General features: G+C 70.9%; 67 protein-coding genes. 33 read left to right on the top strand and 34 right to left on the bottom strand.

Going from position 1 to position 83,798, the window contains the following annotated elements:
* The 5 genes from D8Y23_RS02470 to D8Y23_RS02490 all read right to left on the bottom strand — a co-directional run.
* The coding region (locus tag D8Y23_RS02470; protein ID WP_128216592.1) for an alpha/beta hydrolase at positions 1 to 1,272 on the bottom strand (1,272 nt) is incomplete at its 3' end.
* Positions 1,269 to 3,791 carry a bifunctional lysylphosphatidylglycerol flippase/synthetase MprF gene (locus D8Y23_RS02475; RefSeq protein ID WP_128216593.1) on the bottom strand — a complete coding sequence of 841 codons (2,523 nt, stop codon included), beginning with the start codon at positions 3,789 to 3,791 and terminating at the stop codon, positions 1,269 to 1,271. The genes D8Y23_RS02470 and D8Y23_RS02475, both read right to left, overlap by 4 nt.
* 36 nt (positions 3,792 to 3,827) lie before the next feature.
* Complete coding sequence (locus tag D8Y23_RS02480; protein ID WP_128216594.1) at positions 3,828 to 5,126, bottom strand: GNAT family N-acetyltransferase; 1,299 nt, start codon at positions 5,124 to 5,126, stop codon at positions 3,828 to 3,830.
* A 42-nt stretch (positions 5,127 to 5,168) separates the two neighbouring features.
* Positions 5,169 to 5,411: a zf-HC2 domain-containing protein gene (locus D8Y23_RS02485; RefSeq protein ID WP_128216595.1), complete on the bottom strand. Its 243-nt coding sequence runs from the start codon at positions 5,409 to 5,411 to the stop codon at positions 5,169 to 5,171.
* Positions 5,408 to 6,001, bottom strand: a complete 594-nt coding sequence (locus D8Y23_RS02490) for a sigma-70 family RNA polymerase sigma factor (RefSeq protein ID WP_128216596.1) — start codon at positions 5,999 to 6,001, stop codon at positions 5,408 to 5,410. The genes D8Y23_RS02485 and D8Y23_RS02490 overlap by 4 nt, the downstream gene beginning before the upstream one ends.
* 101 nt (positions 6,002 to 6,102) lie before the next feature.
* Between D8Y23_RS02490 and aroA the strand changes: the two genes are divergently transcribed.
* From aroA to bcp, 3 genes are read left to right on the top strand one after another with little or no spacing between them, the layout of a single operon-like run.
* Positions 6,103 to 7,446 (top strand): 3-phosphoshikimate 1-carboxyvinyltransferase, encoded by a 1,344-nt coding sequence (aroA, locus tag D8Y23_RS02495; protein ID WP_128216597.1) that lies wholly within the window; start codon positions 6,103 to 6,105, stop codon positions 7,444 to 7,446.
* Between the two features lie 3 nt (positions 7,447 to 7,449).
* The gene (gene rsgA / locus D8Y23_RS02500; protein ID WP_128216598.1) at positions 7,450 to 8,511 is read left to right on the top strand and encodes a ribosome small subunit-dependent GTPase A; all 1,062 of its coding nucleotides are present in this window, start codon (positions 7,450 to 7,452) and stop codon (positions 8,509 to 8,511) included.
* The gene (bcp, locus tag D8Y23_RS02505) at positions 8,508 to 8,981 is read left to right on the top strand and encodes a thioredoxin-dependent thiol peroxidase (RefSeq protein ID WP_128216599.1); all 474 of its coding nucleotides are present in this window, start codon (positions 8,508 to 8,510) and stop codon (positions 8,979 to 8,981) included. The genes rsgA and bcp overlap by 4 nt, the downstream gene beginning before the upstream one ends.
* A gap of 17 nt (positions 8,982 to 8,998) precedes the next feature.
* Here bcp and D8Y23_RS02510 read toward each other — a convergent pair whose 3' ends face one another.
* The gene (locus D8Y23_RS02510; RefSeq protein WP_128216600.1) at positions 8,999 to 9,379 is read right to left on the bottom strand and encodes a histidine kinase; all 381 of its coding nucleotides are present in this window, start codon (positions 9,377 to 9,379) and stop codon (positions 8,999 to 9,001) included.
* A 216-nt stretch (positions 9,380 to 9,595) separates the two neighbouring features.
* Between D8Y23_RS02510 and D8Y23_RS02515 the strand changes: the two genes are divergently transcribed.
* The gene (locus D8Y23_RS02515; RefSeq protein ID WP_013583608.1) at positions 9,596 to 9,844 is read left to right on the top strand and encodes a WhiB family transcriptional regulator; all 249 of its coding nucleotides are present in this window, start codon (positions 9,596 to 9,598) and stop codon (positions 9,842 to 9,844) included.
* An 83-nt stretch (positions 9,845 to 9,927) separates the two neighbouring features.
* Here D8Y23_RS02515 and D8Y23_RS02520 read toward each other — a convergent pair whose 3' ends face one another.
* From D8Y23_RS02520 to D8Y23_RS02530, 3 genes are all read right to left on the bottom strand, one after another.
* Positions 9,928 to 11,424: a sensor histidine kinase gene (locus D8Y23_RS02520; protein WP_128216601.1), complete on the bottom strand. Its 1,497-nt coding sequence runs from the start codon at positions 11,422 to 11,424 to the stop codon at positions 9,928 to 9,930.
* 80 nt (positions 11,425 to 11,504) lie between these two features.
* The gene (locus D8Y23_RS02525; RefSeq protein ID WP_128216602.1) at positions 11,505 to 11,933 is read right to left on the bottom strand and encodes a hypothetical protein; all 429 of its coding nucleotides are present in this window, start codon (positions 11,931 to 11,933) and stop codon (positions 11,505 to 11,507) included.
* A gap of 44 nt (positions 11,934 to 11,977) precedes the next feature.
* Positions 11,978 to 17,245 carry an ExeM/NucH family extracellular endonuclease gene (locus tag D8Y23_RS02530; protein ID WP_128216603.1) on the bottom strand — a complete coding sequence of 1,756 codons (5,268 nt, stop codon included), beginning with the start codon at positions 17,243 to 17,245 and terminating at the stop codon, positions 11,978 to 11,980.
* A gap of 216 nt (positions 17,246 to 17,461) precedes the next feature.
* On the opposite strand from D8Y23_RS02530, the gene D8Y23_RS02535 reads away from it, so the two are divergent.
* Together D8Y23_RS02535 and D8Y23_RS02540 are read left to right on the top strand one after the other, a co-directional pair.
* Positions 17,462 to 17,743 (top strand): helix-turn-helix domain-containing protein, encoded by a 282-nt coding sequence (locus D8Y23_RS02535; protein ID WP_240663733.1) that lies wholly within the window; start codon positions 17,462 to 17,464, stop codon positions 17,741 to 17,743.
* Between the two features lie 129 nt (positions 17,744 to 17,872).
* Positions 17,873 to 18,304, top strand: a complete 432-nt coding sequence (locus D8Y23_RS02540) for an Rv3235 family protein (RefSeq protein ID WP_128216604.1) — start codon at positions 17,873 to 17,875, stop codon at positions 18,302 to 18,304.
* Between the two features lie 6 nt (positions 18,305 to 18,310).
* On the opposite strand, the gene D8Y23_RS02545 is transcribed toward D8Y23_RS02540, so the two are convergent.
* Both D8Y23_RS02545 and secA read right to left on the bottom strand, forming a co-directional pair.
* Positions 18,311 to 19,537: a pyridoxal phosphate-dependent aminotransferase gene (locus tag D8Y23_RS02545; RefSeq protein ID WP_128216605.1), complete on the bottom strand. Its 1,227-nt coding sequence runs from the start codon at positions 19,535 to 19,537 to the stop codon at positions 18,311 to 18,313.
* 114 nt (positions 19,538 to 19,651) lie between these two features.
* The gene (gene secA, locus D8Y23_RS02550; protein WP_128216606.1) at positions 19,652 to 22,453 is read right to left on the bottom strand and encodes a preprotein translocase subunit SecA; all 2,802 of its coding nucleotides are present in this window, start codon (positions 22,451 to 22,453) and stop codon (positions 19,652 to 19,654) included.
* A gap of 180 nt (positions 22,454 to 22,633) precedes the next feature.
* On the opposite strand from secA, the gene D8Y23_RS02555 reads away from it, so the two are divergent.
* Entirely contained in the window at positions 22,634 to 23,944 is a 1,311-nt protein-coding gene (locus tag D8Y23_RS02555; protein ID WP_128216607.1) for a hypothetical protein, read from the top strand.
* 58 nt (positions 23,945 to 24,002) lie between these two features.
* Here the strand turns inward: D8Y23_RS02555 and hpf are convergent, their stop codons facing one another.
* The 5 genes from hpf to mtrA all read right to left on the bottom strand — a co-directional run bounded on the left by hpf (position 24,003) and on the right by mtrA (position 29,567).
* Complete coding sequence (hpf, locus tag D8Y23_RS02560; protein ID WP_128216608.1) at positions 24,003 to 24,665, bottom strand: ribosome hibernation-promoting factor, HPF/YfiA family; 663 nt, start codon at positions 24,663 to 24,665, stop codon at positions 24,003 to 24,005.
* A 94-nt stretch (positions 24,666 to 24,759) separates the two neighbouring features.
* Positions 24,760 to 25,446, bottom strand: a complete 687-nt coding sequence (locus D8Y23_RS02565; RefSeq protein WP_128216609.1) for a ComF family protein — start codon at positions 25,444 to 25,446, stop codon at positions 24,760 to 24,762.
* 92 nt (positions 25,447 to 25,538) lie between these two features.
* Positions 25,539 to 27,197: an LpqB family beta-propeller domain-containing protein gene (locus D8Y23_RS02570; RefSeq protein ID WP_128216610.1), complete on the bottom strand. Its 1,659-nt coding sequence runs from the start codon at positions 27,195 to 27,197 to the stop codon at positions 25,539 to 25,541.
* The gene (gene mtrB / locus D8Y23_RS02575; protein WP_240663734.1) at positions 27,194 to 28,843 is read right to left on the bottom strand and encodes an MtrAB system histidine kinase MtrB; all 1,650 of its coding nucleotides are present in this window, start codon (positions 28,841 to 28,843) and stop codon (positions 27,194 to 27,196) included. Before mtrB ends, D8Y23_RS02570 begins: the two co-directional genes overlap by 4 nt.
* 43 nt (positions 28,844 to 28,886) lie before the next feature.
* Complete coding sequence (gene mtrA / locus D8Y23_RS02580) at positions 28,887 to 29,567, bottom strand: MtrAB system response regulator MtrA (protein ID WP_128216612.1); 681 nt, start codon at positions 29,565 to 29,567, stop codon at positions 28,887 to 28,889.
* Positions 29,568 to 29,728: 161 nt separating this feature from the next.
* On the opposite strand from mtrA, the gene D8Y23_RS02585 reads away from it, so the two are divergent.
* From D8Y23_RS02585 to D8Y23_RS02620, 8 genes are all read left to right on the top strand, one after another.
* Positions 29,729 to 30,988, top strand: a complete 1,260-nt coding sequence (locus D8Y23_RS02585; RefSeq protein WP_128216613.1) for a glycerophosphoryl diester phosphodiesterase membrane domain-containing protein — start codon at positions 29,729 to 29,731, stop codon at positions 30,986 to 30,988.
* Entirely contained in the window at positions 30,988 to 31,656 is a 669-nt protein-coding gene (locus tag D8Y23_RS02590) for a DUF4129 domain-containing protein (protein WP_128216614.1), read from the top strand. The genes D8Y23_RS02585 and D8Y23_RS02590 overlap by 1 nt, the downstream gene beginning before the upstream one ends.
* Positions 31,653 to 32,816 carry a DUF4350 domain-containing protein gene (locus D8Y23_RS02595; protein WP_128216615.1) on the top strand — a complete coding sequence of 388 codons (1,164 nt, stop codon included), beginning with the start codon at positions 31,653 to 31,655 and terminating at the stop codon, positions 32,814 to 32,816. The genes D8Y23_RS02590 and D8Y23_RS02595 overlap by 4 nt, the downstream gene beginning before the upstream one ends.
* Positions 32,813 to 33,832, top strand: a complete 1,020-nt coding sequence (locus D8Y23_RS02600; protein WP_428844461.1) for an AAA family ATPase — start codon at positions 32,813 to 32,815, stop codon at positions 33,830 to 33,832. Before D8Y23_RS02595 ends, D8Y23_RS02600 begins: the two co-directional genes overlap by 4 nt.
* Positions 33,832 to 35,133 (top strand): DUF58 domain-containing protein, encoded by a 1,302-nt coding sequence (locus D8Y23_RS02605; RefSeq protein ID WP_128216616.1) that lies wholly within the window; start codon positions 33,832 to 33,834, stop codon positions 35,131 to 35,133. Before D8Y23_RS02600 ends, D8Y23_RS02605 begins: the two co-directional genes overlap by 1 nt.
* 140 nt (positions 35,134 to 35,273) lie before the next feature.
* Positions 35,274 to 36,296, top strand: coding sequence for a 3-oxoacyl-ACP synthase III (locus tag D8Y23_RS02610; RefSeq protein ID WP_128216617.1), 1,023 nt, complete (start codon positions 35,274 to 35,276; stop codon positions 36,294 to 36,296).
* A gap of 20 nt (positions 36,297 to 36,316) precedes the next feature.
* Positions 36,317 to 38,959, top strand: a complete 2,643-nt coding sequence (locus tag D8Y23_RS02615; protein ID WP_128216652.1) for an alpha/beta fold hydrolase — start codon at positions 36,317 to 36,319, stop codon at positions 38,957 to 38,959.
* On the top strand, positions 38,956 to 39,915 hold the full coding sequence (locus tag D8Y23_RS02620) for an NAD-dependent epimerase/dehydratase family protein (RefSeq protein ID WP_128216618.1): 960 nt from the start codon (positions 38,956 to 38,958) through the stop codon (positions 39,913 to 39,915). The genes D8Y23_RS02615 and D8Y23_RS02620 overlap by 4 nt, the downstream gene beginning before the upstream one ends.
* Positions 39,916 to 40,081: 166 nt before the next feature.
* Here the strand turns inward: D8Y23_RS02620 and katG are convergent, their stop codons facing one another.
* The 3 genes from katG to D8Y23_RS02635 all read right to left on the bottom strand — a co-directional run bounded on the left by katG (position 40,082) and on the right by D8Y23_RS02635 (position 43,864).
* Entirely contained in the window at positions 40,082 to 42,340 is a 2,259-nt protein-coding gene (gene katG / locus D8Y23_RS02625) for a catalase/peroxidase HPI (protein WP_128216619.1), read from the bottom strand.
* On the bottom strand, positions 42,337 to 42,798 hold the full coding sequence (locus D8Y23_RS02630) for a Fur family transcriptional regulator (protein WP_128216620.1): 462 nt from the start codon (positions 42,796 to 42,798) through the stop codon (positions 42,337 to 42,339). The genes katG and D8Y23_RS02630 overlap by 4 nt, the downstream gene beginning before the upstream one ends.
* 70 nt (positions 42,799 to 42,868) lie before the next feature.
* On the bottom strand, positions 42,869 to 43,864 hold the full coding sequence (locus tag D8Y23_RS02635; protein WP_128216621.1) for a stage II sporulation protein M: 996 nt from the start codon (positions 43,862 to 43,864) through the stop codon (positions 42,869 to 42,871).
* A gap of 16 nt (positions 43,865 to 43,880) precedes the next feature.
* Here D8Y23_RS02635 and D8Y23_RS02640 point away from each other — a divergent pair, with 16 nt between their 5' ends.
* The gene (locus tag D8Y23_RS02640) at positions 43,881 to 44,729 is read left to right on the top strand and encodes an RDD family protein (RefSeq protein WP_128216622.1); all 849 of its coding nucleotides are present in this window, start codon (positions 43,881 to 43,883) and stop codon (positions 44,727 to 44,729) included.
* A gap of 71 nt (positions 44,730 to 44,800) precedes the next feature.
* On the opposite strand, the gene D8Y23_RS02645 is transcribed toward D8Y23_RS02640, so the two are convergent.
* Both D8Y23_RS02645 and D8Y23_RS02650 read right to left on the bottom strand, forming a co-directional pair.
* Positions 44,801 to 45,007 (bottom strand): DUF3499 family protein, encoded by a 207-nt coding sequence (locus D8Y23_RS02645; protein ID WP_128216623.1) that lies wholly within the window; start codon positions 45,005 to 45,007, stop codon positions 44,801 to 44,803.
* Between the two features lie 11 nt (positions 45,008 to 45,018).
* Positions 45,019 to 45,531, bottom strand: coding sequence for a MarR family winged helix-turn-helix transcriptional regulator (locus D8Y23_RS02650; protein ID WP_128216624.1), 513 nt, complete (start codon positions 45,529 to 45,531; stop codon positions 45,019 to 45,021).
* A gap of 87 nt (positions 45,532 to 45,618) precedes the next feature.
* Between D8Y23_RS02650 and D8Y23_RS02655 the strand changes: the two genes are divergently transcribed.
* Both D8Y23_RS02655 and D8Y23_RS02660 read left to right on the top strand, forming a co-directional pair.
* On the top strand, positions 45,619 to 46,563 hold the full coding sequence (locus tag D8Y23_RS02655; protein ID WP_128216625.1) for an NADP-dependent oxidoreductase: 945 nt from the start codon (positions 45,619 to 45,621) through the stop codon (positions 46,561 to 46,563).
* A gap of 157 nt (positions 46,564 to 46,720) precedes the next feature.
* Positions 46,721 to 47,152 carry a hypothetical protein gene (locus D8Y23_RS02660; protein ID WP_205796755.1) on the top strand — a complete coding sequence of 144 codons (432 nt, stop codon included), beginning with the start codon at positions 46,721 to 46,723 and terminating at the stop codon, positions 47,150 to 47,152.
* Positions 47,153 to 47,162: 10 nt separating this feature from the next.
* On the opposite strand, the gene D8Y23_RS02665 is transcribed toward D8Y23_RS02660, so the two are convergent.
* From D8Y23_RS02665 to manA, 4 genes are all read right to left on the bottom strand, one after another.
* The gene (locus D8Y23_RS02665) at positions 47,163 to 48,560 is read right to left on the bottom strand and encodes a DUF5719 family protein (RefSeq protein ID WP_128216626.1); all 1,398 of its coding nucleotides are present in this window, start codon (positions 48,558 to 48,560) and stop codon (positions 47,163 to 47,165) included.
* Positions 48,557 to 51,394 carry a glycosyltransferase gene (locus tag D8Y23_RS02670; RefSeq protein ID WP_128216627.1) on the bottom strand — a complete coding sequence of 946 codons (2,838 nt, stop codon included), beginning with the start codon at positions 51,392 to 51,394 and terminating at the stop codon, positions 48,557 to 48,559. Before D8Y23_RS02670 ends, D8Y23_RS02665 begins: the two co-directional genes overlap by 4 nt.
* A 93-nt stretch (positions 51,395 to 51,487) precedes the next feature.
* Positions 51,488 to 51,811: a WhiB family transcriptional regulator gene (locus D8Y23_RS02675; RefSeq protein ID WP_128216628.1), complete on the bottom strand. Its 324-nt coding sequence runs from the start codon at positions 51,809 to 51,811 to the stop codon at positions 51,488 to 51,490.
* Positions 51,812 to 51,934: 123 nt separating this feature from the next.
* Positions 51,935 to 53,101: a mannose-6-phosphate isomerase, class I gene (gene manA / locus D8Y23_RS02680; RefSeq protein WP_128216629.1), complete on the bottom strand. Its 1,167-nt coding sequence runs from the start codon at positions 53,099 to 53,101 to the stop codon at positions 51,935 to 51,937.
* A gap of 64 nt (positions 53,102 to 53,165) precedes the next feature.
* On the opposite strand from manA, the gene D8Y23_RS02685 reads away from it, so the two are divergent.
* The 3 genes from D8Y23_RS02685 (at position 53,166) to D8Y23_RS02695 (ending at position 57,548) form a co-directional block, all read left to right on the top strand.
* Positions 53,166 to 54,566: an O-antigen ligase family protein gene (locus tag D8Y23_RS02685; protein WP_128216630.1), complete on the top strand. Its 1,401-nt coding sequence runs from the start codon at positions 53,166 to 53,168 to the stop codon at positions 54,564 to 54,566.
* Positions 54,567 to 54,669: 103 nt separating this feature from the next.
* Positions 54,670 to 56,580 carry a glycosyltransferase gene (locus D8Y23_RS02690; RefSeq protein WP_128216631.1) on the top strand — a complete coding sequence of 637 codons (1,911 nt, stop codon included), beginning with the start codon at positions 54,670 to 54,672 and terminating at the stop codon, positions 56,578 to 56,580.
* A gap of 2 nt (positions 56,581 to 56,582) precedes the next feature.
* Positions 56,583 to 57,548, top strand: coding sequence for a glycosyltransferase family 2 protein (locus tag D8Y23_RS02695; RefSeq protein WP_128216654.1), 966 nt, complete (start codon positions 56,583 to 56,585; stop codon positions 57,546 to 57,548).
* A 6-nt stretch (positions 57,549 to 57,554) separates the two neighbouring features.
* Here the strand turns inward: D8Y23_RS02695 and D8Y23_RS02700 are convergent, their stop codons facing one another.
* Positions 57,555 to 59,597: an acyltransferase family protein gene (locus D8Y23_RS02700; protein WP_164878115.1), complete on the bottom strand. Its 2,043-nt coding sequence runs from the start codon at positions 59,595 to 59,597 to the stop codon at positions 57,555 to 57,557.
* The gene (gene glf / locus D8Y23_RS02705) at positions 59,594 to 60,730 is read right to left on the bottom strand and encodes a UDP-galactopyranose mutase (protein ID WP_128216633.1); all 1,137 of its coding nucleotides are present in this window, start codon (positions 60,728 to 60,730) and stop codon (positions 59,594 to 59,596) included. The genes D8Y23_RS02700 and glf overlap by 4 nt, the downstream gene beginning before the upstream one ends.
* Positions 60,731 to 60,878: 148 nt before the next feature.
* On the opposite strand from glf, the gene D8Y23_RS16690 reads away from it, so the two are divergent.
* Genes D8Y23_RS16690 through D8Y23_RS02755 form a run of 11 tightly spaced genes read left to right on the top strand, consistent with a single transcriptional unit; the run spans position 60,879 to position 74,300 of the window.
* Positions 60,879 to 62,804, top strand: a complete 1,926-nt coding sequence (locus D8Y23_RS16690) for a DUF6541 family protein (protein ID WP_164878116.1) — start codon at positions 60,879 to 60,881, stop codon at positions 62,802 to 62,804.
* A gap of 2 nt (positions 62,805 to 62,806) precedes the next feature.
* Entirely contained in the window at positions 62,807 to 64,006 is a 1,200-nt protein-coding gene (locus D8Y23_RS02710) for a glycosyltransferase family 4 protein (RefSeq protein ID WP_164878117.1), read from the top strand.
* Complete coding sequence (locus D8Y23_RS02715; RefSeq protein ID WP_240663735.1) at positions 64,003 to 65,202, top strand: glycosyltransferase family 2 protein; 1,200 nt, start codon at positions 64,003 to 64,005, stop codon at positions 65,200 to 65,202. Before D8Y23_RS02710 ends, D8Y23_RS02715 begins: the two co-directional genes overlap by 4 nt.
* Positions 65,202 to 66,332: a glycosyltransferase family 4 protein gene (locus D8Y23_RS02720; protein ID WP_128216635.1), complete on the top strand. Its 1,131-nt coding sequence runs from the start codon at positions 65,202 to 65,204 to the stop codon at positions 66,330 to 66,332. Before D8Y23_RS02715 ends, D8Y23_RS02720 begins: the two co-directional genes overlap by 1 nt.
* The gene (locus D8Y23_RS02725; protein WP_128216636.1) at positions 66,329 to 67,576 is read left to right on the top strand and encodes a lipopolysaccharide biosynthesis protein; all 1,248 of its coding nucleotides are present in this window, start codon (positions 66,329 to 66,331) and stop codon (positions 67,574 to 67,576) included. The genes D8Y23_RS02720 and D8Y23_RS02725 overlap by 4 nt, the downstream gene beginning before the upstream one ends.
* A gap of 46 nt (positions 67,577 to 67,622) precedes the next feature.
* Positions 67,623 to 68,681, top strand: coding sequence for a glycosyltransferase family 4 protein (locus tag D8Y23_RS02730; protein ID WP_128216637.1), 1,059 nt, complete (start codon positions 67,623 to 67,625; stop codon positions 68,679 to 68,681).
* A gap of 36 nt (positions 68,682 to 68,717) precedes the next feature.
* Entirely contained in the window at positions 68,718 to 69,599 is an 882-nt protein-coding gene (locus tag D8Y23_RS02735; protein WP_128216638.1) for a glycosyltransferase family 2 protein, read from the top strand.
* A 55-nt stretch (positions 69,600 to 69,654) separates the two neighbouring features.
* Positions 69,655 to 70,599: a UDP-glucuronic acid decarboxylase family protein gene (locus tag D8Y23_RS02740; RefSeq protein ID WP_128216639.1), complete on the top strand. Its 945-nt coding sequence runs from the start codon at positions 69,655 to 69,657 to the stop codon at positions 70,597 to 70,599.
* Positions 70,600 to 70,637: 38 nt separating this feature from the next.
* Positions 70,638 to 72,899 (top strand): glycosyltransferase, encoded by a 2,262-nt coding sequence (locus D8Y23_RS02745; protein WP_342672099.1) that lies wholly within the window; start codon positions 70,638 to 70,640, stop codon positions 72,897 to 72,899.
* Between the two features lie 5 nt (positions 72,900 to 72,904).
* Positions 72,905 to 73,345 carry a GtrA family protein gene (locus tag D8Y23_RS02750; RefSeq protein WP_128216641.1) on the top strand — a complete coding sequence of 147 codons (441 nt, stop codon included), beginning with the start codon at positions 72,905 to 72,907 and terminating at the stop codon, positions 73,343 to 73,345.
* Positions 73,338 to 74,300 carry a glycosyltransferase family 2 protein gene (locus tag D8Y23_RS02755; protein WP_128216642.1) on the top strand — a complete coding sequence of 321 codons (963 nt, stop codon included), beginning with the start codon at positions 73,338 to 73,340 and terminating at the stop codon, positions 74,298 to 74,300. The genes D8Y23_RS02750 and D8Y23_RS02755 overlap by 8 nt, the downstream gene beginning before the upstream one ends.
* Positions 74,301 to 74,330: 30 nt before the next feature.
* Here D8Y23_RS02755 and D8Y23_RS02760 read toward each other — a convergent pair whose 3' ends face one another.
* The 3 genes from D8Y23_RS02760 to D8Y23_RS02770 are packed head-to-tail and all read right to left on the bottom strand — an operon-like array spanning position 74,331 to position 77,048.
* On the bottom strand, positions 74,331 to 75,335 hold the full coding sequence (locus D8Y23_RS02760) for a Gfo/Idh/MocA family protein (RefSeq protein ID WP_128216643.1): 1,005 nt from the start codon (positions 75,333 to 75,335) through the stop codon (positions 74,331 to 74,333).
* On the bottom strand, positions 75,332 to 76,429 hold the full coding sequence (locus D8Y23_RS02765) for a DegT/DnrJ/EryC1/StrS family aminotransferase (RefSeq protein ID WP_128216644.1): 1,098 nt from the start codon (positions 76,427 to 76,429) through the stop codon (positions 75,332 to 75,334). Before D8Y23_RS02765 ends, D8Y23_RS02760 begins: the two co-directional genes overlap by 4 nt.
* The gene (locus D8Y23_RS02770) at positions 76,422 to 77,048 is read right to left on the bottom strand and encodes an acyltransferase (protein ID WP_240663736.1); all 627 of its coding nucleotides are present in this window, start codon (positions 77,046 to 77,048) and stop codon (positions 76,422 to 76,424) included. Before D8Y23_RS02770 ends, D8Y23_RS02765 begins: the two co-directional genes overlap by 8 nt.
* A gap of 50 nt (positions 77,049 to 77,098) precedes the next feature.
* Between D8Y23_RS02770 and D8Y23_RS02775 the strand changes: the two genes are divergently transcribed.
* Entirely contained in the window at positions 77,099 to 78,610 is a 1,512-nt protein-coding gene (locus tag D8Y23_RS02775) for a DUF2142 domain-containing protein (RefSeq protein ID WP_128216645.1), read from the top strand.
* A gap of 33 nt (positions 78,611 to 78,643) precedes the next feature.
* Here D8Y23_RS02775 and D8Y23_RS02780 read toward each other — a convergent pair whose 3' ends face one another.
* From D8Y23_RS02780 to rfbA, 4 genes are all read right to left on the bottom strand, one after another.
* Complete coding sequence (locus tag D8Y23_RS02780; protein ID WP_128216646.1) at positions 78,644 to 79,855, bottom strand: ABC transporter ATP-binding protein; 1,212 nt, start codon at positions 79,853 to 79,855, stop codon at positions 78,644 to 78,646.
* Positions 79,855 to 80,772 (bottom strand): ABC transporter permease, encoded by a 918-nt coding sequence (locus tag D8Y23_RS02785; protein ID WP_128216647.1) that lies wholly within the window; start codon positions 80,770 to 80,772, stop codon positions 79,855 to 79,857. Before D8Y23_RS02785 ends, D8Y23_RS02780 begins: the two co-directional genes overlap by 1 nt.
* 22 nt (positions 80,773 to 80,794) lie before the next feature.
* Complete coding sequence (locus D8Y23_RS02790) at positions 80,795 to 82,690, bottom strand: rhamnan synthesis F family protein (RefSeq protein ID WP_240663738.1); 1,896 nt, start codon at positions 82,688 to 82,690, stop codon at positions 80,795 to 80,797.
* 88 nt (positions 82,691 to 82,778) lie between these two features.
* Complete coding sequence (gene rfbA, locus D8Y23_RS02795) at positions 82,779 to 83,663, bottom strand: glucose-1-phosphate thymidylyltransferase RfbA (protein ID WP_128216649.1); 885 nt, start codon at positions 83,661 to 83,663, stop codon at positions 82,779 to 82,781.
* Positions 83,664 to 83,798 lie beyond the last annotated feature (135 nt).

The following is an 83,798-nucleotide window of genomic DNA, read 5'->3' on the forward strand; positions in this document are numbered from 1 at the left end:
CGGGGCGAGGGCCGGGATCGCGTACGCGAGACTTCCGTCGAGCGCCTCGCCGGTGTGTCCCGCTCCCTCGACGATGTGAGTGAGCACCGTGAATCCGGCCGCCTGGGCCACCTGGGAGTTCGCGAGCTGACCCGGACCGTAGGTGGTGTCGAGACCGCCCCACGTGAAGATGGCGGTGTGCCCGGCGTACGTGCCGGCGGGCGCGGCGCCCATGATCACCGAGGGCTTGTTCGCCTGGAAGGCGGCGGCATCGCCCCCGTAGGCATCCGCCACCGTCTGTGCGACATGCTCGGACCCCGGGAATTCGTTGCCCATCACATCGAGGACCTGCCCCCACGTCTGGGGGTACTTCGTGCCGTACAGCAGAGCGCACGACCCCCCGTTCGAGAAGCCGCCGATCGTCCAGTACCGGTGATCCTTCACGATGTTGAGGTTCTGTTCGGACCACTGCGGGACCAGCTGATTGACGTAGGTTGCGACGGCGCCGAAGGTCGCGGAGTCGACGCACGCGGGGTCGCGGTCGGGGGCGGTGAGCTGATCGACGACGATCGCGATCGGCGCGAGCCCGTTGTTCTTCGCCGCGAACGCGTCCAGCGCCTTCGCGAGAGCCGTCGGATCCGGCGAGCCGGGCTGGCCCATCATGAACACCAGAAGGGGCAGTGCCGGGGGGTTCGCCACCTGAGCCGCGGGCGGGAGGTACAGCGACGCATCGCGGGCGGCGTACGGGCCCGTGGGGATCCTGGTGCTCCCGGTCAGGGCGCTCACCGTGCCCGTCGCCGGCATGTCGGCCGGGGGCTCCCACCGCTGGAACAGGGTCGCGGGATCTCCCTCGGCGGCGCTCTGCGGCGGGAGGGAGGCGGGATCGAGAGCTTGGACGCCGAGAATGGCGGCGAGGTTGTGCGTCACACCGTAGGCGGCGTTCACGCCCAGCGCCGCGGCCGACAGCGAGGCGAGCACGGTGAGGACGCCGACGAGTCGCCGTCCCCAGGGCCGTCGACAGATGCCGACGACCCCGACCGCAGCCACGGCGATGCCGCCGGCGGCCCAGAGAGCCGCGCCCGCAGGCAGGGGGCCCTGGAAGACGTCGAGCGATTCGAGCACGGCTGACACGACGTACATCGCGATCCCGGCGCCCAGGCCGATGAGGATCGTCCGGAGGACCCGGCGCGGCGGCCACACGAGGACCGCGCACGCGGAGAGGGCGGCGACGACGGCGCAGACCAGGAGCATCGGCGAGTCGATGAGTTCGAAGCCGAGCACGAAGCGGGTCATCGCCGGCCTCCCCAGGCCGTCCTCGCGAGCGCGACGATCTCCCGACTCGACGCGTCGGGCAGGTAGGCGCGTCCCACCGCCGCCCCGATGGCGGGCAGGTGCAGCGGATCGCGGTAGGCGAGGCTGAGCTCGCGGTAGCGCGGCCGGAACTTGCCCTTGAACCGGAAGAGCGACGCGAATCCGTACGCGGGCTCGAGCACCTCGGCGAGCCATCGCAGGAGCGCGCGCAGGGCGGACGGGTCGCCGTCGGTGGGAGCGTCGGGTGCCTCGGCGAGCGGCGCGCCCGAGAGGCTCAGGACCGCCGCGCCCTCCTCCTGCAGTTGCAGGGCCGCCTTGGCGATGAGGAACTCCATCATGCCGTTGGGCCCATCGGTGCGGCGACGCATGAAGTCGAGCGTCCATCCGGTCACCTCGCCGTCGGTCCAGGTCGGCATCCAGCTGGTGACCGCCTCGATCCGCCCGTCCGGGTCGACGGCCAGCAGCAGCCGGACATCGCGGTCGCGCAGTTCGTCGAGGGAACCGAGGGTGAACCCCATCTCGGGGAGGGCCCGATCGGCGACCCATTCTTCGTCGATCGCGACGACCTGCGACATCTGCGAGACGGTGAGCTCGTGCCAGCGCACCCAGACCGCGGTGTAGCCCTCGCGCTCGGCGCGGGCGAGGGGCTGGCGGACCTTCTGCCACGCCTTCCCCGCGAAGGTCAGTCCCGGCAGGTCCATCACGGTCTCCACCCCCACGGGGATGTTCCGCCACCCGAGGGTCTCGAGATCCGCGGCGGTGTCGCTGTGGACGCTGTAGAAGGCCGGCATCCATCCGTGCTCGACGCAGAAGTCCGAGAACGCCCGGAGGGCCTCGGGGCGGCGTCCCGCGGGTGCCACGGGGTCGGCAACGGCGAGCGCGACGTCACCGACCAGCCGGTACGCGACCGCGCACTCGCGGTCGTCCGAGTACCAGTGGCGGTTGCCCTCCCACGTCCCGAGGAATCCGAGGGTGTCGCTCCCCCGCCGCAGCAGGTCGCGGTACAGACGCGCGTCCCCCGGATCGGGTCGCTGCACCCGGCGGAACAGCCACAGGATGGCCGCGACCACGATCGCCCAGAAGAGCACACCGACCCACTGGTAGGCGAAGAGGGCGGGTCCGTGGTGCGGGAACATCGCCGCGCCCGCCGGATTCGTGTATGCCGGCGGGAGGAAGCGGCGCAGGGTGAGCAGGACAAGATCCACCACGGACGGGTCGCGGTCGAACGACCGACGCCCGAGGGCCTCGATGGCGAAGAAGGTCGTCGCGCACGCGACGAAGGCGACCCCGACGACCACGCCGACCGTCCGGGCCGCGCGCCGCGTGGCCCGGACGGGGAAGCGGCCGCGCGTGAAGACCAGGACCACCGCGAGCGCCGATGGGATGACCACGGTCGCCACCGCCCACAGCGCGTACTCGGCGCCGCTGCCGTCGACCCACGGGTCGATCCGCAGCCGGCCGTCCCACAGCGAGATGACGGGGATGACGGCGGATGCCAGCAGCGTGAGCACCGCCAGCACCCACGCCGCGCGCCGCCCGAGCCGCAGGCCCCACGCGGCCACGAGCATCAGCACGAGAGGCGTCACCGCCAACAGACCCGGACCGAGACCGCGTGTCATCAGGAGCGCGAGCTGCTCGTCGCACACCGCGGACGACACCCGCGCGCACCGTGAGAGCAGTTCGTCGTCGTACTGGGTGTACGCGTCGACGACGAGCGAGAGCGGACCGCGCCCCCCGCCGCTGATGAGTGCGACGAGAGGTCCGCTGCCCACGACCGCCACGAGGAGGGCCAGCAGCGTCCGGGTCTCGCGCGCGGAGCTGCGGTGCCAGGGACGCCGCTCGCGTCCGCGTGCGAGCACCTCGCCGGCGGCGAGACCGATGACGGCGGCGCTCACGCGGTACCAGGAGTCGGCGTCGCCGGCGTAGAGCGCGAAGAGCGCGAGGGTCGCGAAGCCGACGAGACGGATGCGGCGACGCCACAGGGTCGGGGCGACAGCCGAGGCCGCCAGGACGGCTCCCGCGATCGGGGTCGTCGGGTCGAGCACGGGCACCTCGGCCGCCACGACCGGGCGCAGGTCGGTCAGGGTCCATGCCACGGCGTGGAGCCCGATGCCGGTGATCAGCCCCGCGAGTCCCAGGGCGCCGAGAAGCACCGCCGTGCGACGCGAGCCCAGCAGCCGCTCCGCGTACGCCAGCACCGAGATCGCCAGCGCCACCGACACCGCGGCATCCACCGGGGAGTCCGGGATGACGAGGGCCGTCACAAGAGTCCACCACCGGCCCGCCGCGAACGTGGCGAGAGGCCCGGCTCCCCAGGTCGAGGCGTCCTCGCCCCACAGCGTGCCGGTGAGGGCCGCGCAGGTGAGGATGACGACGGCGAACGCGACCGACACGGGGTGCGTCGTCACGAATCGGCGCGCGGCGCGGCCGATCGTCCGCAGCCGTTCCCGGGTACGCCAGGGGCGCCGCGGAGCGGAAGGGGCGGCGGACGCGTCGGACATCGCCGGGATGCTACTCCCTGACGCTATGGGCGGAGGTCAGTACCAGATGTCGAGCAACGGCGCGGCGGCCGGCGCGAACGCCCCGTCGATGGCGCCCAGGTGTTCGGCCGCGCCCTGGACGAGCCCCGCCGCGGCGAGTTCCGTGGCCCGCACACCCCCGAGGAGGAGCGACGCGAGGGATCCCACCGGCATCCGCACATCCGGTTCGGTCTCTTCCCTCGCCACGGATGCGTCGCCCGCGGCGTCGATGCGGACCCGCCACGAACCGTGTGCGAAGCCGAGCGCATCGTCGATCCCGAACACGAGGTCGAGCTCTCCGGCGTAGGAGCGGGATGCCAGCGCCCCCGGCACGTCGAGAACGCGGAGCCAATGGTGGTCGGTGAGCGTCGCGGTGACCGCCCGCCGGTCGGAGACCATCCACTGCACGGGCGGGACCGCGGGCTGCAGCTCGGCCGTGACCTTGCCCACGAGGTCGTGCTCGAGCGCGAAACGCCAGAGCGCCGCGAGCGCTTCGTCGCCGTCCGCGAAGAGGGCGCGCACCTGCAGTTCGTGGGCGGTGTACTCCTCGCGCTCCGCGATCGTGTAGACCAGGATGCCGCGCTCCACCCCCGCGGGATCGCGGTAGGCCACGGCGCGGACCTTCTTCGCATCCGGAGCCTCGGGGATGAGGCCGGCGATGCCGCGCCACCGGCTGTCCCAGCCGGGGACCGCGCCGGGACGACGGACGCGCAGGCGCTCGTGGACGGCGGACAAGCGCTCGGGAAGGCTCTCGCGGGGGACGAAATCAAGGCGCCCGGGCGCGGTCGGACCGGTCCAGCGCGCACGGCGCGTGTCGACGGCGACGCTCGACGCCCACGCGGCGGGCGAGAAGCCCCAGCGACCGTAGATCGTGGCCTCGGTGACGGTGAGGCCCGCGAGGGCGTATCCCGCCGCCGCCGCCGTGCGCAGCTCGCCGGTGAGCATCGCGGTGGCGATGCCGCGGCGGCGGTGCGTGGGGGCGACGGTCACGGCACTGATCGACCAGAGCGGGGTGGTGCGCCCGGGCGACACCGTCAGCTCGCTGACCCACGAATCGATCGTGGCCACGGGGGCATCGGGCTGCTCGCCGGCGCGGTCGAACACGCCCGTGAGCCGCCGGGTCCGCAGCGCCGTCCGGGCGGTCTCGATCTGTTCGGGCGTGGGTTCCTCACCGAGGAACCCGCGCGTGACCGAGGTCAGAAACGACGGGAAGCCGTCGCCGTCGGCGTCGACGAGGGCGTACTCGAGGCCGGTCCGGGCCAGCGCCGCCGAGGATTCGGCATCCAGGGGAAGGGTCGAGGTGTGCGAGGGGGCCATGGACCCCAGCCTACGGACGCGCGTGCCCCGCGCGAGCGACCATCAGTGCGTCGCCTGGACCGACCGCAACCGTGCGAGCACCTGATCGCGCAGCTCATCCGGGGCCGTCTCCTTGCACGCGCGCGCCACGACCTCGGTCAGCGTGCGCGCGATGAGCGCCTCGTCCTGGCATCCGGGGCAGTTCTCGAGGTGCTCGCGGATGTCGTTGTGCTCCGTCTTGCACACCTCGTTGCGAAGGTACTCCTCCAGATCACGCCGAGCCTTGTCGCAGCCGCAGTCGCTCATTTCTTCACTCCCGTCGCGGCCTGAATGCCGCGCTCCTTCGCGTAGTCCGACAGCAGGTCACGCAGCAGCCGCCTGCCGCGGTGCAGGCGGCTCATGACCGTGCCGATCGGGGTCTTCATGATGTCGGCGATCTCCTGGTAGGCGAAGCCCTCGACGTCGGCGAGGTACACCGCCAGCCGGAAATCTTCGGGGATCGACTGCAGCGCGTCCTTCACGACGGACGCGGGCATGTGGTCGATCGCTTCGGCCTCGGCCGAACGGGCGCTCGTGGCCGTGGTGGACTCGGCCCCGCCGAGCTGCCAGTCCTCGAGGTCGTCGATGGCGCTCTGATACGGCTCGCGCTGCTTCTTGCGGTACGTGTTGATGTACGTGTTCGTCAGAATGCGGTAGAGCCACGCCTTGAGGTTGGTGCCCTGCGTGAACGTCGACCAGGAGCCGAAGGCCTTGACGAAGGTCTCCTGCACGAGATCGGCCGCGTCGGCCGGGTTGCGCGTCATGCGCATCGCCGCCGCATAGAGCTGGTCCATGAAGGGCAGCGCCTGCTCTTCGAACTGCGCGCGAGGCTCCGTCGCATCTGCCGTGTCGTCCATCAACGGCAAGTCTACGTCGGGCGCCTGTTCGACCCGGAGCGGCCGTGGACGCTGGAGAAGTGCGGTCACGTGTCATCCCCCTTTCAGTAGGGTAGAAACCGATGAGCGACCACGGGTATTCCCCTCTTTCCGCGACCGCCGCGCCGCGCGGCGACTGGGCCGCGCCCGTCGCCGGAACCCCGGTGGATGCCACCGTCACCGTGCCCGGATCCAAGTCCCTCACCAACCGCGAACTCGTGCTGGCCGCCCTCGCCGACGGTCCGGGGATGCTGCACGCGCCCCTGCACTCCGACGATTCCGCGCGCATGGTCGAGGCGCTGCGCACACTCGGCGTCGGCATCGAGGAGATCGACGAGGGCTCCCCGTTCGGGCCGGATCTGCTGGTGACCCCGCCGGCGTCGTTCCGGGGCGGAACGACCGTCGACTGCGGCCAGGCCGGCACCGTCATGCGCTTCGTCACCCCGGTCGCCGGCTTCGCACGCGGGGACATCCTCGTCACGGCTCACGAGAGCGCGCTGCACCGCCCGATGGGGGCCATGGTCTCGGCTCTGCGGGAGGTGGGCGTCGACATCGACGACGGCGGGCGCTGGACACTCCCCTTCACGGTGCGCGGTCACGGCCACGTGCGCGGCGGCGAGGTCGAGATCGACGCCAGCCAGTCGAGCCAGTTCGTCTCCGGACTGCTGCTCGCGGCCCCGCGCTTCGACGTCGGGCTGCACCTTCGCCACGTCGGGTCGCGCCTGCCGAGCATCCCGCACATCGACATGACGGTCGAGGCACTGGCCCACCGGGGCGTGCACGTCGAGCGCCCCGCTCCGGGCGAGTGGATCGTGCCGGCCGGCCCGATCCGCGCCAAGGACATCGCCATCGAGCCCGATCTGTCCAACGCGGCGCCGTTCCTGGCGGCCGCCATGGTCACCGGCGGAACCGTGTCGGTCACGGGGTGGCCGGCGCACAGCACCCAGCCGGGAGCGCTGCTGCCCGAGATCCTCGGCGAGATGGGCGCGCGCGTCCACCGCCGCGGCGGCACGCTCACCGTGTCCGCGGGCGACGGCATCTACGGCGCCGAACTCGACCTGTCGGCGGCGGGGGAACTGGCACCGACCATCTTCGGCCTCGCGGCATTCGCCGACGGTCCGACCACGCTGCACGGCATCGGACACATCCGCGGCCACGAGACCGACCGCATCGCCGCCCTCGTCGGCAACCTCCGCTCGATCGGCGGAGAGGCTCACGAGCTCGAGGACGGCATCCGCATCGCCCCCACCGCGCTGCGCGGCGGGGAATGGAAGGCGCACCACGATCACCGCATGGCGACGACGGGCGCTCTCATCGGGCTCCGCGTGCCGGGCATCGTCATCGACGACATCGGCACCACCGCGAAGACCCTGCCGCAGTTCGCGGCCCTGTGGCAGACGATGCTGGGCACGGATGCCTCGGACTGACGCGTGAGCTGGCTCGACGACGGGGCCGACGACGACGAGCTCGAGTTCGACGAGTCGTCGGTCCGAGTCCGCCCGAATCCGAAAGCCAATCGGCCCCGCACCAAGCGCCGCCCCGCGCACGCCGACGCGCAGATCGCGCACGTCCTGGGCGTCGATCGCGGCCGCTACACGGTGCTGGTGGACGAGGACGGCCCGGAGGAACGCCGCGTCCTCGCGACCCGGGCGCGCGAGCTGCGCAAGCAGCCGATCGTCAACGGCGACCGGGCGCGCGTCGTGGGCGACCTGTCCGGGGCGGAGGGCACGCTCGGCCGCATCGTCGGCATCGAGGAGCGCACCTCGCTGCTCCGGCGCAGCGCCGACGACACCGACCAGGTCGAGCGCGTCATCGTGGCCAACGCCGACCAGATGCTGATCGTCGTCGCCGCAGCCGACCCCGAACCCCGCGAGCGACTCGTCGACCGGTACCTCGTCGCGGCGCTGGATGCCGGCATCCGTCCGTTGCTGGTCGTCACGAAGACAGACCTCGCCGACCCGAGCGAGTTCCTGTCGCACTTCGAGGGCGTCGATCTGCGCGTGTTCCGGAGTGGACACGAGGACATGCCGCTCGAGCGGATCGGCGCCGCCCTCGCGGGGCACTCGACGGTGTTCGTCGGTCACTCGGGCGTGGGGAAGTCCACGCTGGTCAACGCCCTCACCGGCTCGGAACGCGCGATCGGGCACGTCAACGAGGTCACGGGGCGCGGACGGCACACCTCGTCATCGGCGGTGTCGCTGCGCTACCGCGGACCGGCCGGGTCGGGCTGGGTCATCGACACCCCCGGTGTCCGCTCGTTCGGGCTCGGGCACGTCGATCCCGCGAACGTCCTCGCCGCCTTCACCGACCTCGCCGAGATCGCGGAAGAGTGCCCGCGCGGGTGCACGCACCTCCCGGATGCCCCCGACTGCGCGATCATCGAGGCCGTGGCATCCGGTCGGCTCGGGCCGGGCGCCGCGGCCCGCCTGGATTCGCTGCAACGGCTGCTCACGACGTTCCGGGCGATCGAGCGTTCTAGGCTGGAGGGGTGACGACCCTCGACGCCGGCCAGGCCGCTCCCGATTTCACCCTGCTCGACCAGGACGAGCACCCCGTCTCGCTCGGCGACTTCCGCGGTCGCCGCGTGATCGTCTACTTCTACCCCGCGGCGCAGACGCCCGGGTGCACCACGCAGGCGTGCGACTTCCGCGACAGCCTCGCGTCGTTGCAGGGGGCGGGGTACACCGTGCTCGGCGTCTCGCGCGACACCCCCGAGAAGCTGCGCGCGTTCCGTGACAGCGACGGCCTGACGTTCCCGCTGCTGAGCGACCCCGATCACGTCGTGCATGAGGCGTACGGCGCCTGGGGTGAGAAGCAGAACTACGGCAAGACCGTCACCGGCGTACTGCGCTCGACCTTCGTGATCGACGAAGAGGGCCGCATCGTCGAGGCGCAATACAACGTCAAGGCCACAGGCCACGTCGCGCGCCTGCGCAAGGCGCTCGGTCTCGCCACCGCCTGACCCGATTCGCGCGACGCTCAGGCGTCGTCGCGGCGACGCGGTGCGGCCGCGCGCACGGCGAGGACCAGCAGGATCAGGCCCACGACCGCCGGCGCCGCGATGAGCAGTGCCGTCTGGGGCGCTGCCCACTCCCCCGTCACCGCGCCGAGTGCCACCGACAGGATCAGCAACTGCGTGACGATGCCGCCCGACCGCCCGGCGGACACATCGCGCGCCGTGGCGACGGCGAATGCTCCGATCGCCGCGGCTCCGATCACGGTCAGGACGATCAGCGCGATCGAGCTGACGAGGGAGTCGGTATCGCCGCCGATGAGCGCGACCACCTGCCATCCGGCGAGCGCCACCACGCCGAGCGCCTCGAGTCCGAGGACGAATGCGGCCAGAAGACGAACCGGCATGACCCAAGTCCTTCCCGACGAGTGTTTCCCCAGCGTTGCAACCTGGAAACCTGCCGGTTACCTCTTGATCGGCCGGAAGCGCTGTGGGAGCATGGAAAAAGCCGTGTGCTCCCACAGCGACGTGGGGCGAGCAATCGCTCGCGTATCCCACCAGGGTACCGGACCCGAACCCCGGTGCCCGCCAACGAATATTTCTTTGCACTGAGGAGCACCCCTATGGATTGGCGCGACAAAGCAGCCTGCCTGACCGTCGACCCCGAACTGTTCTTCCCCGTGGGCAACACCGGCCCCGCGGTCGACCAGATCGAGAAGGCGAAGTCGGTCTGCGCGCGCTGCACCGTCACCGAGGTCTGCCTGCAGTACGCTCTCGAGTCCGGCCAGGACTCGGGCGTGTGGGGTGGCCTGTCCGAGGACGAGCGCCGGGCCCTGAAGCGCCGCGCCGCGCGCGCCCGCCGCGCCTCCTGACGACGCACCGCCGGCGAGAAGCCCATCCCTCCGGGGATGGGCTTCTCCCGTTTCCGGGCCCGGGTCGCCGACCCGGCGCCGACTCAGGCGTTGACGCGGTCGATGTAGCGCAGCGGGATCTCGATCGTGACCTCGGTGCCGTTGCCCATCAGCGTGTGCCAGTCGATCGTCCCGCCCAGTTCGCCCTGGATCAGCGTCCGCACGATCTGCGTGCCGAGACCCCGGCCGACCTGCCCCTCGGGGAGCCCCACGCCGGTGTCGCGCACGCGCACCTCGAGCATCTCGTCGCCGCGCTCGGCCGAGATCTCGACGTCGCCCTCTTGACCGGCGAGGCCGTGCTCGACGGCGTTGGTCACCAGCTCGGTGAGCGCCAGCGCCAGCGGCGTGGCGTACTCGCTCGGGAGCGTGCCGAAGCGGCCGGTGCTCCGCGTGCGTGCTCGGGTGTTGGGGGCGGCGGCGACCTCGGCGACGAGCTTGAGCACGCGTGCGAAGACGTCGTCGAAGTCGACGTTCTGCGCGAGGCCCTCCGACAGGGTGTCGTGGACCACCGCGATCGCCGACACGCGCCGCATCGCCTGCGTCAAGGCGTCCCGGGCTTCGTCGGAGTGCGTGCGGCGCGCCTGGATCCGCAGGAGGGATGCCACGGTCTGGAGGTTGTTCTTGACGCGGTGGTGGATCTCGCGGATCGTCGCGTCCTTGGTGATGAGCTCCTGCTCCTGGTGACGGATCTCGGTCACATCGCGGCTCAGGACGATCGCGCCGATGCGCGTACCGCGGTCGCGCAGCGGGATCGTCCGCAGCGACACCTGGACGCCGCGGGCCTCGATGTCGGCGCGCCACGGGGCGCGCCCGGTCACCACGATGGGAAGCGACTCGTCCACGTCCTGCCGCTTGGCGGGGAGGATCCGTTCGGTGACCTCGGCGAGGGACTCCCCCTCGAGCTCGTCGTCGAATCCCATGCGGTTGAAGGCCGAGAGCGCGTTCGGGCTCGCGAACGTGGTGATGCCGTCGACGTCCAAGCGGATGAGACCGTCGGAGGCGCGAGGCGCGCCTCGGCGCGGTGACGTCGGGGCCTTCAGGTCGGGGAACTCGCCCGAGGAGATCATGCCGAACAGATCGTCCGCACAGTCGTTGAAGGTGATCTGCTGTCGCGACGGCGTGCGCGTCTCCCCCAGGTTCGTGTGGCGCGTCAGAACGCCCACGGTCACCTCGGCCTGCCCGTCGCGGGCGAGGGTGCGCACGATCGGAACCGCTCGCACACGCGTCGGCGTCTCTTCGAACCAATCCGGGGATGCCGAATCGACGATGCGTCCGCTCTGGAACGCCTCGCGTACCTGCGTCCGCCATTGCGGTCGCACGCGGTCGCCGACGATGTCGCGGTAGAACAGGGTCGCGGCTCCGCCGGGTCGGGTGTGTGCGACCGCGACGAACGAGTCATCCGGCGTCGGAACCCAGATCACGATGTCCGCGAAAGCGAGATCCGCCAGCAGCTGACCGTCGCCGGCCAGTCGGTGCAGCCACTCGACATCGGCCTCGCTGGAGCGGCCCTGGGCGTAGACGAGTTCGCTGAGTGTCGACACCCTCTCACCCTACGGGCACCGGGTCCGGCGGGAACGCCGCTGCCCCGGGTGCGGGCACCCGGGGCAGCGACGATCGATGCTCAGGCCTGCGTCACGCCCACCACGTAGGTGGCCTGCGACGAGCCGTACGCGACGGCACCCGTGGTGGTACCGAAGGCACGCACCAGCACGATCGCGTTGGCGACGCCACCGACGATCGGCACGCTGGCGATCGTCGAGGTGACGAAGCCGTCCGCGTCGGGGTCGAACTCCAGCACGGCGGTGTTCGTGAGGCTCACCGTCACGACCGTCCCGTCATCGAGCGGGGTGCCGCCCTCCGTGACGTCGATCGACAGCGGGAACGAGTCGCCCACCTCGACCTCGGAGATGTCGTAGGCGCTGGCCGCGAGAGCCCCGGAGGCGGATGCCGAGGGCGCCGCGACCGCGACCGCGACGACCGGCACGCTCCAGGCGAGGGCCGTGGTGAAGGAGCGTCGCGTGACGCCCTGCGTGGGAATGGTGTTGTCCATGATCAGGTGTTCCGTTCTGAGAGGGAGTCGGTACCGGGCGGCGCTCAACGCGTCGCCGTGTAGGGCAGCGCGACGGTGTTCGCACCCGCGGCGCCGGTGATCTCGAGCGTCGCCGAGCCCGAGGGGAGCGACGCCAGCGCCGTCTTGAAGACAGCCTCGGTCGACGCTCCGGGAGCGAGCGACGCGACGGTCTTCGAGCCGTAGGCGGTCTTGATCTTGACGGCGACCGTCTCGGTCGAGGTGTTGGTCACCGCGACCGTGAGGCGCGCCTTGCCGCTGACGACGGCGGCCGTGGCCGAACCGTCGACGGTCAGCACCGGAGCCTTCGCCACGACCGTGATCGTGGGGAGAGAGACCTCGGTCGCCAGCGCGGCGTCGGCCGTGACCTCCACGGCACCCGCCGCGGAGGTGGTCACCGACGGGGCGGTGGCGAGACCGAGAGCGTCGGAGGTGACGCGCACGCTCGTCTTGCCGCCCGCGAAGGTGCCCGGGCCCGAGACCTCGAAGGTCACGACGACCCCCGACATGGCGTGTCCGCCCGCGTCCGCGACGGTCACGGCACCGGGAGCAACGGTGTCGCCCACCGTGGCGGTGCGAGCCGTGCCACGCGCGGTCAGAACCGGCGGCTCGGCGACATCGACCGACGCCAGCGACGTCGAGGCGACGGCCGAGACGTTACCGGCCTTGTCCGTGGCGCGAGCCTCGACCGAGTGGCCCTTGTCGTCGAGCACGAGCGCCGCGTCGTAGGCCGTCCAGGCCCCGCCGTCGAGACGGTACTCGACCGAGGAGACGCCCGAACCGGTGTCGGTTGCGGACACGGTGACCGTGCGACCGCTCACCGACAGGCTCACCCGCGGGGCGTCGCGGTCGACCGCGACGCTCACGGGGATGCGCACGACCGTTCCGCTCGGCTGCGCCCGCACGACGATCTCGCTGGCGGCCACGGCATCCGTGGGCACCGTCAGGGAGAGGTTCGCCGAACCGCCCGACACCGTCACCGGCGCGAACGTCGCGGAGCTGCCGGTCCACTCGACCGTCGCCGTGGTGTTGACGGGGCTGCCCTTGGACGTCAGGTCGAGACCCGAGACCGCGAGCGAGAGCGACGAGGTGGCCGTGACGGGAGCCGTGGGGGCACCCGTGACCTGGACCGACCGTCGGGCGAAGTCGGGCGCGAGACCCGGGTTGGCCTTCAGGTAGTCGATCCAGGCGTCGCGGTCGATCAGACCCGAGTCCTTCGTGCCGGTGCCCTGCGTGAAGATGCGGAAGTTGTCGCCGCCCTGCACGAGGAAGCTGAAGGAGCCGATCCGGTAGGACGTGGACGGGTCGATCGGCGCTCCGTCGACCGTGATCGAGGTGATCCGGTCGCCGGCCGCGCGGGTGGCGTCGAACGTGTAGGCGACGTTCTTCGACAGGCCGAGCTTGAGGAACGGGCGCGAAGGCACCGTGCCGTCGGGGTTGGTCTGCCACTGCTGCTCGAGAAGCGTCTTGAACTGGGCGCCCGTGAGCGACGTCGTCCAGAGGTTGTTCACGAACGGCAGGACCGCGTTGGCCTCGGAGTAGGAGATCACGCCGTCGGGAGCGTAGAGCAGATCCGCGCGAAGACCGCCCGGGTTCACGACACCGATCTGCGCCCCACCGCGCTCCGCAGAGCTGAGGCTGGTCACCAGGGAGTCCGCGACGAGGTTGCCGAGGGTGGACTCCTTGGAGCGATCGTCGCGCGAGCCGCCGGTGTACACGCCGTTGGTGTACGACCCACCGGCGTACGCCGTGGTGATGTCGTTCGTCACCGACCCGACCGGCTGGTTGCCGATCTGGGCGGCGGCGGCCAGAGCCGCGTCCGTGATGGTCTTGACCTGCGCGACGCGCGGGTACGTGGCGACGAGCGTGCTCGTCGTCGTCGTGGTGCGCGCGACGTTCTTACCCGTGTACGACAGGACGTCACCCGTGGTGTCCGACACCGTCAGGACGACGTTGCCGATGTTCTCGCCGTAGTTGCCCGTCTGGATGACGGGGCGGGTGCGGCCGTCGGTGGCACCGGGGATCGGAGCGTCCCACGCGTACGTCTTGTGGGTGTGCCCGGTGAAGATCGCGTCGACCTGCGCCGAGGTCTCCGTCACGATCTCGGCGAACGGACCGCCAGCGGCGATCTCCTGCTCGAGGGTCGCACCGTCAGGAGTGCCGGCACCGGCGCCTTCGTGGTAGGCCGCGACGATGATGTCGGCCTCACCGTTGGCGGGGTTGCCGTCCGTGAGCTGCGCCGCGACGCGGTTGGTCGCCTCGACCGGGTCGCCGAAGTCCAGGCCGCTGATGCCGCCGGGAGAGACGAGCGCCGGGGTCTCCTGCGTGACCGTGCCGATGACACCGACCCGCAGACCCGCCACCGTGGTGATGGCGTACTCCGGCAGGGCCGGCGTGGTCGTCCCCTTCTGATAGACGTTGGCGCCGAGGTAGGCGAACTTCGCGTTCGGGCCGGACCCGACCACGCGGTTCACGAGGTCGTCGAAACCGCGGTCGAGCTCGTGGTTGCCGATGGCCGAGGCCTTCAGGTCGAGCGCGTTCAGCACATCGATCGTGGGCTGGTCGTCCTGCGACGCGGACGCGAACGGCGAGGCGCCGATGTTGTCACCGCTGGACAGGAACAGGGTGTTGGCCTCGCCGTACTGTGCACGGAGCTGCTCGACCGTGCCGGCGAACTGCGGGGTGTTGGCGTCGATACGACCGTGGAAGTCGTTGATGTCGACGAGGTTCACCGTCGCGGTCGGGGTGAGGTCGACGCCCACGAGCACCGGGTCGTGGTCGCTGGAGCGGAACGCCGAGGTGTCGTAGAAGTTCGTGGCGTTGTAGTTGTAACGGCTGTACTCCAGGGCGATGGACTCACCGGAGTTGATGTTCCAGACGTCGGCACCGCGCACGCGCTGGTTCGCGGCCTGCGAGGCGAAGACGTGGTCGAGGGAGCCGCTCTGGCCGCTGAAGGAGTAGGAGTACTTGCCCGACTTCGAGCCCTGGTCGATGTAACCGGCATCGGTGAGGACCTTGATCGGGTCCTCCTTCGAGTAGGCGTTGAAGTCACCCATGAGGAACACGCGGTCGGTTCCCCACTCGCTCTTCAGGCCGTTCGCGAACGAGACCAGGTCGCCCGCCTGCGCGACACGCGAGGCGTTGGACGCCCCCTGGCCGTCACCCTGGTCGGCGTCGACCCCCGAACCCGACCCCTTCGACTTGAAGTGGTTGGCGATGGCGATGAACTCCGAGTCGTCGCCCTTGCCGACGAGACCGAACTTCTGCGCGAGCGGACGACGCGCGTTGGCGAAGGCCGAACCTGTGGTCAGGATCCGCGAGTCGCCCTCGGTGCGAACCGTCGCCTTCTTGTAGATGAAGGCGGTGCGGATGACGTCCTCCGACGCGGGCAGTGCCGACGGGGATGCCACGAAGGCCCAGACGTCGCTGCCGGCGGCGGTGTTGAGCGCGGCCGTGAGCGTGCTGAGGGCGGAGTCGCGGTTCTTGCCGAAGGCCGCCGAGTTCTCGATCTCCTCGAGGCTCACGACGTCGGCGTCGAGGGTGGTGATCGCCGTGACGATCTTGTCCTGCTGACGCTTGAGGTTCGTGGCGTTGGCGGCGCCGCGCGCGTCGCAGCCGGTGTTCACCGTGATGGGGGCGCCGGCGCGGTCGGTGTAGTACGAGCAGCCGGAGAGGCTGTCACCGGTCGTGGTGAAGTAGTTCAGCACGTTGAACGTCGCGACCTTGATGTCGCCACCGACGGCGGCGGGGGCCGGCTGACGCACGTTCGAGAACGTCGCCGGGGACACCGAGGCGTCGTTGTCGACGGTCAGCTGCGTCGTCGGCTGGAGCTTCCAGACGTTGTTGCGGTAATCCATCACGACGGGGCGGGTGAACGTCACGGCAGCACCCACGGACACCGTCTTGGTGCTGAGGTACGGCAGCGGGATGGCCTTGTTGGTCGCGCTGCCGAGGAAGTTGATCGACGCACCGTCGTCCAGCACGATGCCGCGGGCGGTGTTGTCCGCCACCGCGGCGGTGTACTCCGCCGTTCCAGGACGCGCGATCTCGGTCGGGGTGATCAGCGGCTTGGTCCCGCTGGCCAGGCCGATCTCGGCGTACTGGTTGGTCGAGTAGGTGTTGCTGACGGTGTAGTCGCCCTGCGGAGCGACGAGCATGCCCTCGAGCGACTCGCGCTGCGCCGCATCGCGCGGAACGGCGACGGTGGCGGCGGCCGCGGTACCGGTGCCGACCTTGCTCAGGCCGGTCGAGCCGACGGTGAGCTGGGTGAGCCCGAAGTACTCGCTGACGGTTCCCGTGACCTGCACGAGGTCACCGACGGCGACCTGACCGACGGTGGTGGGCGAGTAGACGAACACCGCGTCGGAGGCCGTGTGGGTGGCGAAGTCGATTGCTCCACCGGTGTTCTCGGTCTGCACGTAGTAGCCGGCGAACCCACCCGACGGGTAGGCCGCGGTCACGACGCCGCGCGTCGTGACGGTCTGACCGCTCAGGGGCGAGGAATCACCGGTGCCCTGGATGGTGGCGATGGGCGTGACCGATCCTGCCGGCGTGGTCGGGGAGGGGCTCGGCGACGGCGACGTCGTGGGGGAGGTCGACGGCGACGTCGACGGGGAGGGCGAGGGCGACGGCGAGGATGCCGACGAGTTCTGCGGCGTGATCGACGCGGGGTGCGTGAAGTCGGAGCGGTTGTCGTCGGTGTCGACGAAGGTCGTGCGCGCGAGCGAGTTCGGCGTGTCGTTGCCGCCGGTCACGGGGACGACGCGGCCCTCGTACGTGTTCGAGGAACCGTAGCCGATCAGGTCGGCGATGTTCGACTGGCCGGTGACGCTTCCGGTCGGCGCGGTGATCGCGGTGGTGGTCTTGGCGAGGAAGAGGGTCCCGGTCGTGCCCGAGGGAGAGACCTTGCCCGCGAGGTCGAGGTCGGGGGTGGGCAGCGCCGCACCGGTGGATCCGTTGCCGTTGATCTGGATGAGGAAGTACGAGCGTGCCTTGATGGTGCCGCTGAGGGCGGCCGTCCCGCTGGAGGCGCCCGTGCCGCTGGCCGAGCGGTACTGCAGCGACCAGCTCGACAGGTCGACGTCGGTTCCGCCCGCGTTGTAGAGCTCGACGAACTTCTTCGAGTAGGCGGCGTTGGCGCTTCCGCCCTTGAGGTAGGCCTCGTTGATGACGACCCCGGTGCCCAGGGTGTCGGCTTGGGCTGGGGCGACGGCCGCCAGGGGGATGAGCGCGCCGACGATGACGGCGGCGAGGGCGCTGGACAGCGCCGACATGGACAGGGGGCGCGCGGACATACGAATCTCCTTGGTAGGCGTGGGGAATCAGCCGTGACGGTACGGATCCACCCCCACGGGGCGCGGATCGCGAGGTTGACGACGGGCAAACAGTGGCGCTCGCCTCGGTGTCGCCGGAAGCGCGCGCCGCGTCGCATCGGACCACGGGCGCGGGTCTACGGGTGAGAATTCCGGGTGAAGCGGTCGTCCCGGCAACTCGGGGGACATAATGATCGCGTGACCGCGCCGTCGTCACCCCCAGACCGGTTCGCTCCCCCGGCATCCGTCGCACGGATGCTGGGGATCGACGTCGCCTGCGTCCTCGCACTCGTGACGGAAGGCCGCATCCGTGGCATCCGCGTCGGGGATGCCGGGCTCTGGCGCATCGACCTCGCCGGCGTGGAGCACTACCTCGACGATCAGGCCGAAATCACGCGCCGCGCGGCGCTGTGGCAGCAGTCGCAGGCCGCCAGTTTCCCCGAGCTCTGGGGCCACGGCGACGTCCGTCACCCCGACTGAGATTCGCCCGCGCCTCACCCGCGCGTCGTCGACGCCGATCGATCGCACCGCGGTGGTTTCACCGGCGCGGCCCGTTCTACGGTCGTGCCACAGTCCCCCCGGCACTCACGAGATCCACGGAAGTCCCCCATGTCCGCTCCCCTCCCCCGCAGTTCGGAACGCGGCTCCGCCGTCGTGCGATCGGACGCGTTCTTCGCCCCGCAGCGCACCTCCTCCGAGGAGCTCCCGTCGGCGGAGACCTTCGTCCGCAATGTCGTACGGGGCGTCCTCGAGGTGTTCGCCGGCGTTCGCGAAGCGGAGCAACTGGCGCGATGGACGACCGAAGACGTCTATCGCGCCGTGGTCGTGCGCGCCGGGCTCGCCGCTCGCGCCCGCAGCGCCCGCCGCATGCCGGCACGCCGCGACGTGCACGAGATCGGCTCGGTGCACCTGTCCTCACCCGCGGATGGCGTCGTCGAGGCGACCGTGATCGCGGCGGCTCGCACGCGCACGCGGGCGATCGCCCTCCGGATCGAGGGTCTCGACGGCCGCTGGCGCGTCACCGCCCTCGCGCTGCTGTGACGCCCGTCAGGGCCGCCAGGACGCCAGGAAGTTGCCCAGCCGTTCGATGGCATCCGAGATCACCCGGGCCTCGGGGAGCGTCACGATGCGCACGTGGTCGGTCGTGGGCCAGTTGAAACCCGATCCCTGCACGATCAGCACGTGCTCGGCGACGAGGAAGTCGCGCACGAACTGCGCGTCATCCGGGATCTCGTACATCTCCGGGTCGAACCGGGGGAACGCGTACAGCGCACCCCGCGGCAGCACGCACGAGACGCCCGGGATGGCTTCGAGCCCCTGCCACGCGGCGTCCCGTTGCTCGTGCAGCCGCCCGGTCGGCGCGATCAGCGCGTCGATCGACTGCACACCCGACAGCGCCGCCTGCACCGCGAACTGCGCCGGCACGTTCGGGCACAACCGCGTGGATGCCAGCAGGTTGATGCCCTGCAGGAACCCCCCCGCGTGGTCCTTCGGGCCCGTGATGACGAGCCACCCCGACCGATACCCCGCGACCCGGTAGGTCTTGGACAGGCCGTTGAACGTCAGCACCAACAGGTCCGGCGCGACCGTCGCCATCGGAATGTGCACCGCGTCGTCGAACACGATGCGGTCGTAGATCTCATCCGCCAGCACCAGCAGGGAATGCTCGCGGGCGATCGCGGCGATGCCCTCGAGCACCTCCCGTGAATACACCGCACCGGTGGGATTGTTCGGGTTGATCACGACGATGGCCTTCGTCCGCGGCGTGATCTTCGACCGGATGTCCTCGAGATCGGGCTGCCACTCCCGCGACTCGTCGGACAGGTAGTGCACCGGAGTTCCACCGCCGAGGCTCGTCATCGCCGTCCACAGCGGATAGTCCGGCGCGGGGATCAACACCTCGTCGCCCTCGTCGAGGAGCGCCTGCATCGTCATAGTGATCAGCTCGGACACCCCGTTGCCGAGATAGACGTGATCGGGGTCGACGTGGGGGAAACCGGGCTCCTGCTCGTAGCGGGACACGACCGCGCGCCGCGCCGACAGGATGCCGCGGCTGTCGCTGTACCCGTGCGCGTGGGGCACCGAGGCGATCATGTCGCGCACGATCTGGTGCGGCGCCTCGAACCCGAAGATCGCCGGGTTGCCCGTGTTGAGCTTGAGGATCGAGTGCCCCTCGGCCTCGAGTCGATCGGCCTCGACGAGAGCCTCCCCCCGGATCTCGTAGAGGACGTCCTTCAACTTCGAGGACTGATCGAGGGGGCGCAGCGGGCTCATCGCCTCAGGATATCCCCGGCACGAACCGGCCAATCGACCACGCGTGGACTGCCCGGAACCACGGATGCCGTGCCCCCGCGCGGCAGCGAGGACACGGCATCCGAGTGTCGAGAACTACTTCTTCTTGCCCGCGGCGCGGCGGTCGGCACGGTTGTTGGCGGCCGGCTCGGCAGCGACGGTGCGCTGACCGAAGGAACCGCGCGGGCCCGCGGGGGCGGCCTCGGCTGCGGGGGCGGCAGCCTGACCCGCCTGGCGCAGACGGTTGGTCGCCGCCTGCTGCACCTGACCGCGTTCGTTGCGCACCTCGACCTCGCCCGCGTCGTTCGCGGCGGAGTACTCGAGGCGCTGCGCTTCGACGGCCGCGGGCGCGAGACCCTTCGCTTCGACCTGAGCACCCTCGTCGCCCTCGCCCTTTCGGACTTCGACTTCGAGGTTGTAGAGGAAGCCGGCCGACTCCTCCTTGATCTGCCCCATCATCGACTGGAACATCTGGTAGCCCTCGCGCTGGTACTCGATGAGCGGGTCGCGCTGCGCCATGGCGCGCAGGCCGATGCCGTCCTTGAGGTAGTCCATCTCGTAGAGGTGCTCGCGCCAGCGGCGGTCGAGGACCTGGAGCACCACGCGGCGCTCGAGCTCGCGCAGCGCCGGAGCGCCGAGCGTCTGCTCGCGGTTCTCGTAGGCGATACGGGCGTCCGAGATGATCTCGCGCTTGAGTCCCTCGGGCGTGATGCGGCCCTTGGTGCCGCCGGCCTCCGCGACGACCTCGTCGATCGTGACGCTCACCGGGTACAGGGTCTTCAGCTCGGTCCACAGGGCGTCAAAATCCCACGACTCGGTGTGACCGCTGCCGGTGTGGTCGTCGATGATGGCCGTGATGGCATCCTCGATGAAGTGCTGGACGCGATCGGCGATGTCATCGCCCTGGAGCATGTGCCGACGATCGGCGTAGATCGCCTCGCGCTGACGGTTGAGGACGTCGTCGTACTTGAGGACGTTCTTGCGCATCTCGGCGTTGCGGGCCTCGACCTGCGACTGCGCGCTCTTGATCGCCCGCGAGACCAGGCCGGACTCGATCGCGACGTCGTCGGGGAAGTTCGTCCGCGCGAGGATGGCTTCGGCCGCACCCGACTGGAAGAGGCGCATCAGATCGTCGGTCAGCGACAGGTAGAAGCGGCTCTCGCCGGGGTCGCCCTGACGTCCCGAGCGACCGCGCAGCTGATTGTCGATGCGTCGCGACTCGTGGCGCTCGGTCCCGAGGACGTACAGCCCCCCGGCTTCGGTGACCTTGGCGGCCTCCCCGGCGACCGTGTCGCGCATGGCCGTGTAGACCGAGTCCCACTCGGCCTCGTAGGCATCGGGGGTCTCGACCGGGTCGAGGCCCTTCGCCTTCATCTCCTGCACGGCGAGGAACTCGGCGTTACCACCCAGCATGATGTCGGTACCGCGACCGGCCATGTTGGTGGCGACCGTGACGGCACCGAGGCGACCCGCGCGGGCGACGATCTCGGCCTCGCGAGCGTGGTTCTTCGCGTTGAGGACCTCGTGACGGACGCCCTTCTTCGACAGCAGCCGCGACAGGTACTCGCTCTTCTCGACGCTGGTCGTGCCGACGAGGACGGGCTGGCCCTTCTCGTGGCGCTCGGCGATGTCCTCCACGACCTGCGCGAACTTCGCCGTCTCGTTCTTGTACACGAGATCGGGCTGGTCCTTGCGGATCATGGGCTTGTTCGTCGGGATGGGAACCACGCCGAGCTTGTAGGTCGACATGAACTCGGCCGCCTCGGTCTCGGCCGTACCCGTCATGCCCGAGAGCTTGTCGTAGAGACGGAAGTAGTTCTGCAGGGTGACGGTGGCGAGGGTCTGGTTCTCGGCCTTGACCGGCACACCCTCCTTCGCCTCGATCGCCTGGTGGATGCCCTCGTTGTAGCGGCGCCCGACGAGGATGCGTCCGGTGTGCTCGTCGACGATCATGACCTCGTCGTTCATGACGACGTAGTCGGTGTCGCGCTTGAACAGCGCGATCGCCTTGATCGAGTTGTTGAGGAACGAGATGAGGGGCGTGTTCGCCGACTCGTACAGGTTGTCGATGCCGAGGTAGTCCTCGACCTTCTCGATACCGGGCTCGAGCACGCCGATGGTGCGCTTCTTCTCGTCGACTTCGTAGTCGACGCCGGCCTCGAGGGTGCGGGCGAGCTTGGCGAACTCGGTGAACCAGCGGTTGGCTTCGCCCGATGCCGGACCCGAGATGATCAACGGCGTGCGGGCCTCGTCGATGAGGATCGAGTCGACCTCGTCGACGATCGCGAAGAAGTGACCCCGCTGCACGAGGTCCTCCTTGCGCCACGCCATGTTGTCGCGGAGGTAGTCGAAGCCGAACTCGTTGTTCGTGCCGTAGCTGATGTCGGCCTCGTACTGCTCGCGGCGCACGTCGGGCGTCTGACCCGACACCACCGTGCCCGTGGTCATGCCGAGGGCGCGGTACACGCGCCCCATGAGCTCGGACTGGTAGGTCGCGAGGAAGTCGTTGACCGTGATGACGTGAACGCCCTTGCCCGCGATCGCGTTCAGATACGCCGGGAGGGCGGCGGTCAGGGTCTTGCCCTCACCGGTCTTCATCTCGGCGATGTTGCCGAGGTGAAGCGCGGCACCACCCATGACCTGCACGTCGTACGGCCGCTGGCCGAGCGTGCGCTTGGCAGCCTCGCGCACCGCGGCGAACGCCTCGGGCATGAGCTGGTCGAGGGTCTCGCCGGCTTCGTACCGGGCGCGCAGCTCCACGGTCTCGTTGCGCAGCTCTTCGTCGGTGAGCTGCTCGTAGTCCTCTTCGAGGGCACCGGTCGCCTTCACGACGCCCTGCAGTCTGCGGAGGATGCGCCCCTCTCCGGCGCGCAGCAGTTTCTCGAGCGGATTGGCCACGAAGCATCTCCATCTGTCGGGTGCGGCGCCCCCGTGGACACCGGCCTGCGCACAGGCATACACGCTCATGTTATCCGTGTTACCGCTTCGTGACCTGCGAGCCCCCTGGCTTTCGCCCGCGCTCTCGCGCCTCAAGCGAACACCCGGCTCGCGCGCACGTGCCCGGCTTAGGATCGAGCCATGGCCGGTTTCTGGGGTAAGAGGAAGCGCGAAGAGCAGGATGCCGCGGATGCCGATCTGGCACGCCGCGCCGAACTCGCCATCGTCGCGGCCGACGAGCGCGTGCGCCTGACCTCGGACGAGCTCGACTTCGCCCGGGCCGAGCTGGGCGACAAGGCGACGGAGGACCTCGCCGCGGCGCTGCAGTCGGTCAAGGTCCATCTCGCCGAGGCGTTCCAACTCCACCAGTTGAACCACGACGAGATCCCCGACACGAAGGACGAGCTGCGCACCCGCAATGCCCGGATCATCCAGCTCTCCCAATGGGCGGAGGATCTGCTCGAGGAGCGCACGCTGGTGCTGCAGCCGAAGATCGACGCCGTACGCCGAGCGCCCGAGACGCTCGCTCGCGTCCGCGCCGATCGCGACCGCCTCGCCGAACGCGTCCCCCACGCGCGCGAGATCGTCGAGCGCCTCGCGCAGCGGTACAGCCCGTCGGCGCTCCAACAGGTGGCCGGCAACCCCGAGGAGATCCAGCAGCTGCTCGACTTCGCCGTGCACACCGCCGGTGTCTCGGAGCGTCGGCGCGAAGCGGGTCAGCGCGAGCAGGCATCGGTGGCTCTCGAAGCGGCGACCGAAGCGGTGCGTCGCGCCGAATCCCTCCTGGATGCCGTCGACACCTTCGAGATCGAAGCCCTCCGCGCCGAATCGACCCTCGCGGCGGTGATCGACGACTCGCGCAGCGACCTGGTCGACGCCCGCCGCAGCCCGGCGACGCCGACGGTGCTCCAGGCCATGGCCACTCTCGAACGCGAACTCGGGGCGCTGCCGGCGGCCGGATCGCGCACCGACCCGTTCGCCGCCCTCTCCTCGCTCCGTCAGGCGAACGCCGACCTCGACCTCGCCCGCGAGCGCGCCGCGCGACCGGTGCCGTCGCAGGAACAGGTGGAACACGCGATCGACGACGTCGACCGCCAGCTCGCGGTCGCGCGCGGCCTCATCACCGGTCACCGCGGGTGGATCGGGGCCGACGCCCGCACGCGCTTCGTCGAGGCCGAGCGGTTGCGCGCCGGACTTCCCCTCGGTCCGATCGCCGACGACCAGCGCGAGACGGCCCTGGCCACCGCGCGCCGCGCCGGGGCCCTGGCATCCGAGTCCCTGCAGCTGGCCCAGCGCGACATCGAGCAGTCCCGGCCCGACGATTGGGGCGGCAACGGGTACGGACGCGGCGGCTACGGACGCGGGGGCGGCATGGGCGGCGGCAACATGGTGGGCGGCATGCTCGGTGGCCTCGTGATCGGCTCGCTCCTCGGCGACATCTTCGACGGCTGACGCGCCCCGGACGTGAGCGGGGCCCCTCCCGGAGGAGGGGCCCCGCTCACGTCGTCCATCAGGATGCGGCCGCGACCTCGGGCGAGGCCTGCGTGCCCAGGGCGATGACGCCGTAGTCCCACCCCTTGCGGCGGTACACGACGCTCGGGTGATCGGAGCGCGCGTCGATGAAGAGGAAGAAGTCGTGGCCGACGAGTTCCATCCGGTCGACGGCCTCTTCGACGGTCATCCACTCGGCATCGAACTGCTTCTGGCGGATGACGACGGGGCAGTACTCCTCTTCCTCGGCGGCCTCGGCCTGCACGGGCACCGACCCGGTCGCGACCGCGCGCAGGACATCGACCGACGCGGGCTCGACGTCGATGCCGGCGATTTCGCCCGTGCCCTTCTCGAACTTGGCACCGCGGGGGTGGTTGCGGGCATCGACGCGCTTCTGCTTGGCGCGCCGGACCTGCTCGGAGATCTTGTCGACGGCCAGATCCAGCGCGGCGAATTTGTCGGTGTCGGTCGCCTCCGCGCGAACCACGGGGCCCTTGCCGTCGAGAGTGAGCTCGACGGTGTCGTCCTCCATCCGACCGTTGCGATAGGAGCGGTGCGTCACCTTGACCTCGAGCGCGTTCGCGCGGGGCGCGAGGTGCTCGATGCGGCTGACCTTCTCTTCGACCACCGAGCGGAATCGATCGGTGATACCGACTCCCACGCCGACGATGCTGGTGTCCATCCGTGACCTCCTTGTTCCGGGTTCCGCCCGGTCTAAGGGCGGAACAGCCGTCGCCTTCAGTCCCTCCCACGGTAGTCGGATGGACACCGACCTGTCACGTGGCAATCACCTCCGATTCACGTGAGGATCCGCCACGCCCCGGCGTGTACGCGAGCGTGACGGCGATCACCTCGTGGGCACCGGCGGCACGCAGCACCCCGACCGCCTCGACGAGCGTGGCTCCCGTGGTGAGCACGTCGTCGATGACGATGACACGACCGGCTGTCGGCGAGCGCGCCACGAAAGCTCCCGCGACGTTCGCGCGACGGGCGGCGCGGTCGAGCCCGCGCTGATCGGCGGCGGCGCGGCCGACCCGCAGCAGCGGCCGGGGACGGGCGCCCGCTCGACGCGCGAGGAGGTCGACGGGGCGGTAGCCGCGCCGACGGACGGCCGCGCGCGAGGAGGGAACGGTCGTGATGGTCGCCCCCTCGGGCGACGCGGCCGCGAGCGCGGCGGCCAGCGCGGGGGCGAGCGCGGTGGCCAGACCTGTGCGCCCCTCCGCCTTGAGAGCGCGGATGACGCGGGCGGCGACACCGTCGAATTCGAGGGCGCTGACGACCTCGACGCCGGGCAGCAGGACCCGTCGGCGTAGTCGAGGTGCCAGCGCCGCGCGGCATCCGTCGCACAGGTCGACGTCCAGCGCGCCGCACCCCGCACAGGCGACCGGGAACCAGAACGCCACCGCACCCGCCAGGGCCGCGCGTGCGTCGCGTGCCCACGACACCGGGTCGGATGAAGCCATACGGGAACATTGCCGCGCGGTGCCGTGCGCGCGCGGGCCCACCCCGGCGATCCGGGGACGAGTCCGCGGATCCGACACCCCGGGAGGAGGGGTCAGGAGGTCGTGCCCTGCTGCCCCGCGAGCACGCGGATGTCGGTGGCGACCAGGGTCCACGAGCTTCCGCGACGACTGAACAGACGCCCCGTATCGTCGAGGACGCGCACGCTGGCGCTGCCGCCGGCGATCGCCTTCGCGTTCTCGGGGACCGGCCCCACCGTGCCGCGACCGCCGACGTTCAGTTCATCGAGGCGCGCCACGCCGTCGACGGACGTCAGCACCCCCACGGTGGTGTCGTCGAGCCAGGACAGGTCGAACGCGCCGGGCTCCGAGAACGACAGCACGTGCGGCGGACCCAGGCTGATCGCGGCGCCCTCTCGCACGATCCCCGCGAGCCACACCTCGCGAACGCCCGCGACGGTGACCACCGCGGCGATGCGCGTACCGTCGCGCGAGATCTGGAACGCCGCCACCTCGGAGGCATCCGGCCACGCGTTGCCGATGTCGCGCGGAACACCCTCGGGCGTGTACGCGCGCACCTGCGACGGTGCGGTGCGCGGAACGCTCCAGATCGCGCCGTCGGAATCGATGGAGGGGGCGACCAGCCCGGGCCGGTCATCCAGGAGGAAGGTCCTCCCGTCCGCGAGCGCGCTCGCCACGGTGCCCTGCTGCGTGAGCACGGCCGCGAGACTGCGGTCGGCCTCCAGTTCGATGCTCGTGGGGTCGAGCGTCTCCACCGCGTCCGAGAGCGTCGGGATCGCGTCCACGTTCTCGCCGCTGAGAACCCCAAAGGTGCCGTCCATCGTCAGGACCGCGGGCGAGGGGTCGACGCGCGTGACCTTGACCGGGAGCTCGGTCGCGGTGATCGGCGTGCCGTCGACGGTCATCTGCACCTCGCTGATGCCCGCGGTGACGAGGCTCCGGGTCAGCTGCGTCTGCATGCGGTCCAGCGTCGTCCGGTCGAGGCTCAGCGCCGCCTGCGGCAGCTGCACCTGCGCGACTCCGGTCGACGACAGCGTCACGGAGCGCCCGACCAGGGACAGTTCGTCGGGGAAGGCGTTCCGGACGGCACCGGCGAGCCACGAGCTCGGCTGGCCGTCGACGAGTGCGGTCGTGACCCGGCTGGCCACCAACGGCCGGGGGAACCAGCGCACGTCGGGGACGATGAAGCTGAACGTCGGATCGAAGTAGGCCACGGATGCCGCCTGGTAGACGGTCGGGAAGACCTCTTCGTAGAGCACGACGCCGTCGGGCGCCGATGTGATGCGCCATTGATCGTCGACGCGGGACAGCGCGAACGACAGGCTCTCGATCGCCCCGGTGACCGCCGGAGAGTAGGCCCCGTCGGCATCCACTCCGGCGACCGTGGACAGCTGCACGCTCACCGACGATCCGTCGGGGACGGCGGTCGCGCGGCGGTCGACGAGACGATCGATCGTGACGCGGGCGCGCGGGTCCCACTGGGTGCCCGGGGCGAGGAAGAGCTTGGCGGTGGCCCAGTCGTCGGCCGGGCCCGATCCCGCGCGGAGGAAGCCCTCGACGATCTCGGCGGGCGAGGCGTCGTCCTGCGGGCCGTCCGGCACGAACGCGAACTGCTGCGTCTCATCGCCCTCCGGGCCGCGACCGGGATTGACGTACCCGGTGGTGGGCAGGCCGGTACAGGCGGACAGGACCAGCACCAGGAGGAGGCCGAGCCCCGCGAGAGCGCGCTTCACGAGGTGGCCCTTCCGGTCCGTCCGAGCGAGATGGGCTGGGTCAGCCCCAGGGCCTCGAGCACGCCGCCCTGCTCGTCGTCCGGGACGAGAGGCAGGGGCGATCCGCCGAGCGGGCGACCGTCGCGCGGGAGCGTCAGCACGAAGTTCGAGCCGTGTCCGAGCTCCGACCACACCGCGAGCGTTCCGCCGTGCAGCCGCGCATCCCCGAGCGCGATCGAGAGGCCGAGTCCCGTTCCCCCGATCGTGCGCACGCGCGACGGATCGGCCCGCCAGAACCGGTCGAAGACGCGCTCCATGTCGTCGGCCCGCATGCCCAGACCGAAATCGCGGACGCTGAGGGCGACGGCATCCCGGTCGCTGTCGACGGAGACGACGATCGGACGCCCCTCCCCGTGCTCGATGGCGTTGCCGAGGAGATTCCGCACGATGCGGCGGACGCGACGCCCGTCCATGTCGATCGGGGTGTATCCCCCGGGTGCGACGAGGCGCACGTCGCTGCCGTGCTGGTGGGCGAGCTGCTCCATCGACGCGATGACGTCCTCGGCGAGATGCGCGAGGCTCGTGGGCTCGAGCTCGAGCTGCACCGACCCGGCGTCGTAGCGACTGATCTCGAGCAGGTCGGCCAGGAGGAGCTCGAACCGCTGCACCTGCGCGTGCAGGAGCTCGGCCGCGCGCGCGGTGGCCGGCTCGAACTCGCCGCGCTGGTCGTTGATCATGTCGGCGGCCAGCCGGATAGTGGTGAGCGGGGTGCGCAGTTCGTGGGAGACGTCGGACACGAACCGCTGCTGCACGAGCGAGAGGTCGGCGAGTTCTTTGATCTGCGACTCGATGCTGTCGGCCATGGCGTTGAACGATCGGTTCAGCGTCGCCAGCTCGTCCTCGCCGCGCACGGGCAGCCGCACCCCGAGGTCGCCCGCAGCGAGCTTCGCGCTCGTTTCCGCGGCATCCGCGATGGGAGTCGTCACCGACCGCAGCACCACCCAGGCGATGGCTCCGATGAGCACGACGAGCACGAGGCCGACGACCCACAGCAGCACCTGCACGAACGCGAGCGTCTGCGAGGCGCTCGTGAGGTCGTAGCCCATGTACAACTCGTAGTAGTCGACCCCGTCGTCGGCGGGGAAGCGCAGCTGATGACCGACCAGGATGCCGGGAACCTCGCGGCCCGCCTCGGCCGGGAGCGCGACGGACTGCCACCACTGCAGGTCGGGGTTGGACTGCACCTGAGTGCGCAGGGCGTCCGTGACGATCGCGGACTCGAACGCGGGCGAGATGAACGGCTGCGGTGCCAACGGCGACGGCGGGCCGATGCGGTAGAGGGCGATGAGGTCGCTCGAGGACTGCTGCGACAGGCGCGTGGCGATCCCGTTCATCAGCGTCTGCGCCGCGGCGGGGTCGGTGGAGTCCACGGCCGCGTCGAGCGTCGCCTGTGCGGCGGCGGTCGCGCGCTGGGCTTCCAGGAGCACCTGGTCCTTCCGCGCAGTGAACAGCTCGTTTTGGATCACGAGGGCCATGGCCACGCACGTGACGAGGATCGTCGCGGCCGTCAGGGCGACCGTGATCACGATGGTGCGGAATCGCAACGACCGTCGCCACAGCGTGGCGAGACGGTCGCGGATGCCGCGCCAGTCCACCGGCTGCCTCATCCGTGGCATCGGGAGCGTGCGCACCGCGCCCGTCATGAGCGCCTCAAGCCACCGCGCCGGCGCGATACCCCACCCCGCGCACGGTGGTGACGATGCGCGGGTTGTCGGGATCGGCCTCGATCTTGGCCCGCAAGCGCTGCACGTGGACGTTCACGAGGCGGGTGTCGGCCTTGTAGTGGTAGCCCCACACCTGTTCGAGCAGCATCTCGCGCGAGAAGACCTGCTGCGGCTTCTCGGCCAGCGCGACGAGGAGCTCGAACTCCAACGGTGTGAGGGCGATCGGGGTGTCGCCGCGACGGACCTCGTGCGCGGCGACGTCGACGACGAGGTCGCCGATGCGCAGCGTCTCATCGACCGGGGCCTGCGCGGGCCGGAGGCGCGTGCGGATGCGGGCGACCAGTTCCTTGGGATTGAAAGGCTTGACGATGTAGTCGTCGGCTCCCGACTCGAGACCCTTCACGACGTCGGCGGTATCGGTTCGGGCCGTCAGCATGATGATCGGGATGCCGGATTCCGCGCGCACGCGCGTGCAGATCTCGATACCGTCCACGCCGGGCAGCATGAGGTCCAGAAGGATGAGATCGGGGCGCTCGGCGCGCCACGCGTCGACCGCTTGCGCACCGTCGGCGCAGAACACGGTGTCGAATCCTTCGGTGCGCAGCACGATGCCGATCATCTCGGCGAGCGCGGTGTCGTCGTCGACAACCAGGATCCGTGAAGTCATCGGGTGTACGTCTTCCGTCTCGGACCCGTTCGAGAACGGGCAACGCGCCGCGGGTGGGGCGCATCACCCCGAGCGTAGTCGACGCGTCGGGAAGGGAGCCGAGCGTGTCGGGCGTGTGTGACACGATGAAGGTCGAAGCCCACCGCCGAGGAGGCGCCACCGTGACCGCGTACCCCGCCTGGACGCCGGCCTCGCGCGCCGGCATCGTCCCCCTGCATCCGTACGGCTTCGGGACGATTCTCGGCCGCTCCTTCGTCGCCCTGCGCCACAACCCGCGGGTGCTCCTGGGTTTCGCGCTGGTCGTCCAGACCGTCGCCTACCTGATCGTCACCGCTGCGCTAGCCGCGGTGGCCGTCGCCAGCTTCGCCCGGCTCGACACGCTCGTGCCGGGCAGCGACGAGTTCGACGCGGTACTGACCGGGTCGGTCGCTCTCACCGGGGTCGCGGCGCTCGTTCTGGGTGCGCTCGCGGGAACCCTGAGCGTGCTGGTGCAAGCCGTGGTGGTCGCGGACGTCGCCGCCGCCGTGGTCGCGCAGAAGCCCACGTTGCGCGACGCGTGGCGTCACGTACGGCCCGTGTTCCTCCCGCTGCTCGGCTATGCGCTCCTCACCCTGCTGGCCGCGACGGTCGTGCTCGCGGTCCTGGGCGGGATCGCCGTCCTCGCGGGCCTGGCGCTCCTTCCCCTCGGGATCGTCCTCGGCGTGCTGTTCGCCCTCGGACTCATCCCGCTGTACCTGTGGCTGGCGACGAAGCTGTTCCTCGTCCCGTCGGCGATGATCCTCGAGGGCGTCGGCATCCGTCGCGCCATTGCTCGTTCCTGGGTGCTGACCCGGCGACGGTTCTGGTCGACGTTCGGCGTCATCGTCATCATCTCGCTCGCGTTCGGCTTCGTCGCGCAGGTCATCTCGTTCCCGCTCGGCCTGCTGTCGGGCGGGATCTCGACGATCGTCGCGCCGACCGGCGCCGACGACCCCAGTTCACTGGTCGCCTTCGTCGTCATCCAGCTCGCCGGGCAGATCGGCATCCTGCTCGTCCAGTGCATCGCCGTCGTCGTCCAGTCGACCTCGGCCGTCCTGGTCTACGTCGACGCGCGGATGCGGGTCGAGGGCCTCGACCACGACCTGGCGGCGTACGTTGAAGCCCGCGACGCCGGCGCCTCCGGGCTGCGCGATCCGTTCCGCGTGGGCGTCGGACGCACGTTCACCCCCGCGCCGGCGTGGCCCGCGCCCGGGTCGCCCGCGGCCACCGCCTCGGGGTGGCCCGCACCGCCCGCCCCCGGCGCGCCGCAGGCCGCCGCACCGCCGCAGGCCCCCGCGCCGCAGGCCCCCGGCGCGCCGCCGGCCGCCGCTCCGCCGGCATCCGCGTCACCGCCGACCGACCCGACCGCGTGGGCGGCGCCCGGCACGCCCCCGGGCTCGTGATGGGTGCTCTCCCGCTTCTGTCGAGCGCCGCGCCGCTGCTCCCCGACGCCGACGAGGCGCGGGAGTGGGCCGAGCGCGAACTCGCCGATCCGGTGTACCAGGCAGCCGAGCCGACCGCCTTCGACCGCGCGGCCCGTGCGGTACGCGAGTTCCTCGAGGGGTTGTTCTCCGCTCCCGTGTCGGGCGAGTGGGGCCCGTGGGCCTTCGTCGTGCTGGCGGTCCTCGCCATCGCGGCGGTCGTCGTGGGTCTGCTGATCTGGGGACGCCCCCGCCGGAGCGTGGCGGCCCGTCCCGCCGCCCGCGCCCTCTTCGACGACGACGACGGACGCTCCGCCGACGAACTCCGCGCCGGAGCCGTTGCGGCGGCCGACCGCGGCGACTGGGACGAAGCGATCGTGCTGCGGTTCCGTGCGTTCGCGCGCGGACTCACCGAACGCGGTATCGTCGACCCCCCGCCCGGTGCCACCGCCCGGGCCTTCGCGCGATCCGCAGGCGAGAGACTGCCCGCGCTCGGCGGTCCGGCGGCCGAGGGCGCCGCCGTCTTCGACGACGTCCGCTACCTCGGCCGTCCGGGCACCGGCGAGGCGTACGAGCGGGTCCGACGCCTCGACGACGACGCCGTGCGCTCCCGGCCCGCACCCACCGAGGCCGCGGTGGCAGGGTCGTGACGGCCGTCCTCGCCCCACCCACCCGCCGCCGCGTCGGCGCGGGGTGGATCGCCCTGATCGCCGCGCTGGGCATCGTCGGACTGCTCGGGACGCTGCTGGTGTTCGGGGGGTGGACGCCGCGCGATGCGCTCGACCCGGCCGCACCCGCTCCCGACGGAACCCGCGCCGTGACCCGCCTGCTCGAGCAGCAGGGAGTGCGCGTCGTCGTCGCGCGCGACCTCGCCGCGGCCGAGCGCGAGCTCGCCGCCGCCCCGGCGACACTGGTCATGCGCGATGCGCCCACGCTGTCGGACGCCACCCTCGAGCGCCTGGCGGAGAGCGCGAGCGACGTCGTCCTGATCGAGCCCCGCTCGCGCAGCCTCGATGTCCTCCTCGCGGGATCCTCGCTCGCCGATGTCGTCGACGACCGCACCGTCGAGCCGTCGTGCGAGACCCCCGCGGCCCGCACCGCGGGACCGGCCCGCACCGGCGAGCTGTATCTGCCCGGTGACGGCGTGACCGGCTGCTACCCGACCGACGGCGGATTCGGCGTCCTGGTCCGAGAGAACGGCGCGGGCACCGTGACGGCGGTCGACGGCTTCTCCGTGCTCACGAATCGCGTCCTGCCCCTCGACGGCAACGCCGCCCTGGCGCTCGGACTGCTCGGGGGCTCGCCCACCGTGGTCTGGTACGTCCCGTCCCCCGCCGACGCCGACACCGGAGCCGAGGTCCCCACGATCGGCGACCTCACTCCCCCGTGGGTGACCCCCGTGATGGTGCTGCTGCTCGTCGCCGGGGTTGCTGCCGCCCTCTGGCGCGGGCGTCGGTTCGGCCCCCTCGTCACCGAGCGCCTCCCGGTCACCGTCCGTGCGAACGAGACCACCGAGGGCCGCGCGCGTCTGTACGCCGCCTCGGGCGACGCCGCCCACGCGCTGGACGAACTCCGCCGAGCCACCCGCCGCCGCCTCGTGCGCCGACTGGGCATGTCGGCGCGCACGCCGGCGGGGCAGCTCGCCGACGCCGTCGCCGAACGGCTCGGGGCCGACCGGGCGGTCGTGCACGGCATCCTCATCGACGATCTCCCCCACACCGACCGCGACCTCGTCGCCGCCAGCGACCGCCTGCGCGATCTCGAGACGAGCGTCGACGCGACCCTCCGAACGGAAAGGACCCCCCGATGACCGACAGTCCTCTCGGCTCTCCCGACGACACCGCCGCCACGGCATCCGCCCCGGGAGACGCCCCGGACGCCGAGCTCCGGCAGGCGATGCACCGCGTGCGCACCGAGGTCGGCAAGGCCGTGGTCGGCCAGGACGGCACCATCACGGGTCTGCTCATCGCCCTTCTCGCCCGCGGACACGTGCTGCTGGAGGGCGTGCCGGGCGTGGCGAAGACGTTGCTCGTCCGCTCGTTCAGTCGCGCGCTCGGTCTCGACACGCGGCGCGTGCAGTTCACGCCCGACCTCATGCCCGGCGACGTCACGGGCTCGCTGGTCTACGACGCCCGCTCCGGCGAGTTCGAGTTCCGCGCGGGCCCGGTGTTCACGCACGTGCTGCTCGCCGACGAGATCAACCGCACGCCGCCGAAAACGCAGGCCGCGCTCCTGGAGGCGATGGAGGAACGTCAGGTCTCGTCCGACGGAGTCAGTCGCCGACTCCCCGACCCGTTCCTGGTCGCGGCGACGCAGAACCCGGTCGAGCACGAGGGCACCTATACGCTGCCCGAGGCCCAGCTCGACCGCTTCCTGCTCAAGCTCGTCGTCGACCTCCCGGGCCGCGACGCCGAGGTCGACGTGCTGCGGCGCCACGCGGGCGGTTTCGACCCGCGCCGCCTCGACGATGCGGGGATGGATGCCGTCGTGACCGCGCCCGAGATCCTGGCGGCGCAGCGCGCGGCGGCGTCCGTCGCCGTCGCCGACGACGTGCTCGGCTACGTGGTCGATCTCGCTCGCGCCACGCGGCAGAGTCCGTCCGTTCTGCTGGGCGTGAGCCCGCGGGCCTCGACCGGGCTGCTCGCCGCAGCGAAGGCGTGGGCGTGGCTCGGCGGCTACCCCGCCATCACCCCCGACCACGTGCAGACGATGCTCGTTCCCGTGTGGCGGCACCGTATCCGGCTGCGGCCCGAGGCCGAGATCGAGGGCGTCTCGGTGGATGCGGTGCTCACCTCGGTGCTGCAGCAGACGCGCGTCCCGCTCTGATGTACGTCACCGGTCGCCTGGCCCTGTTCATCGCGCTCGGGGCCGTTCCGGTGATCCTGCTGTCGACCGCGGGGGCCTCGCCGTGGGCCGTGGTCGGCGGATGGCTCCTGCTGTGCGTGGCGCTCGTGGCATCCGATGTCCTCCTGGCGGCGAACCCGCGCACGCTGGAGATCACCCGGACCCTCCCCGAGCGGGCGCTGCGCGATCAGCCCGTCGACGGCGAGGTGCGGGTACGCAATCTCGGTCGGCGCCTGCTGCGCGCCCGCGTCCGCGACGCGTGGCAGCCGACCGCCGGCGCGCCGCCCGAACGGCTGGAGTACCTCGTGCCGCCCGGCGAACGCCGGGGCGCGCGGTTGTCCCTCCTGCCGCGGCGACGGGGAGAACTGCGCAGCGACTTCGTCGTCGTGCGGTCGGAGGGCCCGCTGCGCCTGGCGGGGCGGCAGGCCACGGTCGCCGCGCCGACGCGAGTGCGCGTCCTGCCGCCGTTCACCTCACGACGGCATCTGCCCTCGCGGCTCGCTCGTCTGCGCGAACTCGACGGCAACACGACCCTGCAGGTGCGCGGGGCGGGCACCGAGTTCGACAGCCTGCGCGAGTACGTCCGCGGCGACGACGTGCGCTCGATCGATTGGCGAGCCACCGCGCGCGCGGGGACGACGATGCTGCGCACCTGGCGTCCCGAACGCGACCGGCACGTCGTGATCGTCATCGACACCGGGCGGACGGCGGCGGCCCGGGTGGGGGACGGCACACGCCTGGACGCGGCGATGGAGGCCGCGCTGCTCCTGTCGGCTCTCGCGGCGCGGGCGGGCGACCACGTGCACCTGCTGATGTTCGACCGCCTGACCCGGGCGCGCGTGACCCGTGTCGACGGCGCGCAGCTCCTGCCCGCCCTCGTCGACGCGATGGCGCCCGTCGAGCCGCAGCTCATCGACACCGATTGGGATGCCGCTTTCGCCCAGGTGCGCGGTTTCACGCAGCGCCCCGCGCTGGTCGTGCTGCTGACCGCCGCCGACGATGCCGAGGCCGCGCGAGCGTTCCTCGCCTCCCTCCCCGCGGTCGCACGACGCTCGCGTCTCCTGGTGGCCACGGCCACCGACGGCCCGGGTGAGACCCCCGAACGTCTCGACGTCCAGGCCGTCTATGCCGCGGCCGCCGTCGAGCGGGCGCGGTCCGACGCGGATCGTGTCCGCGCGGCGGTGGAGCGAGCCGGCGGCGACGCCGTCGCAGCGTCGGCAGAGGATCTCCCCCCGCTCGTGGCCGACCGCTACCTGGCCCTCAAGGCGGCGGGGCGCCTCTGACGATCACCGGCGCGTAGCACACCACCCCCCATGCACCCGGTCGCATACGTCGCGGCCTATCCTGGGGGGTACCCTTTCGGCCGCCGACGTGTCCCTCCGCGCGCGGCTCGGCCGTCGACGCACAGGATGCGGGAGCTCTCTTGCCAGGAAACGCCACCACCCGCTTCGACGACGTGGCCCTCGTCTCGGTCGCCAGTGTGCTGCCCAGCCGCGTGACCACGTCCGACGACATCGAGGAGAGGCTGGCGCCCGCGCTGTCGCGGCTGAAGCTCAAGCCGGGGCTCCTGCGCCGCGTCGCCGGGGTCGTCGAGCGGCGCAACTGGGCCGAGGGCGAGTCCTCCGACGAGGCGACGATCGCCGCGGGCAAGCAGGCCCTCGCCGAAGCGGGGGTCGACCCGAGCGAGGTCGGCCTCATCATCAACACCTCCGTGACGCGCAAACACCTCGAGCCCTCGGTCGCGGTGCGCCTGCACCACGGCCTCGGGCTGCCGAGTTCGGCGATCAACTTCGACGTCGCCAACGCCTGCCTGGGGTTCATCAACGGCATGAGCCTCGCGGCCGGCATGATCCAGTCCGGACAGGTCAAGTACGCCCTCATCGTCAACGGCGAGGATGCCGACGAGATCCAGGTCAACACGATCAATCGGCTGGTGCGCGAAGACCTCGACCGCGACGCCTTCATGCAGGAGTTCGCGTCGCTGACGCTCGGTTCGGGTGCCGCGGCCGCGGTGCTCGGGCGCGCCAGCGACCACCCCGAGGGGCACCGGATCGTCGGCGGCGTCACGCGCGCGGCGACGGAATTCTACGACCTGTGCGTCGGCAGCGTCGACGGCATGTTCACCGACGCCAAGGCGCTCCTCAAGGGCGGCCTCGACCTCGTCGTGTCGGCGTGGAAGGAGGCGAAGGGCGAGTTCTCGTGGACGGGGATGGACCGCTACGTCACCCACCAGGTGTCGTCGGTGCACACGTCCGCGATCGTCCGGGCGGCGAAGCTCGACCGCGGCCGGGTGCCCGTGACCTACCCGCACCTCGGCAACGTCGGCCCCGCCTCGATCCCGATCACCCTGGCCGCCGAGCAGAACACCCTGCGCCGCGGCGATCGCGTGCTGCTGATGGGAGTGGGCTCCGGGCTGAACACCGGGATGCTGGAGCTGGCCTGGTGATCATCACCGGCCCGTCCGCGATGCGTCCCCCGGCCGGCCTGCCCGGTCTCGACCCGGCGTCGTCCCGGCTCGTCGAGGTCGACGGAGCGGGCGCCGACGCCGGGAGCCGGCGCACGTGGCACGTCCTCGACACCGGCGCAGCGCTCGAGCGCCGCGGGATCACTCCGGTGGGCACGATCGTCGCCGTGCACGGCAACCCGACCTGGTCGTATCTGTGGCGGGCGCTGGTGACCGCGTCGCTCGCGCGCGCCGACGCGGGCGATCCCGCCTGGCGCGTCGTCGCCGTGGACCAGCTCGAGATGGGCTTCTCCGACCGCACCGACCTCCGGCGCACGCTCGATCAGCGCATCACCGATCTGGCCGGCCTCGTCGACGCCCTCGGCATCCACGATCCGATCGTGACCATCGGGCACGACTGGGGCGGGCCGGTGTCGCTGGGGTGGGCGGTCCGCCACCGAGAGCGGCTCGCCGCGGTGATCGCGCTGAACACGGCGGTGCACCACCCCGACGACGCTCCCCTGCCGTTCCCGCTGCGCGTCGCCACCGCACGCGGTGTGCTCGCCGCCGGGACGACGGGCACGACCGCGTTCCTGGACACGACCCTGGCCCTCGCCGACCTCGATCCTGCGGTGCGCGCGGCCTTCCGCGCTCCGTACGCCACCGCCGCCCGGCGTCGCGGGATCGGCGGGTTCGTCGCGGACATCCCGGCGACGGCCGCTGACGAGAGCACGCCGGCGTTGAGGGCCCTGTCCGCCGGGCTGCGCGACCTCGACGTCCCCGCCCTCCTGCTGCGCGGACCGAAGGACCCCGTGTTCCTCGAGTCCCACCTCGATGACCTCCTCGACCGGCTGCCCCACGCCGACGTGCACCGCTACGAGGGCGCCGGGCACCTGATGGCCGAAGAACGCCCGTACGCCGAGGCGGTGCTCGACTGGCTCGCCGAGAAGGGCTTTGTGGATGCCGGCTCCCCGGCACCGGCGCTCGCGACGGCAGACGGCGCGGACGCCGACGAGCCCGCCCCCGCGCCCCTGTGGGAGGCGCTCACGGCTCGGCGCGACGACGACGATGTCGCGGTCATCGACATGTCCACGGGCTTCGGTGGCGCGGGGCTCCGGGTCAGCTGGCGGCGGCTCGCTGCCCGCGTCGACGAGCTGGCCGCGGGTCTGGACGTGCTGGGCGTCCGCGCCGGCGACCGCGTCTCGCTCCTCGTCCCGCCCGGACCCACGCTCACCGCCGTGCTGTACGCGTGCCTGCGCATCGGGGCCGTCGTCGTCGTGGCCGACCGGGGGCTCGGCATCCGGGGCCTGTCCCGCGCGGTCCGCGGGGCGGTTCCCGACGTGGTGATCGGCGAGCTCGCGGGGCTGTCGGCCGCGCGGGCCCTCGGCTGGCCGGGACGCCGACTGTCGGCAGTGGCCCTCCCCGCCGCGACGATGCGGGCGCTGGGTGTCGAAGCGAGCCTGGCCGACGTCGCCCGCGCGGGGCGCGGTCAGCCCCTCCCGGCACCGCCGACCGCGGACGCTGATGCCGCCGTGCTCTTCACCTCAGGGTCGACGGGACCGGCGAAGGGCGTCGTCTACACGCATCGCCAACTGTCGTCGCTGCGCGACGCCCTGGCAGAGCATTTCGACGTCGGACCCGACACCGGGCTCGTGACCGGCTTCGCTCCCTTCGCCCTCCTCGGGCCGGCGCTCGGCACACGCTCGGCGACCCCCGACATGGACGTCTCCGCGCCGCGGACCCTGACGGCCGCCGCCGTAGCCGCGGCGGTCCGCGCCTCGGACGCGCGCATCGTGTTCCTCTCCCCCGCAGCGGTGCGCAACGTAGTCGCCACCGCTTCGGCGCTCGGCCCCGAGGAGCGCGCCGCCCTCGCGCGCGTGGAGACGTTCCTGTCGACCGGGGCGCCGGTGGGCACGCCCCTGCTGCGCCAGGCTCAGCAGCTCATGCCGAACGCGACGGCGCACACGCCGTACGGCATGACCGAGTGCCTGCTCGTGGCCGACGTCACGCTCCCCGAGATCGAGGATGCCGCGGCATCCGGCGATCGCGGCGTGTGCGTGGGGCGGCCGATCGGCCGCGGTCGCGTGCGCATCGCCGCTCTGGACGCCGACGGGCGCGCCACCGGCACCCCGACGACGGACGCCGGTGTCACCGGCGAGGTCGTCATCAGCGCCCCGCACCTGAAGCGCGGCTACTTCCGGCTGCATCTCACCGACCGGGAGGCGACCCGCGACCTCGGCGACCTCCGGGGTCGCTGGCACCGCACGGGCGACGTCGGTCACCTCCATGCCGACGGACGACTGTGGATCGAGGGGCGACTCCCCCACGTCATCACGACACCCCAGGGGCCGGTCACCCCCGTCGGCATCGAACAGGACGTCGAGGCGGTGTCCGGCGTGGTCCGCGCCGCCGCCGTCGGCGTCGGCCCGGTGGGCCGTCAGGTGGTCGTCGTCGTACTCGAACGCGAGCCCGGCGTGCGGCGCGCGGGCGTGGCATCCGCGGGGCTCGGCGAAGTCGTCCGGGCGGCGACGTCGCAGCCGGTGGCGGCGGTGCTGGTCGTGCCGTCGCTTCCCACCGACATCCGCCACAACTCCAAGATCGATCGCTCACGGCTCTCCGCGTGGGCCGAGCGGATCCTGGCCGGCGAACGGCCGACGACGCCGTGAAGGTCCTGGCCACCGGCGCGTCCGGGTTCCTCGGACGCGCGGTCGTGCGCGCACTCCAGGACGCCGGGCACGACGTGCGCACGCTCCAGCGCCGCCCCTCGGGTGTCGTCGGCGCCGACGATCGCCGGGGCTCGGTGACCGACCCGGATGCCACGTCCGCCGCGGTCGCCGGAGTCGACGCCGTCGTGCATCTGGCCGCGAAGGTGTCGCTCGCGGGCGACCCGGCCGAGTTCCGCGCGGTCAACGTCGAGGGAACGCGCACACTCCTGGACGCCGCTGCGGCGGCCGGTGTCTCGCGCATCGTGCACGTCTCGTCGCCGTCGGTCGCCCACGCCGGGCACGCTCTGGCGGGGGTGGGCGCCGAGCCCGCCGATCCCGTCGGGGCCCGCGGCGAGTACGCCCGCACGAAGGCCGAGGCCGAGCTCCTCGCCCTCTCGCGCGCGGGGGACACCGCATCCCTCGTCGCGATCCGACCGCACCTCGTGTGGGGCCCCGGCGACACGCAGCTCATCGCGCGCGTCGTCGACCGCGCCCGGCGCGGCCGCCTGCCGCTGCTCAACGGCGGGACGGCCCTCATCGACTCGACGTACGTCGACAACGCCGCGTCCGGCATCGTCGCGGCGCTCGCGCACGTCGACAAGGTCAGCGGGCGGGCCTACGTCCTCACCAACGGTGAGCCGCGACCCGTGGGCGACCTGCTCGCCGGGATCTGCCGGGCGGCGGGTGTCCGGCCGCCGCGGTTCAGCGTCCCCGCCGGGCTGGCGCGCGCCGCGGGCGGGCTCGTCGAGCGGATCTGGGCCGTGCGCCCGGGCAGCGACGAACCGCCCATGACCCGCTTCCTCGCCGAGCAGCTCTCCACCGCCCACTGGTTCGACCAGACCGAGATCCGCCGCGACCTGCGCTGGACGCCCGCCGTCTCGATCGACGAGGGACTGCGCCGCCTCGCCCGCGCCTAGCTCTCGGCATCCGTCCCCCGCCGCCCCCGGCCCCTGCCGATAAACGCGATTCCTCTCGAGACACGCGGTGTCGTCGCGTGTCTCGAGAGGTACGGCGTTTATCGGCAGTCCGGACGGCATCCCGAAGGCCCGCCCGCAGCGGGGACGGACCTTCCGGATGCGGGACTCAGACCAGGTCGAACCGGTCGAGCTCGGTCACCTTGCGCCATGCGGCGACGAAGTCGTGCACGAACTTCGCCTTCGCGTCGTCCGAGGCGTAGACCTCGGCGAGCGCGCGAAGCTCCGAGTTCGAGCCGAACACCAGGTCGACGCGCGTGCCGATGCCCACCGTCTCGCCCGAGCCGTCCTTCGTGCCCTGGAACGCGTGCTTGCCCGCATCCAGCGGCTTCCACGTCGTGCCGAGGTCGAGGAGGTTCACGAACACGTCGTTGGTCAGCGCGCCCGGAGTCGCGGTGAACACGCCCCAGTCGGAGCCGTCCCAGTTCGCACCGATCGCGCGCAGACCCCCGACGAGCACGGTCGTCTCGGGAGCCGTGAGCGTCAGCAGGTTGGCCTTGTCCAGCAGCAGGTACTCGGCGGGGAGCCGCGTCTCGCGCGACGCGTAGTTGCGGAAGCCGTCGGCGATGGGCTCGAGCCAGCGGAACGAGTCGACGTCGGTCTGCTCCTGCGTCGCGTCGGTGCGGCCCGGGGTGAAGGGCACCTCGACGTCGACGCCTCCGGCACGCGCGGCCTGCTCGACACCGGCGTTGCCGGCCAGCACGATCAGGTCGGCGATCGAGACCTTCTTGCCGCCCGCCGCCTGCGCGTCGAACTCGGCCTTGACGTTCTCGAGGACCGAGAGCACGGATGCCAGCTGCTCGGGGTTGTTGACGGTCCAGTTCTTCTGCGGCTCGAGACGGATGCGCGCGCCGTTGACGCCGCCGCGCTTGTCGCTGCCGCGGAAGGTCGAGGCGGCGGCCCACGTCGTGGTGACAAGCTGCTGCACGGACAGACCGCTGTCGAGGATCTGCTGCTTCAGCGCCGCCGCGTCGGCGGCGTCGATGAGCGCGTGGTCGACGGCGGGCACGGGGTCCTGCCAGTCGAGGACCTCGGCCGGGACCTCGGAGCCGAGGTAGCGGGCGCGCGGACCCATGTCGCGGTGGGTGAGCTTGAACCACGCGCGGGCGAACGCATCCTGGAAGGCGGCCGGGTCCTCCGCGAACCGGCGCGAGATCTTCTCGTACGCCGGGTCGACGCGGAGCGCCAGGTCGCTGGTGAGCATGCGGGGCTCTCGGCGGCCTTCGGAGTGGGCGAGAGGAACCATGTCGGCGCCGCCGCCGTTCTTCGGACGCCACTGGTGAGCACCCGCGGGGCTCTGGAAGAGCTCCCACTCGTACGCGAAGAGGATGTGGAAGAACTCGTTGTCCCAGCGGGTCGGGTGGTAGGTCCAGGTGACCTCGAGACCGCTCGTGATGGTGTCGTCGCCCTTGCCGGTGCCGTGGCTGTTCTTCCACCCGAAGCCCTGGTCTTCGATGTCGGATGCCTCGGGGTTGGGGCCGACGTTGCTGTCGCTGGCGGCACCGTGGGTCTTGCCGAACGTGTGACCACCGGCGATGAGCGCGACGGTCTCCTCGTCGTTCATGGCCATGCGGCCGAACGTCTCGCGGATGTCGTGTGCCGAAAGTTGCGGATCGGGGTTGCCGTTGGGTCCCTCGGGGTTGACGTAGATGAGCCCCATCTGGACGGCCGCGAGCGGCTTCTCGAGTTCGCGGTTGCCCGCGTACCGCTCGTCGCCGAGCCACGTGGTCTCGGGGCCCCAGTACACGTCGTCGTCGGGCTCCCAGACGTCGGCGCGCCCGCCGGCGAAGCCGAAGGTGGGGAAGCCCATGTCCTCCAGTGCGACGTTCCCGGCGAGGATCATCAGGTCGGCCCAGGAGATCGACTGGCCGTACTTCTTCTTGATGGGCCAGAGCAGGCGGCGGGCCTTGTCGAGGTTGACGTTGTCGGGCCAGCTGTTCAGCGGCGCGAACCGCTGCATGCCGGCGCCCGCGCCGCCACGACCGTCGGTCACGCGGTAGGTGCCGGCGCTGTGCCAGGCCATACGGATCAGGAGGGGACCGTAGTGCCCGAAGTCGGCGGGCCACCAGTCCTGCGAGGTCGTCATGACCTGCTGGATGTCCTTCTTCACGGCATCCAGGTCGAGCGCCTCGAAGGCGGCGCGGTAGTCGAAGTCGGCGTCGAGCGGGTCGCGCAGCGCGTTGTTCTTCGCGAGGATCTTCACGTTCAGGCTGTCGGGCCACCAGACGCGGTTTGCCGACCCGCGGGTCGGGTGGGGCAGCGCGCCGGCCGGCTCGCTGTCGGCGGGGGCTTCTCCCACCGGCAGTCGGTTGTCGTCGGGGGCGGCACCGTCGTGGAAGACGGGGCACCCGTTCAGAGCGTCGCTCATCGGGATCCTCTCGGTTCATCGGCTTCGTTCGATGCTCGACACTCGGGGCAGATCCCCCAGAACGTCACTTCGGCGGTCTCGATGAGGAAACCGCTTCCCACCGGCGCGTGCAGGCACGGGGCCGCACCCACGACGCAGTCCACGTCGTCGACTCGGCCGCAACCGGTGCACACGACGTGATGGTGGTTGTCGCCGACCCGCAGCTCGAACATGCCGGGGTGCCCGGCCGGCTCGATGCGGCGCGCCAACCCCGCGTCGGCGAAATCGCCGAGGGCGTTGTACACCGACTGCATGCTGGTGCCCGGGAGCGCGCCCCGGATGGCGTCGAAGACGTCGTCGGCGGTGGCGTGCGGGCGGGAGCGCAAGGCCCCCAGGACCGCCACACGGGTCGCGGTGACCCGCAGCCCCGCGCCACGCAGAAGCGCGTCGTCCGTGGCATCCGTCCGATCGTCGAGCATGGTTCCACCCTACGTATTTTTGACTAAATCAAAAATGACGCGCCGGGGAACGACCGGAACCGGGGACGCCTCAGCCCGCCGTCAGCGTGGGAGTGCCGGCCTCGTACTCGGTGACGTCGCCCGTCTCGCCCGCGCGCACGGCCCGGCGGCCCACCCAGAGCATGTAGGCCAGGAAGATCCCCAGCGCCGCCGCGCCGATCGCGATCTTGAGCTGCCAGGGCAGCATCGACGGCGTGACGAATCCCTCCACGAGGCCCGACAGGCCCAGGGCGAACACCAGCCCCACCGCGACCGTCGCGAGCGCGCGCCCCTCGGCGGCGAGCGCGGCGGCGCGGGTGCGGCGCCCCGGAGCGACCCACGCCCAGAAGATGTGCAGTCCGGCCGCCCCCGCGACGAAGATCGCCGTGAGCTCCAGCAGGCCGTGCGGGAGGATGAACTGGAAGAACACGTCGGTGCGGTCGAACGCGATCATGATCGCGGCCGACGACCCCACGCCGACGGCGTTCTGCATGAGGACCATGAGGGGCCAGAAACCCGTCACCCCGAAGATCACGCACTGCGCTGCGATCCACGCGTTGTTCGTCCACACGGTGCCGGCGAAGATCGCGTTCGGGTTCTCGCGGTAATACTGCACGAACTGCTCGTCGGCGTAGTTCTGCAGCTGGCTGCGCGCGCCCATCGCCGCGACGGCGGCCGGGTCGGACGAGATCCACAGCGCCATGAACGTCGCCACGACGACGAACGCGACCGTGACCGCGAGCGTCGTCCAGCGCACGCGGTACAGCGCGGCCGGGAGCTGCCACAGGAAGAACCTCGGCACCTGACGCAGCACGTTCTCGCGGACACCGGTGAGCCGCAGGCGGGTGCGCGCCAGGAGGATCGAGACATAGTCCCCCTGCGGCGTCCGGCCGGCCGACGTCTTGATGTCGGCGAGGTCGGCCGACGCCGCCCGGTAGCGGGTGACCAGTTCGTCCACCTCGGGACCGGTGAGCCGGCGCCGGCGCCCCAGTTCGTCGAGGCGTGCCCACTCCTGCCGGCGGGCGGCGGTGAGGGCGTCGAGGTCCATGTGGTCAACTGTACGCATGGCATCCCCCGCGGCATCCTCCCCGGTCCCGGTGTCGGCGACGGCGCGACTGGACGCGGCGTCCGACGAGACCCTCACCGGCGAGGCCGTGGCCCTGGACGTCCAGCCGCTCGGGTTCTTCCTGCGGGCGGCCGGATGCCTCATCGACATGGTCGCGGGGATCCTGCTGCTCATCGCGGGATCACTCCTGCTCTCCGTGCTCGTTGCCAGCGGGACGATCCCGGACAGCGCCTTCCGCATCGGCGTGATCGTGCTGCTCGTCGCCGTGACTGTCGCGATTCCCACGGCCGTCGAGACGCTGTCGCGGGGGCGGAGCCTCGGCCGCTGGGCCGTCGGCGGCCGCATCGTGCGCGTCGACGGCGGCGCGCCCGGATTCCGACAGGCCCTGATCCGCGCGCTCGCGGGCGTTCTGGAGCTGTGGTTCACTCTCGGCGGTCTCGCCGCGATCGTGGGGATGTTCACGCCGCGCGCCCAACGCCTGGGCGACCTGCTGGCGGGCACGGCGTGCGAACGCACGCGCACCCGCCCCCTCCCCACGGCGGCGCCCGGCATCCCGCCCGGCATGGAGGCCTGGGCCGCGGTGGCCGATGTGTCGCGCCTGCCCGACCGGTTGGCCGCCCGGATGGCGCAGTTCGTCCGGGGCGCGGACGCCCTCGAGCCGGCCGCCCGCGCTCGCGTGGCCGCGGGCCTCGCCGACGCGGTCCGCCCCTACGTCGCGCCGCTTCCCGCCGCGGATCCCGAGACTCTGGTGCGAGCGGCCGCCGCCGTGCGCCGCGACCGCGAGTATCGCGCGCTGATCCTGGAGAACGAGCGCGCCGCCGCCCTCACCCCCACTTCTGGTGCGTGAGTCGCCACGATTCGTCGCTTCGGGCCGCGGTCAGGCGACGAATGCTGGCGACTCGCGCGGGTGACCCCGGGTCAGGCGCGAAGGGTTTCGTGCCGCACGACGACCCAGCCCCGCGGAACCGACAGACGCTCGGCGTGCTGCGCGCAGAGGTCGTGCGCGTGCGGATCGCTCGCACGACCGAGCGGGCCCAGGGCGGCCATCTGGTCGCCGTAGTCGTAGGTGAGGGTGCTGATCGCCTCGCGGGCGCATCCCACCTTCGAGCAGAGTCTGTCGCGCATCGCGGGCCAGCCTAGGCCGATGCCGCGCCGGGCCGACGACGCCGCGCCGCGGCCGAGCGGGGTGGGTCGGCGCGCAGGCGGGCCGCCGCGCGACCCAACACGTCCGCGAGCGCCTCGACGTCGGCATCGTCGAGCGCTGCGAACAGGAGACGGTGAACGGCTTCGATGTGGCCGGGGAACACCGTCGCGAGCGTCGCCCGGCCCGCGTCGGTGAGTGTCACGACGACGCTGCGCTCGTCCTCCGGTGACGGGGCGCGGGTCACGAGCCCCCGTTGCTCGAGCAGCTGCGCCTGGTAGGTGAGGCCGCTGCGGCTGTAGACGACGCCGTCCGCGAGATCGGTCATGCGGAGCGCGCCTCCGGGAGCGTCGCCGAGTCGGGCGAGCAGCTGGAACTGCACGTACCCGAGGTCACCCGCTTCTCGCAGCTGCTTCTCGACGGCGTGCCGCACCAGGCTGCTCACCTCGGTGAACGCGAAGTACGCGTCGAGCTGCCGCGGAGTCAGGGCGGTGGGGAGATCGGTCATGCGTCAATCCTACCTTGCTTCGAGTTCGAAGCAGTGCTACCGTCCTCATATGCTTCGAGTTCGAAGCACCAACGAAAGGACGTCACCATGAAGGCAGTTCGGTTCCACAACGTCGGCGTACCCGATGTGCTCCGCGTCGAGGACGTCGAGATCCCGACCCCCGCGGCGGGACAGGTGCGGGTGCGCGTGACCGCCTCGGCATTCAACGCCGCGGACAACGGCATGCGGGCCGGATTCCTCCCCATCCCGATCTCACTCCCCCACATCCCGGGGTACGACGTCTCCGGTGTCGTCGACGCGCTCGGCGCGGGCGTCGACGGCCCCGAGGTCGGGCAGAGCGTCATCGGGTTCCTGCCGATGGAGGCCGACGGCGGGGCCGCGGAGTACGTCGTCGCCCCCGCCGCCGCACTCGTCGCGGCACCACGCAGCGTTCCCCTCGCCGACGCCGCCGCCCTGCCTTCTGTCGCCCTGACCGCGTGGCAGGCGCTCTTCGACGACGGTCGACTGCAGGCCGGTCAGCGTCTGCTCATCGTGGGCGCCGGCGGCGCGGTCGGCGGGCACGCGATCCGCCTCGCGCGGCGCGCCGGTGCACACGTGATCGCGACCGCGAGCCCGCGCAGCGTCGCGGCGGTCGCTGCCGCCGGGCCGGACGTCATCATTGACCACGCGGCCCAGTCCCTGCTCGACGCGGTGACCGAGCCCGTCGACGTCCTGCTCAATCTCGCCCCGCTCGACCCCGAGGAATTCGCGAGCCTGGTGGCGCTCGTCCGCGACGGCGGCACCGTGGTCAGCACCACCGCGTTCATCACCACTCCCTCCGACGCCACGCGCGGCGTGCAGGCGGCCACCGTCTTCGTCCGAGCGAACCGCGAGCGACTCGCGCAGATCGTCGGACTCGTCGATGCCGGCGAGCTCGTCGTCGATGTCGACCGTCGGATCGGGCTCGAGGGCCTCCCCGCCCTGCACGCCGAGGCGAGCGAGGGCCGCATCGCGGGCAAGGTCGTGGTCCTGGCATCCGATGCCGCCCGATGAACCGCGGGTCGGCGGGCGTTGGTAAGGGCATCGACCGCCGGCCGCCCGCCGGCCCCCGGTCCGCCTCTGGCCGCCCGCCGCCCCGTCACCGCGGGAAGACCGGATCGTCGCCCACCGCGCGACAGCCGGACGGCCACCTCGAACGTAGGATGGGCGCATGCGTCGTCGAACCCGTGAGGCCCGCCCCGTGGGACGCCCCTCGCGTCACGGCCGACACGGTCGAGAGAACCGCAGCCCGGTCGTCCGGCCGCCGCTCCCGCCGCTGGACACCCGTATCGAGCGGTTCGACGTGGCCGTGAGCACCGCCGCCGAGTTCCTGCGCTCCGCCTGGGCCGAGCTGCGCGACGTCTCGTTCGAGATCGGCATCATGCCGCCGTCCGCCACGGGCGCGATCCCGCGCTGGCAGGTCCTGCGGGAGCAGAAGCGCATCATCCTCTATCGCGTGCCGATCGAGCGCCTCGGGCACCCCCACATCGACGACGATCTCCACCGACGCATGATGATCGAAGGGGCCGTCTTCCGTGCGGCCGCCGAGTATCTCGACCGCGACCCGTGGGATCTGGGCCCCGAACGCTTCCGTTTCCTCTGATTCCGCCTGCTCACGGCAGGACGGTCAGGGCACCGGCGGCGGCATCGGCCGGCCAGAGCGGGTACCCGGCGAGCGCGCCCGGCGCCGCGTAGGACACGGCGGCGTGGACCGGGCGGTCCGGGACGAGTTCGTAGACACCGGCGTCCACGGATGCCGCGACGGACCCGCCCGCCGGTACCGTGACCGTCACGGGGTCGCCACCCGCCTGAGGCGTCAACGTCACCTGCGCGGGCCCCTCGGCGGCACCGGAGGCGATCACGACGGCCGCGCCCGCACCGGGGGCGACGGCGACGAGACCGGGCGTCGAGAACGATGGTGCGGGTGCGTACCAGGCGAAGTCCGCGCCCTCCCCGAATCCTGTGGTCGACCACGCGCCCCCGACGATGGGCTGCGTCGCATCGATCGCGACCGTGTAGGTGCCGGGCGCGAGGTTCGAGAGGTCGAGCGACGTCGGCGTGCCCGCCGGGAGCGTCAGCGTGCGCGGCTCCTCCGCGGGGATGGAGCTCCCCGCCGCCGTGACGGTCACGGTCGCCGATGAGTCCGCACCGGGCGAGAGCAGACGCAGGAGGGTTCCGGCATCCCCGCCGGACGTGGTCACCACGGCGACGCCGGGGAGCACGAGAGAGGTGGACGCCTGCGCGAGCGGCGCTGCCTGATCGCTTCCGCCGGGCAGCAGCACGCGCGTGAGGCTCGCCTGCAGGGACGCGCGCACCGGCGCGCCGGTGGCGACGACGCGCACCACCGGGCTCTCCTCGCCGAGCGCGAGACCCGCGAGGGGGATCACGCGCTGACCGCCGGCGGGGACGACGATCCCCGCGCCGGACGGCGGCGACGTGACGCCCTGTGCGCCGTAGACGGACAGCTGCACGGTCGCCGCCACATCGCCGGGGTTGCCGAGGACGACGAGGTCGTTCGCGCCCGTGGTGCTCGCTCCGGCGACGAGCCACGACTCCGCCAACGGGGGACGGCAGGCCGAGGCGCTGAAGCCGATGAGATCGGGCGAGGCGGCGGTCGCCGAGCCAGCGGCCGCGTACGCCGTGGCGGTGCGGTCGCGCGGCACGGCCCGGAAGACCGTGGCATCCCCCGATCCGTCCGTGGTCGCCCCGCTGAGCGCGGACGTCTCCGCTCCCGCGGTGTCGGGCCCGGCGACGATATCGGGGGCGGCGGCAACGCTGAGCGCACCGGCCGATTCGGCGCTCCGCCCGAGCGCGAGGACCGGACCGTCGCACGCGAGGACCGTGTCGGCGGGGGCCGGCGTGACCTGCACGCGCACCGGTTCCGCGACGCGGGTCGGCCACGGCGCGGCGATCCCGGCCACCGTGCCGACGACGACCGCCGCGGCCACGGCGCTCCCCGCGATGACGCGAGCGCTGGTGCTGGCCCAGCGAGCCAGGCGACGATCGCTCATCGGGTCCCTCCCCGGACGAATCCGACGGTGCGCGGAGTCCGTCGTGCGACGCGACGCGATGCCGCGGTCGGGACGGCGAGCAGCAGTGCCACCACGAGCACGCCGATGGATCCGGCCGCGACCAGCTGCTGCAGACGCGTCTGGTGGGCGTCCAGGCCCGCGCGGGGCTGCACGTCGGTCGTGACGCGCCACAGCTCGCCGCGCGTGGTCGAGCCGACGGCGTCGAGGCTGTCGCGCTGGTCGAGCGAGGTCGCGGCCGTCAGGCGGGCCCCGCGGATCACGTCGTCCTCGCCTCCGGGGCCGGGGTCCAGCAGGACGAAGCGGATGCCGCGGGCGGCGAGGCCCGCGACCGCGTCCTCCGACGAGGGCGTGACGAGATCGGCGGCCAGCGTGGCCAGTTCCTCATCCGCCGGACGCGCCTGGGTGCGGGTCGCGTCGATCGTGCTCTGCCCGCCGAGGGTCGCACTGCCGCCCCAGACGACATCGACCCGCAGGCCGTCCGCGCGGGGGTCGAGGATGATCGTCCCGACCGAGGTCGAACCACGGCCCTCGGCCGCGACGAAGGCCGGCAGGGTCGACACGGGACCGTTCGTGAGCACGGCACGGGGAGCGTCGGAGGTCATCGCCGTCAGCGACGGCGCGACCGCGACCGTGAGCGCCACGAGGGTCAGCACCGCGCCGAACGGCCGCAGAGCACGGACCCTGTCCACGATCCCGGCATCCAGGGCCGTGACCGCCGCGCCGACGACGCCGAGCCAGGCCAGGCTCAGGCCGGAGCCGGGCCAGAGGGCCACGGGAGTCGCGTGATCGAACGACACCGCGATCCCGACGGCCGCGAACGCCGTCGCGAGGCCGGCGGCCGCGATCACGAGCAGTCCGGTGGCCGTGATCCACCGCGGCGTCAGGACCGCGAGCAGGGCGAGCGCCGCGAGCGGTGCGGCCAGCAGCGCGATCGGCCACACCGGACCGCCGGTCAGTGCAGCCCATCCCCCGGGGTCGGAGGTGGGGAATCCGACGGCGAGCAGGGCGCGTCCGATCGGGTCGGCCGTGGCCTCGGCGCCGGCGAAGGGCACGCCCGGGTCGGCGAGGAGTCCCCAGGGGTTACCGAGACGCACCTGCGTCCAGACGAGCGGTGCGAACACCACGAGAGACGGGACGACCAACCAGATCACGCGCGCGATCCCCCGCGGCGCGGCGAGCGCGACCACAACGAGCGCGGCCGACCACAGCACGACGACGGCGGGGGCGAGCGACGGGGCGCACGCGAGAACGGCGACGAGGAGGATGGATGCCGCCCCCGCGGGCGCCCACGAGCGATGGGCCACACTCGCGGCGAAGAACAGCCACGGCAACAGCAGGTGAAGCAGGAGCGCCGCCGGACGCCCCTCGACGATCGCCGCGAGGAAGGTGGGGGCGAGTGCCCACGCGAGCGCCGCGGTGATCCGCAGCAGCGACGACTCGGTGACGCGGGTCGCGGCGAACCAGCCACCGAGGACCGCGAGCGGCAGGGCGAGGATCCACACGACCACTAGGGCGCGCGACGGTTCGGTCGGCGACAGGGAGCCGATGAGGGCGATCAGCGCCGAGAACGGATCCGCCGGCCCCACGATGTCGAGCCCGAGCGGACGCGCTCCCCACGCGGCGTCACGCCAGAGGCCGGCGACCGTCGCGCGCAGAGGTTCCAGGCCGCCCCCGCCGAGGACCGGCCAGGCCAGCAACGGCGCGAAGAGGAGGGTCGAGACCGCGAGCGTGCCGAGGACGGTCCACGCGCCGCCCCCGACGAAGAAGCGCAGCTCCGAGCGCACCGGGGCGTCGACGTCGGCCGCGTCGCTCTCCCACCGCAGCCGCATCTCCGACCGTGAGACGCGCAGCGGCGCGATTCGCGACCAGCCGACCGCGCGCACCGTGCGGATCCGTCGACGGGCGCGGGCGACCGCGGCCATACGCACCATCACCAAGAGGGTGGCACCCCACTCGGGGAGGACGCGGTGGGGCACCTTGCCGACGAGGTGGGCGATCGTGCGCCACAGGGCGAGCGGCAGGAACGACAGCCAGTGCAGCGCGACCGCGGGAGCCGGGGCGTAGGCGAGACGCCGGTGCAGCTGCGCGGTGCGTTCAGCGAACGCGCGACGCCGGGCGCGCTTGCGTCCGCGCGCCATCGCGGCGACGCCATCGCCGGCGACGGCGACACGCGCCGCGGGAACGAGCGACACGCGATCGGCGGCGAGCCGGGCGCGCACGGCGAGGTCGAGACCCTCATCGGCGCCGCCGAGGGCGGGATCGAGCCCTCCGAGAGCACGCCAGGACTCGCGGCGCACGAGCATGCCGCGGACATCGGCGCCGAGCACGTCGGCGTCGCCGTCGCGCTGCCCCTGGTCGAGTTCGCCCGCGGCGAGTTCGACCGTGCGGCCGTACCGGGTCATGCTCACGCCGAGGGAGACGATCTCCGCCGGGTCGTCCCACGCCACGAGTTTCGGCGCGGCCACCGCGAGCGATGACGACAGCTCGAGCGCCCCCGCGAGGCGGCGGAGGGCGTGGGGATCGGGGGCGGTGTCCTGCGCGAGGAGCCACACGGCATCCCCCGTCAGCCGGGGGGTCGCCAGCGCCGTGGCCGCGGCGAACGTCGTCCCCGCGGATGCCGTGATCACGCCCTCGGCCCCCGAGGCCGCCGCGATGCGGGTGAGGGCCGCGTCGGAACCGCACAGCACGATCGTCAGCGCATCGACGGGTCGCGTCTGCGCGGCCAGCGCTTCGAGGGTGCGCGTGAGGTGGGGAGCGGCGGGGATACGTCCTTCGGGGCGGACCACGAGAACGGCGTGTACACGGGCGGGCATGGCGAGGTCAGCCTAGGCGGAGCAAGAGACGTTCGCCGACGCCGCGCCGGTTCGCAGCGGATCGCTCAGGAAGCGGATCGTGGATGCCGGACGTCAGGCGCGACGCTTGAGCTTGCGCCGCTCGCGCTCGCTGAGACCGCCCCAGATGCCGAAGCGTTCGTCGTTCTGCAGCGCGTACTCGAGGCATTCCGAACGGACGTCGCACGACGTGCAGATGCGCTTGGCATCCCGTGTCGAGCCGCCCTTCTCCGGGAAGAAGGCTTCGGGGTCCGTCTGCGAGCAGAGGGCGTCCGTCTGCCAGGCGAGTGTGTTCTCGTCCGTCGAGTCGATGTCACGGCGGACACCGGGAACACCCAGGTCGACCGGATCGACGAACCAGTTGTCCGGGACACCGGACCGGTACTGCGATGTCGCCATCTCGCCCTCCCCCTCGTTCGATCCCCTGACGCTGGCGCGTACGAGTAATTACACCCGTGTCATTCCGATTGGTCAAGTCGCGGATCGTAAACCCTCAAGGGCGAGATGAACCTTCAGTCGCCGTCACGGCGTGTCGCGGCCTTCCCCGGGCATCGCGACGAAGACCTCGCCGCCGGTGACGGTCACCGGAGACTCGTCGGGAGTGATCACGGCCGCCCGCCCCGGCGTGAGGACGATGCGGGCACCGGAGGCGCCGCTGACGACGGCCTCGCCCGCCACCGCCAGCGCGATCGACGCACCGGACAGGGCCACCTCGCCCGTCGCACCCGCGCGCACATGGGCGAGGGCGAAGTCCGGGATGCCGGGCGCGAAGACCTCCGCGCCGTCGCCGTCAGCCCGGGGCGCGAGCACGGGCGGGTCCGCCGGGCGGAAGTCCACCAGCGCGAGCAGCTCGGCCACGTCGATGTGTTTGGGGGTCAGCCCGCCCCGGAGGACGTTGTCGCTCGCCGCCATGATCTCCACGCCCAGGCCCGCCACGTACGCGTGGAGCACGCCGGCCGGCACGAAGATCGCCTCGCCGCGGCGCAGCTCGACGAGGTTCATCAACAGCGCGACGACGATGCCCGGGTCGGCGGGGTACGCCGCCGCCAGTGTGCGGACCAGCGCCAGCTCGGCCGCGAACTCCTCGGACACCGTGGATGCCGCCGCCTCGACGATCTGGGAGACAGCGGCCGCGTCGGCCTCCCCCAGGACCCAGGCGATCGCCGCCCGGAGCGCGACGGCGGAGTCATCGGCATCCAGACGTTCCCGGAGGGCCTGTACGGCATCGCCCTCGCCGAGGGCGGAGACCAGGCGGCGCGTGGCGACGAGGTCTCGCAGCCCGGCCAGCGCCGTGAAGGTGTCGCTGAGGGCGACGATGACCTCGGGCTTGTGGTTGTCGTCCTTGTAGTTGCGGTGCCCGGCGTCGCGCGGGACGCCCGCGGCCTCCTCGCGCGCGAACCCCTCGACCGCCTGTTCCTTGGACGGATGCACCTGGATGGACAGCGGCGCTCCCGCCGCGAGCAGCTTCAGGAGGTAGGGAAGACGCGCGGGGACGTCGGCGCGGGAGGCGAGCCACGCGTCGAGGCTGCGAGCCGACCCGTCGTGCACGAGCGCGGGAGAGCCGGGGTGGTCGCCGAACCACACCTCGGCCTCGGGAGCACCCGTCGGGGTGCGTCCCTCGAGGTCGGCGATCAGCGTCGGGCTGCCCCAGGCGTAGTCGCGGGGCGTGTTCGAGATCTCGATCAGCACGGGCGTCAGCCTATCCGCCCACGCCCTCGGCTCCCCGGATGCCGGGCGGTAGCCTGAGGGCACCATGGCGATGAACACCAGTCACCCGGTCTCGGCGCTGCCGGCCGCTCCGCCGCGCGAGACCACCGGACACCTTCTGCTCCGCGCCTGGTGCGTGTTCGTCCTCGTCCTGGCCCTCGGCGGAGTCGGGATCGTCCATGCCATCGGCCCCGTGGCCACCGCAATCGTGATCCTGGCATCCACGATCGTGTCCGCCATCGTCTGGGCGGTCGTGCGTCCCCCGGTCGCGGTGCGCCGCCTGCCGTTCCTCGCCTTCGGATACATCGCGTGGGCGGGGCTGTCGCTCGTGTGGAGCGCGTGGCCGGCGGCATCCCTCCTCACTTGGGCTCTGCTGGTCGCCACGAGCGTCCAGGGGCTGTTCATCGGGTCCGTCCTCACCTGGCGCGACGTGGTCGGGGCGGTGGCCTCGGCCGCGAAATGGGTCGTCGCGGCGTCGCTGCTGTTCGAGCTCGCCGTGGCGGTGTTCGTGCGGGGGCCGCTGCTGCCCGGGTTCGCCGTCCCCGAGGGTTCCGTCGATCCGGCGTCCGCGTGGTCGCGCGGCGACCTGTTCGACGGTGGCCCCCTGCAGGGCATCTTCGGCAACGCCGACCTGCTCGCAACGGTCATGCTCGTCGCGATCATCGTGTTCGCCGTCCGCTACGCCGCGCGGGCGCCCCGGCGCGGGCTGCTCTGGGCCTGGATCGCCGCCGCGGCGTTCCTGTTCGTGCGGGCGGGCTCCGTGACCGGCGTGATCGCGGCGGCGTTCGTCGTCCTGGTGCTCGCGACCGTGCTCGTCATGCGCACGGCACGGCGGCCCGGTGAACGGACCCGGTGGTACGCGCTGTACGCCTTCCTCGGACTCGGCGGCGGGGCCGCGCTGTGGTTCGGCCGCGACACCGTGTTCGGTGCGCTGGGCCGCGGCGCCGACCTCGTCGGTCGCGAGGGCGTCTGGGCCGACGTCCTCGCCCGAGCCGATCAGCATCCCATCCTCGGGTGGGGCTTCTCGACGCCCTGGATCGCGTCCGAACCGCTCATCGACGGGTGGATCGTGGAGCGGGGGCAGACCGAGGTGCAGGCGCACAGCATGTGGCTCGACGCCTACTTCCAGCTCGGCGGCGTCGGCGTCGCGCTCCTCGTACTCGTGATGCTCGCCTACGTGTGGCGCTCGTGGTTCTTCGCGGTGGATCGCCCGCGCTGGGACCTGCGTGCCGACCGCCCCTACTCGCCCCTCACGCTGCTGCCCACCCTCGTCGGCGGTCTCCTCGTGGTCCAGGGCCTCACCGACTCGACGCCGCTGGTCTCGTGGGGCTGGCTGTTCGTGGTGCTGTTCGCGTCGAAGATCAAGCAGTCCCCGCTGATCGGGGTCGGTCCCGCCGAGCAGAGCATCGCGATCGAGCGCGGCGAGTTCCGGGGATCGGCGTCCTGAGAGCGGCGCCATCCGACCGGCTGCCGCTCAGGGCCGCCGCCACCCCTCCGGGTAGACTGCGGGCTGGCCGCGACGGCCTGCGCCTTCGACGAAAGATCTCTTCGTGACGTACACCCTGCAGAACGCGGTGCTCCCGCTCGACCGCGATCCGGACCTCCTCCCCCTGTATGTCGACCCCGAGACGTGGTCGACGATCGATGAGGAGCCGGTGCGTGTCACCAACGTCGCGCAGTTGAGCAACGTGCTCGACCGTCACCGCGCCCGGATCGTCGCCGGGCGCCGCGTGTCGTTCGGCACCTACTTCAACGCCTTCCCCGCCGCCTACTGGCAGCACTGGACGGCGGTACGCGATGTGCGACTGACGGTGCGCACGTCGGGGGATGCCACGATCCTCGTGTACCGCTCGAACGGGGGCGGCACCAAGCAGCGCATCGAGACCCGCGAGGTTCGGGGCGAAACGGCGACGACGTTCGACCTCGTCCTCGACCAGTACAGCGACGGCGGCTGGATCTGGTTCGACGTCGCCGCCGACCGCACGGACGCGATGTTCGAGGGCGCCGAGTGGACGACCGAGCAGGAACCCGTCCGTGCCGGCAAGGCGAGTATCGGAATCACGACGTACAACAAGCCCGACTACTGCGTCGCGACGCTCACCGCCCTCGCCGATGCGCCCGATGTCCTCGACGTCGTGGATCGGGTGTTCCTGATCGATCAGGGCACCGATCTCGTAGCCGACCAGGACGCGTACCCCGAGGTCGCCGAACGCCTCGGTGAGACCCTGCAGATCGTGCGCCAGCCGAACCTGGGCGGGTCGGGCGGCTTCGCGCGCGCGATGGTGGAAACGCTCGAACGCCCCGAGAGCGACTTCGTCCAGCTCCTCGACGACGACGTGCGCATCGAGCCGGAGTCCATCCGCCGCTCGGTCGTGTTCGGCCGGTACGCGTCGGTGCCCACGATCGTCGGCGCCCACATGTTCGACCTGCTGGACCGGCCGAAGCTGCACGCCTGGGCGGAGGTCGTCGACGACGCGCCGTTCATGTGGCGCGCCCTGTTCCAGGAGCACCTCCCCCACGACTTCAGCGTCGCCAACCTCCGGCAGACGCCCATGCTCCACATGCGCCTCGACGCCGACTACAACGGATGGTGGATGTGCCTCATCCCCACCAGCATCCTGCGCGAGGTCGGCCTGTCGCTTCCGGCGTTCATCAAGTGGGACGACGCCGAATTCTGCGTGCGAGCGCGGGATGCCGGCTACCCGACGGTCTCGATGCCCGGTGTCGCACTGTGGCACGTCTCCTGGGTCGGCAAGGACGACTCGATCGACTGGCAGGCCTACTTCCACGCGCGCAACCGCATCGTCGCAGCGCTCCTGCACTCGCGGTCGCCCCTGGGCGGAACCCTGATCCGCCACAGTCGACGGGTCGACCTCAAGCACCTCATGATGATGCAGTACTACCCGGTCGAGCTGCGTCACCGGGCTCTCCGCGACGTGCTCTCGGGCCCCGACCACATGCGCGAGACGCTCGCGCGGGCCATGCCCGAGGCCCGGCTGATCGCACAGAAGCATCCCGAGACGCGCATCCACAAGGATTCCGGTGTCCCCCTCCGGTCCCGCCGGGGGCGGCAGGTCTTCAGGCGCCTGAAGAAGAACGAGTTCGACAGCCCGACCGGCCTCGCCCTTCGCACCTTCACGATCCGCACACTGGTGTCGCACTGGTTTCACACCCCGCGCCCCGAGAACGTCGCGCAGCCCGAGGTGGAGTTCGGCAAGGGCGATGCCCACTGGTGGCGCGTGCCGCTGTACGACAGCGCGCTGGTGAGCGCCGCCCACGGGTCGGGCAAGAACATCTACACGCGCGACCGCGCGCAGTTCCGCCGGATGCTCGTCGACACCGTGCGCCTGCACCGTCGTCTCCGCCGCGAATGGCCCCGCCTGTCCCGCCAATATCGCGCGGCCCTCCCCGACCTGACGTCCCAGGCGCGGTGGCGCGAGACCTTCGAGGAGCGTGCGTGAGCGTGGCATCCTTCGATCCGGCGTCCGCGACCATCGTCGTCGTGACGTACAACCGCACGCACCTGCTCACGCGACTGCTCGAGAGCATCGAACGGATGTCGCCCGCCCCCGGGCACCTGGTCGTCATCGACAACGCGTCGACGGATGACACCACCGAGGTCGTCGAGTCGTTCCGCGACCGACTCCCCACCGAGCTCGTCTACCGCCGTCTCGAGACGAACACCGGCGGCTCCGGCGGGTTCAGCGAGGGGATGCGCGTGGCGTACGACCTCGGTTCCGAGTGGATGTGGCTGATGGACGACGACGTGGAGGTCGTCTCGGACGGGCTCGCGCGCATGGGTCACTGGACCGCGCGGTTCCGGAGCATCCAGGGCCGCCGCTACGACTACGACGGCAGCGAGTTCTACTGGCAGTACCGCGTCGCCGAGTCGATGGCGATCCCGATCCCCTTCGCCCCGGCGTCCTTCGACGCCTCGGGCTTCAAGCCGATGAACTCCGGGTGCTTCGAGGGCATGTTCATCCATCGCGACGTCGTCGCGAAGATCGGCCTGCCCGACCCCCGCTTCTTCATCTACTGGGACGACCAGCTGTACGGGTGGCTCGCGTCGCGCGTGACCGACTCCGTCATCGTGAACGAGTTCGTTCTGCGGCGCACCCGCGAGATCAAGCAGTGGGACATGGGCATCCGCCACATGAACGCCTCGAGCGACGCCTACCGGTTCTACATCATGCGCAACCGCGCCTACCTGGCGAAGTACTACCGGGAGCTCGGCGTCTACCGGCCCGTGCCGTTCACCGCCGGCACCGCGTTGACGTTCGTCAAAGAGCTCATCCGGCTCGTCGTGGTCGAGCGGAAGCTGCGCGGCACGAGCCACCTCTTCCGAGGCCTGCGCGAGGGTCGCAAGATCGCGCGCGACGCGTCCTGGCGGCCCATGCCGCCCCTGGAGACGGTCCGGCCGGTGGCGTAGACCCCGTCAGCCCAGACTCGCGGGCAGCTGCTCGGCCAGGGACGGGGCGAGCGTGGTCGCGTACGTGCGGGAGAGGTGGTTGTCGTCGCGGTAGACGGCGACATTCCCGATGACCCCCGGGCAGAAGTCGTCGGGGCAGATCCAGGGGGTGAGGTCGACCATGCGCACGCCGGGGGCGGCGAGGTCGGTCGCCGGGTTGGCGTCGGCGAGGGAGCTCGCGCGTGGAACGGCGCAGTCGACGGCGTTCTCGGACTCCGCGACGCATCCGTACATGTCGAACGCGAATCGCGGGTTGTCACGCACCGCGATCACGTCGATATCGGCGTCCGCCATGCGATCGAGGAATCCCCGGATGCCGGGGCGAAGTGCCTCGTCGTCCTCGCCGGCATCCGAGCGGGTGACCACCGTCATGACCGCCGCGGGCGCGAGCCGTTCGGCGTGCGAGATCGCTGACTCACGCCACTCGGGGCAGGAGGGATCCATCCCCGGCTCGTCGAGCCCCATCGAACAGCCCCCCTTGATGAGGAACACCACGCCCCAGCCGTTCTCCGCGGCGACCGGGAGGAGGGCCCCCGTCATCTGCTGGGCGTGCGAGTCGCCGATCACGACGATCGTGTCGCTCGCGCGCGAGGTGGCCCGGGTCTCGGAGCAGGTGCCCTCGAGGATCCCCTGAGGAACCGCCCGGTCCCCCGAACAATCGTGGTCGAGGTAGACCCACTCGTCCTCGAGCTGAGTGGGCGCCGGCAGGAGGGCCGCTTCGGCGGTCGGTTCCGGCAGGGTGGGGTCGAGGAGCACCGCCGCCCCCGGGTTGTCGAGCATCGCACGCGCCGCGAGTTCTCTGTCCTGGATGGCGCTGGACACCTGCCATCCGGCGAGGGGGGTCACCACGACGGCGGTGGCCACGACGAGGACGGCCGTCGGCACCAGGGGTGACGGGTCCGACCTCCGCCATGCCCGCAGCGGTGCGTCCACGAGTGCCGTCAGCCCGCGGGCCAGGACGAGCGAGACGAGGATGACGAGAGCGCCGCCGACGAGGCCTGCATCCGAACCCCCCGTCACCAGCAGCAAGGTGATCAGGACCGGCCAGTGCACGAGATAGAGGGCATAGGCATCGCGGCCGAGCATCCCGAGCGGACGGGATGCCAGCACCCGGGCAGGCCCGACCGGTCGCGCCCCGGACCCGGCGAGCACCACGGCCGAGGCGCAGATCACCGGCCACAGCGCGAGGTAGCCGGGAAAGCCGCCGCGGACGTCGACCAGCATCCCGAGGGAGAGGAGCCCGATGAAGCCCGCCCATCCCAGCACGGCGCGCAGCCTCGCGCCCGCCCGGACGTAGGGGAGCACGACGACGAGGAGGGATCCGGCGGCGAACTCCCACAGGCGCGCGCCGGTGTCGAAATACGCGGCCTGCTGATGGGCGGCGGTGTGGATGACCGAGTACGTGAAGGACAGGAGGAACACCGCACCGAACGCCGCACCGACGACCCGGTCCGGAGCCCACCCGCTCCGACGGACCACGAACTGGCAGCCCGCCAGGATCGCCACCCACAGCAGGAACGCCTGCCCCTGAACGGAGAGCGACCAGAAGTGCTGAAGCGGACTGGGCGCCTCGGAGCGCGCGTAGTAGTCGACGGCGTCCGCGGCCAGCACCCAGTTCTGGACATACAGCAGCGACGCCCAGGTCTGCTCCCAGACCGAGTGCCACATCGCCGGCGGGTAGACCGTGCGCACGAGCGCGAGCACGCTCACGAGCGTGATCGCCGCAGCCGGCAGCAGTCGCCGGAAGATCCCCAGCAGGTGACGCAGCGGACGCACCGGGCGCGGACCGGCCATGCGGCGGACGAAGCCGCGCGTCAGGAAGAACGCCGACAGCATCAGGAAGACGTCGACGCCGCCCGACACGCGCCCGAACCACACGTGGTACGTGACCACGAGGAGAACGGCGACGGCCCGGAGCCCGTCGATGTCGGGCCGATACGCCCACCGCCCCTCATCCGACCCGCCGGCGGAGGCCAGAGGGGGCGACGAGGCGCGAACTGTCGTCGTCACGCCAGCTGGTTGTTCCACATGGAGAGGGCCGAACCGATGGCCATGTGCATGTCGAGGTACTGGTAGGTGCCGAGGCGGCCGCCGAAGAACACGTCCTTCTCACCCGCCGCCAGCTCGCGGTACGCCAGCAGACCCGCTCGGTCGTCGGCGGTGTTCACGGGGTAGTACGGCTCGTCCGCGCGCGTGGCGAAGCGGGAGTACTCGCGCACGACGACGGTCTTGTCGGTCGGGTAGCGATCCGCCCGTTCGGGGTGGAAGTGCTTGAACTCGTGGATGCGCGTGTACGGGACGTCCGCATCGGCGTAGTTCATCACGCTCGTGCCCTGGAAATCCCCGATCGGAAGAACTTCCTGCTCGAAGTCGAGGGTCCGCCACGACAGCTCGCCCTCGGCGTAGTCGAAGTACCGGTCGACGGGCCCGGTGTACACGACAGGGACCTGGCCGACGGTGGCCTTCTTGTTCAGCGGCTGAGCCTCATCGAAATAGTCCGTCGACAGCTTCACCTCGATGTTCGGGTGATCCGCCATCCGCTCCAGCCACGCCGTGTACCCGTCGACGGGCAGGCCCTCCCACGTGTCGTTGAAGTACCGATTGTCGTAGGTGTAGCGGACGGGCAGACGCGAGATGACCTCGGCCGGCAGGTCCTTCGGGTCGGTCTGCCACTGCTTCGCGGTGTAATCGCGGATGAACGCCTCGTAGAGCGGCCGGCCGATCAGACCGATCGCGCGCTCCTCCAGGTTCGCGGCATCCTTCGCATCGAACTCCCCCGCCAGTTCGAGCACGAGCGCCCGCGCCTGGTCGGGGGTGTACGCGGACTGGAAGAACTGATTGATCGTGCCGAGGTTGATGGGCAGCGGGAACACCACGCCCTTGTGCGTCGTGTAGACCCGGTGCACGTACGAGGTGAAGTCGGTGAAGCGGTTCACGTACTCCCACACCGCCGGGTTCGACGTGTGGAAGAGGTGTGCGCCGTACCGGTGCACCTCGATCCCCGTCTCGGGCTCGGCCTCCGAGTACGCGTTGCCGCCGATGTGGTGGCGACGGTCGAGGACCGTCACGTTCCGGCCCGACGCAGCCGCGCGCTCCGCGATCGTGAGACCGAAGAAGCCCGAGCCGACGATGAGAAGATCCATGGGGAAGAAGAGGCTTTCGTGTCGACGGACGCGCGGATGTGGCCCGCGCCCCACCAGTCTAAACGGGCACCTCGCCGCCGCCCTCAGGAGCGGATCAGGTGCCGTCCGTTAGCATGACTGACTGGCGTCGAGCGAGAAGTAGGGGTAAATGAGCGGTTCGTGGTCGGTGATCGTGATGCCACTGATCGTCTCGGTCCTGGCGCTGACCGTCCCCGGACTCGTCGTGATGGCGGCCGGGTGGGGCGTCGGCCGAGTCCGCCTCCTGGCGCTCGCGCCGGTGATCTCGATCGCCGTGCTGGGCGTTTCCGCGACCCTCGCGCCGATGATCGGGCTGGGGTGGTCCCCGCTCCCGGTCGCGATCGTCACGACTGTCGCCGGCGCTGCCGCGTTCGGCCTGCGCCGATGGGTCGGCTCCGAGCACGACGACCGGACGCCGCCGGCGAACGCCCTGTGGGGTGGCCTGGCAGTCGCCCTGGCGGCCGTGATCATCGGACTCCAGCTCGCCTCCGTCTTCGGCGGCCCCTCCCACGTCTCGCAGACCTTCGACGCGATCGTCCATTTGAACACCGTCGCCTACGCCCTGGAGATGCAGGACGTATCGGCGTTCCACATCGGCGCCACCTCCGACATCGGGTTCTATCCGAACGCGTGGCACACCGTTGCCGCTCTCGCTGCCGAGGTCTCCGGCGCCTCGGTGCCGGTCGCCGTCAACGCGGCCAACATCGCACTCGGTGCGGTCGCCTGGCCGCTGTCGGTCGTGGCGCTCAGCGCCGCTCTGCTGTCGGAGCGGACCGCGGTCCTGGTCAGCGCCGCCGCGCTGTCGACGGGCTTCGGAGCGTTCCCGATCCTTCTGATGTACTTCGGCGTCCTCTACCCCAACGCCATGGGCTACGCCGTGCTCCCCGGTGGCATCGCCGTCGTCGTGCACCTTCTGCGCACGACGGGTGTGCGCTCACGCCTCCGCGCAGTCTTCCTGCTGCTGACCGCCTCCGCCGGAGTCGGGCTGGGTCATCCGAACGCGTTCCTCGCCATGGTGGCCCTGGGGACCGGCATCGTCGTCGTCGAACTCGTCTCGGCGGCCTGGCGGCGCGCGTCGCGGCGCTACTGGTACCTGGTGCTCGCGATCCTCGCCGCCCTCGCCCTCGTCATCATCGGACTCTGGCGTTTCTCGCGAACGGGCGAAGGGATGTCGCGATGGGCCCCCTGGCAGACGACGGCACAGGCCGTCGGCGAGGCGCTCCTGCTCTCCCCTCACGGCTACACCCTGACGGTGACGATCTCGATCCTCATCGTCATCGGCCTCATCAGCATCGTCCGACGGCCGCACCTCCTCGTCGTGGCCGCACCCATGGTGGTGGCCTCACTCCTGTTCGTCGTGGTTTCGGGCACCGCCGGGGGCAACGTCGTGCGCGAGGCGCTCACCAACCCCTGGTACAACGACTCCTACCGCCTGGCTGCGCTCCTTCCCGCCGCGGGAATTCCGGTGGCCGTCCTCGGAGCCGTGACGGTGGTCGATCTGGCGATGCGGGGCCTGCGGCGAATGAACGCCGGGCGCGGCTGGCGTATCGCCGCCGCCGCACTCGGCGTGATCGCGATCTTCTCGGTGGGAGTCAGCCCGAACATCCTCCGCGCGGCCGACGAAGCCCGCGGGGCCTATGCACTGACGCCGACATCGCCCCTCCTCACCAGCGATGAGGAGGCCCTGCTCGAACGGCTCCCCGAAACGACCCCGGAGGATGCCGTCATCGCGGGCAGCGCCTGGACCGGGGCCTCTCTCGCCTACGCGATCGGCGACCGCGAGGTGCTCCGCAAGCACGTGTTCGGCAGCATCGGTCCGGACGAGGAGTATCTCAACAACCACCTGCGGGACATCGACTCCGACCCCGCGGTGTGCCAGGTCGTCGACCGGCTCGGCGTCGACTACGTGCTCGATTTCGGCGCGCAGAACGTCTGGAACAACCCGGGAGTCGGCCTGGAGCGCCAGGGGCTCTACGACCTGACCCCGTCGGACCGCCTCATCCTGGTCGACTCGCAGGGACCGGACGCGCGTCTGTTCCGCATCGAGGGGTGCTGACGGTGGCGAACCGAGCGACCGTCGCGGTCGCGTACGACTGCCTGTTCCCGTACTCCACCGGCGGCGGCGAACGGCAGTACCGCGCCTTCGCCGACGAGATCGGGGCGCGAGGGATCGACGTCGACTACCTCACGGCCGTCCAGTGGGACGGTGCGGTGCCGCCCGAGGAGCGCTTCCGAATCGTCCCCGTGAGCGGCCGCCTGTCGCTCTACTCCGCCGACGGCGTGCGCCGCATCCCGGCGGCGCTCGCCTACGCCGCGGGCCTCTTCCGGGCGTTGCACCGCAGCCGGGGCCGCTACCAGGCGGTCATCGTGAGCGGCCTGCCGATCTTCAACGTGTTCGCCGCGCGCCTCGCCCTCCTCGGCACCCGGACCCGGGTCGCGGTGGACTATCTCGAGGTGTGGCATCGCCTCCAGTGGGTCGAGTACTCCGGCCGCGTCACCGGCACGATCGCGTGGCTCCTGCAGAGGCTCGCGATCGCCGTCACCCCGGTGGCGACGTGCCATTCGCAGCTGAGCGCGACACGTCTGCGCCGAGAAGGGCTGCGCAGCGAGCCGGTGGTGAGCCCCGGGCTCATCGACGGTGCCGTGCAGGCCGCCCCGACCGCACCGGCATCCCGGCCTCCGTACGTCCTCTACGCGGGACGCCATATCCCCGACAAGCGCGTCGACTCCCTGCCGGCAGCGGTCGCCGAGGCCCGTCGCACCGTTCCCGACCTGCGGCTGGTGATCCTCGGGTCCGGCCCGAGCACCGCGGAGATCCGCGCGGAGGTCGACCGAGCCGGTGGATCGGCGTGGACCGACTTCCCCGGGTTCGTCGAGGATGCCGAGCTCGACACGCTCCTGCACGGCGCGCTGGCCCTGATCAACCCGTCCCGCCGCGAGGGCTACGGCCTCGTCGTCGTCGAGGCGAATGCGCACGGCACGCCCGTGGTCCTCGTCGCCGACGAAGGCAACGCCGCCACCGAACTGATCGACCCCGGCGTGAACGGCATCGTGGCGCCGAGCACCTCTCCCACCGACCTCGCCCGGGCGATCCGGGCCGTCGCCGACGGTGGTGACGACCTGCGCCGCTCCGCGCGCGCCTGGTACGACGCCGCCGTGGGCACCCGCACCATCCGACGCACCGTGGAGGGGATCCTGTCGGCACTCCGGCTGCCGACCTCCGCCGCACAGCGGATCACGAAAGAAGACACGCCGTGACCTCTCCTTCCCCGACCGACGCCGTCGAACTGACGATCCTCATGCCCTGCCTCAACGAGGCGGAGACCCTCGAGGTGTGTATCCGAAAGGCACAGGGGTTCCTTCAGCGCAGCGGTATCCGCGGGGAAGTCCTGATCTCCGACAACGGCAGCACCGACGGTTCGCAGGCGATCGCCGAGCGCCTGGGCGCCCGCGTCTCGCACGCCCCACGCCGGGGCTACGGTGCCGCGCTGATCAACGGCATCGACCAGGCCCGGGGCGAGTACGTCATCATGGCGGATGCCGACGACAGCTACGACTTCGAGAGCCTCGAGCCGTTCGTCGAGCGACTGCGCGCGGGGGCCGACCTGGTCATGGGCAACCGTTTCAAGGGCGGGATCGCCCCCGGCGCGATGCCCCCGCTGCACAAGTATCTGGGCAACCCGGTGCTGTCGTTCATCGGAGAGCTGTTCTTCCGCCCCGGCATCCGTGATTTCCACTGCGGGCTCCGCGGGTTCAACCGCGCCCGGATCCGGGAGCTCGACCTGCAGACCACGGGAATGGAGTTCGCCTCCGAGATGGTGGTGCGGGCCTCGCTCGCCCGCTACCGCATCGAAGAGGTGCCCACGACGCTCAAGAAGGACGGCCGCTCGCGCCCGCCGCACCTGCGCAGCTGGCACGACGGCTGGCGTCACCTGCGCTTCCTGCTGCTCTTCGCTCCCCGCTGGCTCTTCGTCTACCCCGGGCTGGTGGCGTTCTTCCTGGGGGCGATCACGGTCGGAGTGCTCGCCTTCGGCGGCGTCAACATCGGCGGGGTCGGCTTCGACGTCACCACGATGGTGTACGCCAGCGCACTCTGCGTGATCGGGTTCCAGTCGCTCCTCTTCTTCTGGTTGACGAAGCTCTACGCGACGCAGGAGGGCTTCCTCCCCACCAGCGAGAGATACCGACGCATCGTGGCGAAGTGGTCGGCCGAACGCGGTCTGCTGATCGGAGTCGGGCTGTTCGTCCTCGGCGTCGTCATCGGCATCGTCCAGGTCTCGATCTGGGGCAGCACCGACTTCGGCGCGCAGAACGCCGCCCAGGCGGTGCGCATCGCGGTCCCCAGCGCCCTGCTGATCATCCTGGGCTTCCAGACCGTCATGATGAGCTTCTTCTCGGGCGTTCTCACCACGCCCCGGCGCGAGCAGCGCCCCGAAGCCGTCATCGAGAGCTGATGACAGGCCCCCGCGTCCTCGTCGACCTCCTCGGTTTCACCGGTTCCCGCGGAGGCACCGAGACCTACGTCCGAGAGCTCCTCCCCCGCATCGCCGCGCTGCGTCCGGGAACGTCCTTCGCCGCGCTCACCGGCCGCGCCGGCACCGCGCCGGTGGAGGCGTTCTTCCCCGGACGCGTCCACACCCTCCGCGCCGTCGGCGCGGATCCGGCGAGCTGGGCCCTGGGCGCCGTCGCGGCGACCGATACCGTCGCCCGCCGGAACCGAGCCGACCTCGTGTGGGCGCCGGCGAACTTCGGTCCGGTCTTTCGCGGAGTCCCGCGAATCGTCACCGTCCACGACGCGATCTACGACGAGGTGCCGGGTGGTCTCGCGCACCGCGCCCAGCGGGGCCTCACGTCGTGGCTCATGCGTCGATCGGCGCGCACCGCGGATCGCGTGGTGACGGTGTCGAACGCGGCGGCCGAGAGCATCCGCCGGAACCTGGGCCTGGAAGCGGACCGCATCGCCGTCGTCCACAACGGCAGCAGCGCACCGCACCCCGTCGCTGATCCGGCCGATGTCGTGGCATCCCTCGGCCTGCCGTCGGACCGGCCGGTCGTCCTGAGCGTCGGGAACCGGATGCCGCACAAGAACCTCCCCGGCCTGCTCGCGGCGCTGGCGACACTCCCCGCCGATACCCGCCCCGTGACCGTCATCGCGGGAATCAGCCTCCCCGACCCGCTCGGCGACGACGTCGCACGTCTCGGGCTCGAGCGGGACGTGCTGCTGCCCGGGTGGGTGAGTGATGCGCAGCTCGAGGCGCTGTTCCAGGTGGCGAAGCTGTACGTGTGCCCGTCGCTCGTCGAGGGGTTCGGGCTTCCGGTCGTCGACGCGCTGCGACGGGCGGTACCGGTCCTCGCGAACGACGTGCCCGTCCTCCGCGAGGTCGGCGGCGACGCCGCGCGCTACGCCGACGCCACGAACCCCCGTGAGTTCGGACGGGCCATCTCCGCCGCGCTCGCCAGCCCCCCGGATGCCATCACCAGGGCGGACGCCCAGAAGTGGGCTTCCGGCTTCACCTGGGACGACGCGGCGGAAGGCACCGCCGACGAACTGGACCGGGTACTGGCATCGATCGGTCGCCGATGAGCGCCGCCCCGTCGTTGCACCGGCGGCTGCTGGGTTTCATGCTGCTGCCCGTGATCGCAGCACTCTCGCCGGTCATCGCCCTGCCCGTTATCACCCGCAACGCCGGCAGCGCGGGCTGGGGAAGTGCGATCGCGGGCGAGAACATCGGAACCTTCACCGCCATCGCCATCGGCTGGGGCTGGACGACGATCGGTCCCGCACTGATCTCCCTCGCCGCCGACGACGACCACCGGGCGCGGCTCTACCGCGAGTCGCTCACGATCCGTCTGCTGATCTCCATCGTCGCGCTCCCCGCGCTCGTCGTGATCTGCTGGCTCATCGCGGCGCCCGGTGCGGAGCTGTTCACGGTCCTCATGGGCATCCAGGGCGCCCTCATCTCCCTGTCGTTCACGTGGTTCAGCGCCGGAATCGGCGACCCGCGGACGATCGTGGTGCTCGACGCCATTCCGCGGCTGCTCGCGAACTTCGCCGCCGCCGGGTTGGTGCTGGTCACCGGGGTCGTCGTGTTCTACCCCCTCGCCGGCATCCTCGTCACGGTCGTGAGCACGGCGATCTTCACGGTGCGCTTGCTCCGACGCCATCCCGGCCCCTGGCCACGTCCCCGCGAGCTGCCCGCACTCTTCCGCAGCACTCTTCCCGTCGCACTGAACGACGCCGGGCTGAGCGGATATTCGAGCGTCCCCGCCCCGGTGGTCAACGTCACCGCCTCGCCCGAAGCGTCGGCGGGATATGCCAGCTCCGACAAGCTGCTCAAGCTCGGCCAGTTCATCCCGATGACCCTGGCGAACGCCCTCCAGAGTTGGATCGGGGAAGCACACGGATCCCACCGGGGGCGCCGCATGGGCATCGCCCTGGTGCTGGCGACGGGCATCGGCGCGCTGGGGTGGGCGGGTCTCGCGCTCGTGGGGCCCTGGTTCACCGAGTTCTACTTCGGCGCCGATGCCGCCGCACCCTTCGACGTCCTCCTGGCGACGGGCCTGGTGTTCTTCTTCTTCTCGGTACGGACCATCGTCGCCCGCCTGATCCTGTTTCCCGCGGGGCAGGCCGGCGCCGTGATGCGCACGACGCTGATCGCCACGGCGATCGGCATCCCGCTCATGATCGGTCTCGCGCTGGCCTGGGGGCCCGTCGGTGCGGCGATCGGGTACGCGTTCACCGAGGGCGCCGCCACCGTTCTGCTGAGCCGCCGGTGCTTCCGCGTCCTGCGGGACCTACGGCACGCCCCCGCGGAGGCACCCGCATGACCGTCACGGATCGGTGCCGCGCGCGCCGAGGAGAAAGGACCACCGCATGAGGCTGGCCATCAACGGACGCTTCTTGCTGACGTCCTACGGCGGGGTGCGCCGATGCGCCGTGGAGATCTCGCAACACCTCGCGCAGATGCGCTCCGACCTCGTCCTGCTGATCCCTCCCGCGGCGATCGACCAGGTGCCCCCGGGTGTTCCCTTCGAAGTGATCGGACGCTCGGGCGGCCCGATCTGGGAGCAGATCGAGCTCCCGCTCTGGCTGCGCCGGCACGGCTCGCCGCTTCTGCTCAACCCCGCGAACATCGCGCCCATGACCTACCGCCGCCAGGTCTCGATCCAGCACGACATCGCACCGGCGCTGCGCCCCCATGATTTCACCCTGCTCTTCCGGATCCAGTGGCACCTCGTCGTGCGTCTGGGGATGCTGCGCCGGGGTCAGCGTCTGGTGACCAGCAGCCGAGCGTCCCGAGAGGAGATCGCCGCGCAGTTCCGCGTCGATCCCGGCACGATCGAGGTGATCCACCTCGGGGCGGACACCCTTCCGGCCGCGGATCGACCGACCTCCGAGGGAGAGCGGACGACATACGTGACCTTCGGTCGGCACGGCGCGGCGAAGAACGCGCGAGCGGCCCTCGATGCGCTCGCTCTGCTTCCCGCGGACGAGCGGATCGACTTGGAGTTCGTCGGCAAGCTCGATCCCGAACTCGAGCCGTATGCCCGTGCCCGAGGAATCGATCCGGATCGCATCCGTTGGCTCGGACCCGTCAGCGACGAAGAGCTCGCCGACGCGTTCACCCGCGCAGCCGCCTTCGTGTGGCCCTCCCTGCACGAAGGCTTCGGCCTGCCGCCCCTGGAGGCCCAGAGGCTGGGAACACCGGTGCTCGCTTCCGACATCCCCATCAACAGGGAGATCCTCGGCGAGTCTGCCCGCTACTTCCCGGCCACGGATGCCGCGGCCCTCGCTGCCCTGTTCACCGACGTCGCGCGGGATCCGGGTCTGCGCTCTGAGCTCTCTCGGCGAAGTCTTGCCAACGGTGAGGCGTTCACGTGGCGACGGACGGCCGAGCGCTGGAACGACCTGATCGACGAACTCCTCGCCTGATACCCCCGCCCGCGACGGGCGAGGCAGAATCGAGGGGTGAACATCGGCTTCGTCGTGACGACCCTGGGGCGCATCGCCCCCCTCCGCGCCCTCCTGACCTCGCTCGCGGATCAGCTTCTTCCGGGTGACCACGTCGTGCTGGTCGCCCAGGGAGCGCAGGAGGACGTCGCGGCCCTCGCGGCCGAATTCGCCGTGAACGGCGTGCCTGTCACAGCAACCACCTCGGGTCGGGGCGCGTCGCTCGGGCGCAACACCGGCGTCGCCGCACTCCCCGAGGGCGACGCGGTCGTGACGTTCCCCAACGACAACACCACCTATCCACCGGGCACCGTCCGAGCGCTGCACGCCGCCGTCGACGATGCGGGCTTCCTCGCCGGGGGGTTCACCTCGTGGGACGAGCGCGGCCCCAAGACGACGCTTCCGGAGCCGGGCACCCCGTTGGACAAATACAACGTGTGGTCCGTGATCGAGATGGGCATCCTGATCCGCCGCTCGCTGTTCGACGCCGTCGGCGGATTCGACGAAGACCTCGGGCCGGGCTCCGTCACCCCCTGGCAGGTGGCCGAGGGGACGGACCTGCTCCTGCGTGCAATGGCGCACGACCGACGTCTCCTGTCGGAGTTCCGCTGGCTCCCCGCCGAGGTCCACGTCGACGGCATCTCCACGGGATTCGGACTCTCCAGCGCCGAGCGTCGTCGCAAACTCCGGGCCTACGGTCGCGGCACCGGACGCGCTTTCGCCGCGCACGACTACCCGCTGTGGTGGCGAGTCGCTTTCACCGGGGCGGGGCTCCTCTACGGCATCCGCAATCCGAAACCGATCACGCTGGCCGACGGGTGGCCGATGTTCCTCGGGCGGCTGGAGGGGACGCTCGGGCGCACGTTCGGCCAGGCGCGGATGGTCTCGACGACCCGGTGACCCGGCGTCGGGGCCGACGCCGGGCGCCGAGGAAGGCCGCTGGTAGGCTACGGAAGTGTCTTCGAGAGTTCTGATCACCGGCGGCGCCGGCTTCATCGGGTCCCACCTTTCCGAGCGTCTCCTCGCCGAGGGCCACGAGGTCATCTGCGTCGACAACTTCTTCACGGGCACCCGGCGCAATGTCGAGCACCTGTTCAGCAACCCGCGCTTCGAGCTCATGCGGCACGACGTGACGTTCCCGCTGTACGTCGAGGTCGATCAGATCTACAACCTCGCCTGCCCGGCCTCCCCGGTGCACTACCAGCACGACCCCGTGCAGACCACGAAGACCAGCGTCATGGGCGCCATCAACATGCTCGGTCTCGCGAAGCGTCTCCGGGTGCCGATCCTGCAGGCGTCGACCTCCGAGGTCTACGGCGACCCGGCGGTGCACCCGCAGACCGAGGACTACTGGGGCAACGTCAACCCCATCGGAACCCGTTCCTGCTACGACGAGGGCAAACGCGCCGCCGAGACGCTCTTCTTCGACTACCGCCGCCAACACGACCTGTCGATCAAGGTCATCCGCATCTTCAACACCTACGGCCCGCGCATGCACCCCAACGACGGTCGTGTCGTGTCGAATTTCATCGTGCAGGCTCTGCGCGGCGAGCCCATCACGATCTACGGTGACGGTTCCCAGACGCGTTCGTTCTGCTTCGTCGACGACCTCGTCGACGGCATGATCCGCCTGATGAACACCGGCCACGAGGTCACCGGCCCGATCAACGTCGGCAATCCTGGCGAATTCACGATGCTCGAGTTGGCCAACGCCGTGCTCGAGATCACCGGCGGCACGTCCGAGATCGAGTACCGCCCGCTTCCGCAGGACGACCCCAAGCAGCGCCAGCCCAACATCGACCTCGCGCGCCGCGAGCTCGGGTGGGAGCCGACCGTCGCCCTGCGCCCGGGGCTGGAGCGCACGATCGAGTACTTCCGCGGCGTGCTCGCCACGGCTTGAGCCGGCACGTGACGAGGGGAGAACGGCCGGCGGTGTCGATGCTCCAGGTCGCGCGCTCTCTGTGGCGGTCGGCACGCGACCGGCCGGTGTTCCGCCCTCTGGTCGCGCGGCTGGACAGGCTCTGGTGGTTCCGGGCGATCGCTCGCGCGGACATCGTCGACCTCGACTACGTGCGCGCCCAGACGGGACGCGCCCTCAGCGCGAACGCCGCGATCCGGCGCTACGTCTCCGGCGGATACCGCGATGGATTCCGGCTGAACCCGCTCTTCGTCGACACCGCCGTGGGCGATCACCTCCCCGAAGCCTGGCGCGTTCCGGCGCTCTACGCGTATGTCGTCGCCGATCCGCGTGGTCTGCAGGTGAGCCCGCTCTGGGATGCCACGGCGTACGGCGAGCGGCATCCGGAGGCCTGGTCGGTCCCCGGCGGACCCGTCGCGCACGCGTGGCACCGGCGGGAGGAGGAGTCCCTCCCCTTCGGTCCCGACGCACTGCCGTCGCCCGCGCCGTGGAGCCGTCTGTCGAAAGTGATCGCGGACGCAGCACACCGCGCGCGCGTCGGCGGCGAGATCGCGGCTCCGCCGGGGACCGTCCCACTCGAGCGCGAGATGCTGGTCGCGCTCGGGCCCGACGAGTGGGACTTCGACGAGTCGATCGCCGAGGCGATCGCCTTCGCCGCCGTCGCCGGGCAGGGCTCCGCGATCGCCGTCCTGGATCCTCGCGCCGAGGACTGGACGCTCGCGCAGATCGCGGCGGCGTCCACCGCCCGTGTCCGGGTCAGCCGTCGCCGCCACGACGACGCCGCGTCCGCCCTCGACGAGCTCCGTCGGACCTCGATCGCGGAGATCATCGTCCTGCGGGGCCCCAACCAGACGCTCACCGCCGGCGACGCCGGAACGCTCGCGGATCGCGTCCACGAACACGGGGCGGGGACGTTCCTGGCACCGGTCTGGCTCGACGGCGACGGCACGATCGCGGCCATCGGAGCCACCGGAGAGGGGCGCTTCCTGGCCGGACACCCCGTGGAAGACCTCACGCCGCTCCTCGACGCCGACGGCCCCTCCCTCGAGGTTCCCGCCCTCGCCGGATCCACCTTCGCCGCTCACCGCGCCGACATCGATGCCGAGCTCCGCGGGGCCGATGCCGCGGCAGCCGCGTCTGTCGGCGGCACCGCCCATGTGGCCCTCGACCTGTACTCCCGGACGAGATCTCCCATCCCTCCGGCCGAGCTGCCCCACCTCGCCGCGAACGCCGACGCCTTGCTGGAGCGGGCCGGATGGGAGCGTGCTCGGACGGGACCCTCTCCGCGCGTTCAGCGCCCCGTGCGCGCGACGGTCCTCGCCGACGGCACGACTGTGCCGGTGCTGCGGTGGGCGCTGCGCACGGCAGCGCCCGTCGGACCGCGTGCCGAAGGGTGGGGAGACACGCATTTCGCCCGCGCGCTCGCGGCTGCGCTCCGACGCCAGGGCCAGGAAGTCGTGATCGACGCCTATCCCGCGCGGCACCGCCCCACGCGCCACCTCGACGATGTTACGGTCGCGCTACGCGGGCCCGAGCCGCTGGAGGCTTCCCCCTTCGGAACCTCGCTGCTGTGGATCATCAGCCACCCGGACCAGATCGGTACGGATGACGTGGCCGGATTCGACGCGGTCTTCTCCGCGTCCGCTCCGTGGGCCCGGCGGGCCGCAGCCGAGCTCGGCGTCCCCATCACCCCGCTGCTGCAATGCACGGATGCCACGCGCTTCCGCCCTTCGGGAGCTCCGCGCGGCCGAGACATCCTCTTCGTCGGCACCGCCCGTGGCATCCTCCGCCCCTCCGTCGTCGAACCGATCCGCGCCGGGATCCCCGTCACCGTGATCGGACCGGATTGGCGCGGGTGGATCCCCGCCGACCGCATCGCCGCGACCGGCGTCGACAACGACGCCCTGCCGGACCTCTACGAGCGGGCCGGCGTCGTCCTTAACGACCACTGGCCGGCCATGCGGGAGCGGGGGTTCATCGGCAACCGCCTCTTTGACGTCGTCGCCGCCGGCGGTCGCGCCATCAGCGACCGCGTCGAGGGCATCGACGCACTGTTCGAGGGTGCTGTCCGGACCTACGGCTCGATCCCGGAGCTGATCGACATGCTCTCGGGCGATCTCGACGAGATCTTCCCGACGCGCGACGTCCTCGCCCGCATCGCGGAGCGCGTTCGCGCTGAGCATTCCTTCGACGCGCGCGCACGGGCGCTGCTGGACGCGGCGCTGCATGCCCGCGATGACGGCGGCGACGACGGGAAGTCTCCGACGGGACTGGCATCATAGAACGCATGCCTTCCGAGCCCTCCACGTCGCATCCTCGCGGCCTCGGGGTCCTCTGGTCGTCCAGCCTCGTGCGCTATCTCGTGATGGGAGGGCTGAGCTTCGCGTTCGACTTCGGCCTGCTCTGGGCTCTTCACGATCTCGCGGGCGTGCCCCTGGCGGTCGCCACGCCGACGGCCTTTCTCGCCAGTTTCGTCGTGACGTACACGCTCCAGAGGTTGTTCGCCTTCCGCGCGAGTGACGCGGTCGCGCCCAGCGTCGTGAGGTACACGCTTCTGGTGATCGCCAACACGCTCCTGACGACCGGGATCGTGGCGCTCAGCGACGAAGCCGGTTGGTCGTGGATGGTCGGCAAGGTCATCGCCGTGGCGATCACCACCGTCGGCAACTACTTCGCATACCGCTATTGGGTCTTCGCCCGTCCGAAAGGTGCCCCCTCGCATGTATAAAGGCGCGTCCATCGCGGCTGTCGTCCCGGCGTACAAGGAAGAGAAGATGATCGCGCGGGTCATCGAAACTATGCCCGCGTTCGTCGACCACATCGTGATCGTCGACGACTGCAGCCCCGACGACACCAGCGCAGCGGTGCGCGCGGTGGCAGACCCCCGCGTGACCCTGATCCGCCACGAGGTCAATCAGGGCGTGGGCGGGGCGATCATCACGGGACACCGGACGGCTCTCGAGCTGGGCAGCGACGTGAACGTCATCATGGCCGGCGATGCGCAGATGGATCCGGAGTACCTGCCCGTGCTGCTCGATCGCGTCGTCGAAGACGGCTACGGATTCGCCAAGGCGAACCGCTTCTACTCCCCCGAGTCGTTCACCGGGATGCCGGGATACCGGGTCTTCGGCAACATCGTCCTCTCGTTCATCACGAAGCTGTCCTCGGGGTACTGGAACCTCTTCGATCCCCAGAACGGGTACACCGCGATCCGGTCGGAAGCTCTCCGCCGAGTGCCGCTCGAGCGCGTGGCCAAGCGCTACAGCTTCGAGAACGATCTGCTGATCCACCTGAACATCCTGCAGATCTCCGCCGTCGATGTCCCGATCCCGGCGGTGTACGGCGACGAGGTGTCCAGCATCCGTCTCAGCAAGGTCGTCCCCGAGCTCACCCACCGACTCACCGTCGGCTTCTGGCACCGCATCTGGTACCGCTACGTCCTGTGGTCGTTCTCGCCGATCGCTCTGCTGCTGTTCCTGGGCCTGGCCTTCCTCGGCTTCGGCGCGATCGTGACGATCTGGCTGTTCTTCCAGATCCTCGGCTCGGCCATCGCCACCGCCGCCACTGTCATGTTGGCGGCACTCCCACTGATGCTGGGGACGCAACTCCTCATCAGCGCGCTCCAGCTCGACATTCAGTCGACCCCATCGACACCGGAGTTCGCCCCGTTCCACGAGGGCTGAGATCGCCCGAGGCCGTCACGGTGCGTCGGATCAGACGTGGACGGCTGTGCGGATGAGTCGTCCGCCGTCGACCGCGGACTCCAGCGAAGCTTCGACGACGCGGAGCACGTGAACGGCCTCGCGCATGCTCGAAAGGCTCGTGGGCAGGCCGTTGACCGCGTCGCGGAACGCCTCGAGCTCGGCGCGCAACGGCTCGCGCTTGGGGAAGGCGAACCGTGTCACGTCCCCCTCCGAGACGCCCCGGAAGGTGGAGACCGACTCCCACTCCAGTGCGGCGGTGCCGTTGCGGTGCAGTGTCAGATCGGCGGTCGCGGTGTCGGCGATGAAGGTGCCGCGCTCCCCCGTGACGACCGTGACGCGCTCCTTCATCGGGCTCAACCAGTTGATCAGGTGGTTGACGACGGCCCCGCCCGACAGGCGGCCCGCGATCGCGATCATGTCCTCGTGCGAGCGCCCGCTCTTGAACGCCGTCTGGGCAGAGACTGCTTCGTAGGACTCCTGCGCGACCCAGGCGGTGAGGTCGATGTCGTGGGTGGCGAGGTCCTTCGCCACCCCGACGTCACCGATGCGCGCGGGGAACGTGCTCTGCCGCCGCGTCGCGATCTGGTAGACGTCACCGATCTCCCCTTCGGCCAGCCGCGCCCGCAGCTGCTGCAGAGCGGGGTTGAAGCGCTCGACGTGGCCGACGGCACCGATAAGGCCCCGCGACTCGAACAGGTCGGCGAGCGCCTCGCCCTCGACCGAGCTGTCGGCGATCGGCTTCTCGACCAGCACGTGGACTCCGGCGGCGGCCAAGGTCGACGCCGCCGCAGCGTGGAAGCGCGTGGGCACCGCGACGACGGCGATGTCGATTCCTGCTGCTGCAAGCGCGTCGACGTCCTGCAACACGTCCATACCGTGGGCGACCCCGTGCGGGTCTCCCGCGGGGTCGGCGACGGCCACCAGGTCGATGCCCTCGATCTCGCGGAGCAGACGCGCGTGGTGGCGTCCCATCATCCCGAGCCCGAGGAGCCCCGCCCGCAGCACGGCGCTCACGCGCCCGCTCCCGCGACCGCCGCGACAGCCGTCACGATGCGCTCGAGATCGGCGCGAGTCAGGGACGGGTGCACGGGCAGGGAGACGACTTCCCGTGCGGCACGCTCGGTCTCCGGGAGATCCAGGCCGGGTGCGAAGTGGGCGAGGGACGCGAGGCGGTGGTTCGGGATCGGGTAATACACCCCGCTGCCGACCTGATGCTCTTCCCGCAGCGCGCGCACGAACCCGTCGCGGTCGTCCGGCACACGGACGGTGTACTGGTGGTAGACGTGATGGGCGCCCGCGGAGACGGGTGGCGCGACGACGCCGACGAGATTCGCATCCAGGAACGAGGCGTTGCCGCGACGCTGCTCGGTCCAGACATCGACCTTCGTCAACTGCACGCGACCGATCGCGGCGTGCAGGTCGGTCATGCGGGCGTTGAAGCCGACGACCTCGTTCTCGTACTGACGTTCCATTCCCTGATTGCGCAGCAGACGCATCGACCGCGCGATGTCCGGGGTACCCGCCGTGACCATGCCGCCTTCGCCGCTGGTCATGTTCTTCGTCGGATACAGCGAGAACATCGCGAATGCACCGAATGTGCCGACCGGACGGCCGTGGAGGCGCGCCCCATGCGCTTGCGCGGCATCCTCGAAGATCATCAGCCCGTTGCGGTCGGCGACCGCCTGGAGGGCGACCATGTCCGCGGGGTGTCCGTAGAGATGCACGGGCATGATCGCCCGCGTACGCGGCGTCACCGCCGCCTCGACACTGGTCGCATCCAGCGCGAAGGTCGCCGGATCGATGTCGGCGAAAACCGGGGTCGCGCCCGTGAGCGCCACCGAGTTGCCCGTCGCGGCGAACGTGAACGACGGCACGATGACCTCGTCTCCGGGCCCGATGCCGGCGGCGAGCAGACCGAGGTGAAGACCCGAGGTGCCCGAATTGACGGCGACCGTCTCGCGGCCTTCCACGAAGTGATCCGCGAACTCGCGTTCGAACGTCGCCACCTCGGGCCCCTGGGCGATCATGCCGCTGCGAAGCACGCGGTCGACGGCCGCGCGCTCCTCGTCGCCAATGAGGGGTTTGGCTGCGGGGATGAGATCAGGCATCGGTGTCCTCCTTGAGTACGCCGTCGGTCTCGATGAATCGGTCGCCCGTGCGCGGACACACCCAGGCGTCTCCGGCACGTTCCAGGGGCACGCCGGCGGGCCCGACCCACCCGATGCGTCGGGCGGGGACCCCGGCGACGAGGGCGAAGTCGGGAACGTCCTTGGTGACGACCGCGCCGGCCGCCACCGTCGCCCAGCGTCCGATCTGGACAGGTGCGACGCAGGTCGCGCGCGCGCCGATCGACGCGCCGCGTCGCACGGTCACTCCCACCGGGGTCCAGTCGGAGGCGGATTTGGGAGTTCCGTCGGGGTTGATCGCGCGCGGGTAGGTGTCGTTGGTGAAGACCACTGCGGGGCCGACGAAGACCCCGTCCTCCAGCCGGGCCGGTTCGTAGACGAGCGCGTAGTTCTGGATCTTGGATCCGTCGCCGACCGCCACGCCGGGGCCCACATAGACACCGCGGCCGATCACGCAGTCGCGACCAATCGTCGCGCCCTCCCGGACCTGCGCGAGATGCCACACGGACGAGCCGTCGCCGACCTCGGCTCCGATGACGTCGGCGGAGGGATCGATGCGGGCCGGACGCGACGTCGCGTCCGGATTCGTAGCGGGAGACACGAGAAGTCAGTCTAACCGGGCATCCCGAACGACCCCCGTAAGATCGACGCGTGCTCCGCCGATCCTCCTCCATCGTCCGCACGCTCGCCCCGTGGCTGGTGCCGCTGATGTTGTTCATCGCTCTCGGAGCGTGGAGCTTCGCTTCGCCCGTCGGGGCGAGCCCCGACGACGACTTCCACCTGCCGTCCATCTGGTGCGGCCTGGGTGACCGACCAGGACTGTGCGAGGATTCCGGTGATCCGGAGACCCGCTTGGTGCCCACTCCTCTCAAGGACGCCTCGTGCTACGCCTTCCTCCCCGCTGACAGTGCCGCCTGCTGGGATTCCGAGGCCTCCGGCCTGTTCGAAGCCGCCCGAGTGAACACCGGGCCGCTGTACCCGCCTGTCTTCTACGCCACGATGAGCGTCTTCGCCGGACCGGACGTGCCCACCTCCGTTCTTCTGATGCGCCTGGCCAATTCCGCGATCGCGGTCGGCCTGGTCGCGTCGGTGTTCTGGGCACTCCCCCGTCGCTTGCGACCGGCACTTCTGATCTCGACGATCGGCTCGGCGGTGCCCCTCGGCGTTTTCGTCTACGCCTCCACCAACCCCTCGTCCTGGGCGCTGCTCTCCGCCGCGACGGTGTGGATCAGCGTGTACGCCGTGACGCAGACGTCCGGCCGACGCCGGTGGGTGCTGGCGGGTCTTGCGGTCGTGGCCACCGTGCTGGGCGCGGGAGCCCGCGCCGACGCGGGGGCCTTCGCCATCTTCGGAGCGGTTCTCGGACTGCTCCTCGGCCTCGGACGCGCCCGATCCGCGCTGGTTCCCATCGTTACCGCTGCGGCGGTGGCGGTGGTCGGGGTCGCGTTCTACCTGAGTGCGGGCCAGAGCGGATCGCTCGTCGCCGGCCTGCCCAGCGACAATCCCCCGCTGACGCGGGCGCAGCTCATCGACAACGCTCTGAATGTCCCGACGCTGTGGACGGGCGCGCTCGGCGGGTGGGGACTCGGCTGGCTCGACACCCCGATGCCCTCGACGGTCGTCGTGGCGACGAGCCTCGTCGTCGGCGGCATCCTGTTCCTCGGAATCGCTCGACCGACACTGCGCGAGGGAATCGCGGCGGCGCTCGCCCTGGCCGCCCTGTGGGCGGTGCCGTTCATTCTGCTCGCCCAATCACGCGCCGTCGTGGGCACGCAGGTCCAGCCTCGCTACATCCTGCCCCTGCTCATCATCCTGCTGGGCGTCGCCTCCGTCGCCGTCGACGTCGAGGCCCGTTGGACCCGGGCCCGGCGCCTGATCGCCGCCGGGGCGCTCTCGATCGCCTTCGCGCTCGCGATCTACACGAATGTGCGTCGCTACACGACGGGGACGGACGGAACCGCGCTCGACCCTGGCACCGGCGCGGAGTGGTGGTGGCCCGTCGCCCCGAGCCCGCTTCTGACCGTCGTGGTGGGATCGCTCGCCTTCGCCACCGGCCTCGGTGTTCTGGCGCTTTCCGGCCTGTCAGGACGCAGCGCTCGCGCGGAGGCGGTCACCAGCGGGACCGACGCCGACGCCCCGACGGTGCCGGCCACGCGGACCTGATCATCGACCGCGTCGGGCGGACACCGACCCGGGTCAGTCCGTGACGTCGCGCTTACCGACGGTGACGGAGGCGGCGACGGTCCCGACGGCGACCTGTGTGCGCGACTCCACGGTGAAGAGCGCGGCCTGCGCAAGTCCGTGGCTGCTGGGCTCGCTGACTCCGGCGGCGTTGGCATTCACGTAGTACTGACCGGCGCCGAGATAGACCTCCCCGACGCGGAGGTCGATACTGACCGGGCCGCTGATCGGAGCCAGCCGGTGCTCGAGCAGCTCGGTGTTGGAGGCCAACACCATGTGCCCCAAGGGGGTATCGATGCTGAAGCCCAGCTCCCACCGTTCGATCGGCTTCATCGAGTCCACGTGCACACGGATCGTGAGCGGGTCGCCCTCGCGGACGGTCTTGGTGCGAGTGCCGTCGTCGGCGAGCAGCTCCACACGCTTGACCTGGATGGGATGGACCGTCTGCTCCGGCGGCGCCTCCCCCACGCGACGACCCTCGAGGACGTCGCGCAACGCTCCGATCGCATCGCGCGTCTCGCCGTCGAACACCACCGCCCCGTCCTTCAACACGATCCCCCGGTCGCAGAGTTCGGCAACCTGTTGAGCGGAATGGCTGACGAGGATGATCGTGCGCCCTTGCGCGCGGAACTCTGCGATCCGGTCCATGCATTTACGCTGGAACGTTTCGTCGCCGACCGCCAGCACTTCGTCCACGAGGAGCACATCCGGATCGGTGTGGATGGCCACGGCGAAGGCCAGGCGGACGTACATACCGGACGAATAGAACTTCACTGCCGTGTCGATGAACTCGCCGATTCCGCTGAAGTCGACGATCGCATCGAACTCGCGGTCGATCTCCTCCTTCGTCATTCCGAGGATCGAGGCATTCAGGTACACGTTCTCCCGCCCGCTGAGGTCGGGGTGGAAGCCCGCGCCCAGCTCGAGCAGGGCTGCCATGCGTCCGCGCGTTTCTACCGTGCCGGATGAGGGCGAGAGGATTCCACCGATCAGCTTGAGCAGCGTGCTCTTGCCCGAGCCGTTCGCGCCGAGCAGACCGACCGTGGTCCCCGCCTCGATCGTCAGCGAGATGTCGTCAACCGCGACGAAATCACGGCGAAACGACTTCCCGAGCCTGCCCAGGTGCACGATGCGGTCCTTGAGGCTGTTGTCCTGCCGAACGCGGAAATGCTTGGACACCGCGTTCAAGCGAACGATGTGGGGGGCGGAAGTGAAGATATCCGTCATCACAGCTCCTGAGCGAAGTTGCCCTGCATCCGCGTGAAGACGCGGTGCGAGATCACGAGCAGCACGATTCCGATGGCACCGGCGATCAGCATGCGCAGGGCGAGATTGGCCGGGTAGTCCTCGGCCGTTCCCGCGCCCCAGAAGGCACGGTGGAAACCGAGCACCGCGATCGTCAGCGGATTGGCCGCGTACACCTCCAGCACCCACTCCGGAAGGGCGAACCGAGTGATCACGTCCTGGACCATCCGCCAGGAGTAGACGATCGGGGCACCCCACATAGCGAGCATCAGGACGACCTCCGTGAGGTATTGGATGTCACGCAGGTAGACGTTTAACGCGGACAGGAGCAGACCGATGGCCAGCCCATAGATCGTGATGAGGATCACCGACGGGAAGAACCACAGCATCTCGACCGGCTCGGGAAGCGCCCGGAAGATCAGCGCAGCCACGAGCAGCACGGCCAGTTGCACGAGGAACATGAACCCCGCGCCGCCGATGCTCGCCAGCGGGAAGATCTCCCGCGGGAGGTAGATCTTCTTGACGAGTCCGCCATTCTGCAGGATCGACCCCGTGGCGCCGAAGACCATGTCGTTGAAGAAGACGTACAGGGTCAGACCCGAGAACAGATACACCGCGAAATTGTCGATCCCCTCCGCGGCGCGGAGGAATTGACCGAGCACGATGAAGTACATCAGGAACTGGATCAGCGGGCGGATGACCGTCCACAGGAAGCCGAGGAAACTGTCCCGGTACCGCGCCTGCAGATCGCGGCGGACGAGAAGGTTGAGCAGATCGCGACGGGCGTAGATCTCGCCGATCTTGCCGAAACGCCCTGTCGTACGCCGCCCGCGCGGGTCGACGACCGCGTACGGCTCGGTGGAGATCCGAGCGAATCTCGCCTCGGTCTCTGCGCTCATCGCTGCCATCCTCGTCGTCCTGTCATCGCCGGCTCCGCCGTCCTACGTCCACCATCGCTCGGATCCACCTGCCGGGTCGCCGGAGAGGATCCATCACGCGGCGCAGGCGGTGCACGACGCCCATATGGTTCAGGCGCATGTACATCCGCAGGAAATCGGCGCCCGAGCCGGTGCCGACGTACCCCACGGTCCGCAGTCGGTCAATCTTCTCGTGCGCGTAGCCCGGAATCGTCGCCGACATCTCGTCGAGCTTGAAATCAAGGGCCGTGTGGCTGACCGCCGCATAATCGGGTGCGACGATCGTTCGCGAATGGAATCCGAGTTCACCCGCCGCGTAGGAAGGCATCCGCTCCAGGATATGCGCCAATCCTCCGTCCTGATACGCGTCCGCCCCGCCGAAGTCCGAGTACCGCCACTCGCGGTCGACGAGAAGGCGCAACGCTTCCGGTCGTGCGAAGAACATCGAACCGTACGGCGCGAGCGGTGAGACATCGTCCAGCGGCACTCGAATGCCCATCTCGTCGGCGAGCCGCTCGAAACCGGGCTTGTTGGCCCACCATGCGCGACCGAGCGTGGGATACCCGATGTGGATCATGGGCGGGAAAGCCAACCCCAGCCCCTTCTCGCGCTGGAACAGACCGAGGACACGGGACGAGTGGTCCCGATCCGGCAGAAGGTTCAGGAACTGCTGCTCGCGGAAATGCGTCCCCACGTTGTAGCCGTCCTGCGGCGTCTTCTTGCTGTGCAGCTTCACGACCACGTCGTAGCGCCCCGACGACAGCACGTCGCGGCATCCGACGAGGAAGGCACTCTGATCGCGCCCGTCATTGGACTCCACCACGCGCACGGACACGTCACCGCGCTCGCCCGGCAGCCGGGCGATGTGCTGGCGGATCCGCTCCGCCCGCGTCGGGTCGGGCGTGGTGACGACGAGGTCGTAGGGCAGCGGCAGTGTGTCCGCTCGCTCGAGGATCTCCGGCGTCATCTCGTCGTAGAAGATGTGCGCGACGACGACCACGCGCAGCGGCTCGGCCGGGTCGTACGGCGCGTCGTCAGGGCCGAGGACGTCCATGAGGCCGGCGTCGGCGTTGAGCACCTTCGGAGCGACGTTGCGGGCGAGGTTGCTCAGCGCCAATTCGGTCGGGTATCCGCCCGCCGCGGCAGCCTCGAGCGCCCACCTGCCGATCACCGCATGGCGATCGAGGAACGGCGGGGAATGGAAGAAGACGCGACGTTTCAGCAGCGGGCACCCGTCCCCCATGAGAGCGACGGGCGCGAGCAGCGACGCGTTCGCCGACCCGTAGTCCTCCGACCGGAACGCGACCTCGTCGACGAACCCGGCGTCGCGGAAGACGGAGGTGAAGACGGTCTCGTGCTTGAGCACGGCGTCGCGGTAGCCCGGCATCTCGGGCAGGTCCCGCCAGCACCGCGCCCAGCGCTCCGAGGTGAACATCGAACGACGCACCGCGATCCAGAACGACTGCAGGTGATGCGGCACACCGGCCGAACCGGTGAACATGTGCCAGTCCTCGGCGGAGTGGTCGGTCATGCCCCAGAAGTCGATCTCGAGGGCGTCCATCCGCTCGAACACCGCACCGAACGGACGCACCGGACCGAACCACGTGTCATTGGTCAGAACGACCTCATCGAACTCCGACAACCTCGCACCGACGTGCTCCAACGCCTCCTTGTGCGCCCAGATGTCGAAACCGACATTGTCACGCACCAGCACCTCATCCGACACCGGCTCCAACCGCGCCCGACCCTCCGGCGTCAACTTCCCGTTGACCACGACCAGGATCCGCGCCGCATGCTCCCGCAACCCCGCCAACGCGTGCACGACATACTCGTCCACACCCCCACGACGGTCGTACACCACATACACCACAAGCCGACGACCACCCTCAGGAAAAACCACCGCACGCTCCACATCAGCCCCCGTGACGGCATCCCACGGAGCCTCGGATGCGGCAGGGGGCGCCGACCGCACACAGAACAGGGAGAGCTTAGAGCGGCCCGCCCGCACTTGCCTGAGCGAGAGCCTTGAGCAGGTATTTGCCGTATCCGCTTTTGAGGAGGGGTTCGGCGCGGTGGCGGAGTTCGTCGTCGGTGAGGAAGCCCATGCGCCAGGCGACTTCTTCGGGGCAGCCGATGGAGAGTTCTTGGCGTTTTTCGACGGTGCGGATGAATTCGGTGGCTTCGGCGAGGGAGTCGAAGGTGCCGGTGTCCAGCCAGGCGGTGCCGCGGGGGAGCAGTTCGACGCGGAGGCGTCCTTGTTCCAGGTAGGTGCGGTTGACGTCGGTGATCTCCAGCTCTCCGCGGGGGGAGGGGTGCAGGTGGCGGGCGATGTCGATGACGTCGTTGTCGTAGAAGTACAGGCCCGGGACGGCGTAGGTGCTTTTGGGTTGCGCGGGTTTTTCTTCGAGGGAGATCACGCGGCCGTCGCCGTCGAATTCGACGACGCCGTAGGCGGTGGGATCGGCGACCTGGTAGCCGAAGACGACCCCGCCGTCGAGTTTGGTGTACTGGCGTAGGCGGGTGCCCATGCCCTGGCCGTAGAAGATGTTGTCGCCGAGGACGAGGGCGACGGAGTCGGAGCCGATGTGGTCTTCGCCGAGGAGGAAGGCCTGGGCGAGTCCGTCGGGTGAGGGTTGCACCTTGTAGGTGAGGTAGATACCGAAACGGGATCCGTCGCCGAGCAGGCGCTGGAACTGTTCGGCGTCTTGCGGGGTCGTGATGATGAGGATGTCGCGGATACCGGCCAGGATCAGCGTCGACAGCGGGTAGTAGATCATCGGCTTGTCGTACACCGGAACGAGCTGCTTCGAGACGCCGAGCGTGATCGGGTGCAGTCGCGACCCCGTTCCGCCCGCCAGAATGATTCCGCGCATTGCTCGATTCTCCCCGACCCGCCCGGTCCCCGCCAACCCGGGGCCCGCCGGGCCTCCCGGGTGAGCCGAGTTAGTCTGGCGGCATGCGTCTGCTCGTGACCGGCGGTGCCGGGTTCATCGGTTCGAATTTCGTGC

Source organism: Microbacterium enclense (assembly GCF_004022425.1).
Taxonomy (GTDB): Bacteria; Actinomycetota; Actinomycetes; order Actinomycetales; family Microbacteriaceae; genus Microbacterium; species Microbacterium enclense_A.

Bases quoted from the DNA above. Each gene is read 5' to 3' on its own strand.
- D8Y23_RS02475 (WP_128216593.1), bottom strand. From the start codon at position 3,791: ATGTCCGACGCGTCCGCCGCCCCTTCCGCTCCGCGGCGCCCCTGGCGT.
- D8Y23_RS02480 (WP_128216594.1), bottom strand. From the start codon at position 5,126: ATGGCCCCCTCGCACACCTCGACCCTTCCCCTGGATGCCGAATCCTCG.
- D8Y23_RS02485 (WP_128216595.1), bottom strand. From the start codon at position 5,411: ATGAGCGACTGCGGCTGCGACAAGGCTCGGCGTGATCTGGAGGAGTAC.
- D8Y23_RS02490 (WP_128216596.1), bottom strand. From the start codon at position 6,001: ATGGACGACACGGCAGATGCGACGGAGCCTCGCGCGCAGTTCGAAGAG.
- aroA (WP_128216597.1), top strand. From the start codon at position 6,103: ATGAGCGACCACGGGTATTCCCCTCTTTCCGCGACCGCCGCGCCGCGC.
- D8Y23_RS02510 (WP_128216600.1), bottom strand. From the start codon at position 9,379: ATGCCGGTTCGTCTTCTGGCCGCATTCGTCCTCGGACTCGAGGCGCTC.
- D8Y23_RS02515 (WP_013583608.1), top strand. From the start codon at position 9,596: ATGGATTGGCGCGACAAAGCAGCCTGCCTGACCGTCGACCCCGAACTG.
- D8Y23_RS02525 (WP_128216602.1), bottom strand. From the start codon at position 11,933: ATGGACAACACCATTCCCACGCAGGGCGTCACGCGACGCTCCTTCACC.
- D8Y23_RS02530 (WP_128216603.1), bottom strand. From the start codon at position 17,245: ATGTCCGCGCGCCCCCTGTCCATGTCGGCGCTGTCCAGCGCCCTCGCC.
- D8Y23_RS02540 (WP_128216604.1), top strand. From the start codon at position 17,873: ATGTCCGCTCCCCTCCCCCGCAGTTCGGAACGCGGCTCCGCCGTCGTG.
- D8Y23_RS02545 (WP_128216605.1), bottom strand. From the start codon at position 19,537: ATGAGCCCGCTGCGCCCCCTCGATCAGTCCTCGAAGTTGAAGGACGTC.
- D8Y23_RS02555 (WP_128216607.1), top strand. From the start codon at position 22,634: ATGGCCGGTTTCTGGGGTAAGAGGAAGCGCGAAGAGCAGGATGCCGCG.
- hpf (WP_128216608.1), bottom strand. From the start codon at position 24,665: ATGGACACCAGCATCGTCGGCGTGGGAGTCGGTATCACCGATCGATTC.
- D8Y23_RS02565 (WP_128216609.1), bottom strand. From the start codon at position 25,446: ATGGCTTCATCCGACCCGGTGTCGTGGGCACGCGACGCACGCGCGGCC.
- mtrB (WP_240663734.1), bottom strand. From the start codon at position 28,843: ATGAGGCAGCCGGTGGACTGGCGCGGCATCCGCGACCGTCTCGCCACG.
- mtrA (WP_128216612.1), bottom strand. From the start codon at position 29,567: ATGACTTCACGGATCCTGGTTGTCGACGACGACACCGCGCTCGCCGAG.
- D8Y23_RS02590 (WP_128216614.1), top strand. From the start codon at position 30,988: ATGGGTGCTCTCCCGCTTCTGTCGAGCGCCGCGCCGCTGCTCCCCGAC.
- D8Y23_RS02600 (WP_428844461.1), top strand. From the start codon at position 32,813: ATGACCGACAGTCCTCTCGGCTCTCCCGACGACACCGCCGCCACGGCA.
- D8Y23_RS02605 (WP_128216616.1), top strand. From the start codon at position 33,832: ATGTACGTCACCGGTCGCCTGGCCCTGTTCATCGCGCTCGGGGCCGTT.
- D8Y23_RS02615 (WP_128216652.1), top strand. From the start codon at position 36,317: ATGCGTCCCCCGGCCGGCCTGCCCGGTCTCGACCCGGCGTCGTCCCGG.
- katG (WP_128216619.1), bottom strand. From the start codon at position 42,340: ATGAGCGACGCTCTGAACGGGTGCCCCGTCTTCCACGACGGTGCCGCC.
- D8Y23_RS02630 (WP_128216620.1), bottom strand. From the start codon at position 42,798: ATGCTCGACGATCGGACGGATGCCACGGACGACGCGCTTCTGCGTGGC.
- D8Y23_RS02635 (WP_128216621.1), bottom strand. From the start codon at position 43,864: ATGGACCTCGACGCCCTCACCGCCGCCCGCCGGCAGGAGTGGGCACGC.
- D8Y23_RS02640 (WP_128216622.1), top strand. From the start codon at position 43,881: ATGGCATCCCCCGCGGCATCCTCCCCGGTCCCGGTGTCGGCGACGGCG.
- D8Y23_RS02645 (WP_128216623.1), bottom strand. From the start codon at position 45,007: ATGCGCGACAGACTCTGCTCGAAGGTGGGATGCGCCCGCGAGGCGATC.
- D8Y23_RS02650 (WP_128216624.1), bottom strand. From the start codon at position 45,531: ATGACCGATCTCCCCACCGCCCTGACTCCGCGGCAGCTCGACGCGTAC.
- D8Y23_RS02655 (WP_128216625.1), top strand. From the start codon at position 45,619: ATGAAGGCAGTTCGGTTCCACAACGTCGGCGTACCCGATGTGCTCCGC.
- D8Y23_RS02660 (WP_205796755.1), top strand. From the start codon at position 46,721: ATGCGTCGTCGAACCCGTGAGGCCCGCCCCGTGGGACGCCCCTCGCGT.
- D8Y23_RS02665 (WP_128216626.1), bottom strand. From the start codon at position 48,560: ATGAGCGATCGTCGCCTGGCTCGCTGGGCCAGCACCAGCGCTCGCGTC.
- D8Y23_RS02670 (WP_128216627.1), bottom strand. From the start codon at position 51,394: ATGCCCGCCCGTGTACACGCCGTTCTCGTGGTCCGCCCCGAAGGACGT.
- D8Y23_RS02675 (WP_128216628.1), bottom strand. From the start codon at position 51,811: ATGGCGACATCGCAGTACCGGTCCGGTGTCCCGGACAACTGGTTCGTC.
- D8Y23_RS02685 (WP_128216630.1), top strand. From the start codon at position 53,166: ATGGCGATGAACACCAGTCACCCGGTCTCGGCGCTGCCGGCCGCTCCG.
- glf (WP_128216633.1), bottom strand. From the start codon at position 60,730: ATGGATCTTCTCATCGTCGGCTCGGGCTTCTTCGGTCTCACGATCGCG.
- D8Y23_RS16690 (WP_164878116.1), top strand. From the start codon at position 60,879: ATGAGCGGTTCGTGGTCGGTGATCGTGATGCCACTGATCGTCTCGGTC.
- D8Y23_RS02720 (WP_128216635.1), top strand. From the start codon at position 65,202: ATGACAGGCCCCCGCGTCCTCGTCGACCTCCTCGGTTTCACCGGTTCC.
- D8Y23_RS02725 (WP_128216636.1), top strand. From the start codon at position 66,329: ATGAGCGCCGCCCCGTCGTTGCACCGGCGGCTGCTGGGTTTCATGCTG.
- D8Y23_RS02730 (WP_128216637.1), top strand. From the start codon at position 67,623: ATGAGGCTGGCCATCAACGGACGCTTCTTGCTGACGTCCTACGGCGGG.
- D8Y23_RS02745 (WP_342672099.1), top strand. From the start codon at position 70,638: ATGCTCCAGGTCGCGCGCTCTCTGTGGCGGTCGGCACGCGACCGGCCG.
- D8Y23_RS02750 (WP_128216641.1), top strand. From the start codon at position 72,905: ATGCCTTCCGAGCCCTCCACGTCGCATCCTCGCGGCCTCGGGGTCCTC.
- D8Y23_RS02755 (WP_128216642.1), top strand. From the start codon at position 73,338: ATGTATAAAGGCGCGTCCATCGCGGCTGTCGTCCCGGCGTACAAGGAA.
- D8Y23_RS02765 (WP_128216644.1), bottom strand. From the start codon at position 76,429: ATGCCTGATCTCATCCCCGCAGCCAAACCCCTCATTGGCGACGAGGAG.
- D8Y23_RS02780 (WP_128216646.1), bottom strand. From the start codon at position 79,855: ATGACGGATATCTTCACTTCCGCCCCCCACATCGTTCGCTTGAACGCG.
- D8Y23_RS02785 (WP_128216647.1), bottom strand. From the start codon at position 80,772: ATGAGCGCAGAGACCGAGGCGAGATTCGCTCGGATCTCCACCGAGCCG.
- rfbA (WP_128216649.1), bottom strand. From the start codon at position 83,663: ATGCGCGGAATCATTCTGGCGGGCGGAACGGGGTCGCGACTGCACCCG.